General features: G+C 58.3%; 103 protein-coding genes and 3 pseudogenes (1 of these 106 cut by a window edge). 49 read left to right on the top strand and 57 right to left on the bottom strand.

The features are described 5' to 3' along the window. Both FHW04_RS05120 and FHW04_RS05115 read left to right on the top strand, forming a co-directional pair. A protein-coding gene (locus FHW04_RS05120; RefSeq protein ID WP_069728306.1) for an MFS transporter crosses the window boundary here: on the top strand, positions 1-1,275 show its 3' portion. The gene continues 102 nt to the left of window position 1, outside the view; only the last 1,275 of its 1,377 coding nucleotides appear in the window; the start codon falls outside the window, past its left edge; its stop codon occupies positions 1,273-1,275. After that, entirely contained in the window at positions 1,272-1,646 is a 375-nt protein-coding gene (locus tag FHW04_RS05115; protein ID WP_031376904.1) for a DUF4440 domain-containing protein, read from the top strand. The genes FHW04_RS05120 and FHW04_RS05115 overlap by 4 nt, the downstream gene beginning before the upstream one ends. Here FHW04_RS05115 and FHW04_RS05110 read toward each other — a convergent pair whose 3' ends face one another. Then, positions 1,647-2,039 (bottom strand): prolyl endopeptidase, encoded by a 393-nt coding sequence (locus tag FHW04_RS05110; protein ID WP_069728305.1) that lies wholly within the window; start codon positions 2,037-2,039, stop codon positions 1,647-1,649. It lies immediately after the preceding gene. Positions 2,040-2,134: 95 nt separating this feature from the next. Here FHW04_RS05110 and FHW04_RS05105 point away from each other — a divergent pair, with 95 nt between their 5' ends. Together FHW04_RS05105 and FHW04_RS05100 are read left to right on the top strand one after the other, a co-directional pair. Then, complete coding sequence (locus FHW04_RS05105; RefSeq protein WP_089561553.1) at positions 2,135-2,668, top strand: GNAT family N-acetyltransferase; 534 nt, start codon at positions 2,135-2,137, stop codon at positions 2,666-2,668. A 138-nt stretch (positions 2,669-2,806) separates the two neighbouring features. After that, positions 2,807-3,445 (top strand): LysE family translocator, encoded by a 639-nt coding sequence (locus tag FHW04_RS05100; RefSeq protein ID WP_031376907.1) that lies wholly within the window; start codon positions 2,807-2,809, stop codon positions 3,443-3,445. Here the strand turns inward: FHW04_RS05100 and FHW04_RS05095 are convergent. After that, positions 3,421-4,233 (bottom strand): AraC family transcriptional regulator, encoded by an 813-nt coding sequence (locus FHW04_RS05095; RefSeq protein ID WP_094106449.1) that lies wholly within the window; start codon positions 4,231-4,233, stop codon positions 3,421-3,423. The genes FHW04_RS05100 and FHW04_RS05095 overlap by 25 nt on opposite strands. Before the next feature lie 249 nt (positions 4,234-4,482). On the opposite strand from FHW04_RS05095, the gene FHW04_RS05090 reads away from it, so the two are divergent. After that, positions 4,483-5,514, top strand: coding sequence for an NADP-dependent oxidoreductase (locus FHW04_RS05090; protein WP_089561552.1), 1,032 nt, complete (start codon positions 4,483-4,485; stop codon positions 5,512-5,514). 40 nt (positions 5,515-5,554) lie between these two features. Here the strand turns inward: FHW04_RS05090 and FHW04_RS05085 are convergent, their stop codons facing one another. The 7 genes from FHW04_RS05085 to FHW04_RS05055 all read right to left on the bottom strand — a co-directional run bounded on the left by FHW04_RS05085 (position 5,555) and on the right by FHW04_RS05055 (position 14,552). Next, positions 5,555-6,415: a PfkB family carbohydrate kinase gene (locus FHW04_RS05085; RefSeq protein WP_069728301.1), complete on the bottom strand. Its 861-nt coding sequence runs from the start codon at positions 6,413-6,415 to the stop codon at positions 5,555-5,557. A gap of 2 nt (positions 6,416-6,417) precedes the next feature. After that, the gene (locus tag FHW04_RS05080) at positions 6,418-7,275 is read right to left on the bottom strand and encodes a MurR/RpiR family transcriptional regulator (protein ID WP_031376910.1); all 858 of its coding nucleotides are present in this window, start codon (positions 7,273-7,275) and stop codon (positions 6,418-6,420) included. Next, positions 7,275-8,246 carry an ABC transporter permease gene (locus FHW04_RS05075; RefSeq protein ID WP_046288319.1) on the bottom strand — a complete coding sequence of 324 codons (972 nt, stop codon included), beginning with the start codon at positions 8,244-8,246 and terminating at the stop codon, positions 7,275-7,277. Before FHW04_RS05075 ends, FHW04_RS05080 begins: the two co-directional genes overlap by 1 nt. 44 nt (positions 8,247-8,290) lie before the next feature. Continuing rightward, positions 8,291-9,781: a sugar ABC transporter ATP-binding protein gene (locus FHW04_RS05070; RefSeq protein WP_031377398.1), complete on the bottom strand. Its 1,491-nt coding sequence runs from the start codon at positions 9,779-9,781 to the stop codon at positions 8,291-8,293. A 16-nt stretch (positions 9,782-9,797) separates the two neighbouring features. Continuing rightward, positions 9,798-10,838, bottom strand: a complete 1,041-nt coding sequence (locus tag FHW04_RS05065; protein ID WP_069728299.1) for a sugar ABC transporter substrate-binding protein — start codon at positions 10,836-10,838, stop codon at positions 9,798-9,800. 62 nt (positions 10,839-10,900) lie between these two features. Next, positions 10,901-11,881, bottom strand: a complete 981-nt coding sequence (locus tag FHW04_RS05060) for a TIM barrel protein (protein WP_046288320.1) — start codon at positions 11,879-11,881, stop codon at positions 10,901-10,903. A gap of 313 nt (positions 11,882-12,194) precedes the next feature. Further along, positions 12,195-14,552 carry a membrane-bound PQQ-dependent dehydrogenase, glucose/quinate/shikimate family gene (locus FHW04_RS05055; protein WP_069728298.1) on the bottom strand — a complete coding sequence of 786 codons (2,358 nt, stop codon included), beginning with the start codon at positions 14,550-14,552 and terminating at the stop codon, positions 12,195-12,197. Between the two features lie 689 nt (positions 14,553-15,241). On the opposite strand from FHW04_RS05055, the gene FHW04_RS05050 reads away from it, so the two are divergent. Together FHW04_RS05050 and FHW04_RS05045 are read left to right on the top strand one after the other, a co-directional pair. Next, positions 15,242-16,222 (top strand): GT-D fold domain-containing glycosyltransferase, encoded by a 981-nt coding sequence (locus tag FHW04_RS05050; protein WP_031377396.1) that lies wholly within the window; start codon positions 15,242-15,244, stop codon positions 16,220-16,222. A gap of 207 nt (positions 16,223-16,429) precedes the next feature. Continuing rightward, positions 16,430-17,755, top strand: coding sequence for an MFS transporter (locus FHW04_RS05045; RefSeq protein WP_031377395.1), 1,326 nt, complete (start codon positions 16,430-16,432; stop codon positions 17,753-17,755). A 33-nt stretch (positions 17,756-17,788) separates the two neighbouring features. Here the strand turns inward: FHW04_RS05045 and FHW04_RS05040 are convergent, their stop codons facing one another. From FHW04_RS05040 to FHW04_RS05025, 4 genes are all read right to left on the bottom strand, one after another. Continuing rightward, positions 17,789-18,430, bottom strand: coding sequence for a DapH/DapD/GlmU-related protein (locus FHW04_RS05040; RefSeq protein ID WP_089561551.1), 642 nt, complete (start codon positions 18,428-18,430; stop codon positions 17,789-17,791). Positions 18,431-19,042: 612 nt separating this feature from the next. After that, complete coding sequence (locus FHW04_RS05035) at positions 19,043-20,344, bottom strand: PQQ-dependent sugar dehydrogenase (protein ID WP_031377393.1); 1,302 nt, start codon at positions 20,342-20,344, stop codon at positions 19,043-19,045. 12 nt (positions 20,345-20,356) lie between these two features. After that, positions 20,357-20,764, bottom strand: a complete 408-nt coding sequence (locus FHW04_RS05030) for a DUF2231 domain-containing protein (protein ID WP_031377392.1) — start codon at positions 20,762-20,764, stop codon at positions 20,357-20,359. A 165-nt stretch (positions 20,765-20,929) separates the two neighbouring features. Continuing rightward, positions 20,930-22,045: an ABC transporter substrate-binding protein gene (locus FHW04_RS05025; RefSeq protein ID WP_089561550.1), complete on the bottom strand. Its 1,116-nt coding sequence runs from the start codon at positions 22,043-22,045 to the stop codon at positions 20,930-20,932. A gap of 409 nt (positions 22,046-22,454) precedes the next feature. Between FHW04_RS05025 and FHW04_RS05020 the strand changes: the two genes are divergently transcribed. From FHW04_RS05020 to FHW04_RS04995, 6 genes are all read left to right on the top strand, one after another. Further along, entirely contained in the window at positions 22,455-23,609 is a 1,155-nt protein-coding gene (locus tag FHW04_RS05020) for a mandelate racemase family protein (protein WP_031377389.1), read from the top strand. Positions 23,610-23,745: 136 nt separating this feature from the next. Then, complete coding sequence (locus FHW04_RS05015; RefSeq protein WP_089561549.1) at positions 23,746-25,377, top strand: ABC transporter substrate-binding protein; 1,632 nt, start codon at positions 23,746-23,748, stop codon at positions 25,375-25,377. Further along, positions 25,374-26,405, top strand: a complete 1,032-nt coding sequence (locus FHW04_RS05010; RefSeq protein ID WP_031377993.1) for an ABC transporter permease — start codon at positions 25,374-25,376, stop codon at positions 26,403-26,405. The genes FHW04_RS05015 and FHW04_RS05010 overlap by 4 nt, the downstream gene beginning before the upstream one ends. Next, on the top strand, positions 26,402-27,307 hold the full coding sequence (locus FHW04_RS05005) for an ABC transporter permease (protein WP_046288324.1): 906 nt from the start codon (positions 26,402-26,404) through the stop codon (positions 27,305-27,307). Before FHW04_RS05010 ends, FHW04_RS05005 begins: the two co-directional genes overlap by 4 nt. Then, complete coding sequence (locus FHW04_RS05000) at positions 27,279-28,145, top strand: ABC transporter ATP-binding protein (RefSeq protein WP_089561588.1); 867 nt, start codon at positions 27,279-27,281, stop codon at positions 28,143-28,145. The genes FHW04_RS05005 and FHW04_RS05000 overlap by 29 nt, the downstream gene beginning before the upstream one ends. 9 nt (positions 28,146-28,154) lie before the next feature. Further along, entirely contained in the window at positions 28,155-28,919 is a 765-nt protein-coding gene (locus FHW04_RS04995) for an ABC transporter ATP-binding protein (RefSeq protein WP_089561548.1), read from the top strand. Between the two features lie 246 nt (positions 28,920-29,165). Here FHW04_RS04995 and FHW04_RS04990 read toward each other — a convergent pair whose 3' ends face one another. Both FHW04_RS04990 and FHW04_RS04985 read right to left on the bottom strand, forming a co-directional pair. Further along, positions 29,166-31,106, bottom strand: a complete 1,941-nt coding sequence (locus FHW04_RS04990) for a methyl-accepting chemotaxis protein (protein WP_128088256.1) — start codon at positions 31,104-31,106, stop codon at positions 29,166-29,168. Between the two features lie 464 nt (positions 31,107-31,570). Beyond that, positions 31,571-32,209 (bottom strand): RpiB/LacA/LacB family sugar-phosphate isomerase, encoded by a 639-nt coding sequence (locus tag FHW04_RS04985; protein ID WP_031377996.1) that lies wholly within the window; start codon positions 32,207-32,209, stop codon positions 31,571-31,573. Positions 32,210-32,348: 139 nt separating this feature from the next. Between FHW04_RS04985 and FHW04_RS04980 the strand changes: the two genes are divergently transcribed. From FHW04_RS04980 to FHW04_RS04970, 3 genes are all read left to right on the top strand, one after another. After that, positions 32,349-32,678, top strand: coding sequence for a cupin domain-containing protein (locus FHW04_RS04980; RefSeq protein ID WP_031377997.1), 330 nt, complete (start codon positions 32,349-32,351; stop codon positions 32,676-32,678). A 390-nt stretch (positions 32,679-33,068) separates the two neighbouring features. Next, positions 33,069-33,302, top strand: coding sequence for a hypothetical protein (locus tag FHW04_RS04975; protein WP_031377998.1), 234 nt, complete (start codon positions 33,069-33,071; stop codon positions 33,300-33,302). A 314-nt stretch (positions 33,303-33,616) separates the two neighbouring features. Beyond that, positions 33,617-34,114 carry an AAA family ATPase gene (locus tag FHW04_RS04970; RefSeq protein ID WP_031377999.1) on the top strand — a complete coding sequence of 166 codons (498 nt, stop codon included), beginning with the start codon at positions 33,617-33,619 and terminating at the stop codon, positions 34,112-34,114. Between the two features lie 122 nt (positions 34,115-34,236). Here the strand turns inward: FHW04_RS04970 and FHW04_RS04965 are convergent, their stop codons facing one another. After that, positions 34,237-35,130, bottom strand: coding sequence for a dihydrodipicolinate synthase family protein (locus FHW04_RS04965; RefSeq protein WP_089561546.1), 894 nt, complete (start codon positions 35,128-35,130; stop codon positions 34,237-34,239). A 127-nt stretch (positions 35,131-35,257) separates the two neighbouring features. Here FHW04_RS04965 and FHW04_RS04960 point away from each other — a divergent pair, with 127 nt between their 5' ends. The 5 genes from FHW04_RS04960 (at position 35,258) to FHW04_RS04940 (ending at position 39,084) form a co-directional block, all read left to right on the top strand. After that, positions 35,258-35,572, top strand: a complete 315-nt coding sequence (locus tag FHW04_RS04960; protein WP_031378238.1) for an antibiotic biosynthesis monooxygenase family protein — start codon at positions 35,258-35,260, stop codon at positions 35,570-35,572. A gap of 1 nt (position 35,573) precedes the next feature. Then, positions 35,574-35,984 carry an amino acid-binding protein gene (locus FHW04_RS04955; RefSeq protein ID WP_089561545.1) on the top strand — a complete coding sequence of 137 codons (411 nt, stop codon included), beginning with the start codon at positions 35,574-35,576 and terminating at the stop codon, positions 35,982-35,984. Beyond that, on the top strand, positions 35,962-36,672 hold the full coding sequence (locus FHW04_RS04950) for an ArsR/SmtB family transcription factor (RefSeq protein ID WP_089561544.1): 711 nt from the start codon (positions 35,962-35,964) through the stop codon (positions 36,670-36,672). The genes FHW04_RS04955 and FHW04_RS04950 overlap by 23 nt, the downstream gene beginning before the upstream one ends. A 269-nt stretch (positions 36,673-36,941) precedes the next feature. Beyond that, positions 36,942-38,252, top strand: coding sequence for an MFS transporter (locus tag FHW04_RS04945; protein ID WP_089561543.1), 1,311 nt, complete (start codon positions 36,942-36,944; stop codon positions 38,250-38,252). A gap of 10 nt (positions 38,253-38,262) precedes the next feature. Next, complete coding sequence (locus tag FHW04_RS04940; protein WP_167375079.1) at positions 38,263-39,084, top strand: molybdate ABC transporter substrate-binding protein; 822 nt, start codon at positions 38,263-38,265, stop codon at positions 39,082-39,084. On the opposite strand, the gene FHW04_RS04935 is transcribed toward FHW04_RS04940, so the two are convergent. After that, positions 39,059-39,958, bottom strand: a complete 900-nt coding sequence (locus FHW04_RS04935; RefSeq protein ID WP_031377545.1) for a LysR family transcriptional regulator — start codon at positions 39,956-39,958, stop codon at positions 39,059-39,061. The genes FHW04_RS04940 and FHW04_RS04935 overlap by 26 nt on opposite strands. A gap of 24 nt (positions 39,959-39,982) precedes the next feature. After that, positions 39,983-40,468: a MarR family winged helix-turn-helix transcriptional regulator gene (locus tag FHW04_RS04930; RefSeq protein WP_046288327.1), complete on the bottom strand. Its 486-nt coding sequence runs from the start codon at positions 40,466-40,468 to the stop codon at positions 39,983-39,985. A 72-nt stretch (positions 40,469-40,540) separates the two neighbouring features. Between FHW04_RS04930 and FHW04_RS04925 the strand changes: the two genes are divergently transcribed. Further along, positions 40,541-41,476 carry a quinone oxidoreductase family protein gene (locus FHW04_RS04925; protein ID WP_089561541.1) on the top strand — a complete coding sequence of 312 codons (936 nt, stop codon included), beginning with the start codon at positions 40,541-40,543 and terminating at the stop codon, positions 41,474-41,476. A 14-nt stretch (positions 41,477-41,490) separates the two neighbouring features. Here the strand turns inward: FHW04_RS04925 and FHW04_RS04920 are convergent, their stop codons facing one another. The 8 genes and pseudogenes from FHW04_RS04920 to FHW04_RS04885 all read right to left on the bottom strand — a co-directional run bounded on the left by FHW04_RS04920 (position 41,491) and on the right by FHW04_RS04885 (position 46,813). Continuing rightward, on the bottom strand, positions 41,491-41,931 hold the full coding sequence (locus tag FHW04_RS04920; protein WP_089561540.1) for a thiol-disulfide oxidoreductase DCC family protein: 441 nt from the start codon (positions 41,929-41,931) through the stop codon (positions 41,491-41,493). Further along, positions 41,900-42,523: an AAA family ATPase gene (locus FHW04_RS04915; RefSeq protein ID WP_046288328.1), complete on the bottom strand. Its 624-nt coding sequence runs from the start codon at positions 42,521-42,523 to the stop codon at positions 41,900-41,902. Before FHW04_RS04915 ends, FHW04_RS04920 begins: the two co-directional genes overlap by 32 nt. Continuing rightward, positions 42,520-42,957, bottom strand: a complete 438-nt coding sequence (locus FHW04_RS04910; protein WP_031377541.1) for a PTS sugar transporter subunit IIA — start codon at positions 42,955-42,957, stop codon at positions 42,520-42,522. The genes FHW04_RS04915 and FHW04_RS04910 overlap by 4 nt, the downstream gene beginning before the upstream one ends. A gap of 9 nt (positions 42,958-42,966) precedes the next feature. Further along, positions 42,967-43,236 carry a hypothetical protein gene (locus FHW04_RS04905; protein WP_031377540.1) on the bottom strand — a complete coding sequence of 90 codons (270 nt, stop codon included), beginning with the start codon at positions 43,234-43,236 and terminating at the stop codon, positions 42,967-42,969. Positions 43,237-43,352: 116 nt separating this feature from the next. Continuing rightward, positions 43,353-44,195, bottom strand: coding sequence for a class II fructose-bisphosphate aldolase (locus tag FHW04_RS04900; protein WP_031377539.1), 843 nt, complete (start codon positions 44,193-44,195; stop codon positions 43,353-43,355). Beyond that, positions 44,182-45,515: pseudogene (locus tag FHW04_RS04895) on the bottom strand (PTS sugar transporter subunit IIC). Before FHW04_RS04895 ends, FHW04_RS04900 begins: the two are co-directional and overlap by 14 nt. Beyond that, a complete protein-coding gene (locus FHW04_RS04890) occupies positions 45,508-45,822 on the bottom strand; it encodes a PTS sugar transporter subunit IIB (RefSeq protein WP_089561539.1) in 315 nt (104 codons plus the stop codon). Before FHW04_RS04890 ends, FHW04_RS04895 begins: the two are co-directional and overlap by 8 nt. Positions 45,823-45,832: 10 nt before the next feature. After that, entirely contained in the window at positions 45,833-46,813 is a 981-nt protein-coding gene (locus FHW04_RS04885; RefSeq protein ID WP_069728280.1) for a 6-phosphofructokinase, read from the bottom strand. A 458-nt stretch (positions 46,814-47,271) separates the two neighbouring features. Here FHW04_RS04885 and dld point away from each other — a divergent pair, with 458 nt between their 5' ends. After that, a complete protein-coding gene (gene dld / locus FHW04_RS04880; protein ID WP_089561538.1) occupies positions 47,272-48,969 on the top strand; it encodes a D-lactate dehydrogenase in 1,698 nt (565 codons plus the stop codon). 44 nt (positions 48,970-49,013) lie between these two features. Here the strand turns inward: dld and FHW04_RS04875 are convergent, their stop codons facing one another. The 8 genes from FHW04_RS04875 to FHW04_RS04840 form a co-directional block, all read right to left on the bottom strand. Beyond that, entirely contained in the window at positions 49,014-49,598 is a 585-nt protein-coding gene (locus FHW04_RS04875; protein WP_069728278.1) for a YceI family protein, read from the bottom strand. Positions 49,599-49,717: 119 nt separating this feature from the next. Further along, positions 49,718-52,066, bottom strand: coding sequence for a pyrroloquinoline quinone biosynthesis protein PqqF (gene pqqF / locus FHW04_RS04870; protein WP_286881895.1), 2,349 nt, complete (start codon positions 52,064-52,066; stop codon positions 49,718-49,720). 17 nt (positions 52,067-52,083) lie between these two features. Next, positions 52,084-53,226, bottom strand: a complete 1,143-nt coding sequence (gene pqqE, locus FHW04_RS04865; protein WP_031377895.1) for a pyrroloquinoline quinone biosynthesis protein PqqE — start codon at positions 53,224-53,226, stop codon at positions 52,084-52,086. Further along, positions 53,213-53,491: a pyrroloquinoline quinone biosynthesis peptide chaperone PqqD gene (gene pqqD, locus FHW04_RS04860; protein WP_031377894.1), complete on the bottom strand. Its 279-nt coding sequence runs from the start codon at positions 53,489-53,491 to the stop codon at positions 53,213-53,215. The genes pqqE and pqqD overlap by 14 nt, the downstream gene beginning before the upstream one ends. Before the next feature lie 3 nt (positions 53,492-53,494). Further along, positions 53,495-54,250 carry a pyrroloquinoline-quinone synthase PqqC gene (gene pqqC, locus FHW04_RS04855; protein WP_031377893.1) on the bottom strand — a complete coding sequence of 252 codons (756 nt, stop codon included), beginning with the start codon at positions 54,248-54,250 and terminating at the stop codon, positions 53,495-53,497. 3 nt (positions 54,251-54,253) lie between these two features. Beyond that, positions 54,254-55,171, bottom strand: a complete 918-nt coding sequence (pqqB, locus tag FHW04_RS04850) for a pyrroloquinoline quinone biosynthesis protein PqqB (protein WP_089561537.1) — start codon at positions 55,169-55,171, stop codon at positions 54,254-54,256. A gap of 54 nt (positions 55,172-55,225) precedes the next feature. Further along, positions 55,226-55,297 carry a pyrroloquinoline quinone precursor peptide PqqA gene (pqqA, locus tag FHW04_RS04845; RefSeq protein WP_009090272.1) on the bottom strand — a complete coding sequence of 24 codons (72 nt, stop codon included), beginning with the start codon at positions 55,295-55,297 and terminating at the stop codon, positions 55,226-55,228. Positions 55,298-55,443: 146 nt separating this feature from the next. Then, on the bottom strand, positions 55,444-56,460 hold the full coding sequence (locus tag FHW04_RS04840; protein ID WP_069728389.1) for a dipeptidase: 1,017 nt from the start codon (positions 56,458-56,460) through the stop codon (positions 55,444-55,446). 361 nt (positions 56,461-56,821) lie between these two features. On the opposite strand from FHW04_RS04840, the gene FHW04_RS04835 reads away from it, so the two are divergent. From FHW04_RS04835 to leuA, 3 genes are all read left to right on the top strand, one after another. Then, complete coding sequence (locus tag FHW04_RS04835) at positions 56,822-57,832, top strand: hypothetical protein (protein WP_094106285.1); 1,011 nt, start codon at positions 56,822-56,824, stop codon at positions 57,830-57,832. Then, positions 57,825-58,220: a hypothetical protein gene (locus tag FHW04_RS04830; RefSeq protein ID WP_089561535.1), complete on the top strand. Its 396-nt coding sequence runs from the start codon at positions 57,825-57,827 to the stop codon at positions 58,218-58,220. The genes FHW04_RS04835 and FHW04_RS04830 overlap by 8 nt, the downstream gene beginning before the upstream one ends. A 269-nt stretch (positions 58,221-58,489) precedes the next feature. After that, positions 58,490-60,205 (top strand): 2-isopropylmalate synthase, encoded by a 1,716-nt coding sequence (gene leuA / locus FHW04_RS04825; protein WP_179420071.1) that lies wholly within the window; start codon positions 58,490-58,492, stop codon positions 60,203-60,205. Here the strand turns inward: leuA and FHW04_RS04820 are convergent. Both FHW04_RS04820 and FHW04_RS04815 read right to left on the bottom strand, forming a co-directional pair. After that, positions 60,126-60,908 (bottom strand): AraC family transcriptional regulator, encoded by a 783-nt coding sequence (locus FHW04_RS04820; RefSeq protein ID WP_089561534.1) that lies wholly within the window; start codon positions 60,906-60,908, stop codon positions 60,126-60,128. The two genes, leuA and FHW04_RS04820, sit on opposite strands and share 80 nt — an antisense overlap. Continuing rightward, positions 60,905-61,768, bottom strand: a complete 864-nt coding sequence (locus FHW04_RS04815; protein ID WP_089561533.1) for an NAD(P)-dependent oxidoreductase — start codon at positions 61,766-61,768, stop codon at positions 60,905-60,907. Before FHW04_RS04815 ends, FHW04_RS04820 begins: the two co-directional genes overlap by 4 nt. Before the next feature lie 327 nt (positions 61,769-62,095). Between FHW04_RS04815 and FHW04_RS04810 the strand changes: the two genes are divergently transcribed. After that, on the top strand, positions 62,096-62,674 hold the full coding sequence (locus FHW04_RS04810) for a diguanylate cyclase (protein WP_069728274.1): 579 nt from the start codon (positions 62,096-62,098) through the stop codon (positions 62,672-62,674). A gap of 228 nt (positions 62,675-62,902) precedes the next feature. After that, a complete protein-coding gene (gene pqqU, locus FHW04_RS04805; RefSeq protein WP_094106284.1) occupies positions 62,903-65,029 on the top strand; it encodes a TonB-dependent receptor PqqU in 2,127 nt (708 codons plus the stop codon). Positions 65,030-65,080: 51 nt separating this feature from the next. On the opposite strand, the gene FHW04_RS04800 is transcribed toward pqqU, so the two are convergent. The 3 genes from FHW04_RS04800 to FHW04_RS04790 all read right to left on the bottom strand — a co-directional run bounded on the left by FHW04_RS04800 (position 65,081) and on the right by FHW04_RS04790 (position 66,706). After that, the gene (locus tag FHW04_RS04800; protein ID WP_089561531.1) at positions 65,081-65,641 is read right to left on the bottom strand and encodes an isochorismatase family protein; all 561 of its coding nucleotides are present in this window, start codon (positions 65,639-65,641) and stop codon (positions 65,081-65,083) included. Between the two features lie 11 nt (positions 65,642-65,652). Continuing rightward, entirely contained in the window at positions 65,653-66,084 is a 432-nt protein-coding gene (locus FHW04_RS04795) for a MarR family winged helix-turn-helix transcriptional regulator (protein WP_089561530.1), read from the bottom strand. Between the two features lie 67 nt (positions 66,085-66,151). Continuing rightward, on the bottom strand, positions 66,152-66,706 hold the full coding sequence (locus FHW04_RS04790; protein ID WP_031377885.1) for a helix-turn-helix domain-containing protein: 555 nt from the start codon (positions 66,704-66,706) through the stop codon (positions 66,152-66,154). A 119-nt stretch (positions 66,707-66,825) separates the two neighbouring features. Between FHW04_RS04790 and FHW04_RS04785 the strand changes: the two genes are divergently transcribed. The 4 genes from FHW04_RS04785 (at position 66,826) to FHW04_RS04770 (ending at position 74,738) form a co-directional block, all read left to right on the top strand. Next, entirely contained in the window at positions 66,826-68,004 is a 1,179-nt protein-coding gene (locus FHW04_RS04785; RefSeq protein ID WP_128088257.1) for a benzoate/H(+) symporter BenE family transporter, read from the top strand. A 157-nt stretch (positions 68,005-68,161) separates the two neighbouring features. Next, on the top strand, positions 68,162-69,409 hold the full coding sequence (locus FHW04_RS04780; protein WP_089561529.1) for an SrfA family protein: 1,248 nt from the start codon (positions 68,162-68,164) through the stop codon (positions 69,407-69,409). 2 nt (positions 69,410-69,411) lie between these two features. After that, complete coding sequence (locus FHW04_RS04775; RefSeq protein WP_089561528.1) at positions 69,412-72,375, top strand: virulence factor SrfB; 2,964 nt, start codon at positions 69,412-69,414, stop codon at positions 72,373-72,375. Beyond that, positions 72,372-74,738 (top strand): virulence factor SrfC family protein, encoded by a 2,367-nt coding sequence (locus FHW04_RS04770; protein WP_089561527.1) that lies wholly within the window; start codon positions 72,372-72,374, stop codon positions 74,736-74,738. Before FHW04_RS04775 ends, FHW04_RS04770 begins: the two co-directional genes overlap by 4 nt. Here FHW04_RS04770 and FHW04_RS04765 read toward each other — a convergent pair. The 3 genes from FHW04_RS04765 to FHW04_RS04755 all read right to left on the bottom strand — a co-directional run bounded on the left by FHW04_RS04765 (position 74,735) and on the right by FHW04_RS04755 (position 75,866). Continuing rightward, complete coding sequence (locus FHW04_RS04765; RefSeq protein WP_031377981.1) at positions 74,735-75,001, bottom strand: barstar family protein; 267 nt, start codon at positions 74,999-75,001, stop codon at positions 74,735-74,737. The genes FHW04_RS04770 and FHW04_RS04765 overlap by 4 nt on opposite strands. A 2-nt stretch (positions 75,002-75,003) precedes the next feature. After that, positions 75,004-75,438, bottom strand: coding sequence for a ribonuclease domain-containing protein (locus tag FHW04_RS04760; protein WP_031377980.1), 435 nt, complete (start codon positions 75,436-75,438; stop codon positions 75,004-75,006). An 86-nt stretch (positions 75,439-75,524) separates the two neighbouring features. Next, positions 75,525-75,866, bottom strand: coding sequence for a helix-turn-helix domain-containing protein (locus tag FHW04_RS04755; RefSeq protein WP_009090299.1), 342 nt, complete (start codon positions 75,864-75,866; stop codon positions 75,525-75,527). Between the two features lie 299 nt (positions 75,867-76,165). Between FHW04_RS04755 and FHW04_RS04750 the strand changes: the two genes are divergently transcribed. Both FHW04_RS04750 and oqxB read left to right on the top strand, forming a co-directional pair. Next, a complete protein-coding gene (locus tag FHW04_RS04750; RefSeq protein ID WP_179420067.1) occupies positions 76,166-77,323 on the top strand; it encodes an efflux RND transporter periplasmic adaptor subunit in 1,158 nt (385 codons plus the stop codon). A gap of 12 nt (positions 77,324-77,335) precedes the next feature. Then, positions 77,336-80,488, top strand: a complete 3,153-nt coding sequence (oqxB, locus tag FHW04_RS04745) for a multidrug efflux RND transporter permease subunit OqxB (protein ID WP_031377624.1) — start codon at positions 77,336-77,338, stop codon at positions 80,486-80,488. A 206-nt stretch (positions 80,489-80,694) separates the two neighbouring features. Here oqxB and FHW04_RS04740 read toward each other — a convergent pair whose 3' ends face one another. From FHW04_RS04740 to FHW04_RS04725, 4 genes and pseudogenes are all read right to left on the bottom strand, one after another. After that, positions 80,695-81,120 carry a hypothetical protein gene (locus FHW04_RS04740; protein ID WP_031377623.1) on the bottom strand — a complete coding sequence of 142 codons (426 nt, stop codon included), beginning with the start codon at positions 81,118-81,120 and terminating at the stop codon, positions 80,695-80,697. A gap of 41 nt (positions 81,121-81,161) precedes the next feature. Continuing rightward, positions 81,162-81,326, bottom strand: coding sequence for an mRNA interferase (locus FHW04_RS04735; RefSeq protein ID WP_089561525.1), 165 nt, complete (start codon positions 81,324-81,326; stop codon positions 81,162-81,164). A gap of 137 nt (positions 81,327-81,463) precedes the next feature. Then, positions 81,464-81,958 (bottom strand): RrF2 family transcriptional regulator, encoded by a 495-nt coding sequence (locus tag FHW04_RS04730; protein ID WP_031377621.1) that lies wholly within the window; start codon positions 81,956-81,958, stop codon positions 81,464-81,466. A 207-nt stretch (positions 81,959-82,165) separates the two neighbouring features. Further along, positions 82,166-83,349, bottom strand: a pseudogene (locus FHW04_RS04725) (MFS transporter). Positions 83,350-83,553: 204 nt separating this feature from the next. Between FHW04_RS04725 and tus the strand changes: the two are divergent. Continuing rightward, positions 83,554-84,483: a DNA replication terminus site-binding protein gene (gene tus, locus FHW04_RS04720; protein ID WP_046288336.1), complete on the top strand. Its 930-nt coding sequence runs from the start codon at positions 83,554-83,556 to the stop codon at positions 84,481-84,483. A gap of 46 nt (positions 84,484-84,529) precedes the next feature. Here tus and fumC read toward each other — a convergent pair whose 3' ends face one another. After that, on the bottom strand, positions 84,530-85,927 hold the full coding sequence (gene fumC, locus FHW04_RS04715; protein WP_046288337.1) for a class II fumarate hydratase: 1,398 nt from the start codon (positions 85,925-85,927) through the stop codon (positions 84,530-84,532). A gap of 200 nt (positions 85,928-86,127) precedes the next feature. On the opposite strand from fumC, the gene manA reads away from it, so the two are divergent. After that, complete coding sequence (gene manA, locus FHW04_RS04710) at positions 86,128-87,303, top strand: mannose-6-phosphate isomerase (RefSeq protein ID WP_089561524.1); 1,176 nt, start codon at positions 86,128-86,130, stop codon at positions 87,301-87,303. Positions 87,304-87,437: 134 nt separating this feature from the next. Continuing rightward, positions 87,438-88,937 (top strand): YdgA family protein, encoded by a 1,500-nt coding sequence (locus tag FHW04_RS04705; RefSeq protein WP_031377618.1) that lies wholly within the window; start codon positions 87,438-87,440, stop codon positions 88,935-88,937. 55 nt (positions 88,938-88,992) lie between these two features. On the opposite strand, the gene malI is transcribed toward FHW04_RS04705, so the two are convergent. Continuing rightward, positions 88,993-90,018, bottom strand: coding sequence for a Mal regulon transcriptional regulator MalI (gene malI / locus FHW04_RS04700; RefSeq protein WP_031377617.1), 1,026 nt, complete (start codon positions 90,016-90,018; stop codon positions 88,993-88,995). 175 nt (positions 90,019-90,193) lie between these two features. On the opposite strand from malI, the gene malX reads away from it, so the two are divergent. The 3 genes from malX (at position 90,194) to add (ending at position 94,111) form a co-directional block, all read left to right on the top strand. Then, positions 90,194-91,783: a maltose/glucose-specific PTS transporter subunit IIBC gene (gene malX, locus FHW04_RS04695; protein WP_031377616.1), complete on the top strand. Its 1,590-nt coding sequence runs from the start codon at positions 90,194-90,196 to the stop codon at positions 91,781-91,783. Positions 91,784-91,799: 16 nt separating this feature from the next. After that, positions 91,800-92,972, top strand: a complete 1,173-nt coding sequence (locus FHW04_RS04690) for a MalY/PatB family protein (protein WP_089561523.1) — start codon at positions 91,800-91,802, stop codon at positions 92,970-92,972. A 143-nt stretch (positions 92,973-93,115) separates the two neighbouring features. Then, positions 93,116-94,111: an adenosine deaminase gene (gene add, locus FHW04_RS04685; protein ID WP_089561522.1), complete on the top strand. Its 996-nt coding sequence runs from the start codon at positions 93,116-93,118 to the stop codon at positions 94,109-94,111. A gap of 373 nt (positions 94,112-94,484) precedes the next feature. Here the strand turns inward: add and FHW04_RS04680 are convergent, their stop codons facing one another. The 5 genes from FHW04_RS04680 to FHW04_RS04660 form a co-directional block, all read right to left on the bottom strand. After that, a complete protein-coding gene (locus tag FHW04_RS04680) occupies positions 94,485-95,531 on the bottom strand; it encodes an oxidoreductase (RefSeq protein WP_089561521.1) in 1,047 nt (348 codons plus the stop codon). Between the two features lie 226 nt (positions 95,532-95,757). Next, a complete protein-coding gene (gene araC, locus FHW04_RS04675) occupies positions 95,758-96,675 on the bottom strand; it encodes an arabinose operon transcriptional regulator AraC (RefSeq protein WP_046288339.1) in 918 nt (305 codons plus the stop codon). A gap of 77 nt (positions 96,676-96,752) precedes the next feature. Further along, positions 96,753-97,739: an L-arabinose ABC transporter permease AraH gene (araH, locus tag FHW04_RS04670; protein WP_031377613.1), complete on the bottom strand. Its 987-nt coding sequence runs from the start codon at positions 97,737-97,739 to the stop codon at positions 96,753-96,755. A gap of 12 nt (positions 97,740-97,751) precedes the next feature. Continuing rightward, entirely contained in the window at positions 97,752-99,272 is a 1,521-nt protein-coding gene (gene araG / locus FHW04_RS04665; protein WP_031377612.1) for an L-arabinose ABC transporter ATP-binding protein AraG, read from the bottom strand. A 130-nt stretch (positions 99,273-99,402) separates the two neighbouring features. Beyond that, complete coding sequence (locus FHW04_RS04660; RefSeq protein ID WP_031377611.1) at positions 99,403-100,386, bottom strand: arabinose ABC transporter substrate-binding protein; 984 nt, start codon at positions 100,384-100,386, stop codon at positions 99,403-99,405. 365 nt (positions 100,387-100,751) lie between these two features. Here FHW04_RS04660 and FHW04_RS04655 point away from each other — a divergent pair, with 365 nt between their 5' ends. The 3 genes from FHW04_RS04655 to FHW04_RS04645 all read left to right on the top strand — a co-directional run bounded on the left by FHW04_RS04655 (position 100,752) and on the right by FHW04_RS04645 (position 105,240). Further along, the gene (locus FHW04_RS04655) at positions 100,752-102,449 is read left to right on the top strand and encodes a ribulokinase (RefSeq protein ID WP_046288340.1); all 1,698 of its coding nucleotides are present in this window, start codon (positions 100,752-100,754) and stop codon (positions 102,447-102,449) included. 147 nt (positions 102,450-102,596) lie between these two features. Beyond that, positions 102,597-104,096: an L-arabinose isomerase gene (gene araA, locus FHW04_RS04650; RefSeq protein WP_046288341.1), complete on the top strand. Its 1,500-nt coding sequence runs from the start codon at positions 102,597-102,599 to the stop codon at positions 104,094-104,096. A 676-nt stretch (positions 104,097-104,772) separates the two neighbouring features. After that, positions 104,773-105,240, top strand: a complete 468-nt coding sequence (locus FHW04_RS04645; RefSeq protein WP_089561520.1) for a GNAT family N-acetyltransferase — start codon at positions 104,773-104,775, stop codon at positions 105,238-105,240. Positions 105,241-105,284: 44 nt separating this feature from the next. On the opposite strand, the gene yjfF is transcribed toward FHW04_RS04645, so the two are convergent. The 4 genes and pseudogenes from yjfF to ytfQ all read right to left on the bottom strand — a co-directional run bounded on the left by yjfF (position 105,285) and on the right by ytfQ (position 109,808). Next, positions 105,285-106,271, bottom strand: coding sequence for a galactofuranose ABC transporter, permease protein YjfF (yjfF, locus tag FHW04_RS04640; protein ID WP_031377340.1), 987 nt, complete (start codon positions 106,269-106,271; stop codon positions 105,285-105,287). Continuing rightward, positions 106,261-107,284 (bottom strand): annotated as a pseudogene (ytfT, locus tag FHW04_RS04635) (galactofuranose ABC transporter, ATP-binding protein YtfT); the annotation flags it as partial. The pseudogene ytfT and the gene yjfF, both read right to left, overlap by 11 nt. After that, the gene (locus FHW04_RS04630) at positions 107,277-108,797 is read right to left on the bottom strand and encodes a sugar ABC transporter ATP-binding protein (protein ID WP_046288343.1); all 1,521 of its coding nucleotides are present in this window, start codon (positions 108,795-108,797) and stop codon (positions 107,277-107,279) included. The pseudogene ytfT and the gene FHW04_RS04630, both read right to left, overlap by 8 nt. 54 nt (positions 108,798-108,851) lie before the next feature. Continuing rightward, positions 108,852-109,808, bottom strand: coding sequence for a galactofuranose ABC transporter, galactofuranose-binding protein YtfQ (ytfQ, locus tag FHW04_RS04625; RefSeq protein WP_031377342.1), 957 nt, complete (start codon positions 109,806-109,808; stop codon positions 108,852-108,854). A 768-nt stretch (positions 109,809-110,576) separates the two neighbouring features. Here ytfQ and FHW04_RS04620 point away from each other — a divergent pair. From FHW04_RS04620 to rsxC, 6 genes are all read left to right on the top strand, one after another. Beyond that, positions 110,577-111,107, top strand: a complete 531-nt coding sequence (locus FHW04_RS04620) for a cysteine hydrolase family protein (protein WP_089561519.1) — start codon at positions 110,577-110,579, stop codon at positions 111,105-111,107. Positions 111,108-111,482: 375 nt separating this feature from the next. Continuing rightward, on the top strand, positions 111,483-111,698 hold the full coding sequence (gene ydgT, locus FHW04_RS04615; protein WP_031377344.1) for a transcription modulator YdgT: 216 nt from the start codon (positions 111,483-111,485) through the stop codon (positions 111,696-111,698). 104 nt (positions 111,699-111,802) lie between these two features. Beyond that, on the top strand, positions 111,803-112,246 hold the full coding sequence (locus FHW04_RS04610; RefSeq protein WP_069728255.1) for a DUF2569 domain-containing protein: 444 nt from the start codon (positions 111,803-111,805) through the stop codon (positions 112,244-112,246). Between the two features lie 123 nt (positions 112,247-112,369). Further along, complete coding sequence (gene rsxA / locus FHW04_RS04605; protein ID WP_031377346.1) at positions 112,370-112,951, top strand: electron transport complex subunit RsxA; 582 nt, start codon at positions 112,370-112,372, stop codon at positions 112,949-112,951. Then, positions 112,951-113,529 (top strand): electron transport complex subunit RsxB, encoded by a 579-nt coding sequence (gene rsxB / locus FHW04_RS04600; RefSeq protein WP_031377347.1) that lies wholly within the window; start codon positions 112,951-112,953, stop codon positions 113,527-113,529. The genes rsxA and rsxB overlap by 1 nt, the downstream gene beginning before the upstream one ends. Next, on the top strand, positions 113,522-115,343 hold a 1,822-nt coding region (gene rsxC, locus FHW04_RS04595), incomplete at its 3' end, for an electron transport complex subunit RsxC (protein ID WP_179420066.1). The genes rsxB and rsxC, both read left to right, overlap by 8 nt.

Genomic DNA, 115,343 nt, shown 5'->3' with positions numbered 1-115,343 from the left:
AGCCTGCATGCCTCGGTGGCAGAGCTGGCCTGGGTGAGCAACGGCTATATTCTTGGCCTGACCTTAGTCATCCCTGTTAGCGCCTGGTTAAGCCAGCGTATCGGCGCGCGACGGGTATTTCTGATCTCCTTACTGTTGTTCAGCGTAGCAACCGCTGGCGCAGGACTGGCACCCAGCCTGGCGGCATTGATCGGCTGGCGGGTCGTTCAGGGCATCGGCGGCGGCCTGATTATCCCGGTCGGCCAGGCGCTGACCTGGCGTCTCTATCCGCCACAGCAACGCGCCAGACTGTCAGCGGCGGTGATGCTGGTCGGCCTGTTAGCGCCGGCGTTATCACCCTCGCTGGGCGGCCTGCTGGTGACAACGCTTAGCTGGCGCGGCATCTTCATGGTCAGCCTGCCCGTCTCACTGCTGACGCTGTTACTGGCCGCCTGCTGGATCAAACGCGAGCCACTGCCCGCCATCCGGCCGCCGCTGCATGTGACTGGCCTGCTCAGCGGCTGTGGCGCGCTGGCCGCACTGTTACTGGGATTAACCTGGATCAGCGAGCCGGCCCGACGGCCGCAGGCAGTGGCGCTGCTGCTGACCGGCGGGCTGCTGGCTGCCCTGTTTATCCGAAGTAGCCGTCGCCATGCCCATCCGCTGCTGCCGATGCATCCCGGTCAGCTGATGCGTTTCGCCATGACGGTCTATCAGTGCGTTCCGGGCATGTTTATCGGTATCAGCCTGATCGCCATGTTCTATCTGCAGGCGCAGCTCGGGTTGACGCCGGTGGCGTGCGGCATGCTGATGCTACCGTGGTCACTGGCGTCGGGACTGGCGATCGTGCTGACCGGTAAACGATTCAATCACATCGGCCCGCGCCCGCTGATCGTCACCGGCTGTCTGCTTCAGGCGCTGGGAATAGGCGTACTGGCGCAGGTCACCGCCCCGGTTCCGCTGCCCGGACTGATGCTGGCCTTTGCCCTGATGGGGGCTGGCGGCAGCCTGTGCAGCAGCACCGCTCAGAGCAGCGCATTTCTTGAGACCGACGACGACGCGCTGCCGCACGCCAGCGCCCTGTGGACGGTTAACCGCCAGCTGAGCTTTTGCTTTGGCGTGGCGCTGCTGAGCCTGTTGCTTGATTTGCTCTCCGCCCATCTGGCGTTATCTCTGGCCTACCAGCTGACCTTTTACAGCGCCGCGCTGATCAGCCTGTTGCCAATACTGGCCAGCTTTGGCCTTGATAACCGTGCCATCGTCCGGCGTTTATCCCCCCACAAGGAGTCTGTATGAACCGTTATTTTCGTGAAGTCATCGACGCGCATCAGGCGATTGAAGCCTGGCTGAGTGAAGGCAGCGGCGACGCACTGCTGAGCCGTTTTGATGCTGAATTCTCTATGATTACCCTCGGCGGCACCGCCATTGATTACGCCGCGCTGAGCGCGATGTTCAGCAGCCAGCGCGGCGCCCGGCCAGGCCTGCAGATTACGCTCGATCGGCTGACCTTACTGGCGGAATGGCCGCAGGGCGCGGTGGTGTTATACCGTGAGCATCACCACCAGCCGGGCCAGACGCCCATTGTCCGCTGGTCCAGCGTGCTGTTTACGCTCCAGGGTGAGCGGCTGCTGTGGCGGCACCTGCACGAGACGCGCCAGCCAGAGTAGTCAGGGTTGCCAGGCGGCGTGCTGCAACACCACCCGATAGCCATCGGCATCCAGGAAGGTTACTCCCTGCCGATCCCAGTACGGATTAAAGGCCGGCCGCCGCTGGAATCCTGCCTGATCCATCCGCTGACAGTGGGTCAGCCACTGTTCTCGGGCCGGAATATAGAGCACCAGCAGGTCGTCGTCGGAAACCTGCGGCGTCAGCGGATGCGCATCACAGCGGGTAAATTCCAGATGCCAGTTTAAATCGACCCGACCCAGCATCACGCCGCTGAATCCCTGATGCTGTTCAAACGCGCCAATCGGGCTGAGCGCCAGGCCGTGACAATACATCCTGCTGCTTCGGTTCAGATCGGCCACCGGCCGTGCGATACGCAGTTGTTGAATATTCATCGCTTTCTCTCCTTCGGGTTTACTGTTATTTATCACAGCATCCTGATCTCCCCGTTACGCCGGGTGCGCAACCGCATCCCGCCGAGGCTGATAACATGCTGCACACTGAACGTTTACTGCTACGGCCGGTCCGGCCAGAAGATGAAGCCGACCTGTGGCGAATCTATGGCGATCCGGCCACCAACACCTTTAATCCGGCCGGTCCGTTGCGCGATCGCCAGCAGGCCCATGACGTACTACAGGCATGGCTACAGGGCTGGCAGGATGACGGCTTCGGCCGCTGGGCGATTGCCCGTCAGGCACATCCCGATAAGCCGATTGGTTTTGGCGGCCTGAGCGTGCACCTGCAGGATGAACGGCGGATGAATAATCTCGGATACCGCTTTGAAACCGCCGCCTGGGGCCAGGGATACGCCACGGAATTCGCCTGCTTCACCGTCGGTTATGGCTTTACGGCGCTGGCGTTAAGTACCATTGAAGCGCGGGTCAGAAAACACCATCAGGCGTCGATTAAGGTGCTGGAGAAAGCCGGACTGCGCTATGTCAGTGAGATTCAGGACGTCGCCAATGCTGCACCGAGCCAGCTTTATGCGCTGTCGCGCGCAGCGTGGCTGGCCCGGCCGGAGTGAATCCGCCATTTTTTCCGCAATTTTTTCCAATATGCCTCTCGCCCGCCGGTGATGAAATCGGGTTTCCTTTTTACTGCTAACAGGAAGCCTGATGCCAGCCTTACTCCTCACCCTATTCACCCTGCCGGGCGGTGCCGCATGATGCCGTTTTCTAATGGCTTTCTGCTGAGCCTGTCGCTGTGCCTCGATATCGGTATCGCGAACATCGCGATGATTACCCTGGCGATGCAGCGCGGCTATTTCCAGGGTTTCTGGCTGGGCATCGGGACCTGCGTCGGCGATCTGGTGTATGCGCTGCTGGCGCTCTCCGGCATGGCGGTGCTGTTGCAGTTCAGTGCGGTACGCTGGGTGTTGTGGATTGGCGGCAGCGCTATGCTGCTGTGGTTCGCGGTCAAAATGGCGATTGCCGCCGCACGTCCCGCAGCGCCAGTCGGTCTGGAGACGGCCGCGCCGCCGCGTCCGCTGAAGCGTGAATTTTCCCGTGGCGTGCTGCTGGCGCTCTCCTCGCCGAGTGCAATTCTGTGGTTCGCCACCGTTGGCGGTGCGCTGATTTCCCGCATCGGTCAGCAGAGCGCGGCCACCTCATCCGCTTTTCTCGGCGGCTTCTTCATCGCTGGCGTACTCTGGACCTGCGCGTTGTGCCTGGTCGGGCATCTGGGCGGCCGGGCACTGGGTCAGCGCTTACTGAAATATTGCGCCATCGCCTCGGCCATCATCTTCAGCTATTTCGCTGTCTACGTGATCGTCTCTGGCTATCGGGAATTTATGCTGCCGTAAGCGGTGTGCCGGGCGTAGTCGTGCGGCGTCACGCCCATCACTTTCCGGAAGGCATTGATGAAATGGCTCTGATCGTAAAAGCCCAGCGCCAGCGCCGCCTCCAGCGGATGGACCCGGTTACGCAGCAGCTGACGGGCCCGGTGCAGACGTAGCTGCATATGATATTGCAACGGCGGCAGACCGGTATGGCGGCTAAAGCAGCGTACCAGGTGATACTTGCTCACACCCGCCTGGCGGGCCAGATGGTCGAGCGAAGGTTTGCTATCAAGCGCCGCATTCAGTTGCGCTTTGACCGCGGCCACCAGCCGATGCTCCGCCGGATCAGCGGGCTGTTCGGGTTGCAGCAGTTCACCACACAGCGACAACAGCCGCTGTTGCTGATCCGCCAGGTCATCTTCCCGGCTCGCCCCGGTGAAGGCACATAAGGCGTTAAACAGACGCGGTTCATCCAGCACCCCTTCACGTAACGCCGGAGCCAGCTGGTGACTGTTGAGGTTGTGCGCGCGGGCAAGGCTCTGAAGCAGCGACTGTGGCAGATGCACACTGATGAAGCTCACTCCGTGGCGATCAAAGCGCGAGGCCTGCAGCGTGGCCGGATTGTATACGGTGACCTGCCCGGCCTTGACCTCGGCGGTTTTGCCTGCCAGCCAGATCTGCTCAACGCCGGTCAGGTTGGCGCTGATCACATACTCATCATGCAGGTGACGTGGAAAAACCGCGTCGCGGGCGCTGACCTGCGAGCATTCAATGCCGTTAAAACTGAACCACGCTGAGGAATGTAGCGCCATTCTGCCGTCCCTTTTTTGCCAGCGGCTGTCTCTGTCACGATGATTCATCACACCATTTTGCCGTCGCTAATGCAATCGGTCCGCCGCCGTTCGCGCCGCGCCGGGCAAGCATCAGCGGGCATTCTGCTGCCGAAGCCAGCGCCCTTACCGCCCACAGCGCTAAACGCAGCCCGTCAGATGTCATCTACACTTGGTCGACGTTCACCCGGCAATGCAACGCGCATTGCCCAGCCATAAAAGGATGACAGCATGACTGAACACGCGAATCAGAATCACGCCTGGTTACTGGCTTCTCGCCCCCACGGCGAGCCGACCAAAGAGAATTTCCGCTATGTGGCGCAGCCAATCCCGCAGCTGAAAGACGGTGAAGTGCTGCTGCGCACCGTTTACCTGTCGCTCGACCCTTACATGCGGGGCCGCATGGATGACGGTAAATCCTACGCCGCGCCGGCCGAGCTGGATCAGCCGATGGTTGGCGGGACCGTTTGTCAGGTTGCCGAATCAAAAAACAGTGATTTCCAGACCGGTGACTGGGTGCTGGCACAAAGCGGCTGGCAGGAATATGCGGTCTCGGATGGCAAAGAGATTGCGAAGCTGGGCAACGATCTGCCGCACCCGTCATGGGCGCTAGGCATTCTCGGGATGCCAGGCTTCACCGCCTACATGGGCCTGATGGATATCGGTCAGCCAAAAGCCGGTGAAACCCTGGTCGTAGCAGCGGCGACCGGACCGGTCGGGGCGACGGTTGGCCAGTTAGGCAAACAGCAAGGCTGCCGGGTAGTTGGGGTTGCCGGTGGCGAAGAGAAGTGCCGTTACGCCGTGGAAACGCTGGGCTTTGACGCCTGTCTCGATCACCACAGCGCCGATTTTGAACAGCAGCTGAAAAATGCCTGTCCGGACGGCATTGATATCTACTTTGAGAACGTGGGTGGCAAAGTGTTCGATGCGGTGTTCCCGCTGCTGAATACGGCGGCGCGCGTGCCGGTCTGTGGTCTGGTCTCTGCCTACAGCCAGCGTGAGCTGCCGCCCGGCCCGGACCGCACTTCGCTGATCATGGCGGGCATTCTTAAACGCCGGATCCGCATGCAGGGCTTTATCATCTTCCAGGATTACGGCGATCGTTATCCGGAATTCCTTGAGGCGATGCGTCCGCTGGTGGAAAGCAAAAAAATCCACTATCGCGAGCATCTGATTGAGGGACTGGAGAAGGCGCCACAGGCGTTTATCGATATGCTGAACGGCAAAAACTTCGGTAAAACGGTGGTAAAAGTCGCGTCGTAAGGTAAAGCGTGCAGCGTCACTGACGTTGCACGCTGGCTAATCAGTGCGGCAGTCGCGAAACGTGCTCTGCCGCCGCCTGGTTCGCCTCATGAACCGCCGCCGACAGCGTTGCCCCGTCGCTTAAGCGCTGACACAACACCCCGACAAAGCAATCGCCCGCGCCATGCGTGCTGACCAGCGTCACTTTCTGCGCCGCCAGACTCGCGCTGTGGCCCGCCTCGCTATACGCCACGCCATGTTCACCAGCGGTGACCACCACCCGCGCAAAACGTCTGCCCAGCGCCTCGGCTGCGGCCCGCGCCGAAGCCAGATCCTGCACGCCGATCTGACACATATCGCGCGCTTCAATCGCATTCACCACCAGCAGATCGATACAGCGTTCAAACTCCGCCGACAGCGTTCTGGCCGGCGCAGCATTGACGCACACCGCAATGCCACGCGATCGGGCCGCCTGCGCCGCCCGCAGATTGACCGATTCCGGCACTTCATTTTGCAGCACCAGCATCGTCACATCCTGCCAGAAGTCCGGCTGGTCAAACGCCGACAGCGCAATGTGCTGATTGGCGTTAGAGACCACCACCGCGCCATAGTCACCTTCGGCATCGGTAATCGCCACGCTCATGCCCGACGGCAGATGATCGAGGGTGGTAACCGCGGCGCAATCCACGCCCGCCTGAAGCAGCTGCTCAAGCAGAAAGCGGCCCTGCGGATCGCTGCCTACCGCTCCGGCAAAGCGCACCGCTGCGCCAGCGCGGGCTGCCGCTACCGCCTGATTCCCGCCCTTGCCGCCAAACTTATAGTGACAGGCGCTGCCCATCACCGTTTCGCCTTTCTCCGGACGATGTGGCGCGTCCAGCATAATGTCGTAATGAAGACTGCCGGTGACTGCAATTTTGCTCATAGCTAGAATTCCCGCAGATCCTGAACCGCATGCTGGGTTTTCATCAGGTTTTTCTCCGCCCGCTTTAAATCTTTTTTCGCGATAGCGACAAACAGCGCATCCAGAATATTCAGCTGGGCGATGCGTGACGCGGCGTTTTCACCTAACAGATGCGATCCCTGAGACGTTGAATTGAGGACCACGTGCGCGCTGCGGGCAATCGGTGATTCGGCATAATTGGTAATGGCGATCACCTTCGCGCCATTCCGTCCCGCCAGTTTCACCGGATCGTTCACGGCACGCGTGGCACCCGAATGACTGATGGCGATAACCACATCGTCATCAGATAACACCGCGGCGGACATCAGCATAATGTGGGCGTCATCATAGGCGGTCGACTTAATGCCTATCTTCAGCATCTTGTGTGAGAGATCGCGCGCAACCGCCGCCGATCCTCCCACCGCATACAGATCGATATGACGCGCTTTAAAGATAATGTCTGCCGCGCGATTAAATTCAGAGACATCCAGAATCGACAGCGTTTCTTCGATTGCCTGAATAGAGGTTCTGAATACTTTTGCCAGCAATTGTTCCGACGAGTCATCCGGCTCAATTTCCGCATGCAGTCCCGCCACCTCAGACTGATTGTAATAAATCAGGCTGCTTCTGAAATGCCGGAAGCCGGTGAAGTTAAGCTTTTTAGTGATCTTAACGATCATCGCCTCAGAGACATTATTCTCACCGGCAATCTCTTTTAATGACGACTGCTCGGTAATATCAGTTCTGGCGATAATCGCTTCAGCAACACGGCGTTCTAGCGGCGTCAGCTGGGGCAAACGCATACGAATCTGAGCACCAATGGCTCGCGGATCTTGCTTCATTACTTGCCTCGGGTCGCCCGGTCAATCAACATCGCTATGATAATAATAAGGCCGGTAGCGAGCAATTGATAAAAGGCCTGAATGTTCAGTAAGGTCAAGCCATTACGTAACACGCCGAGGATAATCACGCCAATCAGGGTACCAAACACGCTGCCTTTACCGCCCATTAGCGAGGCACCGCCAATCGCCGCCGCCGCGATAGCATCCAGCTCCCACAGGTTACCGATGGTGGGCTCCGCCGCGCCCAGTCGGCCAATCAGGATCAGCGACGCCAGTGAGGCCAGCAGACCAGAGAAGATATAGACCGTGACTTTGGTGCGCTTCACCGGCACCCCGGCGACCCGCGCCGCCTCTTCGTTGCCACCGATGGCCAGAATGTATTCGCCCAGCGGAGTTTTGTTCATCACCGTCCACAGCAGCAGCGCAATCACCGCCACCACCACAATCGGCATCGGAACCCCGAACAGGGTGCTGTTAACCACGCTGCGAAACGACAGTGGAATCCCGAAGATCGGATTGCCGCCGGTGTAAATCAGCGCGATGGCCCGGAACAGCGACAGTCCGCCAAGCGTGACGATAAAGGGTTGCAGACCGGCATAGGCAATCAGCGTGCCGCTGAACAGGCCACACAGCGCCCCGACGCCCAGCGTAGCGAGGATCGCCAGCGGCACCGGCACACCCGCCACCATCAGGGTCGCGCCCAGCACCGCCGACAGCGCCGCGGTCGGACCGACCGAGAGGTCGATACCGCCGGAGATAATCACCAGCGTCATCCCCAGCGCGATTAAGGCGTTAATCGAGGACTGCTGCAAAATATTCAGCAGGTTAGGCAGGGTAAAAAATACCGGCGACAGAAAGGAAAATGTCACCACGATAATTAATAATCCAATTAAGGTACCGGCGTCACGCAGATTAAATTTCAGCAGTGCGGGCATGCGCACACCCGCCTGGGGAGTCGTCTGAGTCATCATAGTTATAACCTTCAATAGGGTCCGATAAGAGGTCAGGCAGTCGGTTAAATCTGTTTAATGGCAAAGCGGGCAATATTCTCTTCGGTGATCGCGCTGCCGGTTAATTGCTGGGTAATCCGCCCTTCACGCATCACCAGCACCCGGTCGGCGATCCGCATGATTTCGGTCATTTCAGACGAGACCACCACAATGGCTTTGCCCGCCTGAGCCAGTTTTTCAATTAAATGGTAAATTTCGGACTTGGCACCGATATCAATACCGCGGGTCGGTTCATCAAATAAAAACACGCTGGCATCCGCCGCCACCCAGCGACCAATAATCACTTTTTGCTGATTACCGCCGCTCAGCGTGCCGATGCTTTTCCCGATATCCAGCGGTCGCAGTTTCAGATCGCCCATCACCGTCTGCGCTTTGCGGTTCAGCCGCGCCTGGCTGAGCAAGCCGCCGACGGTGAAATGGTGCATCGAGGGCAGCGCCATATTCATCTTCACCGCCCGCTCTTTAATGATGCCCTCTTTTTTGCGGTCTTCCGGCACCAGACCGATGCCGGCTTTGATGGCGGCACGCACGTTATGGTTCTTTACCGGATTGCCGTTCACGCTCACCGTACCGCTGGTGCGTTTGTCGATGCCGGCAATCAGCTTCAGCAGCTCAGTACGGCCAGCGCCGACCAGCCCGGCAATGCCCAGTACTTCACCGGCCCGCACGCTGAAGTTCGCCGCCACTACCTGATTGCCGCGTCCGAGGTTCTCCACCCGCAGCACTTCGCGGTCGCTGACGAACGCCTGGTGATCGAGCTTGTCGATCTTACGCCCGACCATTTTGGCAACGATGCTCTCTTCATCCTCATCACAGATATTGACCACCCCAACCTGCCTGCCATCACGCATGATGGTGGCCCGATCGCAGACCCGGAAAATCTCATTCATCTTGTGTGACACGTAGATCAGGGAGACGCCGGTCGACTTGAGGTCGGCAATCAGCTCGGCCAGCCGGTCAAACTCGGTCGGCGTCAGGCTGGAGGTCGGCTCATCCATGGCGATGATTTTGGCGTCATCGAGCAGCGCGCGGGCAATTTCAACGATCTGCTGCTGCGACACCTTGAGATTCTTAATCGGCGTGCTGGGATCGATGCTCGGGTCCAGCGTTTTCAGGATCAGCGTCGCTCGTGCCAGCTGGGCGCTTTTATCCACCCAGCAGCCGCCGGCTCGGGTCAGCGGACGACCGAGAAACATATTCTGCGCCACCGAAAGTTCCGGAACGTGCTGCAGCTCCTGATGAATCATCGCGATACCGGCGTGGCGGGCGCTGAGCGGATTCTTCATCTGCACCGCCTGCCCGTTGACGCTGATTTCGCCACTGTCCGCCGCCCGCACGCCGGAGAGAATGTTGAGCAGCGTTGATTTGCCGGCCCCGTTCTCACCAATCAGGGCATGCACTTCGCCGGGCCGCACTGAAAAATCAACGTTCTGCAGTGCGGCGGCGTTGCCGTAGGTTTTACTGATGCCACGCATCATTAAACGATTCTGTTCCATGGGCGCTCCGCCTGGCTTACTGCTGAGTCAGCAGCTGACGTAACCGGGTGTTGTCTTTGGTCGAAAAGGCCTCGACGTTCTCTTTAGTGATCAGCGCCTGCGGAGTTGAAATCACCCGTGAAAGTTTCTGGCCGTTGATCAGGCGAATCATCACATCCATCGCCACTTCGCCGGTCAGCACCGGGAAACTGTCCACCGTGCCGGTCAGTTCGCCGCGCTTGATCGAGGCGTAGGCGTCAGAGATACCGTCGGTACCAAAAATCGCTACCTGCGCCGCTTTGTTCTGCGCCCGTACCGCTTCCACCACGCCAAGCGCCATGGTGTCGTTGTTGGCGTAGAACCCGATCAGATCCGGGTGCTGTTGCAGAATGGTCGAGGCGGCGTTAAACGCCTGCTCGCGACTCCAGTTGGCCGGTACGCTGGCGGCAAGGGTGAATTTGCCGTTGGCCTGCAACGTCTCTTTGAAACCACGGGTACGCTGTCCGGCGGCGTAGACGCCCGGCTGCCCTTCAATCACCGCCACTTTGCCGCCCTGCGGATGATGCTCAATAAACCATTTGGCTACCCGCACGCCGTTGTCTTTCTGCACGTTACCCACGTAATACTGCGCATTGGGCATCACCGCATCGTTAACGTTAACCACCGGGATATGTTTGCTGTTGGCGGTCTCCAGTGCCGGTTCGAGGTTGATGTCGGTCTGCGGCGAGACCAGCAGGCCGTTAAAACCCTGCGAGATCAGGGTCTCGGCGATCGACAGCTGGCCGAGCTGATCGTCTTCATTGGCTGCCGCCTGATAGGCAACGGTGAAGCCATATTTTTTCGCCACGTTCTGATAACCCTGGCCGAGCGAGCGCCAGTATTCATTGGTCAGGGTTTTCGATACCCCACCAATTTTCAGCGATTTGTCCGCTTTGGGCAGAGCGCCATATTTGGTATCGAGCTGGGTCCAGTCAGTGCGATCCGGTTCAGTGTCGGACTGCAGCGGAGCCAGTTCCGCCGCATAGACGGTGCTGCACAGCAGTGAGGAAGCGATGACGGCGAGCAGGAGTTTCTTCATACAATGGCCTTTTCTTCTCGGGTGTTGGGTAGAGGTTTTTTGTTTTATCGGCGCTGAAGCCGTTAGCGCGCCAGCATGATGTCATTGACGATCTGCTGTGACGCGACTGCATCCTGGCGATCGATTGCCGCCTGTAATGCCGCGTTATCATCCAGCTGCTGACACAATCTCAGTAAGCGGGTGACGGTGGCGATATTGCTTTCCGCTTCACGAATCGGGTCAAGGCCGCTGGCATCCGGGAAGGTATCGAAGTAGTAGGCTCCGCTGTATCCGTCACGCTGCATCTGCCAGAGAAATTCCAGCGTGGCGCGTGGATTGACCGAACCCACCATCAGTCCGTCATCGCGTTTGCCCCAGCCGTCGTTCAGGTCGAGCCCCAGCAGGCGGGAACGGCGTGCCACCATTGCCGCAGCGTAAGCCGGGATCTCATTGGCAAACAGCACGTGGGCGAAATCGAGCGTAATGCCAAGGTTCGGGCAGCCCGCCTCTTCCACCGCCAGCAGGCAGGTGGTGGCGTTAGGGAAAATGCTGTACGCCCGAGGCTCGTTGGGTTTGTATTCAATGCTGACGTCAACGTCCGGCGCATATTCCGCCACTTCACGTACCGCGCTGACCGCGTCTTCCCAGATCTTCTTGTAATCCGCCTGGAAGCAGTAATCGAAACCATCCTGCCCCATCCACAGCGTCATCAGCCGTGAGCCAAATTCCCGCCCGGTATCAATGCCGCGCTTGGTCAGCTCAATCGCTTCACGGCGTATCTTCGCATCCGGATGGGTAAAGGCGCCGATTTTGAACTGCGGCGCATCCCAGCGCATCTGCATGCCGTTAACGGCCAGACCGGCGTCGGCAATCGCCTGACGCAGCGTCGGGATGTCACTGGTGAGGTGCTGTGGGTAATTGAGATCGAGATGGGTTAAGCCCTTCACCTTACCCGCACGGGCAATCATCTGCAGCACCGACGGCTTGCCCGGTAAATCGGGCCAGTAGAGATGAGCGCCCGAGGCGAAGGAGTTAAGACGGGTGGCGAATTTCAGTTCGGACATGGGGATCAATCCTTCAGATAGCGACTTGTGATGTACTTTTCATATTCACGATTATTTGTGAAGTTATGCATTAATCTACTCTCTGTGCCCGGCTGCGCAAGCGTCGCAGCGGTGCTGAATCTCTGAACTGAGAGAGCCATCACGAAATAGTTTCACAGGGTGATTAGATAACGCGCCGGAACAGGTAGCGGAAAAACAACCACAACAAGGGCTTACATCTGGAAAGGGGCTGACGGGATGAAGATGAAAAAAACGGTGCGGGATCAGGAAGGAAAAAAGCTGAGCGCCAGCCAGCGGCGCTCAGCCTGTCAGGTTACTTCAAGCGGAAAGCGACGACGCTGTCGCCCGCCGTGGTGCCGAGCGAACCGTGTCCGCCGGCTGCAATGACCACGTACTGCTTACCATCTTTACCCATAAAGGTGGATGGCGTGGCCTGCGCGCCAGCGCTCAGTTCGGTCTGCCACAGCAGCTCGCCGGTGGTGCTGTCATAGGCACGGAAGAAGTTATCTGCCGTCGCACCGTGGAACACCAGATCGCCAGCGGTCAGTAACGGACCACCGTGTGCCACCATCCCCATCGGGAAGCCGATTGGGAAACGGCCCGGCAGGAAGCTGGTTTTCAGGTTTTTGGTGTTACCAACCCGACGCAGCCATTCGGTTTTGCCGGTTTTCAGATCGACACCGACCATGCGTCCCCACGGTGGCGCGATGCACGGAATGCCGAGGCCAGAGGCCAGCTGCTGGATGTGAATCGCATAGTCGCCGTGGAAGTTTTCATTCCAGTACGGCGCACCATCTTTGGTGAAGGTACGCTGGGTTTCGGTTTCCGGCGTGCGCTTGATCAGATTGTATTTGTAGGCCAGACGGACTGGCGCAGCAATCAGCATCTGACGCTGCGGGTCAACGGCCACCGAGCCCCAGTTGAACACCCCGATGTTGCCCGGGAAGATCAGCGAGCCTTTCTCGGTTGGCGGCGTCCACGGATTACCGTCGTAACGCAGCTCACGGAAATCGGCCCGGCAGCTCATCTGGTCAAACGGCGTGATGCCCCACATCGACTTTTCAGTCAGCGGCTGTGGAATGAAGTTAAGGCTGGAAACCGGCTGAGTGGCGGCATACTGTTCGCCTTTGATGCCATCAGTCGAGACCTTAACCTGCTCCACCGGATACACCGGTTCGCCGGTCAGACGGTTCAGCACAAACAGGTTGCCGGTTTTGGTCGGCAGGATCACCGCCGGTTGTGACTTGCCCTGATAGTCGATATCAATCAGCGAAGGCTGTGACGGATTGTCACGGTCCCACAGATCGTGGTTTGAACTCTGATAACGCCATTTGAAGGCACCGGTTTTCAGATCCAGTGCCACCAGCGCATCGCGGAACTTCTCGGTGTTGCTGTTTGGGTCACGCTCAATGCCAACTTCATCCGGCGAGGCGTTGCCAAACGGCACGTACACCAGGCCATTTTTCAGGTCAGCGCTCAGGGTCGCCCAGGCAACCGGGGTATCCTGCGGATAGGTGGCGGCGGCTTCTACCGGCGCGGTCTTCTCCGGATTGGCCGGATCGAAGTTCCACACCAGACGACCGGTGATCGCATCGTAAGCACGGATCACGCCAGACGGGTTACCGGTGTTGAAACCGTTATCCATCACGGAGCCACCGACAATCACCAGATTGCCAGCAACCAGTGGCGCAGCGGTCTGCATCAGCGCATGAGGACGTACATCGCCCATGTTAGCGCGCAGGTTCACCACACCGTTATCACCGAAGTCGGCGCAGGCTTTACCGGTATCGGCATCCAGCGCAATCAGGCGGGCATCGGTGGTGGCGTTGAAGATACGCTTGCGGCACAGGGCCGGCTGTGCGCTGCTCTGCGGCTGCGCTGACTGGCCCGCGTCGAAGTAGCTGACGCCGCGACAGGTCTGGTGCTGCTGCAGATAAGAGCGGTTTTTATCCGGCGCAGTCTTCCACTTCACCGCACCGGTTTCCGGGTCGAGCGCGTGGACTTCGTTATGCGGAGTACAGAAGTAAAGCATGCCGTTGGCTTTCAGCGGCGTCGCTTCAAAAGTGTACTCGGTGGCATCATCACCCTGACGCAGATCGCCGGTATGATAGGTCCACGCGACTTCCAGATCTTTCACGTTGTCTTTAGTGATCTGATTCAGCGCCGAGAAGCGCTGGCCGTCAGTGGTCCCGCCGTAGGCACTCCACTCATCGGCAGCACCGTTAGTGGCTGATGGCGTGCGTGCGTTGCTGATAGTGCCGTGCTGCGGAACCGGATCGTAGAAGCACAGACCGATCACCAGCAGCACCATCAGGATAACCGTACCACCCAAAAACGGATGGAAACGACGCTGTCCCTGATAGAGCGAACGGACCACCCACGGTAGTGCCAGCCAGACGCCCAGCACGCCAAACAGGTCGCCGCGCGGGATCCACTGCCACTTATCGAAGCCCACTTCCCAGATAATCCAGAACAGGGTGATCCACATCAGCAGCGCATAGAGCGTCAGCGCGCTGCGCTTGTTCATAAACAGCAGGATAGCGCTGAGCAGAACGCCCACGCCGATTAGCGCATAGAATGCACTGCCTCCCACCAGCAGGAGTTGTCCTCCCATGTAAATCAGGGCGATAGCAAATATCGCCATGATTACACTGGTAATTTTGTTAATCATGATCCATCCTCGGGTCATTAGCGGCGGTAGAAAATCAAATTAGAAAACATAAAATCAACGGGATTTTAACTAACGTAAGAAATATGTAAAAACATGTCGAAAGGTAAGTCATTAGTCGGACTTATTAATATCCCTCCCCTCAATAGCCTAATCGCCGGTTTTTTTACTTTCCGAAGCGGTAAAACCGCGACATTCATCACAAAAAATTAACCAATCGGCTGAATGAATCGCATCTTTTGTTCAAAGCTGTGGATTTAATAGACAAGTTACGCTTCAGCAATGCGGCGCGGCAAAGTCGCTTAAGCCTTTTTCAACTGACAAAATATCGTAATCAGAAATCACGGGGCTGACTGCGATAAATCTTAACCCAGCCACAGAATAAGCAGCGCTTATTTTCATATTTAGCTCAGGCGGTCTGAAATAGAGCCTCTGAACAACAGGTTAACTCTGCCCGACCCGCCAACCTTTAATTGAACGCCATTTTTCTGTTTAAAACGTTTGTTTATCCCGCACCCGATAAACCTGATTAAATATTAACAATGCTGTTAACTCATCACGCTAAATAGCTTTAAGATATTCCTCATCCTGGCAACTTTTAGGCGATGTGATATAGATCAGGCACAGCTTTAATTCCGTTAATGCGGGCGCAGCTCATTTATCGCCGGCAAAATAAAACAGGCAGGCTAATCATGTCGGCAGTAAATGCGATTTATCGTAAGATTCGTTTTCCCTTTAAATTTATCAATGCAGCGCTTCGCTATCCGGCCGCCCAGGCCAGAGTTAAATCTTATTCAGTCATGTCGATAGAAGAGACTATTGATCGGCTATTAAGCGATCCGCAGTTATCGCTGGCCCGCTACGGCGATGGTGAGCTGGAGATGACCTATTATAAGAACATCGGTTTTCAGCCCTTTGATCCGCGCCTCTCGGCCAGGCTTAAGGCGCTATTACAGCAGGGCCCGCAGGCCAATCCGCACTGCCTGCTCTGCCTCCCGGACGCCTTTCGCACTACGCGAAATATGCGCAATGGATCGGCCCTGTTCTGGTTCTTTCACAAGTCGTTTTATTTTAAATATTATCACTCTCTGCTGAATAAGCAGTACCAGTACGGTAATACCTCGGTAACCCGACCTTATCACGATTATAAAACCAAGCAGTTATCCCGTACCATTTTTGATAAATTTAAACTGCTGTATAAAGACCGGCGGGTATTAATTGTCGAGGGCAGCGGAACGCGGCTGGGATTAGGCAATGATTTACTGGCGGGCGCGCGTGAGGTTAAACGGATCACCACGTTAAACCGTAACGCCTTTTCAATTTATGACCGCCTGTATGCCGCCGTTTTATCCCACGCGGCTGATTTTGATCTGGTCTTAATTTCACTCGGTCCAACCGCAACGGTACTGGCTTACGATCTCAGCCAGCAGGGCATTCGCTGTATTGATAGTGGTCACGTTGATATTGAATATGAATGGATGCTGGCCAGTGCCACCGATAAAATTAAAGTGGCGGGCAAAAACGTTAATGAAGCTGGCGTGCTGTTGAGCGAACAGAGTGCGGTGGCCGATGCCGGTTATCAGCTACAGGTACTGCAACATGTCGGCGAACTGGCCGAGCCGCCGCAAATGCCGCTGCCTCACGCCAGTCGGGCGCAGCACAACGCGGCCTGAGCCAGAGCGCTCCCTGTTATCAGGCATTCGCTGCACCGGATTGATGCGCAGGCGAATAATTAGCCGGGTAATTCTTCATCACGGCTCGCCAGTCAGGCGGGCCGCAGCGCCTGCTCCCGCGGCTCCCTCCGCCTTTTCAGCCCTGTCCGCGTTTCCGGCACTCATTTTGCTTCATCGATCCTGTTAACCCCATTCAGGAGAAGTGAGATGAAGGCCAGCCGTTACCGTTACACCATATTTTCACTGTTGTTCCTGATCGCCCTGATCAACTACATCGACCGCGGCGCGCTGTCGTTTGCCGCCAACGCGATTGCCACCGAGTACCACTTCAGTAAAGTTCAGCTGGGTGCTGTGCTGGGCTACTTTGGCTTCGGCTATCTGTTTGGTTCACTGTGCGGCGGCTTTCTTGCCGATCGTATCGGCACCAAAAAGGTCTGGTTACTGGCGGGCGTACTCTGGTCGCTGCTGGAAATCGCTACCGCCTGGGCCGGTGAACTGGGTATGGCGCTGTTTGGCGGTTCCGCCATTATGGGCTTTGCCGCCCTGCGCATCCTGTTTGGCTTCTCGGAAGGTCCCGCCTACGCGCTGATGAACAAGGCGATTGCGCACTGGGCGCCGGATAACGAACGCGGCTTTGCGCTCGGCATTGGCCTGCTCTCGACCCAGGTTGGCGCGTTGCTGACCGCGCCAATTGCGGTCGGGCTGCTGCTGCTGACCGGTGACTGGCGGATGATGTTTATTCTGCTGGGCGTGTTTTCGCTGCTGGCGATGGCGCTGTTTGCCCGCACCTTCAGTGACGGTCCGGAGAGCAGTCCCGCCACCAGCGCCGCAGAACGCAAGCTGATCCTTGACGGCCAGCGTCAGCGTGCGGCCGATGGCGTGGCGCTGCCGTGGTGGCGCTTCTTCACCAGCCGCACTCTGGTATGCAACGCGCTGGGCTACTTCTCCTTCCTCTACATCACCTTTACCCTGGTGACGTGGATGCCAAAATACCTGCAGGATAATTTCCATTACGACCTGCATTCGCTGTGGTACGTGGCGATGATCCCGTGGAGTGGTGCCTGCCTGACCGTGCTGCTGGGCGGGCGCATCGCCGATACCCTGCTGGCCCGTTTCAATAACCTGCGGCTGGCGCGCAACCTGTTCGCCGCGGTCACGCTGTGCGGCACCGCCTGTTGCTTTATGGCGATCCCTTACGTGTCATCAGCCGCCGGGATTATTGCCCTGATGACGCTGGGTAATGCGCTCAACGCGCTGGTGAATAACGTCTACTGGTCAGTGGTGATTGACGTCACCCCGAAAGCCTCGGTCGGCACCTACAGCGGCATGACGCTGGCGATTGCCAATCTGGCCGCGATTATCTCGCCGATGTTATGCGGCTGGCTGGCGGAATATTACGGCTACAACGCGATGTTTACCGTCACCGCGCTGATTGCGTTTGGCAGTATGCTGGCGATGACTCTGCTGCAACCGGAAAAACCGCTGGTCGCTGATACCGCGTCGTCTGAGGTGGCGGAGACGTCGGTGGCGTGATCGTCGTCGCCCCGGTTCGCGCCGGGGCGATCGTTATGCGCTCCGCAAATCGTGACGATCGCAGAACAGTTCAATATCGCCCTGCTGAAAATCCGCCAAGTTAGCCAGCAGTTTCTCCAGTGGCCAGTCCCACCAGGCAATACGCTGCAGCCGGGCGGCAATCGCCGGGGTAAACCGCAGCCGCAGCGGCCTGGCCGGTACGCCGCCGACCACGCTGTAAGCCGCCACATCCCTGGTCACCACCGCACCTGCCGCCAGTACCGCCCCATCGCCAATGGTGACGCCGGGCAGCACGATAACCCCGTGGCCAATCCAGACATCGTGACCGATGGTCACCCGATCGGCACGCCGCGCGGCATAGAAACCGCCATCGCGCTGGGCGTCAGGGTGGTAATACTCCGGGCAGTAGGTGAAGCGATGCTGAGAGGCGCGATCCATCGGATGATTAGGCGCGCCGATGCGCACCTGATTAGCGATGGCGCAGAAGCGGCCAATCTGACTATCGGCGATGCTGCAATGCTCCCCGACGTAAGAGAAGTCCCCCAGCTCGCAATATTCCAGCGTGCTGTGGGCCAGAATTTCACACTGCTGGCCGATGCGGGTTTCACGCAGGCGCACACTCTCATCAATCCGGGTGTGCTGGAGTCTGGCGGGCATAAGGGTGGCAACTGACATAACACTCCCAATCGCGAAAGGTAACGCCAGGCTGGCGTCACGCTGTCGCGCCACTCTACCCGGCCAGCATGACAGGCAATTGACAGCGAAAAAAGGCGGAGTGGTTAGCCCCGCCTTGATTCAAGTTCCGGTTAACCTGCGTGACCGGTCAGTTGCATAAGGGCAACGATGATCTGCAAGATGACCCGGATGAGATCCAGAATCAGCTTAGTCAGTTCCATCACTTTCCTTCTCCTTTAACAGGAGCGCGCTGTTCGGCAACCGAGGCTTTGACTCTACCCGCCGGGCGCCTAAGCACATCTTTGTGGAGAGGGCTGAGCGGCACTCATGGTTAAAGCCACAGGCCAGCACCACCTGATGCCTGCCGGGATTTTGGAAACCGTGCCCCTGGGAGCGGCCAGTCGACAATGAGGCTTCGCTCAACACCCAACACATGTATAAACATACAGTATTTTGGCGAAACTTGAAATCCTTAGCCGCACATTTTACAATCTGCTGTGTGGAGAGTGCTGAGCACCTCGTTCGCAGCGCGGTTACCAGCCGGGTAGCGAACAAAAAAATAAAGGATTTGGCATTACGCCAAATCCTTTTTTTATGCCCGTCATAAACCGGTTAGTTGGCGGCGCTGATCCGCCAGACGGTATTGCCGGCATCATCGGCGATTAATACGCCGCCCTGCTGATCGCTGGCCAGGCCAACCGGCAGACCCCGCACCTGCTTCTCATCCTCCGTCAGAAAACCTGATACCACCGTCTGTGGCTGCCCGACCGGCTTGCCGTTTTCAAACTTCACCCACACCACTTTGTAGCCGTTGAGCGGCGTGCGGTTCCAGCTGCCGTGCTCACTGATAAAGGCACCCCCGCGATACTGCGGCATGTTATCGGCGCTGTAAAACAGCAGTCCGAGCGGCGCGACGTGCGAGCTGAGCGCGTAATCCGGTTTTATCGCCTGCTCAACCAGGTCAGGACGCTGCGGTTCGGCACGGGTATCGACATGCTGACCATAGTAGCTGTAGGGCCAGCCGTAGAAGCCTTTATCCTGCACCGAGGTCAGATAGTCTGGCACCAGATCGGAACCGATTTCGTCACGTTCGTTGACAATGGCCCACAGTTTGCCGCTTTGCGGCTCCCACTGTAAGCCGGTCGGATTGCGCAGCCCGCTGGCGTAGATACGACTGGCACCGCTGGCAGCGTCCACTTCCAGCACCGCTGCCCGCCGGTATTCGGCCCCGATGCCGTTTTCGGTAACGTTACTGTTGGAGCCGACGCCGACGTACAGTTTGCTGCCGTCCGGGCTGGCTAACAGCGATTTAGTCCAGTGGTGGTTAATCGGCCCGCCCGGCAGTTCGGTCACCTCTTCCGGCGCGGTGCGGATTTCGGTTTCCCCTTCGCGATACGGGAATTTCACCAGGCTATCAGCATTGGCGACGTAGAGCGTGTTACCAATCAGCTGCATACCAAACGGCGAATGCAGGTTTTCGATAAAGCGATGCTGCTCCCATTTACCGTTGACGTTACGCAGCAGCGTGATGCGGTTGCCACCGGCACCGCCTTTGCCTGAGGCTTTCTGCACGATGCCCATAATCAGCTGTTTAGGTCGGGTGGTCGGCTTTGCCGGCCCGTTTGATTCCGCTACCAGCACATCGTTATTCGGTAACACATAGACCTGGCGCGGATGCTGCAGATTCTCGGCGATTTTCTCGATTTTCAGCCCCTGCGCCACTTTTGGCATTTCGCCCGCTTTCCACGGCGTGCCTTCCGGCACCTGCATTGGCGGCATAAAGAAGTTCTGCGCCTGCGGCAGTTCCGGGTTGGGTCCAATCTGCTTCTGCGGATCGACCAGCGCGCCATCATCACAGCCCACCAGCAGGGCTGTCAGGGTGAGCGCCAGGATAGATTTATGCTGCATTTTCATGGTGGCTCCTCCTTAAGCGCTACGCTGACGTAACGCAAGTTGCACATTCGCCAGCAGCAGCAGCGCCACCACCAGCGTGGAAAGCGTTACGCCAAGCGGGATCACAGCGGCAGCGTCGCGACTGTGGATAAACGCATTGACGATAGCGATGACAATCGCCACCAGCCACAGCCAGAAATGGCTCTTTTCTGCACTGTCGCTGCCGCGGAACAGATAAACCAGCGCGATGAGTCGCGGCACAATAGCCAGCACCAGCCCCAGCGCGATCAGCCAGCCGGCGGCGTCGGTCCAGAACTGGACAAAGGTCTGGCTATAGAGGATATCGAACAGCCAGGCCGCGACAAAAAAGCCCAGCGGCACCGGCTCCAGCAGAGCGTACAGCGTCACGGCGAATGCCGATCTTCCCGAGGTATTGCGCATGTTTCTCTCCATTTCAACGATGAATGTGGATCAGGCCAGACGTCAGGCTGCCAGTAGCAACCGATCTCGCGCCTGTAAAAGATTAGTAAACATGAAGAAAAGCGAAGGGTTAATTCGGCAGGAAGTGAAAATCAGGGCGGTGACCGCCGGGTCACCGCCTGGGGATCAGGACTTATCGGCGGGCAGCGTCACCCAGTAGCCGGGCTGATACGGCAGCGGCAGGAACTGCTGATAAAACTCACGGAAGGTCGCGTCCGGATCGAGATCGGCAAACAGATCGGGATGCAGCCATTTGGCCAGCGCCTGAATCGCAACAAACTGATACGGGCTGTCATAGAACTGATGCCAGATGGCGTGCGCGTTGCCGTTGTGCGCCACCGGCAGGGTTTTGAACGCGTCACGCATCATCAGGGCTTTCAGCCGTGCGCTGGCGTCTGTCAGGTTGGCACCCGGACCGACGCCGACCCACTTACCGACGGTGTTGTAGTTCTTCCAGTTGGCACCGGTCACCACCACCACATCCGGCTGGCTGGCAATGATCTGCTCCGGGTTAACCGTGCCAAACGTGCCGGGGATCAGATCCTTCGCGATGTTGCGTCCGCCGGCCATCTCCACCATCTGACCAAAGTTTTCATTACCAAAGGACATGCAGCACTCATCGCTGTAGCCGCCGGCCCGATCAATCATCACTTTTGGCCGGTAGCCGCTAAAGTTCGCCAGCTTCGAGGTCACCCGGTCAATCTGCTGCTGACGAAAACGAATAATCGCCTGCGCCCGCTCCGGCTTGTTCAGCAGTTCGCCCATGATGTGGATGCTTTTCTCTGCATTAACAAACGGCGATTCACGGAAATCGATAAACACCACCGGGACGCCAACAGCCTGAAGCTTCTCGATCAGCTTGCCTTCGTCAGTTGCCGCTTTCGATTCGAGGTTCATCAGCACCAGATCGGGCTTCAGGGTGAGCGCCTGCTCAACGTTGAAAGTGCCATCTTTTGCGCCGCCAAAGGTCGGCAACTGTTTAATCTGCGGATAGCGCTGCTCATAAGCCTGGTAACCGTCCCAGTCCGCTTTAGGAAAATCATCGCGCCAGCCGATCACCCGCTTAAACGGCGCATCGGTATCAAACGCTGCCAGCAGGTAAATCTGCCGTCCCTCACCCAGAATGATGCGTTTTGCCTCCTGCGGCACCTCGACCTGGCGTCCGGCCACATCGGTAATGGTTTTGGCCGAAGCCATCCCTGTCAGCGTGATTAGCCCCAGCGCTAAAAGCCATTTTTTCATAGTCAAAGTCCACAGTAATGATAATGAGAATTATTAATATAAAGCGGCGTTACTATCACCTAAAAACAGAATCGGGGGAAGTGATGGCGCGAAATGTTTTTCCGCTGGGTCGCAGCGCAGCAGAGCCTGCGCAATCGCCGGGTTTGAGGTTTGAGGTTTGAGGTTTGAGGTTTGGGCTTCGCACAGAGCTATCGACAAGCACGCTACGACCTGCGGCAAGCGGCTGTGTTACTGCTCACAAAATGGTCAACATTCGTGAATATGCTCACAACGCCCTGGGCGATTGCACACATATTAGCCAGCAAGATGCGCCCTTTGGCTAATGCGTTAATAAAATGTTACGGCTAGATTGAAAAATGAAACGACGTTTTAATATTTTGTCAGGATAGTCAGCCACAGGAGCTTAGCCGTGAAGATTAGCGCGATTGATGTCACTCTCTTTACCTATCCGACCCAACGCTGTAGCGACAGCGCCGGGCATTCCCATCCCGGTCCGGAAAATGAGGCGCAGATGGCGCTGCTCACCCTGACCAGCGAGGACGGTGACTGCGGTTACGCCTTTGCCCCGCCCGAAGTCATCCGTTCGCACGTGGTTAATGCCTTCTTCCGTAAAGTGCTGATCGGCCAGAACGCCTTTGATCGTGAGCGTTTATGGCAGGATCTGGTGCACTGGCAGCGCGGCAGCGCCCATCAGCTTACCGAACGGGCGCTCTCAGCGGTGGAACAGGCGCTGTGGGACCTGATTGGCCGCAAACTTAACCAGCCGGTACATAAGCTGCTGGGCGGCTATCGCGAAAAGATCCCGGCCTACGGCAGCACCATGTGCGGCGATGAGCTGCATGGCGGACTCTCAACCCCGGATGAATATGCGCAGTTCGCTGAAAAACTGGTGGCGCGCGGTTATCAGGCGATAAAGCTGCACACCTGGATGCCGCCAGTGTCGTTTGCGCCCAGCCCGGCGATGGATATCAAAGCCTGCGCCGCAGTGCGCGAAGCGGTGGGTCCGGATATCGCGCTGATGCTGGATGGCTATCACTGGTACAGCCGCAGCGATGCGCTGACCATTGGCAAGGCGCTGGAGAAGCTCAACTTCGCCTGGTTTGAAGAGCCGATGGAGGAGGAAAGCATGGCCTCTTACGCCTGGCTGGCGGACAACCTGTCGATTGACGTGCTCGGCCCGGAGAGTCTCGGCGGCAAGCATCACAGCCGCGCTGACTGGGTGCGAGCCGGAGCCTGCGACATTCTGCGTGCCGGGGCCAACGGCGTCGGCGGCATCTCAGCCACCCTCAAAGTGGCTAACCTCGCCGAGGCGTTCGGCATGGACTGTGAAGTTCACGGCAACGGCGCTGCCAGCCTGGCGGTGGTCGGGGCGATCCGTAACTGCCGCTGGTATGAGCGCGGTCTGCTGCATCCGTTCCTCGATTACGACACGCCGCCAGCCTATCTCAACAGCCTGGTCGACCCAATGGACCCACAGGGTTTTGTCACCCTGCCGACCCGCGCCGGGCTTGGCGAGGACATTAACTTTAGCTGGATCGAGACCCATACGCTGAATCGCTGGTAAGTCGCGATCGTCCCCTACAGCAAACGATAATAATTCCGAATCGCCACCGGCTTAACGCCACCCTGACCGCCCTGCGGTCAGCGGGCAGACAGGCTGAAAGACGATCGGGCAACCTCTGACCTGCCGGACCCGACTTATGAAACTGTTTCAATCGTGTGGCAGCTGGCTGATCGCGCTGCTGCTGCTGACGGGCAGCCCCGCGCTGCAGGCACAAACCCCTGACGATCAGCTGATCGTCGGTATGAACATGAATAATCTGCTCACCCTTGATCCGGCCGCCATGACCGGCAATGAGGTAGTGGGCATCGTGGTCAACCTGTATGACGGACTGGTTGAACTCAACCCGAAAAAGCTGACCGAGGTACGTCCGGCGCTGGCTGAACGCTGGGCAGTCAGTGCGGATAACAGCACCCTGACCTTTCATCTGCGTGACAATGTCACCTTCCATTCCGGCAATCCGCTGACCAGCGAGGATGTGATCTGGTCAATGCGGCGGGTGCTGCACCTCAACCTGGCGCAGGCCTCGGTGTGGAAATCCTACGGTTTCAGCCGCGACAACGTTGACCGGATGATCACCGCTCCCGACGCCCGCACTGTCGTGATCACTCTGCCAAAACCCAACGATCCACAGCTGGTGATCTACTCGCTGGCGGCGCTTGGCAGCATGGTGGTGCTGGATCGCAAAACGGTGCAGCAGCATGAGGTCAACGGTGACTGGGGCAACCGCTGGCTCAGCACCCACGAAGCCGGTTCCGGCCCGTTCCGGCTGGATATCTGGCAGGCCAAAGATGTGCTGCGCATGAGCCGCTCGGCCGGCTACTGGCGCGGTGAAGCGAAAATGTCGCGGGTGGTGTTCCGCCATCTGCAGGAGTCGCAGACCCTGCGCCTGATGATGGAGAAAGGCGACCTCGATATCGCCAGCAACATGTCGATTCCCGACGTGCGCGCGCTGCGCCACGATCCCGACCTCACCATTGATGCAGTGCGGCGAGGCACGATCTACTACCTGGCGATGAGCATGAAGGACCCGCATTTTAACGACAGCCGGGTACGTGAAGCGGTGCGCTATCTGGTCGATTATCAGGGGATCAATAAGAGCCTGATGACCGGCTATGGCGAACTGCATCAGCGGCCAATTCAGGCGGGGATGCCCGTCACGCTGCCTGATCCCGGTTACCGACTGGACGTGCCACGCGCCCGGGCGCTGCTGGCCGAGGCGGGCTATCCGGACGGCTTCGACACCTCGCTGCGGGTGCTGGCCGATCAGCCGTTCCTGAATATCGCCATCGCCATTCAGTCGACGCTGCTGCAGGCCGGCATTCGCGCCCGCATCATCACCGGCACCGGTAACCAGATCTACGGTGCGATGCGTGACCGTCAGTTCAGCCTGCTGGTCGGACGCGGCGGTAGCGGCGTGGAGCCCCATCCTCATTCCAGCCTGCGCTCGCTGGTCTATAACCCGAACAATGCCGACAGCGCCCGTCTGACTAATTTCCAGGGCTGGCGCACCGGTTTTTACGATGCGCAGCTCAACAGCATGATCGATCGCGCGCTGGTGGAACGCGACAGCGCCAGACAACAGCAGGCGTACTTCGCTATTCAGCAACGCTACGACCAGCTGGTACCGGCGCTGATGCCGATCTCCCAGATGCTTGATTCGGTGGTGGTTAACAACCGGGTGCAGGATTATCAGCCACACCCTTCGGCAACCACCTTTCTGCGCGACGTCTGGAAAACGCCGGATAGCCTGGCAGGAGGACCCCAATGACCCTGACGTTTACCCGCAGCCACTGTCGCCGCATCAGCAAACGCGGCTTGCAGGTGCTGATCACCCTCGCAGGTCTGCTGATGCTGACCTTCTTTATCGGGCGGGTTATGCCGCTCGATCCGGTGCTGGCGATTGTCGGGCCAGATGCCGATCAGGCCACCTATCAGCAGGTTTACCACCAGCTCGGTTTTGATAAGCCGCTGTGGGTGCAGTTTGGCCTCTACCTTAATGCGCTGCTGCACGGCGATCTCGGCCATGCGCTGCTGACCGGCCAGCCGGTGGTCAACGATATCCTGCGCGTCTTCCCGGCGACGGTGGAACTGGCAACGCTGGCAATTGTGATCGGAGCCGGTCTCGGCGTGCCGCTCGGGGTGCTGGCTGCTGCCCGCCGCAACAGCGTGATCGATTATCTGGTGCGGATGATCAGCCTGGCCGGTTATTCAACGCCGATTTTCTGGGTCGGGATGATGGGTCTGCTGCTGTTTTATGCCCATCTCGGCTGGGTCGGCGGCGCGGGCCGGGTGGATTTCAGCCTTGATGGCATCGTGCCACGCCGCAGCGGCTTTATGCTGATCGACGCGCTGCTGGCCGGTAACAGTCAGGTGTTCTGGAATGCGCTGAATCACCTGGTGTTGCCCGCTTCCCTGCTGGGCTTTCATTCGCTGGCCTACATCAGCCGCATGACGCGCAGCTTTATGCTGGCGCAGCTGTCACAGGAGTTCATCCTCACCGCCCGGGTAAAAGGTTTAACCGAGTGGCAGGTGATCTGGCAGCACGCCTTCCGCAATATTCTGGTGCAGCTGCTGACCGTGGTGGCGCTGGCCTACGGTTCGCTGCTGGAGGGCGCGGTGCTGATTGAAACCGTCTTCTCATGGCCGGGCTTTGGTTCCTATCTGACCGGCAGCCTGATGCTGGGCGATATGAACGCGGTGATGGGCTGCGTACTGGTGGTTGGCCTGATTTTCGTGCTGCTTAACCTGCTCTCCGACCTGCTCTATCAGGTGTTCGATCCGAGGACCAAAGTATGACCCTTTCCTTTGATGCACCGGCTGCCAGCCCCACCCGTGAGCGACTGGCGCGCTGTCGCCGTTTCGCTGCCCGCAGCGGTCACTTTATCTGGCGCATGGCCCGTAATCCGCTGACCGCCATCGGCGGCGGCATTGTGTTGCTGCTCTGCATTGTGGCGCTGTTTGCCCCGTGGATCGCACCGTATCATCCGCTGATTCAGGATCTGAATAATGCGCTCTCGCCGCCGGGTGCCGCCCACTGGTTCGGTACCGATGAGTTTGGCCGCGACATCTTCAGCCGTCTGGTGTGGGGCGCTCGCATCACTCTGTATATCGTGCTGCTGGTGTCGGTGACCGTCGGACCGCTCGGCCTGCTGCTCGGTGTCACCGCCGGCTATTTTGGCGGCTGGGTCGACAGCGTGCTGATGCGGGTCACCGACATTTTTATCTCGTTTCCCAGCCTGGTACTGGCGCTGGCGTTTGTCGCCGCGCTGGGGCCGGGACTGGAACATGTGGTGATCGCCATTACCCTCACCGCCTGGCCGCCGATTGCCCGTCTGGCGCGGGCAGAAACCCTGTCGCTGCGTCAGGCTGATTTTATCTCTGCGGTGCGTTTACAGGGTGCCTCGCCGCTGCGGGTGCTGTGGAAGCACATCATCCCGCTCTGCCTGCCGTCGGTGATTATCCGCATCACCATGAACATGGCGGGCATTATCCTCACCGCCGCCGGACTCGGCTTTCTCGGGCTGGGCGCGCAGCCGCCCGATCCGGAATGGGGCGCGATGATCGCCAGCGGCCGCACCTACATGCTGGAGTGCTGGTGGGTGGTTACCGTACCTGGTCTGGCGATTCTGATTAACAGTCTGGCATTCAACTTTTTAGGAGATGGCCTACGTGACCTGCTCGATCCCCGCAGTGAGTAACGCCACGCCGTTGCTCGACGTGCGCGATTTGCACGTAAATTTTGTTAACGGACGCCAGAGCACCCCGGCAGTACGCGGCGTCTCGTTTCAGCTTGGTCAGGAGAAGCTGGCGATAGTCGGTGAATCCGGCTCCGGTAAATCTACCGTCGGTCGGGCGCTGCTGCAGTTACTGCCGTCGAAGGCGCGGGTTGAGGCCAGCCGGATGCAGTTTGGCACTGTCGATTTGTTACACGCCAGCCCGGCCCGGATGCGTGAAATCCGCGGCAAACGGATATCGATGATCATGCAGGACCCGAAATATTCGCTTAATCCGGTGGTGCGGGTCGGCGAACAGATCGCTGAGGCGTGGCGCAGCCACCATCGCGGCCAGCATGCCGCCGCCCGTCAGCGGGCGCTGGCGATGCTGGAGGAGGTGCAGATCCGCGATCCTGAGCGGGTTTATCAGCTCTATCCGCATGAAATTTCCGGTGGTCAGGGGCAGCGCGTGATGATTGCCATGATGCTGATTACCGAGCCGGAACTGGTGATAGCCGATGAACCGACCTCGGCACTGGATGTTTCGGTGCGGCTGCAGGTGCTGACGCTGCTGGATGAGCTGGTGAAGGCGCGCGGGCTGGGGCTGATTTTTATCAGCCACGATATCAACCTGGTGCGCAGTTTTTGCGACCGGGTGCTGGTGATGTATGCCGGTCGGGTGGTGGAGTCGCTGGCCGCCAGTGAACTGGATCGTGCGCAGCATCCCTACACCCAGGGCCTGATGGCCGCGCTGCCCGACATCGATCACCGTCGCAGTCGCCTGCCGGTGTTACAACGTCACGCAAGCTGGTTAACCGAATAAGGAGTGACGATGATTGAAGTGAACAACCTTAACCTCAGTTTTGGCGACGAGAACGCCCGTAATCAGGTGCTGTTCGACGTTAATCTGCGGGTCAACCCGGGCGAAATTTTTGGCCTGGTCGGCGAGTCAGGTTCGGGCAAAACCACGGTGCTGAAGTGCCTGGCCGGCCTGTTTAATCACTGGCAAGGTTCGCTGTCGATTGATGGCGAGCCGCTGGCGCATCGCATCAACCGGGCGCGCTGCCGACGGGTGCAGATGGTCTTTCAGGACCCTTACGGGTCGCTGCATCCGCGTCACACCATCGGCGACATCCTGGAAGAACCGTTACAGATTCAGGGCATCGGTCAGCGCCAGCAGCGGGTGATTGCCATGCTGGAAAAGGTTGGCCTGAACCGTGCCTGGCTGACCCGCTATCCCCATCAGTTGTCGGGCGGACAGCGTCAGCGGGTGGCGATCGCCAGGGCGCTGATACTGCAGCCGACGGTGCTGCTGCTGGATGAACCGACCTCGGCGCTCGACGTTTCGGTGCAGGCGGAGATCCTCAACCTGCTGAGCGATCTGCAGCAGCAGGACAACCTGACCTATCTGATGGTGACGCACGACCTGGGCGTAGTGGCACATCTATGCCATCGCGTTGCGGTGATGCAACAGGGAAAAGTGCTGGAGACGCTGGATGTGCCAACGCTGGTGGGCAATCAGGCGAGCGTGGCCTATACCCGGATGCTGGTGGAGGCCAGCCGACACGCAGCGCCAGCGCGGGTGCAGACGCACTAAATGGGTGTTAACGCCGGATACGCCGCAGCGTTTCCAGACCGCACAACCGATCACGACCTAAACGCTAGCGCGGCAAAATTAACACGCCGCGTTGCGTTGCGTTAAGTAGACGATGTTGCGGGCAGTCCCTGCACCTGAGGCGCGTTGCCGGGACGATCGCGGGCAGTAATTATGCCTGCACCACTTAACGCGCCTGGCCCGGACAGAAGCCGGGACATTTATCCGGGCCAGACGCTATTCCGCCGCTTATTCAACGATAAACTTGTCCACCAGACTGCTCATCGCTTCGGATTGGTCATGCAGCCGATGACTGCTGGTCGCGGCCTCGGCAACCATACTCACATTCTGATCGGTCACCTGGCCCATCTGGTTTAGCGCCAGATGAATTTGCGCAATGCCAGACGACTGTTCAGCTGAAGCATTCGCAATATCATCAATAAACTGCTTCATCTGCTCCGCATTTCCCACCACGCTACGCAGAATCTGCTCAGAGGAAAGTACCCTTTCCGCGCCCTCTTCAATCTTATTGATATTCTGAGCAATCAGTTTCTGAATCATATCGGCTTCATTTGCGCACAGCCGCGATAAGTTGCGGACTTCGGCGGCAACCACGGTAAACCCCTTCCCTAAGTCACCCGCCCGGGCTGCTTCGACGGCGGCGTTTAACGCCAGCAGGTTGGTCTGGGAAGAGATGTTGTTGATGGACGACACAATCCCGGCAATCTGCTCACTGAAGGTCCGAATCTCCTGCATAGAAAGGTTAGCCTCGCCCACACTCTTACTGGCCGACTCAACATGGTCGACCATATTCCTGGCTAACGTTTCTACACGTCGGGCGTTATCCGAGTTTTGCTCTATGGCGGTAGAAATCTGCTCGATACTGGCCGCCGTCTCTGTCAGAGAAGCCGCCTGCTCTTCGGTTCGCTTGGCCAGCTCATCATTTCCTGAGGCTATTTCTGAACTGACCTGGCGCACAACCGCTGCATTATTTTTAATTTCCAGCACCATCGACTGAATATTTTCAATCGAATGATTATAAAACTTATTTAATAGCGATATTTCATCGGTTCCCCGGACTGCCAGACGCTGGGTCAAATCGCCGTCCATATTCTCAATAATATTAATGGCAGAGCGCAGTTGTGAATTGATGGTCCGAATAACCAGCCATGCCACCAGCGCCGACGTGAGAAAAGCCGTCAGGCAGATAAATAAAAATACCATCTCCTCACGACTGGCCTGTTTATAGTTGTCGCGCGCCGCGTATTTAATATCCCTGTTAATGCTTTTTTCAATATCGTGCAGTGCTTCAATACGCTGTGATTGCGCCTCGTACCACTCTCTTGGGCTAATCTGCCAATCGCCACTCTCCGCCTGATTCAGCGCGGTGTTGCGCAGCGATAACGCCTGAGTGAAATTCGGGGAAAGCGAGGTCTGGGTAAACAGTGCTGCCTGTTCCGGGGTGGCTTTCATCAGAAAATAGTGCTGCCAGACCGCCTGGCCCGCTACCAGCGCGTTCAGCGCCGCTAACTGCCCGGGCTGAAAGCGGTTCAGCACAAAGACGCCGGACATAAACGCCCGCTCGCTGCCCATCAGATTTTTTAAATTCAGCAGAGCGTAATAAGCGCCAAGCTGGCGGGCAATTCCGCCGTTCTGAACCAGCCTGTCGCTTTTACCAATAACGTCAAGCAGCGTGCTGATAGACTCATTGTAAAATTTTATGCCGGCGGCAGCGGAGACGCGGAAATTAAGCACATCCTCACGCACCGTTTTCAGCTGCTGCGATCGTTGCTCATTATAATCAAGTAACGCAATTTTTTGCCGGGCCAGGTCCGTGCGCTTTTTTTGCTCCTCCAGGTCGGCGGAAAACTCTTTTCCTTTACTCACCAGAAATCCCGAGGTTAATCCCCGCTCTTTTTGCAATTCATTAATTAATCCGCCGACCGCCTGTGCTAGCTGTACCTGTTGTTCAACCGCCCACATCTGCTTTTTTAGTTGATATTTCCCATAAACACTGCTGTAACTCAGCCATATTGTCGTGACGACCAGCGGTAATAATAACAGCAGCAACTTCTGTTTAAGCGAGGTCCGATATAACAAGCACATATGGGTTATCCCTTTGTTTAGTATATTAAATAATATAATCGGTCGGAACCGCGATCGCTTAATACCTCTAAAGAGGTATGCCACATGAGAGCTTTTCCCATTTATCAATCAGTTACTGCTCACTAAAAACTCTCAGCCCGGTGCTGGCTGGCATCACAGCCATAACGCCGCAATCACCGTTAGCCGAAACCGGTTAACACTCTTTTGAGATTTTTTTATATCGGTTGCGGTAAAAAGCCGCGATCAGCGGGGAAACAGGCAGTGAAGCATTGGTGGGATAACGGGCGCAGTCAGGGCCAGACAGAGGCAACAGAGGCAACAGAGGCAACATTGGCAAGGCTAACGCTAAGCCGGGGATAATTTGCGCGGGGTTATTAATTCTCCTCACCTACGCGGTGTAAAGAGGGTCGTGAGTCTGGCATCGCCCGCGCAGCGGGTTGTTATTTTCGGGGCTGTTATTTCGGGGCTGTTATTTCGGGGAAATAATTCTGCGCAGCACGGGCAATAAAAAGGCCAGGTTTCCCTGGCCTCGCGTCACGCTTGCGTGATTACTGCGTCAGCTGGCGTACAAAGGAGACGATCTCCTGGTTCTGCCCGTGCTCAAACAAACATTGCTGGAAGCGCGGGCCGCTGACCGCGGTTTGCACCAGCTCAGGATCGATGGCGCGCAGCGTGTCGAGATAGTTCTCTTTAATCACGGCGGCTTTAACCTGATTCAGCAGGCCGGCATTACGCACCTGAGGCTCTTTACGCTCTGGCGGATAGCCCATGCCTTTTTCGCCGGTAAAGGCTTTTTCAAAGATAAAGCGCAGGTTGAGTTCAGCACCCCAGCCGAAGCCTTTAGCAAACGGCAGCGCCAGGGCATTACCGTTGTTGATCTGGGCGAACAGGTAAGCATCGGCGGGATCGATACAGTAACCGCAGTTGACGCCAGGATGAATGTTGAGCGACATCAGCGCGCCCTGCCCGGTGCCACAACCGGCCACCACGAAATCAACCGCCTTGCTGTTCAGCAGCAGGCTGGCCTGAATACCGAGGTGAATATAGGTCAGATGGTGATCCTGTTCGTCGCTCATTCCGACGTTGAAGACCTGATGGCCCAGCGGCTGCGCCACGCCTTCCAGTTCTTTCAATACGATAGCGTTTTTAGCCGCCTGGCTGTTTTCCATCATTAACGCGATTTTCATGATCTGCCCTTAGAATTTAATTGAAACACCGTTTCATTTTAATGAAAAACCACTAAAGTGCATGGACTAATTCACCTTTGCGCTGTGAGTAGCGTCACAAAACGACTACCCTGGCGTCCAACCACACACCGGAGATGAGATGTTTATCTATAAAAAAGAGCGTCCACTGGAGGATTTAGGTCAGGGTGTCACCCGTCGGGTTCTGGCTTACGGCGGCACGATGATGGCGGTCGAAGTCAGCTTCGAAAAAGGCGCCATCGGCCCGTTACATCACCATCCACATGAACAGTTAACCTACGTGCTAAGCGGCCGTTTCGCCTTCACCATCGGGGACGAGACGCGTGAGGTCGGCGCTGGCGATACCCTCTATAAAGCGCCCGATGTGGTACACGGCTGCGTCTGCCTTGAAGCCGGTATGCTGCTGGATACCTTCACCCCGCAGCGCGAAGATTTCCTGCCTGCCCGCTAACCCCCGATCCTGACGCCGCCGTGTTGCCGATCAGCACGGCGGCCGTTCGATCGCCGCGCACGTCAGCCAGAAATAGCCGACCTCAGCACCACTCTGGCTATCGCTGGCTGGCAGGCCGGCTATTTTTTCAAAAAATTTTCACCTGCCGGTAGTTCGCTAACCAAATGATTAGCAGGCTTTTAGTCAATAGCGGCTACCTGTTAACTGGCTGGCACCGCGCTGCAACCCGCGCCAACCGGGCCTGGCTCAACTATTCTTAATTTGTTCACTCATCCCCTTACGCCCGACTCAGCGAAAAAAGAAGCCCGCCAAAACTGTACAAAATCCACTTTCGTGTATAAGTTTAAACCATCTACCAGGCCATTTTTTAACCCAACACAGGATAATTCTATGAATCACTCAGAGAGCGCCACCCTGGCCGTGAAGGAAAATGTCCACCTGATCAATCCGGCGTTTCACGCCACCGAGCGGGAAAAAATGAATTTTCTGGTTGAGGAGCTGATGGAAGCGGGCAAAGAGCACAGTTGCATGGCGCTGCTGCGTCATCTGGCGGCCGCAGACAGTGCTGAAGAAGAGGCGTGCTGCCGGGAACTGCTGACGTTACTGATGGCGAAACAGGCATAATGGCGACACCCTGCGGCGAGGTGGTGGTCCGGTGAGCTGGCAGCTTACTGACAACTGACACCACCGCGCCCGCACATCCCGCATTGTGCTGCACCCGGGCTTATTTCGCCGCCAGCCCAGCCACAGATTTGCGGATAGCACGACAATATTCTGCTGGATAATCCCGCCCACTTTGCTAGTCTCACCGGATGAACCGATACGCAGCTTGCCAGCCAGAGATGATTATTAACACCGTCTGTTTCGCGGTGGGATAAGCTGTCTCTTTTCCCGCCGGTAAGGCGGGCCTTACCGGTGTTAAATCGTTAAGGACGCCTATGCATCATCACACCGTTACCCCTGCTACCCTGCATCTGCTGTGCGGTAAAATCGCCTCCGGCAAATCCACCCTTGCTGCCCGGCTGGGCGCCGAACCGGGCTGCATCATCCTGAGTGAAGATCAGTGGCTGGCGGCACTCTATCCGGATCAGCTGCACTCGGTCGCCGACTATGTGCGCTGTGCCGCGCTGCTGAAAAATGCCGTCACTCCGCACCTGCTGGCGCTGCTCACGGCGGGCGTTTCGGTGGTGCTCGATTTTCCTGCCAATACCCAGGCGAATCGCGGCTGGATGATGTCGTTGATCACACGCTCGGCGGCACAGCATCAGCTGCATTATCTCGACCTGCCGGATGATTGCTGTAAAGCCCGCCTGCATGCCCGCAATCAGTCGGGTGAACACCTCTTCGCCGCCACCGAACAACAGTTCGATTTAATTACCCGCTACTTTGAGCCACCGCAGGCAAGCGAAGGCTTTAACCTGGTCTACCACCGCTGAGGCTGTTGACGGCAGAGAAACGCCGGCACGGCACGGGGGTCAATGCCGGGCGGAGCCGATGGCCACCGCAGCAGGCCACCGGCGTTGCAGCAGGCAGGTTATGACCCGCCTGCCCGCGCCGGCTACGCCAGCTCCAGCGGGGTCACAACCTCAGCGATCTGCTGATAATCGGCCCCGGAGAGCGATAACAGCGGGCGCGGCAGATTGTCTGCTGCTGTCAGGCCCAGGATGGCGGCCGCCGCCGCCATCACCCGCAGGCTGCCGCCATGCTGACGGAACAGCGCCCACAAGGGTTGCAGTTGCGCATCCAGCATCGTGACGCGCCGATCATCGCCCGCCTGCGCCGCCTCAGCGATCGCCTTCGCTACCCGCGGAAACAGCCCGCCACAGACCGAGTACCAGCCATCACAGCCCGCCAGCAGGCCGGTTGCGGCAAACGCATCGCCGCTGACGCCGATTGAGACAGTTTCAGGCAGCAAGGCCCGCAGTTGGGCGATGCGCTGAACAGCCGCCGGCAATTCTGCCGGTACACCGGGAATTTTTATTGAGGCGATGCCAGGCAGCGCGGCGATGCGGCCGATCAGCGCATCGGAAAAGGTAAAATGGGTGGTGCCCGGATTGTCGTAGACGCAGATCGGCACCGAAGCGTAACGCGCAACCGTCTGGTAGAGGGTGAACACCTCTTCATCCCGCAGCGCCTGATAGCCAAGCGGCGGCAATAGCAGCGCCGATGCGCCCGCCTGCTGGGCATCTTCCGCCAGATGCAGCACCTCAGCACTGCTGACCGCACCGATACCGATCATCACCGGGACAGCGCCAGCATGGGCGACCGCCAGTTCGGCGATACGCCTGCGCTGCGTGCGGGTCAGGTAAGCGTAACTGCCGGTAGAGCCCAGCACGCCAAGCGAGTCCACTCCGGCCTCAGTCAGCCGCTGCAACAGCCGTAAAAATGCCGCTTCATCCGGCTTATCAGCCGTAAACGGGGTCAGGGGAAACGCACTCAGTCCGGTGAACATATTACCTGCTCCATGATAGTGAAATGATGGTCTGGTTGATTAGCCGTACAGGCATATTTCGTAGCAGGCCGAAGCATCACGCCGCCCCGCCCGCTACTGTGCTGCTGACACCCTAAGGAGACAACCGATGATCGCTGTACTGTTTGAAGCCCAGGCCCGACCCGAACACCAGGCTCGCTACCTGCATCTGGCCGCAGAACTCAAACCGCTGCTGGCGCAGGTCGACGGTTTTATCGCGATTGAGCGCTTTCAAAGCCTGACCGATGAGAAAAAGATCCTCTCGCTGTCCTGGTGGCGCGATGAAGCGGCAGTGCTGGCCTGGAAAAACAATCCACAGCATCAGGCTGCCCAACGCGAAGGCCGTGAGACCCTTTTCGCCGGTTACTCGCTGCGCATTGCGACACTGGTCAGAGAGTATGCATCGAAACCGGAGACAAATTAAGATGTTCGATATTCATGTGATCCTGCAAAATAGTGCTGGCACCCTTTCCCGTCTCACCGGCCTGCTGGGCCAGCACGGCATTGGACTGGAAGGCGGCGGCCTGTTCTCGGCTGGCGCGCAGAGCCACGCGCATTTTCTGGTGGTGGAGGGCGAGCGGGCGCGGGCCGTGCTGGAGGCGGAAGGAATCGCAGTACAGGCGGTGACCGCTCCGCTGATCCGCAAATTACCCCAGCAGCGCCCCGGTGAACTGGCTGAGATAACGGCGCGGCTGGCCAGCGCCGGCATTAATATTCTGGTGCAATACAGCGACCACGCTAACCAGCTGATCCTGATCACCGACGACAATCACTCAGCCGCGAGGCTGACAACCGCATGGGCAGTCCCGGCAGATGACAAAATCACAACCGCATGAACGCCCCGACGACAGCGTCGCTCTTGAGGCGGCGATTGTCGCGGTCGCCGCCGCCATGGCCGACACCTCGCGCGTGAGGATGCTGTCAGCGCTGATGGATGGCCGCGCCTGGACCGCCACGGAACTCAGCGCCGTCACCGACGTTGCGCCTTCGACTGCCAGCGCGCACCTCAATCGTTTAATTAACAGCGGGCTGATCGTCTGCCTGGCGCAGGGCCGCCACCGTTATTACCGGCTGACCGGCAGTGACATCGCCGATCTGATTGAAAGCATGATGGGCGTGTCGTGGCGGCGGGTTGCTGCCCCGGACAGTCGCACGCCGGCAGCGCTGCGTACCGCCCGCACCTGTTACGATCATCTGGCGGGCGAAATTGCAGTGCAGATCTATGCTGCAATGCAGCAGCAGGGATGGATAACGGCGGACGGCAGCGCCATCACGCGTTCTGGCCAGCAGCAGTTTGCGGCGTTACAGATCGATCTCTCTCAGCCGGGACGGCGCAAAGCCTGCTGCGGCTGTCTGGACTGGAGCGAGCGCCGCTTTCACCTCGGCGGGTATGCCGGTGCGGCGCTGCTGAGCGCCTTCGAACAGCAGGGCTGGCTTACGCGCAACCCCGGCTACCGTGAAGTGCAGTTCAGCGCGGCCGGTTTACAGCGGCTGCAACAGACGTTTGGCGTGACGCGCTCCTGACCTGCCGGCCAGCGCCGCAGCGGCGCTGTTACACAGTTATGAATTCTGTCACATTTCCGCAAACTCGTGGCGCGGGTTAGCCGCAACGCCGCCGCCCGCACCTTTACGCTAACGCGCTGATATTAATCGACTTAACCCACAAGCTTCGCCGAGTCATGCAGGCCACGCATCAATCCATGCCCTTTTTGCACTTATTAACCGCCGGTCGCTGATCCACTCTTCAGTCACAGGCGCGGCAAAAAGCGTCAATCACCGACTGGAGCTCACTGATGCAGACCCCCTCACCTACTACGCTTTCCACCCGCGCCCGGATCGGCGCGATATTCCGTGTGACCTCAGGTAATTTTCTCGAGCAGTTTGATTTTTTCCTGTTTGGATTTTATGCCACCTACATCGCTCACACCTTCTTTCCGGCCAGCAGCGAGTTTGCCTCGCTGATGATGACCTTTGCGGTATTCGGTGCCGGTTTCCTGATGCGCCCGATCGGCGCGGTGGTGCTCGGCGCTTACATTGACAAAGTGGGCCGCCGCAAAGGCTTAATTGTGACGCTGTCGATCATGGCGGCAGGCACCTTCATGATTGTGCTGATCCCTTCTTATCAGAGCATTGGCCTGTGGGCACCGCTGCTGGTGCTGACCGGACGCTTGCTGCAGGGCTTTTCGGCGGGAGCCGAACTGGGCGGCGTGTCGGTTTATCTGGCCGAAATCGCCACCCCAGGCCGCAAAGGTTTTTATACCAGCTGGCAGTCAGGTAGCCAGCAGGTGGCGATCATGGTGGCCGCAGCGATGGGCTTTATCCTGAATGCGCTGCTGGCCGAGAGCGCTATCCGCGAATGGGGCTGGCGGATTCCGTTCCTGTTCGGCTGCATGATCGTGCCGTTTATCTTCGTGCTGCGCCGCAAACTGGAAGAGACGGCGGAATTCAGCGCCCGACGCAACCCACCCGCGCTGAAACAGGTATTTAAAATTTTGCTGGCTAACTGGCAGGTGGTGATCGCCGGAATGCTGATGGTGGCGATGACCACGACCGCCTTCTACCTGATCACCGTTTATGCCCCGACCTTTGGCAAAAAAGTGCTGATGCTCAGCGCCTCTGACAGCCTGCTGGTGACCCTGCTGGTGGCGGTGTCGAATTTCATCTGGCTGCCGATTGGCGGCGCACTGTCGGATCGCTTCGGCCGCAAGCCGCTGCTGATCGCCATGACGCTGCTGGCGCTGACCACCAGCTACCCGGCGCTGAGCCTGCTGGCGGCGGCCCCCAGCTTTTCGATGATGCTCGGGGTCCTGCTGTGGCTGTCACTGATTTACGGCCTGTATAACGGCGCGATGATCCCGGCGCTGACCGAAATTATGCCGGGTGAAGTGCGGGTTGCGGGCTTCTCGCTGGCCTACAGCCTGGCCACCGCGCTGTTCGGCGGTTTCACGCCGGTGATGTCGACCGGACTGATTGAACTGACCGGCGATAAAGCGTCGCCCGGTTACTGGATGAGTTTTGCTGCCGTCTGCGCCCTGCTGGCGACGCTCTACCTCTACCGCCGGACCGGCAATCCGTTGCCTGTCGCCAATAATGCCGTGAGCTAAGGAGATTGATATGAAACGCTATTCTCTGTTGGTCGCTCTGCTTATCAGCGTGGCGGGCAGCGCCAGCGCCCAGGCCCGGGAGCTGACCGTGATGATCTCGGGCGGCTTTAAAGCGGCGTGGGACCAGTTATCTCCTCGCTATGCGGCGCGGGAAGGGATCCGCATCAATACGGTGGCCGGTCCGTCGATGGGCAAAACGCCGCAGGCGATCCCGGCCCGGCTGGCGCGGGGCGAACGCGCCGATCTGCTGATTATGGTGGGCGATGCGCTGGGCAATCTGGAACAACAGGGCCGCACGCTGCCGGGTTCGCGGGTTGAACTGGCCGATTCACGCATCGGAGCGGTGATCAAACAAGGCGCAACGCCGGTCGCCATCGACAGCGAAAGTGCCCTGCGCGCCACCCTGCTCAGCGCCCGCTCGATAGCCTACTCCGACAGTGCCAGCGGTCAGTACATCAGCAGCCAGTTGTTCACCCGGCTGGGCATCGCGGATCGGGTCAACGCAAAGGCGTTTAAAGTAGAGCGGATTCCGGTCGCCTCACAAGTCGCGGCCGGCAAATATGCGATCGGGTTCCAGCAGGTCAGTGAACTGTTGCCGGTGCCCGGCGTTACCTTTGTTGGCGAGTTACCTGACAGCCTGCAATACACCACCCGCTTTGCCGGCGCGGTGGTACGGCAGTCAGCACAGCCCGATGAAGCGCGCCGGCTACTGCGTTGGCTCGCCTCGTCCGAGGTCCAACAGGTGGTACGTCAAACCGGGCTGCACCCGATCGGCCAGCCTCAACCGGCTGGCGCGTCACAGCCAATCAGACAGCCTGATACTGTTCAATAATCAGCGCTTCCAGCTCACCGGCGACGTGTGACAGCGTGCGGCCGTTTTTTCGCAGCAGACCCACCGTGCGTTTCACCGCCGGGTCGGTCAGCGGCACCGCCGTCAGCGCGGAGTGACCGGCGGTCGGCATCGACATAGCGGGCACGGCAGCAATGCCGAGGCCCGCTTCAACCATGCCGAGCATCGTGGTGACATGCCGGGTTTCACAGATGCAGGCTTTCTCCGGCACGATATGCTCCAGCGCCTGATCGAGCAGATTGCGGTTGCCGGAGGTCTTGTCCAGCCCCACCCACTCCTGCTGATAAAACTCCCGCCAGCTCAGGCTCTGTTTTGCCGCGATCGGATGTTCATGCCGACAGGCCGCCACGTAGGGATCGTCGATCAGCGGCAGAAAATGGACATCGGGCTGCGCCCGGCCGGAAAAGCTAAGGCCGAAATCGGCCTGACCGCCAATCACCGCGTCATAGACATTGGCGGCGCTGCTGTCGATTAACTTGACCCGCACCCGTGGATAGCGCGCCTGAAACAGCCGGATGATGTTGGGCATAAAATAATAGGCGGCGGAGGGCACACAGGCGACGGTGATCAGCCCGGTCCGCGCCAGACTGACCTCACTCAGATCGGCCATCACCTCTTCAAAATCTACCAGCAGCTTGTCTGACCGTTCGGCAAAGGCGTGGCCTTTTAGCGTCAGGGTGACCCGGCGGGTGGTGCGCTCAAACAAACGGATCCCCAGCGCCGTCTCCAGCTTGTCTATTCTGCGGCTCAGCGCCGACTGTGACAGGCAGATTGAGTCCGCCGCGAGACGAAAATTGCCATACTCCACCAGCGCGCGAAACGCATAGAGATCGTTGAGATCGATATTAACCGGCATGGTTGCGTCCTCCTGTCACCTGCATCACGCGTCGTCCCTCTCATCGCCCTGCAAAGCGCTAAAGTCGCTCACAAATTGCTGCAACAACTGTTCCAGTGTGGCACGATCGCTCTGCGGCCAGTGGTCGAACACCCGCTGGTAGATCTGCGCCCGTTGCGCATCGATTTTATCGGTCATCGCTTTACCGGCCTGGGTAATTGCCGCCTCGTTGATCCGCTTATCCGCGGCATTTTTTTGTCGCTGCACCAGGCCAGTCTCTTCCAGCTTCGCCACCTGTCGGCTGACGGTGGTGTAATCACGCCCGACCCGATCGGCGAGCTCTCCGACCCCGATCGGTCCGAACCGGCCAACCTGCACCAGCAGCGGGAACAGGGCGCGATCAAGCTCAATGCCCGCGCCTCTGATCATCGCCAGATCGCGCTGTGGCCGGTTAAAGGCAGCCACAATGGTGAGTAAGCTGTTATGCAGCGCATCGAACGATGAATTATGTGTATTTTGCACTTTTTTCATTGACGCCATCCAGAGGCAGGAATAATGTGTGTACTCTACACCTATTTAACCGCAGACAGAAGGCCGCAATCCATGAAAGCAGCAATAATCGATCGGGCAGGCGCGACACCCTACTACGGTGATTTTCCCGAACCGCAGGCAGCAGCAGGCCAGCAGCGGGTGACGGTGAAAGCCGCCGCCATCAGCCAGCTGGCAAAATCACGCGCGGCTGGCACCCATTACAGTGGCGCGGCAGGCTATCCGTTGATTCCCGGTATTGATGGCACCGGCTACCTCGATAACGGCGATGCGGTCTATTTTCTGGCGTTCGACGCAGGCTGGGGCAGCATGGCGCAGCGCACCCTGGTGCGAAGCGAGTGCCTGATTGCGCTGCCGCCAACGCTTGATCCGGTGGTCGCTGCGGCTATCGCCAATCCGGGGATGTCATCCTGGACCGCACTGACCCGTCGGGCGGCGCTGCGGCCCGGTGAAACGGTGCTGATTAACGGCGCGACCGGCACCTCTGGCCGGCTGGCGATCCGCATTGCCCGCAGTCTGGGCGCGGGAAAAATCATTGCCTCCGGCCGCAACAGTGAAACGCTGCAACAGCTGCAGCAGGAAGGAGCCGATATCACCCTGACGCTGGCGGCGCTGGCGACCGACCTGCCCGCCCTGATGGCAGAAGGCATTGATGTCGTGCTGGATTACCTGTGGGGAGAGAGCGCGCTGGCGATCATGACGGCCGCAGTCAGCGGCGGCGACAAGGTGGTGCGTTTTGTGCAGATTGGGTCGCTGAGCGGTCAGGAGATTCCGCTGCACAGCAAATTGCTGCGCGCCTCCGGGCTGACGCTGATGGGCAGCGGCCTTGGCAGCGTCGCCGACAGCGAGCTGATCGCCTCAATCGGCGAAATGCTGCAGGCCGCCGGGCCTCACCACTTTTCGGTGCCCTTCCGGGCGCGTCCGTTAAGCGAGGTTGCGCAGGCGTGGGATGAAGACGACAGCCGCTGCCGGACGGTGTTTACCCTGTAATGTGCCTGGCCGCTTCAGCGCGACGGGTCCAGCGGATGCAAAAAGCGCTCTGGATAATCGGGGGTAATTGCCTGCTGACTGTCGTAGCGGCCAAACAGCTTGTAGCGATTCAGGGCGATACGATCGTAGGCAAAATTACTGATGGCATCCGGAAAATGGCGCAACACGCTGAGGCCGCGCCACGGTGCCGGCATATGCTGCATCACGCGGAATACCGCCTGCGCCCGCAGCCAGTGCTGATTATCGGCGATATAGACAATGGTGCTGACGTTCTCCTGCGGTAATCCGGCCCAGCACAGCAGCGCCTTGCCCTGCTCGCTCTGTACCGCCGCAAAACGAACCTGCCGCGCCAGTCGATGGCGCAGCAGGAACCGGACCCAGCCATTGCACAGCTTACAGACGCCGTCATACAGCACGGCGCTCTCACCGGTTTGCAGATAAGGGGGTGATGACATGCTGCAACTCCTCACTCGTCGGACATTGAGGTGAAGTGTAGCTGTTTCTCTCCAGCTGTTGCTGTAACCAGCGGGCCACCGCCAGCTCATCCTGCGCGCTGGCGTTGACCCGCAGCACCGGCCCCAGCGCCATTGGCTCTGCCTGTTGCGCCAGCTGGCGCAGTTCGGGCAGATATTCCGCGCCGGGATGGCCGGGCAGCCGCTGCGATAGCCGCGCCTGGTAACGCGCCACTGCCGCCTCCGGGGCGATCTGCATCCACAGCTCCAGCACCGCGCCGACGCCAGCCTGCTGCAGGCCCTGTTCCAGCACCGCGCGTGACTGAAAGCCAAACCAGGCGTCAATCAGCCAGATCTGACTGGCCGGTGCCTGACCGACAATGTTCCAGATCGCCTGATAGGCAGCGCAGCCGAGCTGCCGGTTACGCTGCCGGTCGACCGGCGCAAAGCAGGCCATAAAGGGTTCCTTCAGGCTGTCGAGCGTCAGCACCGGCCAGCCGAAGCGGTGCGACAGCGCACGTGTCAGGGTACTTTTTCCCGAGGCCGGGATTCCGTTTACCAGCACCACGCGTTTTAACGGGGTTGTTGTCGTCATAAGATATCAATGACCTCCGCGGCGCTGCGGGCCTGACGTAATCTGACCAGCGTCTCTTCATCTTCCAGCAGCGAGACAATGGCGCGGATGCCCTCTTCGATATGCGCATTACTGTCGCGCGCGCCGAACATAATCACGATGTCCGCTTTTTCACTGCCGGCAAACGAGATCGGCTGCGCCAGTACAATCAGGCTGAAGCAGTCGCGGATCACACCGGCTTCCGGCCGGGCATGCGGCATGGCGATGCCTTCGTCAAACACGTAATACGCGCCGTGAGTCAGCGTATTGGCGATCACCTCTGCCGGATAGCGCGCCTCAAGGTAGCCGCCGCTGACCAGCGGTTCGGCGGCCAGCGCGATCACCTGACGCCAGTCCGTGGCGTCAATTCCGACCTGAATCGCGTTAGCTTGTTGCAATAGCTGCTTAATGCTCATCCACTCTCCTTAAATCGACTGGCGAACCACATTGCGTAATTCATCGATTTTGACAAACAGCGCATCAATTTCATTTCGGTAGCGACGGCTTTTGGCAAATAAGCTTAATGCCCGGTTATATTCCAGCATTAATTGCTTCTGCGTCTCGCCATCACGCGGATTGGCAGCCAGTTTATTTTCCAGTTCGGTAATTTTCTCGCGGCTGGCTTGCGCCTGCTGGTCCTGCTGTTCCGCATCCGGCTGTTCAGCTGGCGGCGACTTTTTTAAGAATCCAAACATAGCGTCTCCTGCCCCGACCGGCGCCGGGGCACCTCAGGTTAATACTTAATAAAGAACCAGATTCAACAGATCGACTGACCGCTGATTCAGGTCGGCCGCGCCCTCAGACCGGGCGATTAACGGAACAACTGCATCTTCTCAACCAGCACGCTGGTCACCGCATCATTGGCCGGTACCAGAAAATTACGCACGCTGTCGTTGACCTTGCCTTTTTCAAAGCTGGTTTTGCATTGTGCGACCCACTGCACATTCATTTCCGTGCCGACGTTGACCTTTTCAATGCCGCTGCGCACCGCTAAACGCATATCTTCGTCACTGACGCCGGTCCCGCCGTGCAGTACCAGCGGCGTGTGGGTGGCGGCGGTAATGTCCGCCAGCCGCTGATGCTGAATATGCGCTTTACCGGTATACAGGCCATGCACCGTGCCGATCGAAATCGCCAGCATATCGACGCCGGTCTCCTCCACGAAGCGTCTGGCATCCTCTACCGGGGTGAAGGCAATTGCCTCCATTTCGACGCATTTGCCATCTTCTGAACCGCCAATCGCCCCGAGTTCCGCCTCTACCGAGACGTTGTGCGGCCGCGCCATGTCGATGACCCGACGGGTGTTGGCGATATTCTCCTCAATCGGCAGATGCGATCCGTCATACATCACCGAGCTAAAACCGGCGTCGATGGCGGTCTGAATCGCCGCCAGGTCGGAACAGTGATCAAGGTGCAGACAGGTCGGGACGCCGGTGCTTTCTGACAATGATTTAATCGCATCGACCAGCAGTTTATGACCCAGGTATTTCGCCGTACCGGTGGAGATCTGAATCATTAACGGGCTGTTGGTTTTTTCCGCCGCTTTAAAATAGGCCGGCAGCATCTCCAGGCAGTGCAGGTTAAACGAGCCGACCGCTTTAAAATCGCGTTGCTTAGCCAGCTGTAACAGATCGGCGAAATTATAAAGTTTCATGGATTTTTTCCTCTTGTGGCTTAGTGGATTTCCCGTTAACAAACCAGGCGAGTGCAGTAACGAAAGCGATAAACAGGGCGACAAACAGCCAGTTGTTCTGGAAGGCGTGGCCGAGTACCAGACCGGTGCTGATCACGTCGGAATCGCTGAAGGTCACGCCGGTGAAGCCGTAGCTCTCCAGCATCGGAACCAGAATTGCCGGCAGCAGCGTGATGAACAGGCCGTGGACAAAGCCGCCAATCATCGCCCGGCGGTGCCGCCCGCGAAGAAGTTGGTCAGCAGCCCGGGCAGGATCATCGCCAGGCCAAACATCGGGAAGACCAGCATGCCGACGATGGAGCCGAGCGTGGTGGCAAGGAAGCCGACAATCACCGCGTTTGGCGCGTAGGGAAACATCACCGGGCAGTCGAGCGCCGGTTTAGCGTCCGGTACCACCCGCATCGCAATCCCACGGAAAGCCGGCACCAGCTCGTTAAGCAGCAGACGCACCCCGCTGTAGAGCACGAACACCCCGGCGACGAACTGAATCGCCTGCATAAAGGCGTACATCAGGTAGTTCATGCCGTTGCTGTACTGGGCAATAAACGCCGGGCCGGCCGCCAGCGCCGGGATCAGGTACATCGGTACCATCACCAGCGCCATCGACAGATAGGTGTCCTGCAGGAACTTGAAGTTATCCGGCAGCTTCAGGTCTTCGGTTGAGCGCGACCCTTTACCGACCACCTTCGCCACCGCTGCCGTCACCAGATACCCGATGGTGCAGAAGTGGCCCAGCGCGACATCATCAGAGTCGGTAATCCGCCGCACCACCGGCTGCGCCAGTGCAGGCATCACCACTGCCATAATCCCGCCGAAAATGCCGCCGGTCAGGATCAGTGGCAGACCGCTCAGCCCCGCCTTGTAGCCAATCACCGCACCAATCGTTGCCATCCACAGCAGCGCCTGGCCGGTGAGGAAGATGTACTTAAACGGCGTCAGGCGAGCGATGATGATGTTGACGATAAAAATCACCAGCAGGGTCAACGCCACCTCCGATCCCAGTTCACGGTTGGCCAGCCCGGCAATCGCCGCCACATCGGTGATATAGCCCTGCATCCCGAAGCCGTGGGTAAATATGGTGTTAAGGAAGGTCAGCGTGCCGACAATAATATTGATACCGGCCATCATAATTAAAAAGCCCAGCAGGGTTTTAAAGGTGCCTTCCACCACCTTGCCGGCCGATTTTTTCTGCAGCAGCAGACCAATCAGGGCAATAAAGGCGATCAGAATCGACGCCTGCCCTAATAAGTCTTTTACCAGGAAGTCGATCACACTATTCATGGGCAGCGACCTTCATGTTGCGTTCTTTTAAAAAGGCCACGATCTTTTGCTCAATTTCCGATTTATCGGTAAGCTTGTTGAGAATAATGACCCGTTTAATCTGTTCCGGACTGGCATCGGCATTTAATACATCGGCAAACGCTTTTTGCGTCAGGATCATGTCTGATTTAAACGCGTTGGCTTCAGAAATGGTGGTGTGGTCAATATCCGCGTCAATTTCCAGTTTCTTTAATACCGCTTTTGCGCTCATCTCAATCGCAAAACTGGATCCTAATCCGCAGCCACAGACACATAAAATTTTCAGCATGGTTTTCTCCTCACAGAATTTGCAGTTGTTTAGCGAGCTTGTAATGATGCCCGTCGGTATCGACCAGGCGTTTTTGCATGCTTATTAAATCAATCGGAATCGGTTTATTACTGCCATTAATAATCACCGCTTTATTGCGCATTCCTGACTGAATACAACGCACCACTTCACTGGCCATAATGGTGCCCTGATAAATTTCCTCGCAGGTGGGTTCACCATTACGCAGCCCGTAACCGAGAATGGTTTTGCGGATGCGGACGCCAATTAACGGTTCCAGCTGTTTGATTAAGGTATCGATCGCCCCCTGAAAACCGGGTGAATATTCACGGGTGTAGCCCTCTGAGCAGAGGATCACCACGCTGTTCTGCTGCGCCAGCCGCTGGGTGATGCGTTGTGCCAGCTGCGGCAGTGGGATCTGACACTCCGGGATCAGCGCAAAATCGGCATTGGATTTTAACGCCGACTGCAGGGTTAACTCGCCGCAATAGCCACCGAGCAACTCCAGCATAAAGACCCGTCCGGGTAATGCCCGGCCGGTATTACGCAGCTTCGCCACCTCTTTTAATACCTGCTCGCAGGCGGTGGAAAAACCGAGCGTATAATCACTGCCAAATACATCGTTATCAATCGTCATGCCGACGCCAAAACAATTGACGCCAGATTCCGACAGGGTATGCAGAAATTGCAGCGACCCGTCACCGCCCGCCATGATTAATACTTCAATCCGTGCGCTCTTTAGCTGGCGGGCAATCATTTCATATTCACTGCGCAGCAATTTTTTTTGCGTCCGTCCCGATTGCATCACCGGGATCGGGGCGATAGAAAAGTCGAGCAGATCACGCTGACTAATATCCCGATGGCAATGGTTTAATAAACCGGGTATGCCGCCGTCAAATATCACGATCTCTGCCTGGGTCAGTCGGCCGACCTGAAAAACAAAATTATTAATGCCGCTGACATCGCCACCGCTGATCACTATTCCGATTCGCATTATTTCCCCCCGCTGGCTTAATTGGTGCCGGGTTTCATTGTTCCGGGATAAGGCGTTGTTATTTGCAACGGAGATCACAGTTACGAGCGGTATTTTCCAGGTGTGATGATTGACAGCGCTTTATTACTGAGCTTATTTGTGATCGTTATCACAATTAACATCGCTGGCAGGCTCGACGTGAATCCTGATATATCAGCGGGTTAGCTAACGGAGCCGGGGAATATTGTGGTCGGCAATCGATCTGCCGATCGACTGGCGATCTGTCATAACAAATCTGTGATTTTCACCTCATTTTTTACGGTTCGGCGGCTATTTCCGTCGGGTCTCCGGGGTGAATAGCCGATTAAAAACGCCGCAACCGCCGCTATTTTTGTTATTTCGATGGCGATCAATGATTGACAGTGGAATGTCGCTGGCTGTCCAATGAGACCCCTTGTTAACCAAAATAATGAGATGAAATGACCTCCTCGCAGCTTATGCTCCGCCAGCTTGGCGAACGGGTCGGTGTGAAAAGTCTGCTCACCGAACGGGATGATAAAGCCTGGTACACCAAAGGATTTCGGGTCGGTCGGGGTGAAGCGCTGGCCGTGGTGCTGCCGCAGACGCTGCTGCAGCTGTGGCAGGTCCTGCAAATCTGCTGCGCCAGCAACGCCATTGTGCTGATGCAGGCAGCCAATACCGGAGTGACCGGTGGCTCGACGCCGGATGGCAATGATTACGATCGCGAGGTGGTGATTGTCAGTACCCGTCGGTTGAAAGGCGTACAGGTGATCGACCAGGCGCGTCAGGTGATCGCCTTTCCGGGTGCCACCCTGACCGAGCTGGAGAACATTCTCGCCCCGCTGGGCCGGGAGCCCCATTCGGTGATCGGCTCCTCCTGTATCGGCGCATCGGTGATTGGCGGTATCTGTAATAACTCCGGCGGATCGCTGATCCGGCGCGGTCCGGCCTTTACCGAAAAGTCGCTGTTTGCCCGTCTGCATGACGATGGGCGGCTGGAGATGGTGAATCATCTGGGTATCGATCTGGGAGAGAGCCCGGAAGAGATGTTACAGCGGCTGGAACAGCAGAACTACACCACCGGCGACCGGCCTGACTGGGCGGGGAAAATCTGGGCTGACGACTACGCCAGCCAGCTGCGGGACACGGCGGCGGACAGCCCGTCGCGCTTTAATGGCGATCGGCGTTATCTGCATGAAAGCGCTGGCAGCGCCGGTAAGGTGGTGGTGTTTGCGGTGCGTCTGCCGACTTTTGAAGCCAGTCCGCAGACCCGGACCTTCTATATTGGCAGCGACGATGAGCAGCAGCTGGTGGCGCTGCGGCGGGTGCTGCTGGCAGAGATGCAGGCGCTGCCGATTCAGGCTGAATATATCCATCGCAACGCCTTTGATCTCACGGTGCGCTACAGTAAACATATGATGCTGGCGATTGGCAAACTCGGTCCGCAGGCGCTGCCTGGACTGATGGCGAAGAAAGCCCGCTGGGATGTGAGGGTCAGCCATCTGCCGTTTTTACCGCGTAACAGTGTCGATCGACTGCTGCAGTTCTTTAATCAGATCACCCCGCGCGGTGTGGCGCCGCGCATTATGGCCTACCGCGACCGGTTTGAGCATCATCTGATGATCAAAGTGGAAGCACAGCAGACCGCAGAGCTGGAGGGCCTGCTGACCCGCTTCTTCAGTCAGGGTCAGGGCGATTTTTTCCTGTGTAACCAGCGGGAAGCGCGCGATGCGTTTCTGGTGCGCTTCGGCGTTGGCGGCTGCACCATCTCTTACTGTGATTATCTCGGCTACGACCCCGATCAGCGGCTGGTGGCATTTGACGTGGCGTTACGGCGTAACGATCGGGCGTGGCGCATTGAACTGCCGCCCGAGCTGGCGGAACAGGTGCAGGTCGACTCCTGCTGTGGCCATTTTTTCTGTTACGTCAATCATCAGGATTATGTGCTGAAACCGGGCGTGGATGCGAAGGCGTTTAAGCAGGCGGTGATTGCGGTGCTGGAGCAGCGCGGTGCGAAGTATCCGGCGGAACACAATGTCGGCCATCTCTATCGCGCGTCAGACGAACACGCAGCGCACTGGCGGATGCTGGACCCGAGCAACAGTTTTAATCCGGGGATCGGTAAAACCAGTAAGAAGAAATTCTGGGCGCAGTAAGCGATACGCAATAAGGGCGGCGGCCCTTATTGCGTGGCCCGCAGTTATTTAGCGTAGGCTTCAGTCGACAGGGTCAGCGCAACCTCATCACCTACCGCCGGAACATATTTATCCAGCTTAAAGTCGGAGCGCTTGATGGTGCCGGTGGCATCAAAACCAATCGCCTGCTTCTTCACCATCGGATGCTCACCCTGCTTGTTCAGCGTGGCGTGCAGCGTCACCGGTTTGGTGATGCCTTTTAGCGTCAGGTTACCTTCAACGTCAAAACGGTTATCACCCTTCGCCACCACTTTGGTGCTGTGGAAGGTCGCGGTCGGGTATTTTGCGGTGTCGAAATAGTCTGCACCGTTAAATTCTTTGGTCAGCGCCGCAACGTGGCTGTCGATTTTGCTGACCGGCAGCGTTACATCAACACGTGACTGCTCAGGATGATCTTTATCGAACACCAGCGTGCCGCTGGCATCCGGGATATCGGCGGTCGGGTGTGAGAAACCGAAATGATTCCAGCTGACCACCACCGAGGTGTGCTCAGGATTGAGCTGGTAGTGCATCGCTTCTGCCTGAGAGACAGGAACATACAGGCTGGCAACGGCTAACAGGGGCAGCGCAATACGCTTGAGGTTCTTCACGATAAATTCCTTGTACAACTCAAAAATGTAAACTGAGTGTGGTGCAATTCGACCGGAATAAACAGTGAAGAGATTTGTCGGTAATTTTCAAATAAATTCAGCAACCTTGCTGCTGCAACTCAGGTCGCACCACCGGTGGTAAATAAGACCCGCCAGCGACGCCGCGCCTGAATCAGGTCGTGGTGCAGTTGCTGCAAGCTGACAACGTCCAGCGCCTCTATCGCCGCCGCATCCGGGTCGGTCAGGCCATTCAGCTGGCGTAACCGGGCCAGCGGTGTATCAAGCCGTTCGCGATGCAGACTGGCCTTCAGTGCCACCAGATCGCAGCCTGCCAGCGCCTCATTCAGTGAACGCAGAAAATTACGGCAGTAGCGCAGCAGCGACAGCGCGCTGTAATCGGGCGACTGCAGCGTGAACAGCACGCCATCCTGATCGGCGCAGCGCAGATAGCGGCTGCTGACCACATACCCTATCTGCTGTTCTACCCGGTAACGCTGGAAGAAACGCGGCTCATACAGCAGCGCCAGCGCCCGCAGCGCAGCCAGCTGTTGCGCCTGCTGGGGCGAAGCGCGTGACGCCTGGTGCAGCGGAATAAACAGCAGCAAGGCGTTATCGCGGCTGGCGTGCGGCAGCGCGATCATGCCGCTCGGTGCGGTCATCCGCATCGGCGGTGCTGCCGGATTGACCGGCAGCGGCAGCGCGCTCAGTCGGCGGGCAATCAGCGTCTGCAGCGCCGGGCTGCCGCCGGTGAACAGCGCCCGCCAGCAGGCTGGTGAAAAGGTTGATGTCAGCTGATAAGGCAACTGCTGCAACAGTGCGCGGATGGCAATAGTGTCGGGCGGCGGTAGCGGTTCGTCGTCGACCGGTGGCGTCAGCGCCTGCACCAGCTGATGCAGCGCCCAGTCCGCCACCGCCAGGTCGTGGGGCAGTTGCAGCGTCAGTTGCCACACGCCCTCCACTTCCTGCCATTCGCCCTGGCCACCTGAGTGACGCAAGGCGGCGAACAACGGACGCAGCCGGCGACCATAAGCGTGACCCACGGCCGCGCTGAAGGTTGAAAAAAACTCCGGCCGCAGCAGCAGCGTGGCGGTTTTGTTGCTGGCCGGGTCGGCGTCGTGGCCCGCCTCAGCGGTCGGACTGTCAGCCTCGCCGTGGCCGGTCGGTTCCGCAGCAGAATAATGCGGCAACGGCACCGCCTGCGACGGCAGCGGCTGATGGGTCAGCGGTGCCGCCAGCGGATAGAAAGCGAATTCTGCCGCACTGCTGGCGGCAGGCAGCACCGGCTGCCACGGGTGCAATGCCAGACTGAAGCCCTGGGTGTGGCAATTTTCCTCAGCCGCCTGCGGGCTGCACACCAGCGTGGTGCCGGGCGCATCCGCCAGCGTGGCCAGCCATGACGCAAACGCGCCGACCCCGGCTTGCGGGGCAAAGCCAAAGGCGCGCTCACGCAGCTGATCGAGCGGCGTCAGCGCCGCAAAACGCTGTTGCGCCAGCTGAAGATAATGCTGTTGCTGCGGCTGACGGGTCTGCTTCAGTGCGGCTAACCAGCGCCCGAACAGTGCGTTAACCGCTTCAGGCTGATCGGTGTCGATGCTCAGCGCCAGCCACACCGCATTATCCGCCTGGTAGAGCCACTTCAGGCTCAGCCGATCGGCCAGTCGCTGCTGGCGCAGTGTGGCCAGCAGCGAGCCCGGCGCTTCTTCCAGCAGAAATTCGCGCCATAACGTGACACCGTCACTACTGTCCAGCAGCCAGCTGCGCCACAGCGCGGCCGGTGTGCTGTTGGCAAGCCGCAATCCGGCACTGACCGACAGCGTGGGCCGCGGCGTCTCCTGCTGCCACTGACCGTCCGGCAGCGCGGCGGCAAAGGTGCGCGCCAGCTGCTCAAGCTGGTCCAGCGACTGCGGTCCCTGTAGCCAGAGCTGCATATTAGCGGCATAAAAATGGCGCTGATGGAACTGACGCAGCGCCTGTTGCAGCGCGGTCATCTCTTCGCCAAAGCTGGCGCGACTGCCAATCTGAAAGCGCCGAAACGCCGGTGGTGAGGTGGCGGCATGCAGTAGCGCGGCTTCGGTACGGGAGGGTTGATGCTGCTGGATCAGCTGATATTCAGCCTCAATCACCGCGATTTCCTGACGGATTGCCTGATGGTCGAGCAGCGGATGGCACAGCATATCCTGCAGGCGCGCCAGTCCGTCAGCCAGCTGCGGTGGCGCAACCTCAAAAAACCAGGCGCTGCGCCGGGCCAGCGTGGTGGCGTTGACCCGACCACCCTGCGCGGCAATCCAGCTCATCAGTCGCCCGTCGTCCGGCCAGCCAGCGCTGCCGGTGAACAGCAGATGCTCCAGCAGGTGCGCCAGCCCCGGCCAGCGGTCCGGCTCATCATGGCTGCCGGCGCCGACCTGAATTAACGCTGCGGCCTGGCGCGCATCAGGCTGATGCACTAGTTCCACCCGCAAGCCGTTAATCTCCAGGCGGCGCACGGTTACAGGTTCCGGGTCTTGTAGATCAGCTGAGAATTGCTGCGATTGCGGAACTGCAGCTGTCCAATTTTGATGTCGCTGCAATCGGCTTCGCGGCGTGCGGCGAGGATCGTGTCGTGATGCGGCGATTTGCTGCAGACCGGATCGGCGTTGTCGGCATTGCCGGTCAGCATGTAAGCCTGACAGCGACAGCCGCCAAAGTCCTTCTCTTTCTCGTCGCAGGAGCGGCACGGCTCCGGCATCCAGTCGTAACCGCGATAACGGTTAAAACCAAACGAGTGATACCAGATGTCATCCAGCCGCTGATCCAGCACCGACGGAAACTCCACCGGCAGCTGGCGCGCACTGTGGCACGGCAGCGCGGTGCCTTCCGGCGTGACGCTGAGGAAAATCGCGCCCCAGCCGCCCATGCAGCCTTTCGGACGCTCTTCATAATAGTCAGGCGTGACGAACAGCAGGTTGGTCAGGTTACCGCTGGCGCTCATCCGCTCACGGTAACGGCTGACCACCGCTTCGGCGCGGGCAATCTGTTCGCGGGTCGGCAGCAGCCCTTCACGGTTGAGCTGCGCCCAGCCATAAAACTGGCAGGTCGCCAGCTCCACATCATCCGCTTCCAGCTCGATGCAGAGATCGATGATTTTATCGATCTGGTCGATGTTATGGCGGTGCAGCACGAAGTTCAGCACCATCGGATAGCCGTGCGCCTTAACCGCCTTCGCCATTTCCAGCTTCTGCTGGAAGGCTTTTTTCGATCCGGCCAGCGCGGCGTTCAGGGTTTCATCACTGGCCTGAAAACTGATCTGAATATGATCCAGCCCGGCTTCGCTGAACGCATCCAGCTTTTTCTCGGTCAGGCCAATGCCGGAGGTGATCAGATTGGTGTAGAAGCCGAGGTCACGCGCCGCTTTGATCAGCTCCGGCAGATCCTTACGCACCAGCGGCTCACCGCCGGAAAAACCGAGCTGTACGCTGCCCATGGCGCGCGCCTGGCGAAACACCTCGATCCACTGCTCAGTGGTCAGCTCTTTTTCCTGCTGGGCAAAATCGAGCGGATTTGAGCAGTACGGGCACTGCAGCGGGCAGCGATAGGTCAGCTCCGCCAGCAGCCAGAGCGGCGGATTTACGCCAGGTTTACTCGGGGTCACGGAACTGTATCCACTTCTGTTCATAGGCTGATTGCAGGAACTCTTTCACATCGTCGCCGACGCCGCCGGCTTCCGGGAAGCGGCTGTCGAGCGTGGCAATAATGGCGGCGATATCCTGTTTGCCGTCCACCAGCGCAAGGATGGCCGCGGCGGTTTCGTTGAGCTTCGCCATCCCTTCCGGATAGAGCACCACGTGGCTATCCTGCGCGGCTTCCCACTGCATGCGGTAGCCGCGACGGAACGCGGCAATCAAGTTTTCATTCATCTGTTATACCAGTCGGGTGGTGTGCCACGCCGCCTTGTCGGTGACGGTGTGGTAAGGCGGACGCTTAAGCTCATAGGCCATGGTCATCGCGTCGAGCATGCTCCACAAAATATCGAGCTTAAACTGCAAAATTTCCAGCATCCGGTTCTGCTTTTCAGCGGTGGTGCAGAATTCCAGCGCCAGCGCCAGGCCATGTTCCACATCGCGGTTCGCCTGGCTCAGGCGGCTGCGGAAGTAGAAATAGCCCTCTTCTTTGATCCACGGATAGTGCTGTGGCCAGCTGTCGAGGCGCGACTGATGGATCTGCGGCGCAAACAGCTCGGTCAGCGAACTGCAGGCTGCTTCCTGCCAGTTGGCGCGACGGGCAAAGTTGACGTAGGCGTCAACCGCAAAACGCACGCCTGGCAGCACGTGCCGCTCGGAGATCAGTTCTTCACGCGTTAGCCCGACCGCTTCGCCGAGCTGCAGCCAGGCTTCAATTCCGCCTTCTGCGCCATTGCTGCCGTCGTGATCGAGGATACGCTGCACCCATTTACGCCGGGTCGCCGGATCGGGACAGTTAGCCATAATGGCAGCATCTTTCAGCGGAATGGTGGTCTGGTAGTAAAAGCGATTCGCCACCCATCCCTGAATCTGCTCGCGCGTCGCCTGACCGTTATGCATCGCGATGTGATACGGATGATGAATATGGTAGTAAGCGCCTTTGTCGCGCAGGGCCTGTTCAAAAGCCTGCGGCGACAGCGTGTCAGTGATCTGCATGATTTAGTCCTGAAGGTGGATCGCCATTCCGTCCCAGCTCACCTCAATCCCTTGCTGCGTCAGGAACTGACGCTGAGGGGACTGCTCGTTGAGAATCGGATTGGTGTTGTTAATGTGAATCAGAATTTTGCGTTTTGCCGGCAGCGAGGCCAGCAGCGCCATCAGCCCCTGCTCTTCGGCCAGCGCCAGGTGACCCATCGCTTTGCCGGTATTTTTACCGACGCCGGTGGTCAGCAGTTCATCATCCTGCCAGACCGTGCCGTCGATCAGCAGGCAGTCGGCTTTTTGCAGCCACGGCAGGATCACCGCATCCGGTTCGCCGAGGCCCGGCGCATACAGCAGCGTTTTGCCGCTGGTGCGATGTTCGATAAACAGCGCCACGTTGTGGCCCGGCAGCGGCCGATCGCGGTAAGGCGAATAGGGCGGCGCGTTGCTGAGAATCGGAATCGCGGTGAACTGCAGATCGCGGCAGACATCGACGCTGAACGGCGTCAGCGGAGCGATCGGCCGGTGCTGCAAACCGCCGTTCCAGTGGGTCAGCATCGGAAAGATCGGGAAGCCGCTGCTGAGGTCGTGATGCACTTCCGGCGTACACCACACCTGATGTGGGCAGCCTTCACGCAGGCTGAGCAGCCCGGTGGTGTGGTCGATCTGGCTGTCGGTCAGAATAATCGCGCCGATCGCCGTGCCGCGCAGCACCCCGTGACGGGTTAATTCGGGCGTATGCAGAATCTGCTGACTGATGTCGGGCGAGGCGTTACATAACACCCAGTCTTCGCCATTATCGCTGAGGATAATCGACGATTGGGTACGTGCACTGGCCTGAATGGTGCCGGTACGCACGCCATGACAGTTAGCGCAGTTACAGTTCCACTGCGGAAATCCGCCACCAGCGGCTGAGCCGAGGACTTTAATAAACATGAAGGAAAACCAGAAGTTGAAACAAAATGCCCGCGCAGATGGCGGGCAGAATTATTAACGGTTGGAGATGTACAGAGTCACTTCCAGGCCGAGACGCAGATCAACGAAAGTTGGCTTTTTCCACATGATTTATTTCCTCTTGAGTAACAGTAAATTAGCGGCCAGAAAATCCGGCGACCGGGTGTGAAACGCGATCCCAGTCACAAATTTGCCGACAGATGTTGCGCCAATGGCGCGTCGAGATCAACCCGAAAGAAGTAAGGAAATTGTTATCACAGACCGGTTTGCGCTAAAACCCGCTGCCAGTTTCCCCACGCCAGCTTCTCTGTCAGTGTTTGATCATAGCCCGCTTCCCGCAAAGCGGCGAGCAGACGCGGTAATCCGCTGACATCGCCCAGCGCCTCCGGCGGGGTTATACCGTCGAAATCGGAGCCAAACGCCACATGGTCGCTGCCCATTATCCTCAACAGATGATCACAATGCTTAACAATTTCTGTCAACGGAGTGTTACTGTCGCGCTGACCATCGGCGCGCAAAAAGGCGTTGCCGAAATTAATCCCGACCAGTCCGCCGCTGTCGCGGATCGCCACCAGTTGGGCATCGGTCAGGTTACGCGGCTGGGGACAGAGCGCATGCGCATTGGAATGGCTGGCGACCAGCGGCGCATCAGAGAGTCGCGCGGTATCCCGGAACGCTTTTTCATTCATGTGCGATACGTCGATCATCATTCGCAGCGCATTAGCCTGCTTAATCAGCGCCTCGCCCGCCGCCGTCAGCCCCGGACCGGTATCGGGCGAGCCGGGAAAGCTGCCGCTAACCCCCTGACCAAACCGGTTAGGCAGATTCCAGAAGGGCCCGATGCTGCGCACCCCGGCCTGCCAGAACGCCTGTAATGCCTCGCCGTCGCCGTCCAGCGCATCGGCGCCCTCGATATGTGCCACCATCGCCAGCACGCCTGCGGCGCGGCAGGCCGCAATCTCGTCATGGCTGCGGCAGATGCGCGCCCGTCCACCTGACGCATCGGCCAGCTGCTGCAGAATTTCGAGCTGTTGCCACATAATCTGCAGTGGTTCATATGGCTCCTCGGCGCGTGCCGGAACGGTGCGGGCAATGTACTCCTGCGGGGGCACAAAGATCGCAAACAACCCGCCGCCGAGTCCGCCCTGCTGAATGCGAGGAAAATCGAGGTGGCCTCGTTCAATACCCTGATAAAACGCCTGCGCGGGCGCATCGCGATGATGCAGCCACAGATTAAGCAGCAGATCGTTGTGACCATCAAAAATCAACATAAGCGTCCACCCGAATAAACAGGCGACCATGCTACCCCTGCCCGGCGGATTCATCAAACCGCAGCGCACCCAGGGTGTTGTCCTGAAGTTAGCATGGTGCGGTACCGAGGGCTTTTATCATGAACCGGGCAGATTATCGGCGGAATCAAAGCAGCAGGCGCGTGTTGGCAGGCAGGTGTGCATCACTAAGTTTTACAGCCCGTATCCTGATTCTTAATGGGCAAATACCGGCTTTAAACTGTACCACAACACTTAATAATTATTTTTGCGTAACGCAGTAAATTTATTTATCTTTATTTCAGTTTTTCAGGAATAGGGAGTGTTGTTCCTTTTAACACCAATACTGATGGAGAATGGAAGCATGGCGCATAACATAGCCCCCGGATATTGTGTTGTGGAAAGACCTGGCTCGCTGGAGTATCAGGCACGAGAACTCTTCAGGGATATTCGCTCCCCAGCTGCCAGTCTGTTTATGAAAATTAATGCGGATACGCAGTATCTGAAACCGGGCCAAATTTTAATTGTTGCTGACTCAGAGACGCCTGATCACCTGACAATGCAGATGATGACGACACTCAGACAGGCTAAAAATAAAACCAACGCAGCGCTTATAGGCTTAAGTAGCGACGATGCCGGATTCATGCAGACACATTACGGAATGATTGCTGCGCTGACAGGTGTCGGAGACAAGGTTTTCGGCACTGTGGGCGATGTCGGCGAAAAGTATTTTAATGCTATTGAGCAGACACTGAAAAAAATTGAAGCCAGCTACCAGAATCAATTTCGTACTCAGGGGACGTTAATCAGCCAGCAGTTCTTTGTGGAACGTAATCAGTTGCTGAACCAGCTAAAGGAACTGGTCAATAAACCCCTGTTAAAATCTCTCGCCCGGTATGTCGTGAAATTCCAACAGTATGACAATATGAAGCGAGCATTAAACCTTTCTGGTCGTTCGATTGTGCATGAGTGGTCCACCGTTGGGTTAAGTGGCATTCCAGGATATTCGTATTATGTCGGCAATGCAGCAAGAGCAGCGCGCTTCCTTAAGACCGGAGGATATATAGGTATCGGATTTGCTTTGGTCGGGACAACTAACGATGTGGTGAATGCTTGCTCAAAAGGGCGCGAAAGTGAATGCAGGAAAATTGCTGTCAGAGATGACACAAAGTTTGCTGTAGGCACCGGTGGTGCAATGTATGCTGGTGCATGGGGGGGTTCTGCTGCGTTAGCGGGTTGTGCGGCCATTGGGATAGTGACCGCGGGGGCGGGAGGTGTTGCTTGCGCGGCAGTGGGCTCCGTGGTCGGTGGTTATATCGGTAGTTCGGCAGGCGAAAAAGCAGTTGATTATTTACTGGGGTCAACCGGTGACTGAGTTTTATATATCAAGGGCGGGGTTGTTCTTTGGCCTGGCAGGCAGCTTTTTTATTTTCATATCTTTCTTCCTTTACGCTTTTAACAGAAAGGAATATGACAAACTCATTTCATTGTTCCTGGAAAAATATCAGTTCCCTCCCCCCTATTCGTTCTATCACATGGCCGGTTATTTTGGCGCATACCAGATGTGCAGATTTTTCATTAAGCTGAGCATGAATAAAAGAATATCCGCCTTTAACAAAGATAGTCCTGCTTATTCCTTTTTCAGCGAAAACAGACTGACAGTAAGTCGCTGGATGATATATTTATCACGTTTGTGGCTGTTTGCAGGAATCTGCTATCTCGCAACAGCGCTGGCTGTTCTGATTTTGAGTATTCTCAGATGAAAGCTAAGCTGATCACCACGTAACCTTACCAGCCCACTATGTGGGCTTAGTACGCTACTACAGCGCTTCTCCAGCCCCACATCTGCCATCGCCTTAAAGCCCTTCAGTAACCTTTCAGCCATCTGAGCCTTCAGGCGGAACAGCCCTGTTACAGTTTGCGTATTCGCCTTAATGTGTTGTCACTTTTGCGCATCAGGTTGTCAGCATTGCGCGCGCGCCGCTGGCCCGCTGCCGCCAGACTGGAAAAAAACCACCTGGAGAGAATGATGATGCTGACCGATCCCGCTGAGAAATACCGCCCATCCCCGCTGATTACCCTGCCCGATCGCCAGTGGCCTGCGCGCCAGCTCAGCCACGCACCGCGCTGGCTGTCAACCGATCTGCGTGACGGTAATCAGGCGCTGGCCGAACCGATGGATCGCGATCGCAAAATGGAATTCTGGGCGCTGTTGCTGCGCTGCGGCTTTAAAGAAATTGAGGTCGCCTTTCCCTCCGCCTCGCAGACCGACTTCGACTTTGTGCGCGATCTGATAGAGCAGCACCGCATTCCTGATGACGTGACGTTGCAGGTGCTGACCCAGGCGCGCCACGATCTGATTGAGCGCACCTTCGTCGCCTTGCAGGGCGCACCGCGGGCGATTGTGCATCTGTATAACGCCACCGCCCCGCTGTTCCGCGAGCGGGTTTTCAAACAGAGCAAAGCGGAGATCGTGGCGCTGGCAACGGCCGCTGCGCAGCAGATCCGCACCGCCTGTGAGGCGCAGCCCGAAACGGCGTGGACCTTTGAGTACTCGCCGGAAACCTTCTGTTTTACCGAAATGGCGTTTGTGCTGGAGATTTGTGAAGCGGTCGCCGACGTCTGGCAGCCTGACGCCAGCCGTCCGATGATCATCAACCTGCCCGCCACGGTGGAGGTCAACACGCCCAACGTCTATGCCGATCAGATTGAGCTGTTCTGCCGCCAGTTCAGCCGCCGGCAGGCAGTCTGCATCAGCGTCCATCCACATAACGATCGCGGCACCGGTGTCGCCTGCGCTGAACTGGCGCTGCTGGCGGGGGCGGATCGGGTCGAAGGCTGTCTGTTTGGCAACGGCGAGCGCACCGGCAATGTCGACCTGGTCACCCTGGCGCTGAATCTCTACACCCAGGGTGTCGCCCCGCAGCTGGATTTCAGCCAGATGAGCGAAGCGCTTGAGGTGGTGACCCGTTGTAATCAACTGCCGGTCCACCCGCGCCATCCTTATGCCGGTGAGCTGGTGTTTACCGCCTTCTCCGGCTCGCATCAGGATGCGATTCGCAAGGGTTTTGCCTGGCGCACCAGCCAGCAGGAAACGCACTGGCAGATGCCCTATCTGCCGCTCGATCCGGCCGATATTGGCTGCAGCTATGAAGCGGTGATTCGGGTGAACAGCCAGTCAGGCAAAAGCGGTGCCGCATGGCTGCTGGAGCAAAACCACGGCTTGCAGCTGCCGCGCGCGCTGCAGCAGGATTTCAGCCGCTGCGTACAGCAGCACACTGACCATCATGGCGGCGAGATGACCCATTACGCGCTGTGGCAGCTGTTTTGTCGTCAGTATGGCGTGGACCAGCCAACGCTGCAGTTGCTGAAGGCCAGCAGCCAGAGCGATAACCACGGCCAGACCACGCTTAACGCCAGCGTCAGCTATCAGTCGCGCACCCTCAGCTTACAGGGCAGCGGCAACGGCTGGTTGTCGGCCGGGGTGAATGCCCTGCGCCACGCGTTCGACCTGGCGCTGACCATTGAGGATTACCATGAACACACGCTGGGGAAACGCAGTGAGAGTCGCTCGGTCGCCTATATCAGCTGTCTGGATGCCAGTGGCAACCGCTACTGGGGCGTGAGTATCGATAATGATACGGCGCGCGCCGCGCTGCAGGCGCTGTTTAACGCGGCGAGTCGCTTTCCTGCGCGGGAAAATAGTCCGTCGGCGCCACGCCCAGCAGACGGCGAAACATCGCGCTGAAGGCGCTGGGACTTTCATAGCCGAGATCCAGCGCTACCCGCAGCACCGAATCGCCCTGCGCCAGTCGCGTCAGGGCGATGGCGAGGCGGGCGCGACGGACCCAGTCGCTGAATTGTAAGCCGGTTTCACGGCTGAAGTGACGCGCCAGCGTGCGCCCCGAGACGTTGAGGCTGGCGCTGGCACGCAGCAGGGTCCAGCTTTCGCCCGGCGTCTGCTGAATACGCTGGCACAGCGCCTGTAACCGGGCGCTGTGCGGTGCGGGCAGCGCAAACGGCAACACGTGCATGCCGCGGATTTCATCCAGAATCAGTTCCACGATCCGTTCGGCACGACTGTCAGCCAGATAGGCGGCCGGCAACGTCAGCGCGCTGACAATCAGCTCACGCAGCAGCGGCGTAATCTGCACCACCTGACAACTGGCCGGCAGATCGGCGCGCGCCAGCGGATGGATAAACAGCGTTCGTGCCGCCACCGTGCCGGTGATCTGTAGCGCATGCCGGGTAAACGCCGGTAACCAGACACCGCGACTCGGCGGCACCGTCCAGCTGCCAAATTCGGTCTCCACCCGCACCACGCCACTCAGCGTGTGGATCAGCTGCGCGCAGTCATGCTGATGCCACGGCTCGCTGGCACCGTGGGCGTAATCATGCGCCAGCGGCACCAGCGGCCGTTGGCTGAAGTCAAAGCCGGCCGGACAACTCATTGCGCGTTCAGATAGCGGTAGACCACTGCCAGATCCTGTTCACCCAGGCCGTCATCAACCGCCTGCTGCCAGAAATCAGCAATATTTGCCAGCGCCGGCAGCGGAATATCAGACGCCTCAAGGGCCAGTCGGGCATCTTTCAGCGCCCAGACCAGATTCATCTGCGGGGTGTAGTCGTCGCTGGCAATCATCCCCAGCTTCATTTTTGCGTACGGGGCCGCCAGTGGGCCGCCCTCCAGCACCTGCCAGAGATCGTCGGTCGAAAAACCAAACTGCGCCGCCAGCTGGGTGCTCTCCGCCAGGCTCTGCATCATGCCAATCAGCCAGCTGTTGATCACCAGCTTCATGCGTGAACTTTTGCCCGCCTCGCCCAGCCACTGCGTGCCCTTGCCAATCGCGGCAAATACCGTTTCGGCCGCGGCGGCGCGGCTGCGATCGCCGCTGGCTAATACCAGAATCTGGCCATTTTCTGCTGGCGCTTTGGTGCCGGAGACCGGCGCGTCAATAAACAGCACGTCGCTGCGCGCGCCGGCGAACAGGGCGATCAGCGCGTCGGTTTTTTCCACGCCGATGGTGCCCATCTGACATAAAATGGCGCCCGGTTTAAATGCCTCCTGACTCTGCTGCAGCACCTGCTCAGTGGTCTCGCCGTCCGACAGCATCGCAATCACCACATCTGCCTGACGCACCGCCTCGGCGGGCGAATCGGCCAGTTGCAGACCGGCATCCAGCAGATCCTCGCCGCGTGCGCGGGTCCGGTTCCAGCCATGGACCTTAAAGCCTTTCTTCAGCAGGTTAGCGGCAAACGCGTGGCCCATTGCACCCAATCCCAGAACCGCCACTTCAGGTTGTTGACTCATGCTGACTCCCTTTGATCAATGTGGAAATGATGCGCCGCGACCCGACTGGCCCCGACGCATAAGGCTTAAAAAAGGCTCTCTTCAGCCTGACGGCAAACGGCCAAAAAATCCAGCCCAACGCGATGAGGCAGCCGGCAATGTCCTGTCCCGGCGCGCTCGCTGTCGGCGCGCTAATATTCCGGCCGCCCGCGCCTGTTAGCGATCCTGCGGCGCTAATCGCCTCTCTGCCTGATCCAACAATAAACAGTACGCCTGCCGCTGCCGCATTTTGCGTCTCTTCCTGCCAGGTCTATGCTTTATTCACTTTCATTCCCCAGAGGCTGTGTAATGCATCAATTTGATCCGCAAATGCTGCTGTTACTTTATTTCGTTTTACCGGTCTGGCTTATTGCTGGTTTCGCTGACTGGATCTGTCATCGGGCGACCGATATTGAAAACACCACCGGCCTGAAAGAAACCTGGATTCATATTCTGATGTTTTTAGAGATGGGACTGCCGTTATTGTCGGCCCTGTTTTTAGAGGTGAATGCGCTGGTGATCGCCTTTATGATTGTGCTTTTTTTCTGTCACGAAGCCACCGCACTGTGGGATGTCAGCTACGCGGTGACGGCGCGTGAGGTCAAGCCGATCGAGCAGCATGTTCACAGTTTTCTTGAGATGGTGCCGCTGATGGCGCTGCTGCTGGTTATTTCACGGCACTGGCCGCAGTTCCAGGCGTTATTTGGTTTCGGCGATGAGCCGCCCCGTTTTGAGCTGATGTGGCGCGCCGATCCCCTGCCGACCGGTTATATCATTTTTGTTCTGTCGGCTATATTCCTGCTGGAGATGCTGCCCTATCTGGAAGAGTACTGGCGCGGCAAAAAAGCGCGTAAGCGTGCCGCGAATAAAGCCGCAGCCGGCGATTAATTCTGCAGCCTGCTGACGGTGGTTATTTGCGCACGGCAGACGAACAGAAAATAAAATAACCGCTGTCGGCCGCAGAACCGATAAAACAGAGGCAGCGACTGCGCGGCGTCGGGTGAACGGAATAAGCCTGACGACACGTAAAGATCTATACCAGAACCCGGCAAAGCATTACCATACGCGCCAATTGTTCCAGCTGGTTCATTATTCATCTTTTTCAGGCCGCTAAAAATGAAAATAACGTTACTGCGTCAGGCGACGCTGCCGCTGTTGATCCTGCCCACCCTGTTTCCGCTATCGCTGCTGGCAGAAGAGAATGATAACACCCTGGTGGTCAGCGCGACCCCGTCCGAGAGCGGCCTGAATGTGCTCGACACGCCCGCCGCGGTCAGTGTGGTCAGCGGTGATGAGATGCGTCAGGCCGCACCACGCGTCAATCTGTCGGAAAATCTCAGCAGCGTGCCGGGCTTACAAATCCAGAACCGGCAAAACTACGCTCAGGACCTGCAGCTGTCGATCCGTGGCTTTGGCTCACGCTCGACCTATGGCGTGCGCGGTTTACGCATCTACGTCGACGGCATTCCGGCCACCATGCCGGACGGCCAGGCGCAAACCTCAAATATCGATATCGGTTCAATCGATCACGTTGAAGTGCTGCGCGGGCCGTTTTCCGCGCTGTACGGCAATTCCTCTGGCGGGGTGGTGAATGTCACTACTCAGGCCGGGCAACAGCCGCCCACGCTGGAGGCCAGCAGCTGGTACGGCAGCTATGGTAGCTGGCGCAACAGCGTCAAAGCCAGCGGCGCGACTGGTGATGGCAGCCACCCCGGGGACGTGAACTACACCGTTTCCGCCTCACGCTTTACCACTCACGGCTATCGTGATCACAGTTCGGCGCAGAAAAACCTCGGCAATGCGCGGCTTGGGGTGCGCATTGATGATGTCAGCACCTTAACCCTGCTGTTTAACAGCGTGCATATTGATGCGCAGGACCCGGGCGGGCTGACGCCGTCCCAGTGGCGCGACAATCCGCGTCAGGTAGTAAGCAACGTTTCGCTCTACAATACCCGTAAAACTGTCGATCAGACCCAGGGCGGCCTGCACTACCAGCGCCAGATGAGCGACAACGACGATCTCAGCGTGATGGTCTACGCCGGGGTACGGGAAACCACCCAGTTTCAGTCGATTCCCGCCAGCGTACAGACCAATCCCAGCCATCCCGGCGGGGTGATCGACCTGACCCGCCATTATCAGGGGATCGATACCCGCTGGACGCACCGCGACACGCTGCTGTCGATTCCGGTGACCCTGACCGGCGGTCTCGACTACGAGACCATGACCGAACGGCGTAAAGGCTATGAGAACTTCACCGTCAGCAACGGCGTGACGCATTACGGCGATCAGGGCAACCTGCGCCGCAATGAGCGTAATCTGATGTGGAACCTCGACCCCTATCTGCAGACGGCCTGGCAGCTGACCGATAAGCTGTCGCTGGATGCGGGCGTGCGCTTCAGCACCGTCAACTTCGACTCCAATGACTTCTACGTTGTCAACGGCAACGGTGACGACAGCGGCAATGCCCGTTATCACAAATGGCTGCCAGCGGCGTCGCTGAAATATGCGTTTGATCCGAGCTGGAACGCCTATCTTTCGGCCGGTCGCGGCTTTGAAACCCCGACCATCAATGAGCTTTCTTACCGTTCTGATGGTCAGTCGGGCCTGAATCTCGGCCTGAAACCGGCCACCAGCGACACGCTGGAGATCGGCAGCAAAAAACGGATTGGCAATGGGCTGGTCAGTGCGGCGCTGTTCCAGACCGATACCCAGGATGAAATTGTCGCTGACGCCAGCAGTGGCGGACGCACCACCTATAAAAATGCCGGGGAGACCCGCCGCCGCGGACTGGAGCTGGCGTTAGATCAGCAGTTTGGCTGGGACTGGCAGCTTAAAATGGCCTACACCCTGCTGGATGCGCGCTATCGCAGCAACGCCTGTGGCAGCGACAGCTGTGACGGCAACCGCATTCCGGGCATCGCCCGCAATATGCTGTACGCCGGACTGGGCTATGTGCCGGAACAGGGATTCTATGCCGGGGCTGAAATGCGTTATCTGAGTCAGATCGCCGCTGACGATCAGAATGATGTCAAAACGCCGTCCTACACCGTGGTTGGCCTGAACAGTGGTTATAAGTGGCAGGTCAGCGACTGGACGCTGGATCTGTTTGGACGGGTCGACAACCTGTTTGACCGCGAGTACGTCGGATCGGTGATCGTCAATGAGAGCAATGGTCGGTACTTTGAATCAGCACCCGGCCGCAATTACAGCGTCGGGTTAACCCTCGGCTACGCCTTCCGCTAAAACAAGTCGGGCCACCATCGCGGTGGCCCGACTGTTAAGATCACACGCTAATCAGGCGCGCGAACTCAGCTGCGCCAGAATATCCTCACAGCTGCCGGTTTCGCCTAACCGTGGGAAGATCAGGTTGACGCTGTTGTGGTGAGTATTGATGTCTAAATCGGTCATTGCGTCAGTGGCCAGCGTGACATTGTAACCTAATTCATACGCCTGGCGTGCGGTCGATTCGACCCCAATGCTGGTGGCGATGCCGCAAATCACCACCTGAGTAATGCCGCGCTGCTGCAGCTGCTGGTGCAGTGGCGTAGCGTGAAAAGCACCCCAGGTCTTTTTAGTGATGGTCAGATCGTCCTGCTGCGGCGTCATTTCCGGCACCAGGGTGGCCCAGTCGGCCGGCAGTTCGCCGCCATGCCGTGCCTGTTCAGTACGTCCCGGCGCACCGCCCGCCACGTTAACCAGTACCACTGGCAGATCGCTGGCACGAAACGCCTGTGCCAGGCGCGCGCACTGCTCAATCACCGGCTGCGGCTGATGGACCAGCGGCAGCGCAACGATGCCATGCTGCAGGTCGATGACAATCAGCGCCGTTTTCGCATCAAGTGTGGTTACAGCCATCTTTAGTCCTCTCAGGGTTCATGTTCAGTCAGTCGTTGAAGTAAAGGGATGGCGTCAATCAGCTGCTGTCGCTCGGCCGGGGTAAGTCGCGCCTCAAATGCCTCAATCAGCCAGTCGTCACGCCGGGCACGGCTGGCGGCGATCACCGCCAGGCAAGCGTCCGTGGGACGGTAACGGGTTTTGCGTCCGTCATGCGGATCGGGTTCACCGGTCACCATGCCAGCCTCCAGCAGCGTCGCCACGGTGGCCCCCATCGACTGGCTGCGCACACCTTCCGCCGCCGCCAGTTCGGTTACCGTCATCGCCCCGTCGCGCACCAGGTAGCCCAGCACCGCCACCTGCGACCAGGTAAGTTCACCCGGTGGCGCAGACTCACGCAGTTTGCGGCCCAGCTTGCCCACCAGCATACGCAGCGTGGCAGCAGGTTCGCTTAAATCGCACATCGCCCTCTCCTCAGGTTTGACGGTCAGTATAGAGATACGAAGGTAAACTGTGTAGTTTGTCCTGGTATCAATTTGTAATTTCCGGCCGTTGCAGATAGTGGATCAGGCTGTGAAAGCGCAGCGGCGTGCTGAGCGGGTTGCGGTAGCTGTGCGTGACATCGGCGCGAAACTGAAATGCCGCGCCGCGCGGCAGACGCCGCCACAGATCGCCGACCCCGAGCAGCAACTCCCCCTCAATCACCACCACCTGCTCGATGCAGCCCGCCTCATGCGGCGAAGAGATGCTCTGCGCACCGGCGGCCAGCTCAACCGCCAGCAGGTCGAAGCGCAGCTGCGGATCGTAGGGTAACAGCGGCTGGACCGACATCTCGGCGTTGGGCTGGCTGAAGGCGGCGGGACTGCCTGGTGCGGGCCCGCCCTCAATGAAAAACGAAAACGGCACGTTAAAGCCGGTGGCGATTTTCCACAGTGTCGCCACCGTCGGGCTGGATTCGCCGCGCTCGATCTGGCCGAGCATCGCTTTACTGACGCCGGTGCGTTCGGCGGTCAGCGTCAGGCTCCAGCCGTTGGCCTGACGTAACTGTCTGAGTGCGCTGCTCAGATGGTGTTGAAGATTCCCCATTGCTACTCCCGATGCTGTCGTCAGCCTGTTCGCTGACCTGATGGCGGCAGTGTAGCACTTGTGCGTTATAGCGCATCATGCGACCATGTGCGTTATAACGCACAATCGTGGATAATCAGATGCCTGAAGTCGCCGTACAACCCCGGTTTACCCTGCCGATGCTGGTGTCGGGCTTTGTCGCCGTGCTGGTGGGATACAGCAGCACCGGTGCAATTGTTTACCAGGCTTTTCAGGCAGCTGGCGCGTCGCCCGGTCAAATTGGCGGCTGGCTGGCGGTACTGGGAATTGCGCTGGGCATTGCCTCGCTGGGGCTGTCGCTGCGCTATCGCATGCCGGTGCTGGCCGCATGGTCAACGCCGGGCGCGGCGCTGCTGGCGACCAGCTTTCATGGCATCTCCATCAATGAAGCGGTCGGGGTATTCGTTTTCGCTAACCTGCTGATTGTGCTCTCTGGCGTGACCGGCCTGTTTGCCCGCCTGATGAATTACATTCCCGCCTCGCTGGCGGCGGCAATGCTGGCCGGTATTTTGCTGCGCTTTGGCCTGCAGACCTTTGCCGATTTACAGACCAACTTTGTTCTGTGCGGCAGCATGTGTCTGACCTGGCTGCTGGCCCGTCGCTGGCTGGCGCGTTACGCCATCCTGCTGACCCTGCTGATCGGCGTGGCGGTGGCGCTGGCACAGCGGGCGATCCACTTTCCGCCGCAGCCGATTATGCTGGTGCTGCCGCAGCCGGTGATGCCGCACTTTAGCCTGACCACGCTGATCGGCATCGGGCTGCCCTATTTTCTGGTCACCATGGCGTCGCAGAATGCGCCCGGCATCGCCACGCTGCAGGCGCACGGTTATCGTCCGCCGGTTTCAGCGCTGATTGGCTGGACCGGTTTTATCGCGCTGTTACTGGCGCCTTTTGGCGGTTTTTCGGTCTGTGTCGCCGCGATAACCGCAGCGATCTGCATGAGTGACGAGGTGGATGCCGATCCGCAGCGACGCTGGCGGGCGGCGGCGCTGGCCGGCCTGTTTTATCTGCTGGCAGGCGCGTCTGGCGCGCTGATCGCGGTGTTATTCAGTGCGCTGCCTGCGGTACTGATCCAGGCGCTGGCCGGGCTGGCGTTGCTGGCCACGCTGGGCGGCAGCCTGCAGCGTGCGCTGGAGCAGCCGGCCGAGCGCGACAGTGCGTTAATCACCTTTCTGATGACCGCCTCCGGCGTCTCGCTGCTCGGCATCGGACCGGCCTTCTGGGGACTGGTCGGCGGCGTTATCGCCCACCTGCTGCTGGTGCGTAAGCGCGCCAGTTAGCACTCAGTGCGGTTGTTTTTGCAGCAGCCGGTGAAAAAACCGCTGCATTTGCCCCCTTTTCCGCCGTTTGATTTGTCATTGTCCCGCGTAAAATCAACCCAATCGTCGATAACACGCGATTTTCTGCCTCAGACAACGACCGATAAGGGCCCAACAGGTGGCAAAAACTTTTCTGCGCAGCGGTAATTTAGATGCGGTTCTGGCGTTAGGTGAAAATGGCCAGCCGGTCTATGCCTCAGCGTTACAAATTCGCGAGACCCTGCGTCTGCGCCGTCAGGGCGCACTGGCAGATTGTCTGGCCATTCCGCAGGCCAATGACCGGGGCGATCGCCTCGACTGGTATGCGCCCTTCAGCGGCCGGATGAAATCCTGGCTGGCGGCCAGCGATCATGAACGTCGTGCCGCGCTGCAACATCTCACCGCCTGCCAGCAGGATATGCAGGCGCTCAGTACGCGCGCGCGCGCGGCAGAGAATCCGGCCATGCGCCTGTTCGGCGCGCTGCTCAGCAAAAGCCTGCAGTTTCCCGATCAGCAGTATGTTTACCTGGTCGATGGCAAACCGGTGATTACCTTCTGGGGCTTTGTCGATGCGCAGGCACGCAGCCGCGATGACGCCCTGGCCTGCCTGCGCGATACGCTGGAAGAGAGCCTGCCGCCCCTGCTGGTCGAGCCGGAACCGGAAGCCGAACCGGTTATCGTGCCTGCTGCACCGGCTGCCGTTACGCCCGCCGCGCCCGCTGCGGCTGGTCGTTTTCGCGTCTGGATGATTGTGCCGCCGCTGGCGATTGCCGCCGCCGTGGTAGTGGCGGTACTGCTGCACCGTCCGCAACCCGTCAGCATTCCGGCCGCGCCGTCGGCGACGCTGGCTGCCGTGCCGGCCGTCAGACCGCCAGCCGTGGTCAACGCCGCTGAGAAACTGGCGGCCACACTGCCGCAAAAACCGGCCACGGTTAACGCCGCCGCCGCTGCACCTGCCGCCGCGTCTGCTACCCTTGCCAGTGTGGTGACCCCGGCAGTGCCGGCCCGGCCGGACGATCTGATTGTTACCCCGGATGCGGTGCGCGACGGCCAGGTTGAGGTGATCGATGGCCGCTGGCGCGTCACGCTCGGTTCAATGCCGACCGCAACCGGCAAGCCGGCAGTGATGCATTTTCAGTTTAAAAATGGCAAAGGCAGCGTACAGATCGTCCAGGACCATACCCGCTGTAAGGCGGACGTCAGCGCGGCGATGACCAGCGCCGGCAATCTGGTGATCGAAAGCCGCTACACCGCTAAATGCGAGAATAAATCCCGCTATCGCATGCCGCTGCTGATTTGCCATGCCAGCATCGGTGCGGCGGTGTGCGAAGCGCAATATGCTGACGACCGGGTCTTCCCGATGACGATTAAGCGTGAGAGTAAATAAACATGCTGGCTCCCCTGATCGATGACAAACAAAAAATCTCGCTGATTGAAAACAGCGGTGTGCAATTTCTGGATTTTGGTCTGCAACTCTCTGCGACCCAGGCGCGCCGTCAGTTCGTGCGCCAGACTGCCAACGGCCCGCTGCTGCGGCTGAATGTTGATGGCAACAGCGGTAAGTTTCTGCTCTACCCGGAAGATGGTGGCGCACCGGAAGTGGTGCGTCCGGAGTCGGACATCGCGCTGGCTGATTCGCTGACCCTGCTCTCCGCCTGCTGGCTGCCGCTGCCGATGCTGCGTTGCGCCAGCGGACGGCGGTTTATTGGCGGACCGGAAAACTGGGCGCGGATGCGTCTGGTGGCGCTGGAGACGCCTGACGCGGCGGGCAATACCCATCGCGTCAGCCTGGCCTTTGATACCCGCTGCGTGGCGGAACAGGATGGCGGAGAGAAGCTGGGCCTGTCGGCAGCCGATGCGCAGAATGGCGTGACCTTTACGCTGGCCTGGCACAACTACGAGCTGGGTGAGTTTCTCGACCACACCTGGGTCGATGGCTGGCTGCGTGAAACCTTTACCGATCGGGTCTCTGACCGCCGCGAGCAGGCGATAAACCAGGCGCTGCGTGAGTTTGAATATCAGGCACACTACCTCAATCTGCTGGAGCTGCTGGGCGAACAGCTGAACCTCAGCGAGATCCACATTCAGGCCGCCACGCTGCAAACCCCCGCGGTTAACGTCGATATCATTCTGGACGTCGGCAATTCGCATACCTGCGGCATTCTGGTGGAAGATCATCCGGAAGAGAGCAACGGACTGAAGCAGACCTATGAGCTGCAGCTGCGTGATTTATCTCAGCCGCATCAGGTCTATAACGAACTGTTTGACAGCCGGCTGGAGTTTGCCGAAACCCGTTTCGGCAAAGAGAACTTCTCGCTGGAAAGCGGCCGCGAACAGGCCTTTATGTGGCCGTCGCTGACGCGCGTTGGTCGCGAAGCGAGCCGTCTGGCCCTGCAGCGCGTCGGCCTGGAAGGCAGTACCGGCCTCTCCAGCCCACGCCGCTATTTATGGGACGAAGCGCGCTACCAGCCAGGCTGGCGCTTTAATAATCCTGGTGCGCAGTCTGAACCGCTGGCCTGTGCCGCGCCCTTTACCACCCTGCTGAACGATGAAGGCCAGCCGCTCTATACGCTGCCGCTGGACGATCGTCTGCCGGTGTTTTCACCGCACTACAGCCGCAGTTCACTGATGACCTTTATGCTGTGCGAGCTGCTGGCCCAGGCCCTGATGCAGATGAACAGCGCTGCCCAGCGTCAGCGGATGCCGCAAAGCCACGCGCCGCGTCAGCTGCGCCATGTGATCCTGACGCTGCCTTCAGCGATGCCAAAACCGGAACGTGAAATTTTCCGCCGCCGGATGCAGGAGGCGATTGCGCTGGTGTGGAAAGCCGAAGGCTGGCTGAGCGACGACGAAGATGTCGCCCCGGCAGGCCCGCGCCACAGCCCGAAACCGTTGCCGGATGTGCAGATGGAGTGGGATGAGGCAACCTGTGGTCAGATGGTCTGGCTGTTTAATGAAACCCAGGTGAACTTTGCCGGTCGCGCCGAAGACTTTTTCAGCAGCATGGCCCGACCGGATCGCCCGCGTGAAGTGGATGAGCTGCCGGGTAAAAGTCTGCGTATCGCCTCAATTGATATCGGCGGCGGCACCACCGATCTGGCTATCACCCAGTACCGGCTGGATGATGGGCTCGGCAATAACGTGAAAATCACCCCGCGTCTGCTGTTCCGTGAAGGCTTCAAAGTGGCCGGTGACGATATCCTGCTGGATGTGATCCAGCTGTGGATCCTGCCGGCGCTGCAACAGCATCTGCACAAAGCCGGACTGACGCTGGCTGAGCCGCTGATGAACAAGCTGTTCGGTCACGACAGCCGGATGGACGGTCAGGCCACCTTACGCCAGCAGGTTACGCTGCAGCTGTTTATTCCCCTGGCGCAGGCGGTGCTGGAGCGCTACGAAAACTGGGATCCGCTGGAGAGTCACGCCGAGATCAACGCGCTGTTTGGCGAACTGGTAGAGCAGTCCCCTGGCGAGGCGGTGCTGGCGTTCGTTAACGGTGAAATTCAGCGTGAACTGGGCGTCAACAGCCGCTTCGACCTGTTGCAGGTGCCGCTGGTGGTCAGCCTGACGCAGCTGCACGGCGAGTTCATGCAGCACCGGATGGCGATTATTCCGGCGCTGCGCTCAATGTGCGAAGTGGTGTCGCTCTATCAGTGCGATGTGCTGCTGCTGACCGGCCGGCCGTCGCGCTTCCCCGGCATTCAGGCGCTGGTCCGCCATCTGCAACCGCTGCCGGGCAGCCGTATTCTGTCGCTGGAAGGCTATCACACCAGCGACTGGTATCCGTTTAACAAGCATGGCCGCATTGATAATCCGAAATCGACCGCCGCCGTTGGCGCGATGCTCTGCCTGCTGGCACTGGACCTGCGCCTCAGCAGTTTCTGGTTCCGCGCCGGTGATTTTGAACCCTATTCCACCATCCGCTACCTCGGTATGCTGGATGAAAACCAGGCCCTGACCGACGAAAATCTCTGCTACAGCGAGATCGACCTCGACGACGCCGGCTTTGCGCTGGATAAGAAAAGCAGCTTCCGCATTCGCGGCAACGTCTGTCTCGGCTTCCGCCAGCTGGATAACGATCGCTGGCCTGCCTCACCGCTCTACAGCCTGACGCTGAACGATGCGACTCTGGCGCGTAAAGTGGCCGGTGAAAGCGTGTTGCGCATCAAGCTGGCGGTGAAAGATGGCCCGGATGCGCCCGGTCCGGAAACGCTGGTGCTGAGCGATGCGCGGCTGGATGATGGCACCCGCGTGCCGCTGGAGCAGCTGAGTCTGAAACTGAATACCCTGTCAGCCACCGGCAACGCTAATGCGCAGTACTGGATTGACAGCGGGAGCGTATGTAAACGATGAAAGTCCTGAAACCCCGCCAGCCGCAGACGCTGGCTAAACGCCTTAACCTGCTGCAGGACGCGCTGAGCAACAGTCTGGCCTGGATTGAAACCACCCGCGAACAGTCGCCACGACTGGCGCTGGAAGCGGAAACCCTGTCCCTGCAACTGCGTCAGGCGCGGGTGCAGACCCAGGCGCTGGCACAGCAGGTGGTGCGGCCGGTGACGCTGGCGCTGTTTGGTCAGTCGCAGGCCGGTAAAGCCTGGCTGCTGAACGAGATGGTGGCCGATGCGCAGGGCCAGCTGGTAACCCGGCTGGGCGACAAATCGCTCAACTATTTTCAGCACATTAACCCCGGCAACCTCGATTTTGCGACCGCGACCCGCTTCTGTCATCAGCGTGAGCCGCTGTCGGGCGAATGGCCGGTCGAACTGACGCTGCTGACGGAAGCGGAAATCATCCGGCTGGTGATCGCCAGCGCGCCCGATAGCGTGCCGCCGGATGTGGCGCTGATAGACAGTGGCTTACAGCGTTTGCAACGTCACTGCCTGACCAGCCCGCTGCCCGGTCTGGAGAGCGATGCGCTGGTGACGCTGTGGTCATGGTGCCGCCGCCGTCAGCACTATGACGCGCGCCTCGATCGTCACTTCTGGCCGCAGGCGGTTGAACTGGCACCGTGGCTGAGCGTCGACGATCGGGTACAGCTGTTTTCGCTGCTGTGGCCGAATCAACCGGCGCTCAACGATACCCTGCGCAGCCTGCTGCATTTACGCCACCAGCTGCGCAACAGCAGCCGGGTGCTGGCTCCGCTCAGCCTGCTGACTGACGCCGCTCTGCTGCCGGCCGAGCAGCTGATTGTGCCAGCCAGCGAGCAGGATCTGCAGCAGCCAATCGACGTCTGCCCGACCAACGGCAACCGCATCGGCAAGCCGCAAAGCGTGGCGCTGGGGTTACTGGCGTTGCTGACGCTGGAGGTGGTGATCCCGCTGAGTTCGACGCCGCGCACCGCGCTGTATGATGAGGCCGATATGCTGGAGCTGCCCGCACCGGGCCAGCCGAATGATGAGGCCGCTGCGGAAGATCGCCTGCGCCTGCAACAGCGCGATCCGCTGCGCGCAGCGCTGCTGGAACAGAAACGCGCCCTGCTGCCCGGCCTGTATGCCGCGCGTCAGGCCATCGACTTGCTGCTGGTCTGTACCGCCGCCAGCCAGCGTCAGGATGCCGATCGCGTCAGCCAGTCGCTGCGTGAATGGCAGCGTCTGCAACCGACGCTGGAAGCGGTGGAAAAACCCCGGCTGATCTGGGCTATCACGCCGCATGACGCCCGTCATCAGCAGATTAACGTCGATGAAGCGGTGCAACGTCAGATGGGACAACCGGGACGACACTGGGGATCGATGCTGGCGCTGGATCGGGCGGGCGTCGATCGCATGGCGAGCTGGTTACAGGATGAGATGCAGCCGGAAGCCCGTCGCGATCTGCTGCTGAGCCAGCTGGTACAGATTCAGCACACCGTGGTTGAGCGGCGTTTACTGCCGTGGACCGAGGCGGGTGCCAGCCCGGAGCAGGCAGCGCGCAAACAGAATATCGCCGATACCCTGCTGAAATGTTTACAGCACCGTACCGGCCTGCATGGCGAACTGCTGGAACGTCTGCAGCCGCCGCGTGAAGCGCTGCGCCAGCTGTGGCTCAATCAGTCGAGCCTGAGCAGCAGCACGCCGCATCCGCAGGCACCGGAAAATCAGTTCGGCATTGGTTTTGAATTTGATCTGTTCAGCCAGTCAGAGCCGGAGGTGCCGGTTCAGCCGCGTCAGAGCGGGCACGGCGCACAACATTTTCCGCGCCAGGTGCTGCTGTTGTGGCTCGACCACCTGCGTCAGCTGCCGGAAAATCGCAGCCTGCTGGCGTTGCTGAATATTGATAAGGCGACCATGGAGTGGCTGGTGGAAGAGCTGATTACCGCCAGTTTCCGCATCGACATGACGCAAAAACTGCAGCAGGCGCTGCATGAGCCTGACAGCCACAGCATCACACATGAGTCGCGTGCCGATCGTCAGGTGACCCGGGCCATGACGGTGCTGGGTGACTTTGTTGCCTGGCTCGGGTTTTTGCAGCGTCCGGAGGCGGAGCGTCCGGCCAGCCGCGTTAATCGCGGTCAGGCGATCTTTACCCGTCCGCCGGCCCCGAGCGTCAACTTCAGCGCCGGTCAGCGGCTGACTAAACTGTCAGCGGCCCCGGCCAACCACACCGCCTATTACATCTACGACTGGCTGGTGGGCCTGAATCAGGTGATTATCGAAAACAACGGCTATACCGGCGGCGGCGATTTACCGCTGGCGGCGCGCGAGGCGCTGATCGCCCTGCTTAAACCGCTGCGCGTTTAATCCTTCACCAGGCGCAGTTCGCCGTTCAGCGACTGCGCCGCCTCTTCCAGTAACGCCAGCACCGGAGCCAGATCGGCATGATGTTCGGCGTAATGCTGCAGCCGCACTTCCGCCGGCAAGGCAATACCGCCGGTCAGCCAGTCCCACAGCGCATCCAGGTTGTTGCCAAAATAAGCAGGCGTACCGCCGCTCTGTGCGGCAAACTGCTGGTAGAATGCCGCGCGGCTGGTCAGCTGGCGCAGATCAAATTGCAGGATCAGCATTATCAGGGTACCTGTCGGAAGCTGCGATAGTGATCGGTGGAGAGCAGCACCAGCCCGTCGGAAGAGTAAACCAGCCGGTCGGCGTCGCGGCGTCCGCAGCGATAGTTGACGTCCGCTTCATACCACTGGCGGCCCGCCCGTTGCGGCAGGCGTTTCTCACGGTTGGCGAAGCGATCGCCGCCGATGGCTTTACCGGGCAGCACCTCGCACAGATTGCCTTTGGCCGGATTCCAGCCGCGCTTGCGGGCTTCGCTTTTGGTCAGGTAGTAGTCCGGCAGCTGCTGATGTTGCAGCACCCAGCGCGCCACCGTATGGGCGTCGGTCAGCGTGGCGATGTCTGCCTGAGCAGGTGCCACAGAAGAGTTCAGATAAGGTTTAAGGCCGTAGAAAGCGGCCGCGAGGACCAGGAAAAGTCCAATCCAGAGTTTTTTTGACATGATGGCATCCGTGACGACAGGATGCAGATGATACCAGTTTTGCGCGCCGAAAAAAGCGCGGGCCAGACAGGCTGGCCCTGGCGAGATTATGCAGCGTGCGAGTCACCGCTGTGTCGACGCCATGCACCCGGTGCGACACCGTACTGACGTTTGAAGCTGCGATTAAACGACTGCTGCGAATCGAAACCTAATGAAATCGCCACGTTAAGGATCGGTTCATCGGTACTGGTCAGGCGATCGGCTGATTTTTTCAGCTTCTTCACCCGGATATATTCACCCAATGGATAGCCGGTGTGCTCTTTGAACATCCGTTGCAGGTGCCATTTAGAATAGCCCGCGCGCTCTGAGACGGTGTCCAGATCCAGCCGTGCTTCGATGTTGTTATCAATCCAGTCGATTAAATCGTGAATAAAGGCGTCACTCATCATTCCAGTCTCTCCCGTCGCCGTGGCGAACAGTATTAGTATCAGTTGCAGTTACACTTAAAGGGTGACTGACTATGTCATTTAATGCAAGTTTTATTAGTACATTAAATGCCGCACATTTCTTAGGGTCTTTTGCCAGCCGCTTAGCTTTTAACCTGGCGACAACAAACCGCACATAAAGTGTATCTGTTATTCTTGCAGTTGCCAGCGACGCAAGCCTACACTCCTCGCGATTAATTGCAATCTTAAAAGTTGCAAATATTGGCCTGCGGGTCGTTTTCACTTATCGCGGAATAACAACAATGATTACCAACTGGGTTCGTCAGGGTTTTACCCTTTTAGGGATGGTACTGCTCATCAGCCAGCTAAGCGGTTGCGATGACGGTGTGGCACAAAACGCCCCGCCGCCGCCGCCGCCCGAGGTCAGTGCCGCACCGGTGCTGATCAAGCCGGTCAGCCAGTGGGACAGTTTCAATGGCCGGGTTGAGGCGGTGCAGAGCGTGCAACTGCGTCCGCGCGTCTCAGGCTACATTGAGTCGGTTAATTATCGCGAAGGCGATGAGGTGAAGAAAGGTCAGGTGCTGTTTACCATCGACGACCGCAGCTATCGCGCGGCGCTGGAGCAGGCCAAAGCGGAATTAGCCCGCGCCCGCAGCCAGGCAAGCCTGGCCCGCAGCGAGTCGGGACGCAGCGAAAAACTGATTGGCAGCCAGGCGATTTCGCGTGAAGCGTGGGAGCAGCGCCGTTCGGCCGCCAGCCAGGCGCAGGCGGATGTACTGGCCGCTGAAGCCGCCGTCGATATGGCGCAGCTGAATCTCGATTTTACCCGCGTTACCGCGCCGATTGATGGCCGCGCCAGCCGGGCGATGATCACCGCCGGCAATCTGGTGACCGCCGGCGATAGCGCCAGCGTACTGACCACGCTGGTCTCGCAGCAGAGCATGTATGTCTATTTCGACGTCGATGAAAACACCTTCCTGCACTATCAGGCGATGGCGCGTCAGGGCCAGCAGCGCCATGCGTTGCCGGTTGAAATCGCGCTGGTCGGCGAACAGGGCTATCCGCATCAGGGCAAAGTGGACTTCCTGGATAACCAGCTGACCGCCAGCACCGGCACCATTCGTATGCGCGCCCTGCTCGACAATCAGCAGCGTCAGTTTACGCCTGGCCTGTTTGCCCGGGTCCGTCTGCCCGGCAGCGCGCAGTTTGAGGCGGTGCTGATTGATGACAAAGCGGTGTTAACCGACCAGGACCGTAAGTATGTCTACGTGGTAGACAGCGCAGGCAAAGCTCAGCGCCGTGATATCGATCCTGGCGCGATGGTGGACGGTCTGCGCATCGTCAAGTCGGGCCTGAAATCGGGCGATCGGGTGATCATCGCCGGTCTGCAAAAAGTGTTTATGCCCGGCATGCCGGTCACTGCTCAGCAGGTCGCCATGCGTGCGGCAACCGCTCAATAATCTGAGGCCGTTATGGACTTTTCCCGCTTTTTTATCGACCGGCCGATCTTTGCGGCGGTGTTATCGATTCTGATCTTTGTCACCGGGCTAATCTCTATTCCGCTGCTGCCGATCAGTGAATATCCCGATGTGGTGCCGCCCAGCGTGCAGGTGCGTGCCGAATATCCGGGCGCGAACCCGAAAGTGATTGCTGATTCGGTGGCGACGCCACTGGAAGAGGCGATCAACGGCGTCGAAAACATGATGTACATGAAATCGGTGGCCGGTTCTGACGGCGTGCTGGTGACCACCGTCACCTTCCGTCCTGGCACCGATCCCGACCAGGCTCAGGTTCAGGTGCAGAACCGCGTGGCGCAGGCGGAAGCGCGGCTGCCGGAAGATGTGCGTCGGCTGGGTATCACTACCCAGAAGATGTCACCGACCCTGACGCTGGTGGTGCATATGTTCTCGCCCAACAACACTTACGATTCGCTCTATCTGCGTAACTACGCCACGTTGAAGGTGAAAGATGAGCTGGCGCGTCTGCCGGGTGTCGGCCAGATTCAGATTTTCGGTGCCGGTGAGTATGCGATGCGCGTCTGGCTCGATCCGAATAAAGTGGCGGCGCGTGGCCTGACCGCCTCTGATGTCGTCACCGCGATGCAGGAGCAGAACGTGCAGGTTTCTGCCGGTCAGTTGGGTGCCGAGCCGCTGAAAAAGCAGAGCGATTTTCTGCTGTCGATCAATACGCAGGGGCGGCTGGAGAGCGAACAGCAGTTTGGCGACATCATCTTAAAGACTTCTGAAGATGGTTCACTGGTGCGGCTGCGCGACGTGGCACGTATCGAAATGGGCTCCGGCAGCTATGCCCTGCGCTCGCAGCTGAATAACAAAGATGCGGTCGGTATCGGCATCTTCCAGGCGCCCGGCGCTAACGCCATTGACCTCTCCAATGCGGTGCGCGCCAAAATGGATGAGCTGGCGACCCGCTTCCCCAATGACGTGAAATGGGCCGCACCTTACGATCCGACCGTCTTCGTGCGTGATTCGATTAAAGCGGTGGTGCAGACCCTGCTGGAAGCGGTGGTGCTGGTCGTACTGGTGGTGATCCTGTTCCTGCAAACCTGGCGCGCCTCGATTATCCCGTTGCTGGCAGTGCCGGTTTCGGTGGTAGGTACCTTTAGCGTGCTCTATCTGCTCGGCTTCTCGCTGAATACCCTGAGCCTGTTTGGCCTGGTGCTGGCCATCGGGATTGTGGTGGATGACGCCATCGTGGTGGTGGAAAACGTCGAGCGTAACATTGAGATGGGGCTGACGCCGCGGGCGGCGGCGCATCAGGCGATGCGAGAGGTCTCCGGACCGATCATCGCCATCGCACTGGTGCTGTGTGCGGTGTTTGTGCCGATGGCGTTTTTGTCAGGTGTGACCGGTCAGTTCTACAAGCAGTTCGCCACGACCATCGCCATTTCAACCGTGATCTCAGCGATTAACTCGCTGACGCTCTCTCCGGCGCTGGCGGCGATGCTGCTGAAAGATCATCATGCGGCCAAAGATATGCCGACCCGGATTATCGACCGGCTGTTTGGCTGGCTGTTCCGGCCGTTTAACCGCTTCTTCCAGCGCAGCGCCCACGGCTATGAAACCATGGTTGGTAAAACTCTGCGTCGGCGTGGTGCGGTATTTGGCGTCTATGTGCTGCTGCTGGCGGGTGCCGGTTTCATGTTCCACAGCGTGCCGGGCGGCTTTATTCCGACCCAGGATAAGCTCTACCTGATCGGCGGCGTTAAGATGCCGGAAGGCTCGTCACTGGCGCGCACCGATGAAGTGATTCGTAAGATGAGCGAAATCGGCATGCAGACCGAAGGCGTGGCGTATGCGGTGGCGTTTCCTGGCCTGAATGCGTTGCAGTTTACCAATACCCCGAATAGCGGCACGGTGTTCTTCGGCCTGAAACCGTTCAATCAACGCACCCACACCGCGGCGGAGATCAACGCCGAGATTAACGCCAAAATCGCCCGGATTCAGCAGGGCTTCGGCTTCTCGATTATGCCGCCGCCGATTCTGGGGCTGGGCCAGGGTTCGGGCTATTCGCTCTATGTGCAGGACCGCGCGGGCCTCGGTTATGGTGCGCTGCAGACCGCCATCAACACCATGTCGGGTGCCATTATGCAGACGCCGGGTATGCACTTCCCTATCTCCTCGTATCAGGCGAACGTTCCGCAGCTGGATGTGCAGGTTGACCGGGATAAAGCCAAAGCCCAGGGCGTGTCGCTGACCGATCTGTTCAGCACTCTGCAGACCTATCTCGGTTCGTCTTACGTCAATGACTTCAACCGTTTTGGCCGCACCTGGCGCGTGATGGCCCAGGCTGACGGTGATTTCCGCGACAGCGTGGAAGATATCGCCAACCTGCGGACCCGTAACGATCGCGGCGAGATGGTGCCGATTGGCAGTATGGTGACCATTTCGACCACCTACGGTCCCGACCCGGTGATTCGCTACAATGGCTATCCGGCCGCCGACCTGATTGGCGATGCCGATCCCCGGGTGCTCTCATCAGCCCAGGCGATGGCTCAGCTGGAAACGATGTCCGGTCAGCTGTTACCCAACGGCATGAACATCGAATGGACCGATCTGAGTTATCAGCAATCAACCCAGGGCAATACGGCGCTGATTGTGTTCCCGATGGCGGTGTTGCTGGCTTTCCTGGTGCTGGCCGCGCTGTATGAGAGCTGGACCCTGCCACTGGCGGTGATCCTGATTGTGCCAATGACCATGCTCTCTGCGCTGGTAGGCGTCTGGCTGACCGGCGGCGATAACAATGTGTTTGTGCAGGTCGGACTGGTGGTGCTGATGGGGCTGGCCTGTAAGAACGCGATTCTGATCGTTGAGTTCGCCCGCGAGCTGGAAATGCAGGGCAAAGGGATTGTCGAGGCGGCGCTGGAAGCCTGTCGCCTGCGTCTGCGTCCGATCGTGATGACCTCCATTGCCTTTATCGCCGGAACAATTCCGCTGATTCTTGGCGAAGGTGCAGGTGCGGAAGTCCGCGGCGTGACCGGTATTACGGTGTTCTCCGGCATGCTCGGCGTTACGCTGTTCGGGCTGTTCCTGACGCCGGTGTTCTACGTCACCTTACGTAAGCTGGTGACGCGGAAAGCGAGCAAAACCGCGTTACAGACGGTATAAACTGCAAAAGGGCGACCGCGGGGTCGCCCTTTTTTTGGCTGTCGTTGCGAGCCACTGAATCTGCTCTCGCGGCTGCTGAAGATGGCAGGCAAGATAATTCGCCGTTATTCATCGCCGTGTTGAGCCGGAGATTGACACTAAAAAGCCCGCCAGGGCGGGCTTCAGACACCGGTTCACTGCCATGCGCTTTGCGGGCAACAACGGCGTTAAGTATGGATTTCGATTTGCGCTTTGCGTCCCAGTTGGGCCAGCGCCAGTTCCACTTTTTCGACTTTTGACGAGTGTTCAACATCCAGCAGGCGATCAACCTGAGGGCCATTCACGCCCAGTCGACGTGCCAGATCGGCTTTTCGGGTTCCTGTTTCGATCATGGCGTTATATAAGGCGGCTTTCATCGCCACCAACACCGGCAGATAAACCACATATTCGCCCGGCTGCGGTTCGCTGGCTGACGGGATGGGACGGCGCATATCCATTTCAAGCGAGATTGCGGTGACAATTCCATCTTCCGCTTCTAACAGCGCGCCATCAATCGTGTCGCCTACCGAATGCATTAACGGTAAATCCCGGCATGACACTTCATAACAGCCACTTTGTGCATCATGGTTTAATCTGACTGCGTAATTAAACATACCCTTACCTCATCAATCTCAGGATTACAGCCCCAGATCCTTTAAAATTTTTTGCGGGTTCCCTCGGGCATTTCCTTTGCACCGTGATCGGGAAAAACAGACTGCCTCGCGCCCAAAAACACTTTGAAATGGCTGCTTCCGCTACGGTGCTTTATTAAAATGGCGCCCTGTTGTAACAGCCAGCGCCGAAATTCACTGTATTTCATCGCGATCCCTCGCTTCAGTTCAACCGTCACTCATCATAACAACAGTGATGCCTTACACAACACTTATGTTTATTTTGTCTGTTTTTCAATCATAACTGACCGGAATAAATGATTTTGCAGGCATAAAAAAAGCCGCATCAGCGGCCTTTTTTACACAGATCATCAATCTCATCGGGCTCCGGTTCCGGAACCGCCGTGCAGTTGCTGGTGTCGCGTTTCTTCAACTCATTAAGCGCATCTGCGACGGTGCGTTTCGCCAGCACGTCCAGCGACGCCTGCTCGGCTTCATCGGCAATCGATTTGAAGTACCAGCAGAGATTGGCGCTGACCAGGCAACGTGGCGCGACATCGGGACGCGCCGCCCAGATTTTTTTGTCTTCAATGACCGAGACGTAGATGTCCCGCAGGGTAATCTCTGCTGCGGGGCGACCCAGATGGATCGAACCGGTACGACCCAGCGTCGAGACGATAATGCCGTCACGGGTCAGCGGGACCATTAATTTTCGAATGAAACTGGGATTCGCTTCCAACCCGTAGGCCAGAATCGCGCTGGTAGAGCGTTTTCCCATTTGCTCCGCCATCGCTACGCTCAGAACCATTTGCAAAGCTGTCGGGAAGCGGTAATCAAGCATTTCTTTATCCTGAGTTGCGGTGCATCTTATTGTTTTATTGCCGCATAAGTGAACAATCAATGAGCAATAAATATAACAAACACTGTTGCTTTTTAGAAGCAAGCCAGCGGTGACAAGGCACGTATTCACCAAAGCCGGCAGCCTGATAGCACAAGGTGCTTAGCCTGCTAACAGCCCGCGTCATCGGCGTTCCGCGCAGTCAGCATGCTACGCGATGTCGGCTGGCGCGGCGGGTAACCGGTGTTTCAGTATCATCACCAACACCACGTTAAAGATTGCTAACGCGCAAAGCAACCACAGTGTTGCTGAACCCCCCATCCTTTCAAATACATAGCCGCCGATCAACGGCGTCAGCGCCTGTCCCATCAACGCCGGGCGGGCCATCCGGCCCACCACAATCGCATAAGACTCTGGTTTGACCATCGCCAGCGGTAAAGTTCCGCGCACAATGGCACGTAAACCATTTCCTGCGCCGTAAAGCACCATGCTCAGCAGCGCCATCTGCGGTGCCAGTGCCAGCAACAGCAAGCCAAGCGCCACCAGGCCGACCGAGAAAAAAGTGGTGCGAATCGGATGGCTGCGCTTAAAGGCGACATCGACAATCCGCGCCCCCACCTGACACGGTCCCAGCACCGCGCTGATCGCCAGCGCCGAGGTCAGCGTGTGGCCACTGGCCTGCAACAGGGTAATCAGCTGCACGGAAATGGCGGTCATGATTACCGATGCCAGGGTGAAGATGGCGCACAGCAGCCAGAACAGGCCTGGGGCAATTTCAGCGGAGGACGATTGCGGGCTACGGGTGTTAACCGGCCTTAACGCCCGCGTTGCCGGTAAAGCATACAGATACGCTGGCAGCACGCAGAGCGTTAACAGCCCGGCAATCGCAGACAAGCGCCCCGCCAGCCAAGGGCGTGAATCAACAGCGCCGTGCCCGGCCATACCAGGGTGGTACAGAAGCCGGAAATCAGGGTAATGCCGGTAATCGCTGCACGCGCCTGAGCGCCATAACAGGTGCCGAGGGTAGCAAACAGCGCATCATACAGCCCCATCGCCATCCCGACGCCGATAATCACCCAGGCGAACAGCAACAGCGGCAGATGATAGCTGAAAGCCATGATCACCAGCCCCAGCGCCATCACCGCCCCACTCATCGCCAGCAGCAGGCGGCCGCCGGTGCGGGCAATAATCCGGCCGCTGAGCGGCGCCAGCAGTCCTGACACCAGAATGCCGGTCGACAGCGCGCCATAAATCCACTGCTGCGACCAGCCGGTTTCCATGGCGATCGGGTTCGCCATCACCGCCATCAGATAGAACGATCCACCCCACGACAGTATCTGTATCGCGCCGAGCGTAATAATGGCGGCGACGCCGGGTTTGTTGGTCTGGTTCACATCAGCTATCCGTTAGCGGGCAAACCATTTTTATAACATGTTCTGAGATAAGGAAAAATGCATGCCGCCTTTTGCGCCTGCTTACGCCCGGATGGCGGCACGGTTGTTAACGGTATTACTAACAGTATGTTGTAACTAGTGTCGCTATTGCGTCCAGTCACCGCTTCTGCCACATTATGTACGTTGTAACTATGGAGGCTCAACATGGCGCGCTACGACTTAGTGTCAGATATGCATCAATGCGTAAACGATTTAGAACAGGCGCTGGGCGAGCTGCGCCAGCAGATTGAGGCCCAGCCGTTGCTGATTGCCCGGGTATTCAGCCTGCCGCCGATAGTGAAAGGCCGTGAGCATGAGGCGATTACTCAAATCGCGGTGGAGCAGCATCTGGGGCAGCACGCCTTAACGCTGGCGCTGAACCACTACTGCCGTCTGTTCATGCAGCATCAGTCGGAGCAGCTCAGCACCAAGGCGGCGGTCCGACTGCCGGGTGCGCTGTGCATTGAGTGCGATGAGCAGCGTGAGGCGGAAATCAGCGCGCTGGTCGACAGCATCAATCAGCTTAAAGCACGACTGGAGCAGCTGATTACGGTTGAGTCCGGCTTGCCAAGCGAGGCACGCTTCGAATTTGTCCACCAGCATCTGCGCGGGCTGATTACCCTGAATGCCTATCGCACTATCACCCTGCTCAGCGCACCGGACAGCCTGCGTTTTGGCTGGGCGAATAAGCACATCATCAAAAATATGCAGCGTGAAGAGGTGATCGCTCAGCTGGAAAAAAGCCTGAAGGCCGGACGGGCGCAGGCGCCGTGGTCACGCGAACAGTGGGCAGAAAAAGTGCAGGAGGAGTTAGCCAGCGTGCGCGCCCTGCCCGCCTCGGCCCGGCTGAAAATTAAGCGACCGGTGAAAGTCCAGCCGGTGGCACGGGTCTGGCGTGCCGAACAGAAAAAGCAGACGCAGCTGGCCTGTCCATCGCCGATTCTGGTGATCTGCCGCGACCGCAGCCAGGTGCCGGTGCTGGGTGAACTGCTGAATTACGATGCCGATAACATTACCTATCGCCATAAGCCAGCCGCCGAGCCGCTTAACCTGCTGATCCCGCGGCTGCATCTGTGGGTCGACTGCCCGATTTAAGCCATAAAAAAGGCCAGCACGCGCTGGCCTTTGTACAGCAGACGGCTTACGACTTCATGCTGCCAACCATCTCTTCCGGACGCACCCAGGCATCAAACTGCTCTTCGGTCAGATAGCCCAGCTTCAGCGCCGCGCCTTTCAGCGTCAACCCCTCTTTATGGGCTTTCTTGGCGATTTCGGCCGCTTTGTCATAACCGATATGGGTATTCAGCGCCGTCACCAGCATCAGTGACTCATTCAGCAGCTGTTCGATACGCTCGCGAACCGGTTCAATGCCAATCGCGCAGTGATGATTGAAGCTATCCATACCGTCCGCCAGCAGACGAATCGACTGCAGGAAGTTATGGATCACCATCGGACGGAACACGTTCAGCTCAAAGTTACCGGACGCGCCACCCATATTGATTGCCACGTCATTGCCCATCACCTGACAGCAGAGCATGGTCATCGCTTCGCACTGGGTCGGGTTGACTTTACCTGGCATGATCGAGCTGCCTGGTTCGTTTTCCGGAATGGCGATTTCACCAATGCCGCAGCGCGGACCGGAGGAGAGCCAGCGCACGTCGTTAGCGATTTTCATCAGCGAGGCCGCCAGCCCCTTCAGTGCACCGTGAGCATGAACCAGCGCATCACAGGTTGCCAGCGCTTCAAACTTATTCGGCGCGGTGACAAACGGTTGCTGAGTCAGATCGGCCAGCGCTTTCGCCACCCGAACCGCATACTCCGGATGGGTGTTCAGGCCGGTGCCGACGGCAGTGCCGCCCAGCGCCAGTTCCGCCACGTGCGGAATGCTCTGCTCGATGTGCTTCAGGTTATGTTCGAGCATCGCCACCCAGCCGGAAATCTCCTGGCCGAGCGTCAGCGGCGTGGCGTCCTGCAGGTGAGTACGGCCAATTTTGACGATATCTTTGAACGCCTCTGACTTCTCGCTCAGGGTCTTTTTTAATACCTGAATCTGCGGGATCAGCTGCTCACGCAGGGCGATGACCGCGGCCACGTGCATCGCGGTCGGGAAGACGTCATTCGAACTCTGACTCTTGTTAACATCATCATTCGGATGGACCAGGCGCGACATGCCACGCTCTCCGCCCAGAATTTCGCTGGCGCGGTTGGCCAGCACTTCATTCATGTTCATGTTGGTCTGGGTACCGGACCCGGTCTGCCAGATGGCTAACGGGAACTCGTCGCTGTGCTTATCGGCCAGCACCTCGTCCGCCGCGTTAATGATCGCTTCGGCGCGCTCGGCCGGCAGCAGCCCCAGGTCGCGGTTAACGGCGGCAGCGGCGCGTTTGGTCAGCGCCAGCGCGTGAACCAGCGCGGTCGGCATTTTTTCTGTTGAGATGCGGAAGTGTTCCAGCGAGCGCTGCGTTTGCGCGCCCCACAGTTTATCAGCCGGTACATCAATGGGGCCCATTGAATCTTTCTCAATGCGGTTGGCTGCCATGAATACGTCTCCTTCGCTCTGTTTGAAGTGATTGCCCGCCCAACGCATCGTCCTGTGGGCGACATTCGGGCGGGCAAGATAATGACATACAATAATTTAACATTATGAGAGCTTAGCGTCCTTTTGCACTTGATATGTATTTTCCCTGGCACTTTCTGCTTTAATAGCGCCAATAACATCCCGTGATGAAGGGTTATATAATGCAAAAAATGAACAATTCGCTGCAGAATTACGCGTGGGGTAGCAAAACAGCCTTAACCGAACTGTATGGCATTGTGAATCCGCAAGGGTTACCGATGGCCGAGCTGTGGATGGGGGCGCACCCGAAGAGTCCGTCTACCGTTGACGACCAGGGGAGTTCGCGCTCGCTGCGCGAGGTGATTGACGCCAACCCGACCGCCACCCTGGGCGATGCGGTGGCACAACGCTTCGGTGAACTGCCTTTCCTGTTTAAAGTGCTGTGCGCCGATCAGCCGCTGTCGATTCAGGTACATCCCAGCAAAAGCGCCGCTGAAGCCGGTTTTGCGCGTGAGAATGCCGCCGGCATTCCGCTGGGTGCCGCCGAACGCAACTATAAAGATGCCAACCATAAACCCGAGCTGGTCTATGCCCTGACGCCCTTCCAGGCGATGAACGGTTTCCGCCCGCTGACCGAAATGGTTTCGCTGCTTGAGCCGGTTGCCGGTGCGCATCCGCAGATTGCCCATTTCCTGCAGCATCCCGATCGGGATAATCTGGCGACCCTGTTTTCTACCCTGCTGTCGCTCGACGGCGAGGCCAAATCGCTGGCGCTTGGGGTACTGAAATCGGTGCTCGGTCACCAGCAGGGCGAACCCTGGCAGACCATTAGCGTAATCGCTGCCGACTACCCGGACGACAGCGGCCTGTTTTCACCGCTGCTGCTCAACGTGATTACCCTGCAGCCGGGCGAAGCGATGTTCCTCTATGCTGAAACGCCGCACGCCTACCTGAAAGGCGTGGCGCTGGAAGTGATGGCGAACTCCGATAACGTGCTGCGGGCCGGCTTAACGCCGAAATATATCGATATCCCGGAACTGATAGCCAACCTCAAATTTGACGAGAAGCCCGCCATCGCGCTGCTGACGCAGCCGGAGCAGCATGGCAGCACCCTGCTTTTTCCGATTCCGGTCGACGATTTCGCCTTTGCTATCCATACCCTGAGTGCGCAACCGCAGGCGCTGGATCAGCAGAGCGCGGCGCTGTTGTTCTGCATCGAAGGACAGGCGGTGGTGGCAAAAGACCAGCAGCAGCTGACGCTGCAACCGGGCGAATCCTGTTTTGTTGCCGCCAGCGAAGCCCCGGTGACGGTGGCCGGAACCGGCCGGCTGGCGCGGGTATTTAACGAGTTAGGGTGATGCGGCTGACGGACCTGCGGTTAACTGCTATTATTTCAACCTATTAGCTTTTAAAACGCCTGCGGGCGTTTTTTCTTCAGTCGTCGGGTCAAACCTGCGGCGTAAGCGGACTCAAGGATAAGGACGAATCAGCAATGAAAAAGACCAACGTTGCCGTGGGCGTGATCATCGCGCTGGGCGTAATCTGGACCGGCGCGGCATGGTTCACCGGCAAGCAGCTCGAAAAACACATGGACCAGCTGGTGCAGAACGCCAATACCCAGCTGAATGCTTACGCCCCGAACAGCCGACTGAAGATCAGCTACCAGGACTATCAGCGCGGCGTCTTCAGCAGCAAAGCCAACCTGGTGATTCAGGCCAGCTCGCAGACGGAAGATAACGCCCTGCTGAAGCCGGGTCAGAGCGTGATCCTGAACGAAACCATCGATCACGGCCCGTTCCCGTTTGCGCAGCTGAAGCACTTCAACCTGATCCCGAGCATGGCCTCGGTGCACAGCGAACTGGCCAACACCGATGCGGTGAAGAAGCTGTTTGAACTGACGCAAAATAAATCGCTGATCAATGCCGATACCCGCATTGGCTACAGCGGCGCGACCGATACCGCGCTGCGTATTCTGCCGATCGACTATCAGAATGCACAAACCGGCGAGCGTCTGGCGACCAATGGCGGCACGCTTAACGTCAGTGCCGACAATAAAGGCGATAAAGTCTCGCTGGAAAGTGACGTTGATAGCCTGGCGCTGACCAGCAAAAATGAGATGGGTCAGCCGGTGCTGTTCACCGTCAATGGCCTGAAGCTCAACGGCAATACCCATCTGAGTCCGGAAGGCGTGCGGGTCGGCGATCAGTCGATCGATGTTGAGAAGGTCAACGCCAGCATTAACGGTCAGGATGCCCTGACGCTGCACAAGATGAAGGGCTCCTCTTCGTTCGATAACAGTGCCGGTAAGATCGGCGGCAACATTGATTACAAAGTCGACAGCGTTCAGCTGCAGAAACAGGACTTTGGTCAGGCGGCACTGAAGATGAAGCTGTCGCAGTTCGATGCGCAGGCGGTAAAAGCCTTCTCCGATCGCTACAACGCCCAGATGCAGGATCTCACCAGCCAGAAAGGCCTGGCGGACGATCCGATTCGCTACCAGGCGGGCGTCAACGCTATCCTGATGAGCAACCTGCCGGTTCTGCTGAAAGGATCGCCTTCGATCAGCATCGCCCCGCTGAGCTGGAAGAATGATAAAGGTGAAAGCACCTTTAATCTGACGGCGAATTTTAACGATCCCGCTACCGTGACCGGCGAACCGCAAACGCTGAACGCCATGGTTGACCGGGTGCTGAAAACGCTGGATGCGAAACTGATCATCAACATGCCGATGGCGACTGAAACCATGCACAAAGTGGGTCTGGCGGAAGGTTATCAGGCAGATGATGCACAGAAGCTGGCCGATCAGCAGGTTAAAGGTCTGGCGGCGATGGGACAGATGTTCCGTCTGACCCAGCAGCAGGATAACAACATCGTCACCAGCCTGCAGTACGCTAACGGCCAGGTGAATATGAACGGCGACAAGATGACGCTGGAGCAGTTTATGTCACGCTACATGCTGGGTATGCCGACCAGCGAAGGCATGCCGCAGTAACGGCTGAGCGGTGATAACAAGGCGACGCCAGGGTTAATGCTGGCGTCGCCTTTTTTTATGCTGAGCCGCGAATAATCAGCTGCGGCGGCATAATCACATTCTGCCGTGCGGCATCCGGTTGCGCCAGACGTTGCAGGATGCGTTCTGCCGCCACGCGGCCAATCTCGCGCGCCGAACTGGTGACAACCGTCAGCGGCGGATCGGTCAGCTCAGCCTGCGGTTCATCGCCAAACCCCATCAGCGCCAGCTGTTGTCCATAGTAGCTGTCGACCGCGCCGCGGGCGAACGTCCGGCCGGTGCGCAGCAGACCAAAATAGCAGCCCAGCGCCGTGCTGGCATTGTAGGCCAGTATCGCCGTCAGCCGGGGATGCTGTTGCAGCAGCTGGACCGCCGCCTCGGCTGCTTCTTTTTGCGTATTGCCGCACTCAATAATCCACTCGGGCCGGAACGGCAAACCATATTGCAGCAGCGTGGCGCAATAGCCGCCAAGACGTTCTGCCCGGGTTAACGATGCGCTATGGCCGCCCAGCCAGGCGATGCGCTGATGACCCTGGCGGATCAGATATTCGGTGGCTAGACGCGCGGCCTGGGCGTTATCCGGTCGGATCGCATCCACCTCTTCCAGGCTGCTGGCACGTGCGGCGCAGACCAGCGCAATGTTCAGCTCACGGGCGCGGGCCACTATTTTGTCGGCCTTATCCGCCCCGCCGCCCAGCACCACGCCATCAACCCCCTGCGCCACCAGCGACTCGAAGCAGCGCTCCAGCTGCTGGCCCTGGCGGCCGCTCTGGGTCAGAAACAACAATTTGCCCTGCTTTTCCAGCGCGTCACTGAGTCCGGCGGTCATTTCCGCGTAAAACGGCTGGCTGAGATCGCGGACGATCAGTCCTATCACTCCGCTTTCACCGCCGCGCAGCATGGTCGCCGAGCGGTTGCGCACAAAGCCCAGTTGCTCAATGGTCTGGTTAACCCGCGCCATGGTTTCAGCAGAAATCCGCCCTTTGCCGGAGAGCACCAGAGAGACGGTGGTGACCGAAACGCCTGCAGCGGCGGCCACATCATGGATGGTAATTCTGCTCATGCCGTTACTTGCCCGAATAAAAACGCCGGAAGAGAGGATAAAACGTTACACCTTAAAGCCGAAAAATAATATCAGCCCTGGCCGGAAGAGTGTGATTCAGCGCGCACATCACTCTGATAAAACGTTTTATCATCTGCTCACTTTATCACTGTGACTAACTGCCGCCGGAGTCATCATGCCCGCACCTCAACAAAAAATGTCTGTCTGGGAGTTTTTCCAGAGCCTGGGGAAAACCTTTATGCTGCCGGTTGCCCTGCTCTCATTCTGCGGCATCATGCTGGGTATCGGCAGTTCGCTGAGCAGCCATGATGTCCTGACGCTGTTACCGATGCTGGATCAGCCGTGGCTGCAGTATCTGTTTTTGTGGATGGCGAAACTCGGCTCCTTCGCCTTTAGTTATTTACCGGTGATGTTTGCCGTGGCGATCCCGCTCGGCATGGCGCGTGAAAACAAAGGCGTGGCGGCATTTGCCGGCTTTGTTGGCTATGCAGTGCTCAACCTCAGCATCAACTTCTGGCTCAATATCAATGGCATTCTGCCTACCACCGATGCCGCAGTGCTGAAAGCCAACAACGTCCAGTCGATACTCGGTATCCCGTCGATTGATACCGGCATTCTGGGTGCGGTGATTGTCGGCATTGTGGTGTTCTGGCTGCATGAGCGCTTTCATAACATCCGGCTGCCCGATGCGCTGGCTTTCTTTGGTGGTACCCGCTTTGTGCCGATCATTACCACGCTGGTGATCGGCGTGCTGGGACTGGTGGTCCCGTTGATCTGGCCTTTCTTTGCTCGCGGCATTACCGGACTCGGCTGGATGATCAACAGCGCGGGCGATTTCGGTCCGATGATCTTTGGCACCGGTGAGCGTTTACTGCTGCCGTTTGGCCTGCAGCATATTCTGGTGGCGATCATGCGCTTTACCGATGCCGGCGGCACGCTTGAGGTGTGCGGCAAAAGCGTCAGCGGCGCCCTGACCATCTTCCAGGCACAGCTGGCCTGTCCGGAGACTCATGGTTTTGCCGAAAGCGCCACCCGCTTCCTGTCGCAGGGCAAAATGCCGGCCTTCCTGGGTGGCCTGCCTGGCGCTGCGCTGGCTATCTATCACTGCGCCCGCCCGGAAAACCGCCATAAAATTAAAGGATTACTGATTTCCGGCGTGGTGGCCTGTGTGGTTGGCGGCACCACCGAACCGATTGAGTTCCTGTTTTTATTTGTCGCGCCGTTCCTCTATCTGATCCATGCGCTGTTAACCGGCGTCGGCTTTAGCCTGATGGCGATACTGGGCGTGACCATCGGCAACACCGACGGTAACGTTATCGACTTCGTGGTGTTTGGCGTGCTGCACGGCCTGTCGACCAAATGGTATTGGGTACCGGTGGTGGCAGCGATCTGGTTTGCCGGTTACTACCTGATCTTTCGTTTCGCCATCCTGCACTTCAATATCAAAACGCCGGGCCGTGAAGTCGAAAGTGCCAGCGCACTGGCACAACAGGTCAGCAATGCCGGTAAAGGCAAGTCGGGCTACAACTCACCGGCCATTCTGGCGGCGCTGGGCGGGGTGGAAAATATCACCTCACTGGATAACTGCCTGACGCGTCTGCGTCTGACCATCGCCGATATGAGCAAGGTCAACGATGCGGCGCTGAAAGCCAACGGCGCGATTGGCGTGGTGCACCTTAATAAGAGCAGCCTGCAGGTGGTGATCGGGCCACAGGTGCAGTCGGTGAAAGACGAACTGTCGACGCTGATGAACGTCACCGCTTAACGTACCGGGAGCCGCAATGTTTAATTTTGATGAGGTTATCGATCGCCGTGGCAGCTGGTCTACCCAGTGGGATTTTGTGGCCGATCGCTTTGGCGTGCCCGATCTGCTGCCGTTCACTATCTCCGATATGGATTTCAAAACCGCGCCGGTAGTGCTTGAAGCGCTGCGTCAGCGCCTCGATCACGGCGTATTCGGCTACAGCCGCTGGCAGCATGATGCGTTTCTGTCGGCCTGCTGCCACTGGATGAACAGCCGGTTCGGCTATCAGCCGTCGCCCGATACGCTGGTATATGGGCCGTCGGTGATCTACATGGTGGCGCAGATGATCCGGCACTGGAGCGAGGTGGGCGATGAAGTGCTGATCCACACGCCGGCCTACGATGCGTTTTACAAAACCGTGTACGGCAACCAGCGGCAGGTGCTGGAAATGCCGTTGCAGCGGGTGGGCCTGGAGTGGCACTGTGATATGACGGCGCTGGCGGCGAAGCTGGCGCGTCCGCGCTGCAAAATCCTGCTGCTGTGCAGCCCGCACAATCCCACTGGTAAAGTCTGGACGGCAGCCGAACTGCAGCAGATGGCTGAACTCTGCGAGCGTCACCATGTTCGGGTGATCAGTGATGAGATCCATATGGATATGATGGTCGGCGATCGGCCACATACGCCGTGGGCCCGCGTGGCGCGTGGCGACTGGGCGCTGTTTACCTCAGCATCGAAAAGCTTCAACCTGCCGGGGCTGACCGGCGCCTGGGGCATTATTCCGCAGCCAGACGATCGGGCGGCCTGGTTTCAGGCGCTTAAAAACGCCGACGGACTCTCCTCACCGGCGGTGCTCGCGGTTGCCGCACACATTGCCGCTTACCGGCACGGTGCGCCGTGGCTTGACGCGCTGCGTGACTATCTGAGAGGTAACCTGATCCTGGTGGCCGACCGCCTTAACGCCGCCTTTCCGTCGCTTAACTGGCAGCCGCCTCAGGCGACCTATCTCGCCTGGATCGATCTTAATCCGCTCGGCATCGCCGAACAGACGCTGCAGCAGGCGCTGATCCAGCAACGCGTGGCGATCATGCCCGGCTCAACCTACGGCAGTGCTGGCCAGGGTTTCCTGCGCCTCAACGTAGGCTGTCCGCGCAGTAAGGTCGAAGATGGCGTCAGCCGGCTGATTGCCGCGATTCACGCCTCGTCCGCCTGAAGCCAGGCTATTTGTCGGCGATCACCGGCCGGTTATGGGTAATTAAACAGCATCCGGGCCGGTTGTTGCGCAAATAGCTGGCGCTGTTGCGCAAGATATTTTTATAATGTTATGCACTTTAGTCACCACTGAGCGAGTGCACCATGATCGATACCACCATTCCTCTTACCGATATTCATCGCCATCTCGACGGCAACATCCGTGCACAAACCATTCTTGATTTAGGTCGCCAGTTTAATCTTGCCCTGCCCGCCACCACGCTGGAGGCCCTGCGTCCGCATGTGCAGGTCGGCGACAATGAGCCTGACCTGGTGAGCTTCCTGCAAAAACTCGACTGGGGCGTGAAGGTGCTGGGCGACCTCGATGCCTGCCGCCGTATTGCGCTGGAAAACGTTGAAGATGCGGCCCGCGCTGGCATTCACTATGCGGAACTGCGCTTCTCACCTGGCTATATGGCGATGACCCATCATCTGCCGATTGCCGGCGTGGTCGAAGCGGTGATTGATGGCGTCAGAGCCGGTTGCCAGCAGCACAATATCGACGTGCGCCTGATTGGCATCATGAGCCGGACCTTCGGTGAAGAGGCCTGCCTGGCCGAGCTGGATGGCCTGCTGGCGCATCGCGATCACATCACCGCCGTCGATCTGGCCGGCGATGAGCTGGGCTTCCCCGGCAGCGAGTTCCTCAGCCACTTTACCCAGGCACGCGATGCCGGTTTCCGGGTGACGGTGCATGCCGGTGAAGCCGCCGGGCCGGAGAGCATCTGGCAGGCGATTCGTGAGCTGGGTGCCGAGCGTATCGGCCACGGCGTCAAGGCGATTGAAGATCGGGCGCTGATGGATTTCCTCGCAGAGCACCACATCGGGATTGAATCCTGCCTGACCTCCAACATTCAGACCAGCACCGTGGCGTCACTGGCGCAGCATCCGCTGAAGGCCTTCCTTGAGCACGGCATTCTGGCAACACTGAATACTGATGACCCGGCGGTTCAGGGCATTGAACTGGCGCATGAGTATCACCATGCCGCACCGGCAGCCGGCCTGAGCCCGGCGCAAATTCGTCAGGCGCAGCAAAATGGTCTGACCATCGCGTTTCTTAGCGACGCCGAGAAAGCCGCGGTCCGCACCCGCGTGCAGTAAGACGGTAGCTTTAAAGCAAAAAAACGGGCCGGTTATCCGGCCCGTTTTTATGGTGACGCGCGAAAGGACAAGTGGCTTTAAGACCGAGCCTGCGCAGGGAACAGGGTCAGATCGGAAAGACGCAAAAGCCGCCATCCCTGGCACGCTCGGCTCACGCCATTACGCACCTCAACCCTGAGGTGCGCCCGTAGCGGGCCAACGCTTTGCGTTGTTCAAAAACGCTCCCGGTGTTGTTGTCCATGGCTGGGACGCTTTCCTCTTCTGACCCCTGTTCCCTGAGCGTTGAGCAAATTTATTGCTGCCGGACTTACCCGTTTTTGAACTTGTCAGCTCTCTTACAGCAATATTAAGCAGCCAATATTGCTCTCACCGATCAGACGCGCTTCAGCGACAGCGTCTGCCGTTTCTCAGCCGATTGCAGTCCGAGCTCAATCAGCTCCATCACCTGAATCGCCTCTTCTGCCGTCACCGGGTTACTGCCGCGACCGGCAATCGCATCACGAATGCCCGCATAGTAAGCCGGATAGTTACCTGGCTGCGTCAGCTGGCTGGTTTCGGTCAGTGAATCGCCGTCGACCAGCGTCAGGGTGCCGTCACGCATGTCGTAACCCCAGTCTTCCTGCGGCGGGAAATCACCGGACTTCAGGCGATCTTCCTGCGGATCGAGACCATATTTAACGTAGCTGCCGCGGGTGCCGTGCACGGTGTAACGCGGCGACTCGGCGGCCACCAGCATGCTGGCGTGCAGCACCACGCGGCGCTGTGGATAGGTCAGGGTCGCGTGGAAGTAGTCGGTGGTTTGCGCGCCAGGCCGCATCTCGGCCAGATCGACGTTAATCGCCACCGGCGGGCCAAACAGCTGCAGGGCCTGATCCAGCAGATGCGGTCCCAGGTCATACCAGATACCGCTGCCGGCGCCTTTCATTTCACGCCAGCGCTGACGCACTTCCAGCCGGAAGCGGTCGAAATGCGACTCGAAGTAGCGGACTTCTCCCAGCGTACCGGCGTCGATCAGCGATTTCAGCGTCAGGAAATCACTGTCCCAGCGACGGTTATGGAACACCGATAACAGCAGCCCTTTCGCTTTGGCTAAGGCATCCAGCTCGCGCGCCTGTGACAACGTCACGGTGAACGGCTTATCGACCACCACATGTTTACCGGCGTTCAGCGCCGCTTTCGCCAGCGGAAAGTGGGTATCGTTGGGGGTAGGAATAACAATCAATTGCAGAGACGGGTCGTCCAGCAGTGCCTGAGGATCAGCCACTGCCTGAACCGCAGGCCAGTCGGCGTGGACTTTGCTGGCATCGCTACTGGAAATAGCGGCCAGTTCAACGTCCGGGGTGCCCGCAATCAGCGGGGCGTGAAACGTTTTGCTGGCAAAACCGTAACCGATCAGGCCAACACGCAGTTTATCGCTCATTTTAATCCCTCTTAGAGCCTATCCCGCTAGGCGTAATTATTGCAGACAGTCTGGACCCGGACAGCGCGGAGTAACCGGAGCGTACAGCGGGTTCGTCAGGATTGTGAGCCCTGTTCAGGTACAGACTGACAAATAAAATAGCCTACCGGGATAGGCTCTTAGTTGCTAACCTGATTGATTTAAGACTATTAACCAGGCCAGGACAAGGAGGAATTTCCCGAAAAAACTAAGAGATAGCACTCTGTGTCATCGGCCAGGCGGTTTGTGCCGCCAGGTTGTCGTGCGCGTCCTGATTGCGGCGACGGAAGTCACTCGGGCTGACGCCGACCCGCTTACGGAACACCCGGGAAAAGTAGAGCTGGTCGTCGTAGCCGACTTCGCGCCCGACGGTAGCAATCGGTTCCTGAGTGGTTTGCAGCAGCAGTTTAGCGCGAATCACCCGCTGATCTTCGCGCCAGCGCAGCAGGTTAACGCCCATCTGTTCGCGGAACAGGTGTGCCAGCCGCGACGGTGACAGGCAAACATGACGCGCCACCTCTTCAATTTTCACTTCGCTGGCCAGATGATTGGTGACGTACTGACAGGCTTCAATCACCCGCGGATCGCGGATCAGCTGATGACTGCGCGGATCCTCTTCCACTGCCCGCAGCAGCAAGCGCTCCAGCAGGTTCATCGCCAGCTCTTCCGCAAAGCGGCGGCCGGAGTTATGGGTCTGTTCGATACTGGCAAACAGCCGATCAAATTCGCCGCGCAGCGATTCCGGCAACAGCAGACGGCCGACGCCCTCCTGCTCATCTTGCCAGCGCAGCCAGTCGTGCCAGTAGGCGCGCGGCCGGAAATAGACCCAGCGATGAAACCACTGTGGGCTGTCAGGCGCGCGGCCATAGTAGTGGGCGGTTTTAGGCTGAAACAGCAGCATTTCGCCCGGCTCGCAGTCAAAGGCCCGCTCGCCATCGAATACCCGCCCTTTGCCTTTAATGGTGAGATTGAGAATGTAACCCTTCATGCCGTGCGGACGATCGATAAAAAAGTCCAGCGGACCGTCGGCGGTAATCGGCGTCAGCCCCGCCACCAGCCAGGCATTGAACGAATAGCCCGGCAGTAAGGGATTTTGCTGCTCGGCCGGTAATTCACGGTGATACATAGCGTCCTCACTCAGTCTGTCATTGATCGGATCACCCGCGGACGCCTGATGCGTCCGCGGGTTAACTGCTCGCCAAATCAGGCTTTATGCTTTTGTTTGTAGCGGTCAAATATCACCGCTGCTAACAGTATCAGACCGCGCACCACATACTGTGAGAATGGCGAGATATTCAATAAATTCATCGCATTCTCAACGGTTCCCAGAATCAGCACCCCGGCAACTACATAGGAGATTTTACCGATACCGCCCTTCAGTGAGACGCCGCCCAGCACGCAGGCGGAGATCACCACCAGCTCATAACCCAGCGAGGTCATCGGCTGACCACTGGTCATGCGTGAAGCCAGAATGATGCCCGCCGCGGCCGAGACCAGGCCGGACAGAATAAAGATAATGATCCGGGTCCGCACCACCGGCACCCCGGCCAGTCGTGCCGCTTCTTCATTACCGCCAATCGCCAGCGTATTACGGCCAAAGGTGGTTTTGTTCAGCAGAAAGCCGAAGATCAGCATGGTGGCGATGGTCAGCCAGATAGGCGCAGGGACGCCCAGCCAGTTGGCAAACCCGAGCGCGAAGAAGCGTTCATCTTCGATACCAACGGCTTTACCGTCGGAGAAGATGTAGGCCAGACCGCGCACGATTTGCATGGTCGCCAGGGTGGTGATCAACGCATTGATCTTCAGCCGGGCGATGACAAAGCCATTGATAAAGCCGGTGAGCATACCGAGCACCAGACCGGCTGCCACGCCAATCCACAGGCTTTCGGTCATGTTGATCACTACCGCCGTGACCACGCCGGCACAGGCGATGACCGAGGCGACCGACAGGTCAAAATCACCGGACGCCAGGCAGAACAGCATGCCGCAGGCGACCATGCCGGACATCGACATCGCCAGCCCGAGGCCTTTCATATTGATAAATGAGCCGAAGTTCGGCACAAATACCGCACAGGCAATAAACAGCAGCGCAAACACCACCAGCATGCCGAAATTGTCCCAGATGCGACCAAACTGCAGGCCGCTGCGTGACGCTGGCGGCGGCGTATTTGAGGTCGTGGATGAAGCCATGTTGCTCTCCTGTCAGGCCACGGCGGCCGCTTGTGTGGTTTTTGGCATTGCCAGGCTCAGCGTTTGCTGCTCCGTGGCGTCGTCGTGCAGCACTTCACCGGCAATCGCCCCTTCACGCATCACCACGATGCGATCGGCAAGGCCCATCACTTCCGGCAGGTCGCTGGAGGCGAACAGTACCGCGATGCCGTCGTTGGCCAGCTGGTAAATCAGGTTATAGATTTCGTGTTTCGCCCCGACATCAATGCCGCGCGTCGGCTCATCCAGCAGGATCACCTTCATCTCTTCGGATAACCAGCGGCCGAGAATCGCCTTCTGCTGGTTACCGCCGGAGAGGTTCATGATCAGCTGTTCTGCCCCAGGCGTTTTGATGTTAAGCGAGCGGATATGGCTGTCGGCGTTGCGGCTTTCCCAGTCGTTTTTGATCAGGCAACCCGCGGTAAGGTTGTGACGCCGGGCGCTGATGTTGATGTTGTCGCGCACCGAGTGCACCGGAATGATGCCTTCAGCTTTACGATCTTCCGGACACAGCATAATGCCGGCGCGGATAGCGTCGATCGGTTCGCGCAGCGTCAGCGGTTCGCCATCCAGCAACACCCGGCCGCCGCGCAGGCGCGTGCCGCCGAACAGCCCTTTCAGCAGTTCGCTGCGTCCGGCGCCGACCAGGCCAAACAACCCAACGATCTCGCCAGCGTGGACCTTGAGCGAAATCGGCGTTCGCACCCCCTTCGCTTCCACCTGGTCCAGCTCAAGGCGCACCGCGCCTTTTTCACGCGGCGAATAACCGTAGATATCACCGAGGTTGCGGCCCACCATCGCCTGCACCAGATCGTCATGATGGGTGTTAGCCATGTCGGTAAAGGTGCGGACATAGCGGCCATCTTTGAACACCGTGATGGCGTCGCTGAGGGCAAAAATCTCTTCCATCCGGTGTGACACGTACAGCACCACCCGGCCCTCCTCACGGAGCTGACGGATGACGCGGAACAGGTTGTCGATTTCACGCGCCGACAGCGAACTGGTCGGTTCATCAAAGGCGATAATGCGCGCGTTACGCGCCAGCGCTTTGGCAATCTCCACCATCTGCCACTGACCGAGCGACAGGTACTTCAGCGGCATATCCGGGTCGATATCCATGCCGAGATTTTTCAGTTGCAGACCGGCCTCGTAGCGCATCAGCTTACGATTGACCAGGCCATGCTTGTGCGGAATCTGGCCGAGATAGATGTTCTCCGCCACGCTCATTTCCGGCACCAGGTGCAGTTCCTGGTAAATAATCGCCACCCCGGCATCCAGCGCATCGGTGGTGTGCTGGAAGTTTACCGGCTGGCCTTTGATCCGAATCTCGCCGCCGCTCGGCTGGTAGCTGCCGCTGAGAATTTTCAGCAGCGTCGATTTGCCTGCGCCGTTCTCGCCCATTAAGGCGTGGACTTCACCGCTGCGGCAGTCGAAAGAGATATCCTGCAGCGCTTTCACGCCAGGAAAGGTTTTACTGATGCCATGAAACGACAGAAATGCTGAATCAGTGTTCATGTTTATCCTCACTATTTCGCGCCGCTTGCCCGCACCGGGTGTTAATGCCCGGCGGCAGTGTGGCGGCGCGAAATACACGGGCTGACTATATCGTGACGCCGTTGTGTTCAGACACCGGCAGGAGCAGGCTTTACATCAGCCCTTTCTTCGCCAGTTCGGTTTTGAAGTTGTCGCGGGTGATTAACACCACGTCGGTGACTTCGGTGAATTTTGGTGGCTCTTCGCCTTTGCTGACCCAGTTGTAGAGCATCTGGCTGCTTTTATAGCCGTGAACATCCGGGCTCGGCAGCAGAGAACCGTAGAAGCCGGTGGCTTTATCTTTCGACAATTCGCTGATCGCATCGACGCCGTTGATGCCGATACCGATGACGTCAGCCGCTTTAAAGCCCTGTCCTTCTGTGGCACGCACGCCGCCCAGCACGGTGTTGTCGTTCATGCCGACAATCAGCCAGTGTTTAATTTCAGGGTGCTGGACCAGCAGTGAGTTACCGGCATCAAACGCGCCCGGAATATCATTTGATTTGGTCGGCACCTGATAAATCTGCGCGGCCGGGAAGCCGGCTGCTTTGATCGCGTCCATCGAGCCGCCGGTGCGACGACGCGCGGTGTCCAGCTCATTCGCTGTAATGGCCATTACGCCGGTGGTTTTCGCATCCCAGCCGCGTTTCTGCATCTCTTTGTAGAGTTCCTGACCCTGACGCTCACCAATTTTGGTGGCCGCCATCATCACCAGCGGAACGGTATCCATCGGCTTGCCTTTGGCGGTCACGAACTGATCGTCCACCGCAATCACCTTCAGACCATAGCCACGTGCTTTGGCCATGATCGCTGAGCCGAGCTTAGGATCGGGCGTACAGATGACGAAGCCTTTGGCGCCGTTAGCGGCCAGGCTGTCGATGGCGTTGAGGGTTTTCTCACCATCGGGAACGGCAATCTTAATCACGTCAAAGCCCAAATCCTTGCCGGCTTTATCGGCGAACTTCCACTCGGTCTGGAACCAGGGTTCCTCCGGTTGCTTGACTAAGAAACCGAGCTTCATGGTCTCGGCGATAGCGGATTGTGACATAACCGCTGCCAGGCCGATGGCCGCGAACGCTTTAGTGAATTTATGCATGATGCTCTCCGGTGCCAGGTTGTTTTTCACTGCTAATAACGAATCGGTGTAAACGCTACCAGTATTTTTTCATTTGTAGGTACAGCCATAAATCAGTGCGTTAGAGTGCTATGTGCTGAAAGCCTGTTCAGACGCTGGGCTAGTTTTAGCGGGATTAGCGAAGAAAAATGTAGAGCGGTATCACATCTTAAAATCACGGCAGAATGGTCCATATATTCAGCAAATTTAACCGGACGTTAACTTTTGCAATGGATCACAAAATCACTGTCGATGACAGAAAAGTGCATATTGTCAGCCAGCCATGACTAACCGTTCTGGCGCGCCGGTCACAGGATGTAGGAGTTCATTAACTACAGGAGATTCCGATGCGTGCTGGAGCCATCACCCTTGGGCTGGACTTTGGTAGTGATTCGGTGCGTGCGCTGGCCGTTGATTGTCACAGCGGCAAAGAGCTGCAGAGTGCGGTGGTCAGCTACCCGCGCTGGCAACAGGGCTTATACAGCGATCCACACACCAACCGTTTTCGTCACCATCCACAGGATTACATCGATGCGATGGAACAGGCGATGCTCGGCGTTCTGAATGCGCTCAGCGAAACGCAGCGCGCCGCCGTAGTCGGCATTGGCGTCGACACAACCGGCTCGACCCCGGCCCCCATCGATCGCGACGGTAACGTGCTGGCGCTGCGCCCCGAATTTGCCGACAACCCCAACGCCATGTTTGTGTTATGGAAAGATCACACTGCAATTGAAGAAGCGGAAGAGATCAATCAGCTATGCCACAGCGGCCGCTTTCAGGATTACAGCCGCTATATCGGCGGCATTTACTCCTCAGAATGGTTCTGGGCCAAGATTCTGCACGTATCACGCGAAGACGCGGCGGTGCGTGACGCGGCAGTCTCGTGGGTCGAACTGTGCGACTGGGTACCGGCGTTACTGAGCGGCACCACGGCACCCGACCGGCTGCGGCGTGGCCGTTGCGCCGCCGGACATAAAGCGCTGTGGCACGGCGACTGGAACGGCCTGCCCGAAGCGGACTTCCTCAATGCGCTGGACCCGCTGCTCACTCAGCAGCTCGATTCGCCGCTGTTCAGCGACACCTGGACCGCTGACCTGCCGGTCGGCACCCTCAGCCCGGAATGGGCGCAGCGGCTCGGTCTGCCGCAGACGGTCACCCTGTCCGGCGGTGCGTTTGACTGCCACATGGGCGCAGTCGGCGGCGGCGCGAAGCCGTATACCCTGGTCAAAGTGATTGGCACCTCCACCTGCGACATCCTGATTGCCGATGCTGACCAGGTTGGCGATCGCGCAATTAAAGGTATCTGCGGTCAGGTTGATGGCAGCGTGATGCCCGGTGCTGTCGGGCTGGAAGCGGGACAGTCTGCTTTTGGCGATATCTATGCCTGGTTCAGCCGCCTGTTGGGCTGGCCATTGCAACTGGCCGCTGAGCGTCATCCGGCGCTGAAACCGCAACTGGCAGAAATGCAGAAAACGCTGATTAAAGATCTGACCGAGGCGTGGGCTGCCAATCCGCAGCTCGACCACCTGCCGGTGGTGCTCGACTGGTTCAACGGCCGCCGCACCCCGAATGCCAACCAGCGCCTGAAAGGGGTCATAACCGATCTCAACCTCGGCACTGACGCACCGGCGCTGTTTGGCGGGCTGGTTGCCGCCACCGCGTTTGGTGCGCGCGCCATTATGGAGTGCTTCGAGCAGCAGCAGATCCCGGTAGAAAACATCCTGACCCTCGGCGGCATCGCGCGTAAATCGCCAGCGATTATGCAGGCCTGCTGCGACGTGATGAACCGGCCACTGGATATCGTCGCCTCTGATGAATGCTGTGCGCTGGGCGCGGCGATTTTCGCCGCCGTCGCGGCCGGCGTCTACTCCAGCGTGCCCGAGGCACAGCAGGTGATGGCCAGTCCGATTGCCGTCACCCTGCAGCCCGATCCGGCGCGCGTGGCACGCTATCAACAACTCTATCAACGCTATCAACAATGGTGCGTGACGGCTGAACCGCAATACGCCGCTCGCCCCGCTTCCGCTAAGAGCCTATCCCAGTAGGCGTAATTGTTGCAGGCAGTCTGGACACGGACAGCGCGGAACAACCGGAGCGTACACGGAGTACGTGAGGATTGTGAGCACTGCCCAGGTTCAGACTGACAAATAAAATAGCCTATTGGGGTAGGCTCAAAGTAAAGGAGTGATTTTATGGAACAGTTAAACAGCTACAGCGTGTGGTTTGTGATTGGCACGCAGCACCTCTACGGTGCGGAGACGTTACGCCAGGTAGAACAGCATGCGCGTCAGGTAGTCGAGGGATTAAATCAGGCTGGCCTGCCGCTGCAGCTGGAGCTGAAACCGCTGGTGAAATCACCGGATGAAGCGCTGACGCTGTGCCGCGACGCGAATCATGACACCCGCTGCGTTGGCATCATTACCTGGCTGCACACCTTTTCGCCGGCTAAAATGTGGATCGGCGGCCTGAGCGTGCTGAATAAACCACTGCTGCAGTTCCATACCCAGTTCAATGCTGAAATTCCGTGGGACAGCATGGACATGGACTTTATGAACCTGAACCAGACCGCACACGGCGGCCGTGAGTTTGGTTTTATCGGCGCACGGATGGGTCTGCAGCACAGCGTGGTCACCGGTCACTGGCAGGACGGTGCCAGCCAGCAGCGTCTGGGTAACTGGATGCGTGCGGCGCTGACGAAACAGGCCAGCCAGCAGCTAAAAGTGGCGCGCTTTGGCGATAACATGCGCGAAGTGGCGGTTACCGAAGGCGATAAAGTCGCGGCGCAGATTCAGTTCGGTTATGCCGTCAACGGCTGGGGCGTCGGCGATCTGGTTGAGGTGATCAATCAGGTCAGTGATGGCGACGTCAATGCGTTGATCGATGAGTACGAAAGCCTCTATCGCTTTACCGATGTGGCGGCCTCGGGCGGCGAAAAACGGCAGAACGTGCTGGATGCAGCGCGTATCGAGCTGGGCCTGAAGCGTTTCCTGGAAGCAGAAGGCTGTCAGGCATTTACCACCAACTTCCAGACGCTGCACGGTATGACGCAGTTGCCGGGACTGGCGGTGCAACGTCTGATGGGTCAGGGTTATGGCTTTGCCGGTGAAGGTGACTGGAAAACCGCGGCGCTGTTACGCATTTTCAAAGTGCTGGCGGGCGATCGCAAAGGTGGTACCTCATTTATGGAGGATTACACCTATCACTTCTCACCGGGTAACGATCTGGTGCTCGGCTCCCACATGCTGGAAGTCTGCCCGTCGATTGCCATTGAAGAGAAGCCATTAATCGATGTGCAGTTCCTCGGCATTGGTGATAAAGCCGATCCGGCCCGCATGATTTTCTCAACGCCAGCCGGGCGTGCGATTAATGCCAGCGTAATTGATATGGGCGATCGTTTCCGTCTGCTGGTTAACGTGGTAGATGCGATTGAACAGCCGAAACCGCTGCCGAAGTTGCCGGTTGCGCGCGCACTGTGGAAAGCCCAGCCGTCATTGGCGACCGCGTCCGAAGCGTGGATTCTGGGCGGCGGCGCGCACCATACGGTGTTCAGCCAGGCGCTGACTTTGGATGATATGTATCTGTACGGTGAGATGAACGACATCGAAGTGCTGGTGATTGACGAGCATACACGTTTACCTGCTTTCAAAGATGCGCTGCGCTGGAACGAAGCGTACTACCGGCTGAAACGTTAATTACGCACTGCGGCAGCGCTGTTCATTTTAATGATTAGCAGCGCGCCAGAATCAATCAAACCACCGATGCAGGCTTATGCGGCATCGGTTTTTTTTTATAAAAACGGTGCTATTTAGTCGGGATGGCGGGCGTTCCGTAACATCGCCGTCAACAGATCCCTGTAGCCCCGGCTGCCGGGATACTCGCCTCACACTGTCCACTCTCCTGCTTCTTAAAGCGATACATCAGCCCAGCCGGGACGGAAAGGCATGCCTGAAGAGCAAAGCGTCCGCGCCCGGGATGGCGCGGCCGATCCGCAGGGATGCGGGAATCCTTTGCGATCGGGCATGCCTTTCCTGGCACTGCACCCTCCGCCAACAGCGACTGTTTTATGCTATCCCCAATAAAAACTATCCGCTTCCTGCTTCTTAAAACGATGCATCAGCCCAGCCGGGAAGGAAAGGCATGCCTGAAGAGCAAAGCGTCCGCGCCGGGGATGGCGCGGCCGATCCGCAGGGATGCGGGAATCCTTTGCGATCGGGCATGCCTTTCCTGACCCTGCACCTTCATCTAACAGCGACTGTTTTAGCCGGATATAAAAACATCCTTTACTGCAATGTAACCTCTTCATGATCTTGCTCTTTAACCCACCAGCCTGTATTGCTTGATGCCTGACAAAATAAAGGTGCCCCGCACATGCTTATTGCCGAGCTGAATCAACATCCCCGCTACGCCGAACAAACCGCACAGCTGCTGCACAGTGAATGGTCACATTTTCCTGCATGGTCTCACCCGCCTGCCATTGTTGCGCGTTTAAAACAGCGCAATCAGAAACCTTCGGCAGAATTTACCCTTATTGCCACGCCGGATGGCGAAACGGTGATCGCGACCTGTAGCATCATTCGCTATGAACTGGATGACATTGCCGCGCGGGAATACTGGATTGGTGAGGTGGTCACAGATAAGAGATTCCGGGGTCAGGGCGTGGCAAAAGCGTTGATCCAACAGGCGATTGCGACAGCAATCAAACAACAAATCAGTGAACTGTGGCTCTATACGCCCGATCAGCAACGGTACTATCAGCGCTCAGGATGGCAGGCGGTGGAACAGCGGCACATAGCGGGTGAAGAGGTCACGGTGATGAAGTTGCGTCTGGCGCAGTAAAGGACGGCTCCGGCGAGCCGCCCTCTAGCGGGATACTCAGGTAGTCAGGAACTCAATCGTTTTACCGGTGCATTCTGCTGGCGATCCCAGATCACCGTCAGCAAACGTTGTAACGCGATAAAGGCAAACAGCAGGATACCAATGGCGATTTTGGTCCACCACGAGCTGAGGGTGCCGTCGAAGTTAATCCAGGTCTGGATCAGCCCCTGAATCAGCACGCCGAACAGCGTACCCAGCACCGTTCCGACCCCGCCCGACAGCAGCGTGCCGCCGATGACTACCGAAGCAATCGCATCCAGCTCCACGCCCAGTCCCGCCAGCGCATAACCGGCCGAGGTGTAGATAGAGAAGACGATACCGGCTAGCGTGGCTAAGGTGGTAGAGAGCATATAGATTTTGATGGTGGTGGCACGGGTCGAAACCCCCATCAGCTGCGCCGAGGTCAGGTTACCGCCAATCGCGTAGACCTGATTACCAAAGCGGGTACGGTGCGCCAGAATAATCCCACCCAGCACCACCACCAGCATAATCACCGCCAGCAGGCTGAGACGTCCGCCGCCTGGCACTTTCCACGCCAGGCTGGAGAGCATGGTATAGAACGGATGATCGATCGGAATCGAGTTCTCCGACACCAGATAGCTGCAGCCGCGCAGAAAGAACATGCCGGCCAGGGTGATAATAAATGCCGGGATCTTCAGCGCATCGATCAACCAGCCCATCATCGCGCCGAACAAGGCACCCAGCGCCAGAATTACCGCAAAAGCCAGCAGCGGATCGAGGTGGAAATCGCCAATCGCCCGCGCCAGGAACACCCCGGTAAAGGCGATCACCGCGCCGACCGACAGATCGATACCGCCGGATAAAATCACAAAAGTCATACCGACCGCGATAATGCCCAGAAAGGCATTATCAGTCAGGATATTGCAGATGACCCGGGTTGAGGCGAAGCCCGGAAACTGGCTCAGGCAGAACAGGTAACCCGCGACGAACACCAGCAAGGTGATCATCAACGGCAGATGGCGTTTGATCATGTCGGGCGTCTCCGTTTTAACATCGCAATAAACCGGGGTGATTGCAGTAACAGCACGCACATCACTACCACCGCTTTGACCACCTGATTCAGCTCTGGCGGGAAGCCGGAGAGCAAAATACCGGTGTTCATCGACTGAATAATCAACGCACCGATCAAAGACAGCACCAGATTGAAGCGTCCGCCCATCAGCGAAGCGCCACCGATTACCACCGCCAGAATCGCATCCAGCTCCAGCCATAATCCGGCGTTATTGGCATCCGCACCGCGAATGTCGGCAGCAACAATCAGCCCGGCTACCGCAGCGCAAACGCCGCTGATGGCGTAGGTCGACATCACCACCAGCCAGCCGGTGACGCCCGCATTGCGCGCGGCACGCAGGTTGATCCCTACCGCTTCAATAAACAGGCCGAGCGCGGTTTTGCGAGTCAGCAGCCAGACCGCCAGCGCCACCAGCAGAGTGATCCACACCGGTACCGGCAACATCAGCAGCGAACCGTTGCCAAACCAGCCAAGACTGTCACTGTCGAAGGTAACGATCTGACCCTGGGTAATCAGCTGGGCAATACCGCGCCCCGCCACCATCAGAATCAGCGTGGCGACGAACGGCTGTATACGCAGCAGCGCCACCAGCACCCCATTCCAGATACCGCAGGCCAGACCGGTAGCCAGCGTCACGGCAATGATAAACGGCACGCTGTGTCCGGCCACGGTCAGGGTCGCTGCCGTCGCGCCGGCAATCGCCATCACCGCCCCAACCGACAGATCGATACCGCCGGTGGCGATCACCAGCGTCATGCCAATTGCCAGCAGCGCCACCGGCGCAGCGCGATTGAGGATATCAATCGGACTGCCGAACAGTCGGCCATCCTGCAGATGGACAGCAAAAAAGTTATTTGCCACCAGGCTATCGATCAGCAGCACCAGCAGCAGCGCCGCGATTTGCGGCATGCCCGGTGGCAGTTTCAGCTTACGGCGTTGCGGTTTTTCAGGTGTCATAGGGGTCTCAAGCATGTTGTGCCCCTCCGTCAGCGATAGCATTGACGATCGACGCTACCGAAAGTTGCTCCAGCGGAATTTCTGCCACCTGCTTCAGATCGCGCATGATCAACACCCGATCGGCATAACCCACCAGTTCTTCAAGCTCAGAGGAGATGACCAGCAGCGCCAGTCCATCAGCACATAAGGATTCAATTAAACGAATAATCTCCGCGTGCGCGCCCACGTCAATGCCGCGCGTCGGCTCGTCGAGGATCAGAAACTGCGGTTTAGTCACCAGCCAGCGCGACAGCAGCACCTTTTGCTGGTTGCCACCCGACAGCAGCTCCACCGGTTGATCGGCGTGTGGCGTACGAATGCCCAGGCTCTTGATAAAGCGTTCGGCGATCGCCTGCTGCTCACGCTTTTTAATCGGTCGTAACCAGCCGCGCTGCGCCTGCAACGCCAGAATGATATTTTCGCGCACCGATGCCGCGCCAATAATCCCGTCGGTTTTACGATCTTCCGGACAGAACCCCATCCCCAGCTGCGAGGCGCGAGCCGGGTTAGTGATTCGCTGCACCTTGCCTTTGATTTTTGCCGTGCCGCGATCGGCGCGGCGAATACCAAACAGCACTTCTGCGGTTTCGGTACGGCCCGAGCCCAGCAGTCCTGCCAGACCGACCACTTCACCCGGCCGGACCTCCAGATTAAACGGCTCGATGGTGCCTTTTTTGCCGTAATCTTCAAACGATACCACCGGCTGATTACTGCGCAGGGTGCTGCCCTGCCGCTGCAGCGCCGTCTCCAGCAGTTCGCGCCCCAGCATCAGTTTGATCAGTTCAATTTGCGGCAGCGAGGCGGTGTCGCGGGTAGCGATAAATTGCCCGTTGCGTAATACCGTGATGCGATCGGTGATGCGGTAAACCTGGTCGAGAAAGTGGGTAACGAAAATCAGGCTCATCCCTTTGGCTTTTAACTGCGCCATCAGGGTAAACAGCATCTCCACTTCACTGGCGTCGAGGCTGGCGGTTGGTTCATCCAGAATCAGCACCTGGGCGGAGAGATCGACTGCGCGGCAGATAGCGATAATCTGCTGCATCGCCACCGAGTAGTGTCCCAGCGGGCGCGTCACGTCGAGTGAAAAACCGTAGTTGCGCATCAGCGCATCGGCATCCCGCACCATGCGCCGCCGATCGAGCATGCCGAAGCGTCGTGGCTCGCGGCCTATATAGAGGTTATCGGCTACCGACATATTCGGCAGCATGTTCACTTCCTGATAAACGGTACCAATGCCCATCTCCTGCGCCTGGGCAGTGTTGTGCGGCGTAATCGGCTTACCGTTCAGGGTGATGGTGCCGGCATCGCGGCTGTAGACCCCGGTCAGCACTTTGATCAGGGTTGACTTCCCCGCGCCGTTCTCGCCCAGCAGCGCCATGATCTCGCCCTTGCGAATATCAAACGAGACGTTGTTCAGCGCTTTAACGCCGGGAAATCCTTTGCTGACGCCGCTGATGGTTAACAGCGATGTTTCATTGTGTGTGGTCATTCTGCTAACTCCGCCTCACGTCATGAAAAACCGCCCCGCAGGGCGGTCTGCGGCTTAGTAACCCATGCCTTTTTTGCGTTCCAGTTCCCGCTGAGCGTCAGCAGGCAGGAACAGTTTCGATTCGGTTTTGATCACTTTTGGCGGCAGCGTGCCCTCTTTCTTAAATTTCTCCAGCGCATCAAAGGCCGGGCCGGCCATGTTTGGCGTCAGCTCCACGTTGGCATTGGCTTCGCCTGCCAGCATCGCTTTATAGATATCCGGTACGCCGTCAATCGAGCCGGTCAGAATATCTTTGCCGGGCTTCAGACCGGCTTCTTTAATCGCCTGGATGGCACCGATCGCCATGTCATCGTTGTGTGCGTAAACCATGCAGATGTTCTTGCCGTTGTTTTCCGCCTTAATGAAGCTTTCCATTACCTCTTTACCTTTGCTGCGGGTAAAGTCGCCGGACTGAGAGCGGATCACTTTGATGTTCGGATGACCGCTGATCGCTTCAGCAAAGCCTTTCTTACGATCGATCGCCACGCTGGCCCCGACCGTGCCCTGCAGTTCCACCACGTTACACTGTTTGTCGCCGACGGTTTTCACCAGCCAGTCGCCAATCAGCTTGCCTTCCAGCACGTTATCCGCAGTGACAACCGCCTGATACAGCGATTTGTCTTTGACTACGATGGCGCGGTCCAGCAGATAGACCGGGATTTTGGCGTCTTTGGCTTCTTCCAGCACCGGTTCCCAACCGGTCTGCACCACCGGCGCGATAAAGATGGCGTCAACGCCCTGGGCGATAAACGAGCGAACCGCTTTAATCTGGTTCTCTTGTTTTTGCTGACCATCAGCGATTTTCAGGGTGATACCGCGTTTTTTAGCTTCGCTTTTCGCCACGTTGGTTTCGGCGGAGCGCCAGCCAGATTCCGAACCCACCTGCGAGAAGCCGACCGTCATGTCCGCAGCCAGCACTGGTCCGGTCAACGCGGCGCTGACCAGCGTGGTTAGAAGTAAACGTTTCCACATAGTTTTTATTCCTCTGAAGGGCATTTGCTGTTTAGGGTAGAGAGCCCGCTTAGCCTGGACTAAAAAAGGGTGCATAATGGCGACATGCTTCACAAAATTGAGCAATTTAAAGGAGTTACGTCAACATCAACCGTTTTATAGCGCAGGCTGTTATGGATAAAACAACTGAAAGTGAAATCAGGACGGGTTAAATAATTGTAATAAACAGAATCGCTTATGCGCAGCCCCACTGAAAGCGATTACAGCCAGGCGTACAAAATGGGTTATCCGCCTGCGGGATGAACAAAAAATGGGATTTGTGATTGCCCGCACATTGCTTGCATAGTGCTAGCGTAGCGCTCGCATAGTGCCTACATAGTGCATTTTTCAGGTGACTGGCGGGCGAAACGTTTCTCTGGCGACTTCTGCGGGCGATCGGTTGACAGCGCGACGCCGTCTGACCACGACGGGCGGCCTGAGACGACGGCAGGCAATGCGCACTGCCGGGTTAAGTGCGACCCTGACCAAGCGTTTTTTTACTCCGCTGCGGCGTATTTACTGCACCATCTGTGTTAGCGTGTTGTTCATTAGTCACCACTCGTTCAGCAGTCACCACTGAAGGCAACATCATGTTTATCTCAGGTTCGATCACCACCACTACCACCCGCACCGCTTTAAGCGGCGGCGTGAGCGTATCTGTGACCGGCACCTGACAAACAGATCTTCGTTCCCCGCCCAACCGGACGGGGACCTGTTCTCCGTTCTTAACCCTCTGAATGGAGAAACAACATGAGTTCATCTGAAAGCGCATTATTAGTCATCGATATGCAACAGGGCCTGTTCAGGGGAGCTGTCACGCCTCATCACGCCGATAGGGTGTTAGCGAATATTTGCCTGCTGATTGATAAAGCGCGTCAGGCTAAGGTCCCGATCTTTTTTGCACGCCATACCGGACCCGATGATTCCCCATTCAGCGCCCGGAGCCCGTTAACCCGTCTGTTGCCGGAACTGGGCGTTGACGCGCAGGAGGGTGTTTTTATCAAAAAATCCCCCAGCTGTTTCAGAGATACGCCGCTGCTGAGCCAGTTACGAGAACAAGGGATTAAACAGCTGGTGGTGACCGGGATGAAAACCGAGTTTTGCGTCGATACCAGCTGTCGGGCAGCCGCAGATTGCGGTTTTTCAGTGGTGCTGGTTTCTGATGCCCACACCACGGTGGATAATCCCCATCTGACCGTAGAAAAAATCATTGCTCACCATAATCTGACCCTGGCCGGTCCGTTTGTTACCCTGAGCGCGGCTGCAGAGTGGCATTTTTAGTCAACATTGCGTTATTAAAATCTGCGCATTCACTCTATCTGCCGCGCCGGTCAGCCACCTGCCACGCTGCTGCCGGCAGGCCGGATGCTGGCCTTCACCACGCAGGCCAGGCAAAAACCGTCCGGACGCGGTGTGACACGCCTGGCACGTCAGCGCGGAGGGATTATTTTCTGACACGGGCGATGTTGCAGAATTCCCGGTTCAGCACCGCGGGCAGGTGGCCCTATCCGCGAATAAACCTGCAAAAATGGGCTTTTAGCGGCGTATTCCGGTCGTTTATCTGATTTTCACCTTTTTTTGATCACAGGATCTGGACAGGTTTAGCTTGCCCCCTATACTGAGCACTCCTTAGTTCCTTCTACTGTTATGGCAATGATGACTGCGTACGACTACCTGCTTAAATTTCGTAAAGTGAATAACTCAGACAGTCTGGAAAAGCTCTTCGATCACCTCAATTACTCGCTCACCGATGAGATGGATATCATCAATATGTACCGTGCTGCCGATCATCGGCGCGCCGAACTGGCGTCGGGCGGACGGTTATATGATCTTGGCTGTGTGCCTAAGACGGTGTGGCGCTACGTGGTATAACTTCCTGCTGCCTGATTTTTTTGGTTACGTTGTCCAGGCGGGCGCGCCCCATCTGGACATGCTATTCTGCTGCGCTTCGACTTCCCAAGACAGGAATTACCGCTATGAATGAACAGGTTGCTGCGCCGCGCATCGGTGGCTGGCTTTTGCTGCCGCTGGCCTGGCTGATTATGACCCTGTTAACCACTGCGCTGGTAATGGCGATGTACCTTACACCGCTGTTTAATCCGGAATGGCGCGCGACACTCTTCTCCCATGGCAGCACCCTTTTCTCTTACTGGGCCATCTCCCTGCTGACCGCCGTGGCGGTCTGGGCTTACAGCCTGTGGATTAGCTGGCTGTTCTTTAAGCGCTCACGCCGTTTACCGCGCCATTATCTGCTGTGGTTGCTGATTACCGTGCTGTTGGCGCTGAAAACCTTTGCCTTTACCCCGGTAACCGACAGCCGCGCCTTACAGACGCTGTTGCTTTCACTGGCGGCCGCAGCGGTGTTTGCCCCCTACTTCAAACGCTCAAAGCGGGTAAAAAGCACCTTTATTGAACCCTAACGCTGTGAGTTGTGTCAGGAATTTAATTCTGAGTGCGGTCTGCCCGGCCGGTTGCGGCGTAGCGGTTGAGATACGCCGCACTATCAATGATAATAAGCCGCTTTCTGGATTTCAGGCGAAAAAATGACCGATTATCTGCTTCTCTTTGTTGGTACTGTGCTGGTAAATAACTTCGTGCTGGTGAAGTTCCTTGGCCTGTGCCCGTTTATGGGCGTTTCCAAAAAACTGGAGACGGCAATCGGCATGGGCCTGGCCACCACTTTCGTGATTACGCTGGCCTCAATCTGTGCCTGGCTGGTGAATCACCTGATTCTGCTGCCGCTCGATCTGGTCTACCTGCGCACCATGGCCTATATCCTGGTGATCGCGGTGGTGGTGCAGTTCACCGAGATGGTGGTACGTAAAACCAGTCCGTCGCTCTATCGCCTGCTGGGCATTTTCCTGCCGCTGATCACCACCAACTGCGCGGTGCTGGGCGTGCCATTGCTGAGCGTCAATCTGAATCACACCTTTCTGCAGGCGGCCCTGTACGGCTTTAGCGCCTCACTTGGCTTCTCGCTGGTGATGGTGCTGTTCGCCGGCATGCGTGAACGTCTGGTGCTGGCTAACGTCCCGGCCCCGTTCAAAGGTAACTCCATTGCCCTGATCACCGCTGGCCTGATGGCGCTGGCATTTATGGGCTTTACCGGTCTGGTGAAATTCTGATGACCGCGATCTGGATAGCAGTTGCTGTATTAAGTGCGCTGAGCCTGGTGTTCGGTGCGCTGCTGGGCTACGCCTCGCGCCGCTTTGAGGTCGAAGAAGACCCAATCGTTGAGCAAATTGATGCCATTCTGCCGCAGAGTCAGTGCGGGCAGTGTGGCTATCCCGGTTGCCGCCCGTATGCCGATGCGGTGGGCAACAACGGTGAAGCCATCAACAAGTGCGCGCCAGGCGGTGAGCAGACCATGCTCAAGCTGGCAGAGCTGCTGAACGTTGAGCCGCAGCCGATTGATGGCGATGAAACCGCCAAAGCGCCGGTTCGCACCGTGGCCTTTATCGATGAAGCGAACTGCATTGGCTGCACCAAGTGTATTCAGGCCTGCCCGGTAGATGCGATTGTCGGGGCGACCCGCGCCATGCACACCGTGCTGAGCGATGTCTGCACCGGCTGCGATCTCTGTGTTGCGCCCTGCCCGACTGACTGCATCGAGATGCGGCCGGTTGAGACCACGCCTGCCAACTGGAAGTGGGATCTGAACAGCATTCCGGTGCGGGTGATTCCGGTAGAAACTCATGCTTAATTTGTTGAATTTTTTCAAAAAAGATAAGATCTGGGATTTTCAGGGCGGCATTCATCCGCCGGAAATGAAAACCCAGTCCAACGGTACCCCGCTGAGCGAACTGCCGTTGCCGCACCGTTTTATCATCCCGCTGAAACAGCACATCGGTCACGAAGGTGAAATCTGCGTGGCACCGGGCGATAAGGTGCTGCGCGGTCAGCCCCTGACCTTTGGCACCGGCCGGATGTTACCGGTGCATGCCCCGACCTCCGGCACCATCGAGGATATCGGTCAGCACATGACCGCCCATCCGTCTGGCCTGTCAGAGCTGTGCATTTTCCTGACGCCCGATGGCGAAGACCGCTGGATGCCGCTTGATCCCCTGCCCGATTACCGCCAGCATCCGCGCGCCGACATCGTGCAGCGTATTCACGATGCCGGGATTGCCGGTCTGGGCGGCGCGGGCTTCCCGACCGCCACCAAGCTTAAAGGCGGTCTGCGCGGTGTCAAAACCCTGATCATCAATGCGGCAGAGTGCGAGCCTTACATCACTGCGGATGACCGTCTGATGCAGGACTACGCGGCTGAAGTGCTGGAAGGCAGCCGGATTCTCGCCTGGGTATTACAGGCAGAACGGGTGCTGATTGGCATCGAAGATAATAAACCTGAAGCCATTGCGGCACTGAAGCAGGCGTTAGGCGGCGAGCGCGATCTGCAAATACGGGTGATCCCGACCAAATACCCCTCTGGCGGTGCTAAACAGCTGACCCGCATCCTGACCGGGATGGAGGTTCCGCACGGCGGACGCTCGACCGATATTGGTGTGCTGATGCAGAACGTCGGTACCGCCTGGGCAGTTAAGCGCGCGATTATCAATGGTGAACCGATTACAGAACGCGTCGTGACGCTGACCGGCGAGGCGATCGCCCAGCCGCGCAACGTCTGGAGCCGTCTCGGCACGCCTATCAGCCATCTGCTGCATCAGGTCGGGTTCCGTCCTGGCCCGCGCCAGATGGTGATCATGGGCGGTCCCCTGATGGGCTTTACCCTGCCGTCGCTGGACGTGCCGGTGGTGAAGATCACCAACTGTATTCTGGCCCCGTCCAGCAGCGAAATGGGTAACAACGACGAAGAGCAGTCCTGCATTCGCTGTTCTGCCTGCGCTGATGCCTGCCCGGCTAAACTGCTGCCACAGCAGCTTTACTGGTACAGCCAGGGCGGCGACCACGATAAGGCGCGCGCGCATCACATTGATGATTGCATTGAGTGCGGTGCCTGCGCCTATGTCTGCCCGAGCAATATTCCGCTGGTGCAGTATTACCGGCAGGAAAAAGCTGAGCTGCGCGCCATCGATCTGGAAGCGAAACGTACCCTCGAAGCCAAAGCGCGCTTTGAAGCGCGCCAGGCCCGGCTGGAACGTGAGAAGCAGGCGCGTGAAGCGCGACATGAAGAGGCGAAACAGCGCGTTGCCCGCAGTGACAACGGCGAGCTGGCGGCAGCGAAAGCGCGGGCCACCGCCCGTCGTGCCGAACCTGATGAAGCCGCTGCTGAAGCGCAGCGTGAAGCCCGTCATGCGCAGGCGCGTCTGCGTCAGGCCGAGGCTCAGGCAGAAACTCAGGCGCTGAGTCGTCAGACTACCGATCCGCGTAAAGCGGCGGTTGAGGCGGCGATTGCCCGCGCCAAAGCGAAGAAAATGACGCCAGCCGGGGCCGGGAGCGAGGCCAGTGAAGAGGCGGCAGTCGATCCGCGTAAAGCGGCGGTTGAAGCGGCTGTTGCCCGTGCGAAGGCGAAGAAAGCCGCCCAGGCGGAAAGCGCGCAGCCGGTAACGGACGCTG

This window comes from Pantoea sp. AN62, from assembly GCF_050432985.1.
Classification (GTDB): domain Bacteria; phylum Pseudomonadota; class Gammaproteobacteria; order Enterobacterales; family Enterobacteriaceae; genus Pantoea; species Pantoea brenneri.
Note: the sequence above shows the minus strand (reverse complement) of the source record. Positions and strands in the feature narration are given on the sequence as shown.

Bases quoted from the DNA above. Each gene is read 5' to 3' on its own strand.
- FHW04_RS05115 (WP_031376904.1), top strand. From the start codon at position 1,272: ATGAACCGTTATTTTCGTGAAGTCATCGACGCGCATCAGGCGATTGAA.
- FHW04_RS05110 (WP_069728305.1), bottom strand. From the start codon at position 2,039: ATGAATATTCAACAACTGCGTATCGCACGGCCGGTGGCCGATCTGAAC.
- FHW04_RS05105 (WP_089561553.1), top strand. From the start codon at position 2,135: ATGCTGCACACTGAACGTTTACTGCTACGGCCGGTCCGGCCAGAAGAT.
- FHW04_RS05100 (WP_031376907.1), top strand. From the start codon at position 2,807: ATGATGCCGTTTTCTAATGGCTTTCTGCTGAGCCTGTCGCTGTGCCTC.
- FHW04_RS05095 (WP_094106449.1), bottom strand. From the start codon at position 4,233: ATGGCGCTACATTCCTCAGCGTGGTTCAGTTTTAACGGCATTGAATGC.
- FHW04_RS05090 (WP_089561552.1), top strand. From the start codon at position 4,483: ATGACTGAACACGCGAATCAGAATCACGCCTGGTTACTGGCTTCTCGC.
- FHW04_RS05085 (WP_069728301.1), bottom strand. From the start codon at position 6,415: ATGAGCAAAATTGCAGTCACCGGCAGTCTTCATTACGACATTATGCTG.
- FHW04_RS05080 (WP_031376910.1), bottom strand. From the start codon at position 7,275: ATGAAGCAAGATCCGCGAGCCATTGGTGCTCAGATTCGTATGCGTTTG.
- FHW04_RS05075 (WP_046288319.1), bottom strand. From the start codon at position 8,246: ATGATGACTCAGACGACTCCCCAGGCGGGTGTGCGCATGCCCGCACTG.
- FHW04_RS05070 (WP_031377398.1), bottom strand. From the start codon at position 9,781: ATGGAACAGAATCGTTTAATGATGCGTGGCATCAGTAAAACCTACGGC.
- FHW04_RS05065 (WP_069728299.1), bottom strand. From the start codon at position 10,838: ATGAAGAAACTCCTGCTCGCCGTCATCGCTTCCTCACTGCTGTGCAGC.
- FHW04_RS05060 (WP_046288320.1), bottom strand. From the start codon at position 11,881: ATGTCCGAACTGAAATTCGCCACCCGTCTTAACTCCTTCGCCTCGGGC.
- FHW04_RS05055 (WP_069728298.1), bottom strand. From the start codon at position 14,552: ATGATTAACAAAATTACCAGTGTAATCATGGCGATATTTGCTATCGCC.
- FHW04_RS05050 (WP_031377396.1), top strand. From the start codon at position 15,242: ATGTCGGCAGTAAATGCGATTTATCGTAAGATTCGTTTTCCCTTTAAA.
- FHW04_RS05045 (WP_031377395.1), top strand. From the start codon at position 16,430: ATGAAGGCCAGCCGTTACCGTTACACCATATTTTCACTGTTGTTCCTG.
- FHW04_RS05040 (WP_089561551.1), bottom strand. From the start codon at position 18,430: ATGTCAGTTGCCACCCTTATGCCCGCCAGACTCCAGCACACCCGGATT.
- FHW04_RS05035 (WP_031377393.1), bottom strand. From the start codon at position 20,344: ATGAAAATGCAGCATAAATCTATCCTGGCGCTCACCCTGACAGCCCTG.
- FHW04_RS05030 (WP_031377392.1), bottom strand. From the start codon at position 20,764: ATGCGCAATACCTCGGGAAGATCGGCATTCGCCGTGACGCTGTACGCT.
- FHW04_RS05025 (WP_089561550.1), bottom strand. From the start codon at position 22,045: ATGAAAAAATGGCTTTTAGCGCTGGGGCTAATCACGCTGACAGGGATG.
- FHW04_RS05015 (WP_089561549.1), top strand. From the start codon at position 23,746: ATGAAACTGTTTCAATCGTGTGGCAGCTGGCTGATCGCGCTGCTGCTG.
- FHW04_RS05010 (WP_031377993.1), top strand. From the start codon at position 25,374: ATGACCCTGACGTTTACCCGCAGCCACTGTCGCCGCATCAGCAAACGC.
- FHW04_RS05005 (WP_046288324.1), top strand. From the start codon at position 26,402: ATGACCCTTTCCTTTGATGCACCGGCTGCCAGCCCCACCCGTGAGCGA.
- FHW04_RS04995 (WP_089561548.1), top strand. From the start codon at position 28,155: ATGATTGAAGTGAACAACCTTAACCTCAGTTTTGGCGACGAGAACGCC.
- FHW04_RS04985 (WP_031377996.1), bottom strand. From the start codon at position 32,209: ATGAAAATCGCGTTAATGATGGAAAACAGCCAGGCGGCTAAAAACGCT.
- FHW04_RS04980 (WP_031377997.1), top strand. From the start codon at position 32,349: ATGTTTATCTATAAAAAAGAGCGTCCACTGGAGGATTTAGGTCAGGGT.
- FHW04_RS04975 (WP_031377998.1), top strand. From the start codon at position 33,069: ATGAATCACTCAGAGAGCGCCACCCTGGCCGTGAAGGAAAATGTCCAC.
- FHW04_RS04970 (WP_031377999.1), top strand. From the start codon at position 33,617: ATGCATCATCACACCGTTACCCCTGCTACCCTGCATCTGCTGTGCGGT.
- FHW04_RS04965 (WP_089561546.1), bottom strand. From the start codon at position 35,130: ATGTTCACCGGACTGAGTGCGTTTCCCCTGACCCCGTTTACGGCTGAT.
- FHW04_RS04960 (WP_031378238.1), top strand. From the start codon at position 35,258: ATGATCGCTGTACTGTTTGAAGCCCAGGCCCGACCCGAACACCAGGCT.
- FHW04_RS04955 (WP_089561545.1), top strand. From the start codon at position 35,574: ATGTTCGATATTCATGTGATCCTGCAAAATAGTGCTGGCACCCTTTCC.
- FHW04_RS04950 (WP_089561544.1), top strand. From the start codon at position 35,962: ATGACAAAATCACAACCGCATGAACGCCCCGACGACAGCGTCGCTCTT.
- FHW04_RS04945 (WP_089561543.1), top strand. From the start codon at position 36,942: ATGCAGACCCCCTCACCTACTACGCTTTCCACCCGCGCCCGGATCGGC.
- FHW04_RS04940 (WP_167375079.1), top strand. From the start codon at position 38,263: ATGAAACGCTATTCTCTGTTGGTCGCTCTGCTTATCAGCGTGGCGGGC.
- FHW04_RS04935 (WP_031377545.1), bottom strand. From the start codon at position 39,958: ATGCCGGTTAATATCGATCTCAACGATCTCTATGCGTTTCGCGCGCTG.
- FHW04_RS04930 (WP_046288327.1), bottom strand. From the start codon at position 40,468: ATGAAAAAAGTGCAAAATACACATAATTCATCGTTCGATGCGCTGCAT.
- FHW04_RS04925 (WP_089561541.1), top strand. From the start codon at position 40,541: ATGAAAGCAGCAATAATCGATCGGGCAGGCGCGACACCCTACTACGGT.
- FHW04_RS04920 (WP_089561540.1), bottom strand. From the start codon at position 41,931: ATGTCATCACCCCCTTATCTGCAAACCGGTGAGAGCGCCGTGCTGTAT.
- FHW04_RS04915 (WP_046288328.1), bottom strand. From the start codon at position 42,523: ATGACGACAACAACCCCGTTAAAACGCGTGGTGCTGGTAAACGGAATC.
- FHW04_RS04910 (WP_031377541.1), bottom strand. From the start codon at position 42,957: ATGAGCATTAAGCAGCTATTGCAACAAGCTAACGCGATTCAGGTCGGA.
- FHW04_RS04905 (WP_031377540.1), bottom strand. From the start codon at position 43,236: ATGTTTGGATTCTTAAAAAAGTCGCCGCCAGCTGAACAGCCGGATGCG.
- FHW04_RS04900 (WP_031377539.1), bottom strand. From the start codon at position 44,195: ATGAAACTTTATAATTTCGCCGATCTGTTACAGCTGGCTAAGCAACGC.
- FHW04_RS04890 (WP_089561539.1), bottom strand. From the start codon at position 45,822: ATGCTGAAAATTTTATGTGTCTGTGGCTGCGGATTAGGATCCAGTTTT.
- FHW04_RS04885 (WP_069728280.1), bottom strand. From the start codon at position 46,813: ATGCGAATCGGAATAGTGATCAGCGGTGGCGATGTCAGCGGCATTAAT.
- dld (WP_089561538.1), top strand. From the start codon at position 47,272: ATGACCTCCTCGCAGCTTATGCTCCGCCAGCTTGGCGAACGGGTCGGT.
- pqqD (WP_031377894.1), bottom strand. From the start codon at position 53,491: ATGAATGAAAACTTGATTGCCGCGTTCCGTCGCGGCTACCGCATGCAG.
- pqqC (WP_031377893.1), bottom strand. From the start codon at position 54,250: ATGCAGATCACTGACACGCTGTCGCCGCAGGCTTTTGAACAGGCCCTG.
- pqqB (WP_089561537.1), bottom strand. From the start codon at position 55,171: ATGTTTATTAAAGTCCTCGGCTCAGCCGCTGGTGGCGGATTTCCGCAG.
- FHW04_RS04840 (WP_069728389.1), bottom strand. From the start codon at position 56,460: ATGTTGATTTTTGATGGTCACAACGATCTGCTGCTTAATCTGTGGCTG.
- FHW04_RS04835 (WP_094106285.1), top strand. From the start codon at position 56,822: ATGGCGCATAACATAGCCCCCGGATATTGTGTTGTGGAAAGACCTGGC.
- leuA (WP_179420071.1), top strand. From the start codon at position 58,490: ATGCTGACCGATCCCGCTGAGAAATACCGCCCATCCCCGCTGATTACC.
- FHW04_RS04820 (WP_089561534.1), bottom strand. From the start codon at position 60,908: ATGAGTTGTCCGGCCGGCTTTGACTTCAGCCAACGGCCGCTGGTGCCG.
- FHW04_RS04815 (WP_089561533.1), bottom strand. From the start codon at position 61,768: ATGAGTCAACAACCTGAAGTGGCGGTTCTGGGATTGGGTGCAATGGGC.
- FHW04_RS04810 (WP_069728274.1), top strand. From the start codon at position 62,096: ATGCATCAATTTGATCCGCAAATGCTGCTGTTACTTTATTTCGTTTTA.
- pqqU (WP_094106284.1), top strand. From the start codon at position 62,903: ATGAAAATAACGTTACTGCGTCAGGCGACGCTGCCGCTGTTGATCCTG.
- FHW04_RS04800 (WP_089561531.1), bottom strand. From the start codon at position 65,641: ATGGCTGTAACCACACTTGATGCGAAAACGGCGCTGATTGTCATCGAC.
- FHW04_RS04795 (WP_089561530.1), bottom strand. From the start codon at position 66,084: ATGTGCGATTTAAGCGAACCTGCTGCCACGCTGCGTATGCTGGTGGGC.
- FHW04_RS04790 (WP_031377885.1), bottom strand. From the start codon at position 66,706: ATGGGGAATCTTCAACACCATCTGAGCAGCGCACTCAGACAGTTACGT.
- FHW04_RS04785 (WP_128088257.1), top strand. From the start codon at position 66,826: ATGCCTGAAGTCGCCGTACAACCCCGGTTTACCCTGCCGATGCTGGTG.
- FHW04_RS04775 (WP_089561528.1), top strand. From the start codon at position 69,412: ATGCTGGCTCCCCTGATCGATGACAAACAAAAAATCTCGCTGATTGAA.
- FHW04_RS04770 (WP_089561527.1), top strand. From the start codon at position 72,372: ATGAAAGTCCTGAAACCCCGCCAGCCGCAGACGCTGGCTAAACGCCTT.
- FHW04_RS04765 (WP_031377981.1), bottom strand. From the start codon at position 75,001: ATGCTGATCCTGCAATTTGATCTGCGCCAGCTGACCAGCCGCGCGGCA.
- FHW04_RS04760 (WP_031377980.1), bottom strand. From the start codon at position 75,438: ATGTCAAAAAAACTCTGGATTGGACTTTTCCTGGTCCTCGCGGCCGCT.
- FHW04_RS04755 (WP_009090299.1), bottom strand. From the start codon at position 75,866: ATGATGAGTGACGCCTTTATTCACGATTTAATCGACTGGATTGATAAC.
- FHW04_RS04750 (WP_179420067.1), top strand. From the start codon at position 76,166: ATGATTACCAACTGGGTTCGTCAGGGTTTTACCCTTTTAGGGATGGTA.
- oqxB (WP_031377624.1), top strand. From the start codon at position 77,336: ATGGACTTTTCCCGCTTTTTTATCGACCGGCCGATCTTTGCGGCGGTG.
- FHW04_RS04740 (WP_031377623.1), bottom strand. From the start codon at position 81,120: ATGTTTAATTACGCAGTCAGATTAAACCATGATGCACAAAGTGGCTGT.
- FHW04_RS04735 (WP_089561525.1), bottom strand. From the start codon at position 81,326: ATGAAATACAGTGAATTTCGGCGCTGGCTGTTACAACAGGGCGCCATT.
- FHW04_RS04730 (WP_031377621.1), bottom strand. From the start codon at position 81,958: ATGCTTGATTACCGCTTCCCGACAGCTTTGCAAATGGTTCTGAGCGTA.
- tus (WP_046288336.1), top strand. From the start codon at position 83,554: ATGGCGCGCTACGACTTAGTGTCAGATATGCATCAATGCGTAAACGAT.
- fumC (WP_046288337.1), bottom strand. From the start codon at position 85,927: ATGGCAGCCAACCGCATTGAGAAAGATTCAATGGGCCCCATTGATGTA.
- manA (WP_089561524.1), top strand. From the start codon at position 86,128: ATGCAAAAAATGAACAATTCGCTGCAGAATTACGCGTGGGGTAGCAAA.
- FHW04_RS04705 (WP_031377618.1), top strand. From the start codon at position 87,438: ATGAAAAAGACCAACGTTGCCGTGGGCGTGATCATCGCGCTGGGCGTA.
- malI (WP_031377617.1), bottom strand. From the start codon at position 90,018: ATGAGCAGAATTACCATCCATGATGTGGCCGCCGCTGCAGGCGTTTCG.
- malX (WP_031377616.1), top strand. From the start codon at position 90,194: ATGCCCGCACCTCAACAAAAAATGTCTGTCTGGGAGTTTTTCCAGAGC.
- FHW04_RS04690 (WP_089561523.1), top strand. From the start codon at position 91,800: ATGTTTAATTTTGATGAGGTTATCGATCGCCGTGGCAGCTGGTCTACC.
- add (WP_089561522.1), top strand. From the start codon at position 93,116: ATGATCGATACCACCATTCCTCTTACCGATATTCATCGCCATCTCGAC.
- FHW04_RS04680 (WP_089561521.1), bottom strand. From the start codon at position 95,531: ATGAGCGATAAACTGCGTGTTGGCCTGATCGGTTACGGTTTTGCCAGC.
- araC (WP_046288339.1), bottom strand. From the start codon at position 96,675: ATGTATCACCGTGAATTACCGGCCGAGCAGCAAAATCCCTTACTGCCG.
- araH (WP_031377613.1), bottom strand. From the start codon at position 97,739: ATGGCTTCATCCACGACCTCAAATACGCCGCCGCCAGCGTCACGCAGC.
- araG (WP_031377612.1), bottom strand. From the start codon at position 99,272: ATGAACACTGATTCAGCATTTCTGTCGTTTCATGGCATCAGTAAAACC.
- FHW04_RS04660 (WP_031377611.1), bottom strand. From the start codon at position 100,386: ATGCATAAATTCACTAAAGCGTTCGCGGCCATCGGCCTGGCAGCGGTT.
- FHW04_RS04655 (WP_046288340.1), top strand. From the start codon at position 100,752: ATGCGTGCTGGAGCCATCACCCTTGGGCTGGACTTTGGTAGTGATTCG.
- araA (WP_046288341.1), top strand. From the start codon at position 102,597: ATGGAACAGTTAAACAGCTACAGCGTGTGGTTTGTGATTGGCACGCAG.
- FHW04_RS04645 (WP_089561520.1), top strand. From the start codon at position 104,773: ATGCTTATTGCCGAGCTGAATCAACATCCCCGCTACGCCGAACAAACC.
- yjfF (WP_031377340.1), bottom strand. From the start codon at position 106,271: ATGATCAAACGCCATCTGCCGTTGATGATCACCTTGCTGGTGTTCGTC.
- FHW04_RS04630 (WP_046288343.1), bottom strand. From the start codon at position 108,797: ATGACCACACACAATGAAACATCGCTGTTAACCATCAGCGGCGTCAGC.
- ytfQ (WP_031377342.1), bottom strand. From the start codon at position 109,808: ATGTGGAAACGTTTACTTCTAACCACGCTGGTCAGCGCCGCGTTGACC.
- FHW04_RS04620 (WP_089561519.1), top strand. From the start codon at position 110,577: ATGAGTTCATCTGAAAGCGCATTATTAGTCATCGATATGCAACAGGGC.
- ydgT (WP_031377344.1), top strand. From the start codon at position 111,483: ATGACTGCGTACGACTACCTGCTTAAATTTCGTAAAGTGAATAACTCA.
- FHW04_RS04610 (WP_069728255.1), top strand. From the start codon at position 111,803: ATGAATGAACAGGTTGCTGCGCCGCGCATCGGTGGCTGGCTTTTGCTG.
- rsxA (WP_031377346.1), top strand. From the start codon at position 112,370: ATGACCGATTATCTGCTTCTCTTTGTTGGTACTGTGCTGGTAAATAAC.
- rsxB (WP_031377347.1), top strand. From the start codon at position 112,951: ATGACCGCGATCTGGATAGCAGTTGCTGTATTAAGTGCGCTGAGCCTG.